Here is a 115,343-nt window from a genome sequence, read left to right on the forward strand (position 1 = left end):
TTAAATTTATCTCTAAATAACATCTTAATTGGCATGTAAAATTCCAAAGTTACAAAGGTTTCCTTTACAAATAGAACGAATTTTGTAAGTTTACCATATAAAACTGCCAAATTGTGTCTACACCTCAAAAAGCCTTATTTAACTGGAGCAGCGGAAAGGATTCTGCTCTTGCTTTATATAAAATACTTCAAAATAAAGATTTTAAAATTGAATGTTTATTGACAAGCGTTAACAAGCAATATCAGCGTATTTCGATGCACGGAATTCGTCTTGAATTATTGCAGAACCAAGCCGAAAGCATTGGAATTCCGTTAAAAATTCTTGAAGTTCCAGAAATGCCAACGATGGAAGTTTACGAACAAGTTATGACCAAAACTTTGACTGAGTTAAAACAAAACGGAATACGTTATTCTATTTTTGGAGATATTTTTTTGGAAGATTTGCGTGAGTATCGTGAAAATCAATTGGCTAAAATTGGACTTAAAGGAGTTTTTCCAATTTGGAAAATTCCAACTCAAGACTTAATTCAGGAATTTATTTCGCTAAGCTTCAAAACCATTGTGGTTTGTGTCAACGAAAAATATCTAGACAAAAGTTTTGTCGGAAGAGTTATCGATCAAGATTTTATAAATGATTTGCCTGAAAATGTAGATGTTTGCGGAGAAAACGGTGAATTTCATACCTTTACTTTCGACGGTCCTATATTTTCAAAACCAATTGATTTTGAAATTGGTGAAATTGTGTATCGAAAATATGAAAAACCAGAAAAGAAAGATTCGTCTAACAAAACCTGCGATACCAATGATGAAACCGCTTTTGATTTTGGATTTTGGTATTGTGATTTAATCAAAAAATAAATGAAGTTCTTGTATAATCTCATCTTTTTAATTCTAGTTTCTTTCTTTTTGCAAAGCTGTTTAGTTAGCAGATGCAAAAGGCCCCAAATTAGTGGCTATATTTACGATTCAGAAACTAAACAGCCTATCGAAAATTGTAAAGTTGGCGAGACTTCAAGTCAATCAAACGGTTATTTTTTATTAGCTGAAAAGCGTTATCGTCAATTTACACTTTTTGGTTTCGAAGCACCAACTTTGGCAGTGAATGAAGCGATTAAAAAAGAAGGTTACGAATCTCAAAATATTCAATTTATGCAGCCTTTTGGCGGTGGCATGAAAAAAGGAGCTTTTTATAGCGCAGACACCATTTACATCAAGAAAAACATTTTAAAAACAAACTAACATGGCTTTTAAAGAAAATGATGAAGTAAAAAAAGTAGTATTCTTTTTGAAAGAAATTGGTATTGAAATTATTGAAAAAAAGCTTGGAGAAACCTTTTTACCTGGTTTAGATTTAGGACCTAATTGTATTTATATCGATTATGAAAAATTGCTATATCCAGGAGATATTTTACATGAAGCGGGTCATCTTGCGGTAACAATTCCTACGGAAAGAAAACTGGTTGGGTCAGATCAAATCTCTAAAGACTGGCCAACTCAAGGTGACGAAATTGCAGCTATTTTATGGTCATACGCTGCATTGCATCATTTACAATTTCCTGCTGAATTTGTATTCCATCCACACGGGTATAAAGGGAGTTCTGAATGGTTTATCACAAATTTTACTTCGGGAAATTATATCGGATTGCCGCTTTTAGAATGGATGGAATTATGTCTTGGAAATGAAAAAGCTGAAAAAGAACAAAAAATGCCTTTTCCAGCTATGCAAAAATGGATTCGAGATTAACATTAAGTCGATTGGTCGACAAAAGTTTTCAGGAACCATTTATTATCTTTCAATTCAAAAACATAGTCAATATAAATTCCGCTATCTAGCCCGCGCTCTTCAAGAGTAGCTTTGCTTTTCTTTACTGATAATGTACGTTTTAAATATTTCTCATCAGCCTTATTATTGAGATGAAGAACTTTATATTTCTCTTTTGTCATTGTGTAATCTAACAATTCAAAATCTTCATTGTTTGCCTTGTATTTTAAAGGAAAAATAACTCTGCTGATTTGAAACTTTTGATCTTCATTGAATTTTTTAAAGAAGACATTAAAATCTTCTGCAACCGTTTTTGTATCCTGAGCGTAAATTGTAGAATTTAAACTCATTGCAAAAACAAACATTATAAAAAAATACTTTTTCATTATTCTTCATACATTTTAAGCAAATTTGTAACCGTATTCCAGTTTCGAATTGTTGCTGTTACATTTAATTTTTTCTCGATGTATTTTTGATCAAAACGTGTTTTTCCTGCACCAACGGCATATTTAATAAAAATCCTATTTTCATCAATACTTGCTTCGTCTGGTTTAAACTGACTGATTTTCAAATCGTTTATACTTTCCTTTTTTAATGCCATTGAGACAAAAGCAACATAAAGTTTTTTTGTATCAAGATCTTTCTCTTTTAAAAATGCATTATTAGCAAAACAAGATTGCAGATTTTCTTTAGTGATCATTACAACAGGAACTTCGTGTCCAAAAACCTTAAAGATTTCCTGTTTGATCATAAAACCAACCTTTGAAGCTTCTTCTTCGCTGTCTACAAAGACATTACCAGATTGCAGATACGTTCGAACATTTAAAAAACCAAGATTCTCCAGCATTGCTTTCAAAGCTTCCATTTTCATCATATTATGTCCAGAAACATTAATGCCTCGTAAAAGCGCTAAATGTGTTTTCATTTCTTTCTAATTTTTATTCAAAGATAAAAAACACTATTCATCTTCTTCACTGATTTCAATGCCAAACTTTACTAAAAAGTCGTTAAACTTTTGTTTATACTTTCTTTGTGCCTCTTCTACAATTTCATCTGCATCTTCGTTAGATTCTATTGCTTCTAGATTAAATTGATTTTTAACCCAATCTTTAAATTCTTCTTTGTTTTCGCTTTCTTCATAATATTCCTCATCTTGATAGAAATACGCTTTATCAAAGTCAACAGAAATTTCAGTGTCAAGAGTCAGAAGCTGAATCAATTTCTTAGTATTTTCTGCCACAATATGAACTCCGCCTTCGTCTCCAAAAACTACAATTGGACAATTATTCAAATCTTCATCAATAAGCCAATATGCATACGAACTTCCTGAACCGTTTGCGCCCGCAAATTCGATAAAACTATTATAAAATTCTTCTTCCTCAGACCAAGTTTTTATTCCTGTTTTATCATTAGTAATAGTAAGCCCAAAACATTCAGAATACGTTTCTACTCCATATTCTTGTTCAAATTCATAGAGTTTTACTAAATCTTCGGGCAATTTATAATGACCAAATTGAACTGCAAATTCTTCTAATGAAAAACTGTTGTCATAGTCTGCATATTCTCTTTCATCTTCGTCGTCATCTTCATCTTCGACTTCCGGAGTTGTTAATATTTCAAAAGTTTTCATGACAGCATTTTTTACGCAGAAAAATTCAATTCCTTGCGCATTTTCATCATTCATCCATTGGTATTTTGGATCTCCATTTTCATCAAGATATTCCAGAATAATCATAATTTCTTCATCATCATGGCACCATAAAGCACGCATTCTGATATTAAAACCATTCGAAATTTCTTCAGAAATCTGACTGTATTTTTTCCCTTCATAATCAAAAGGAACAAACAAATAAGTTGTTCCCGAAATATGTCTAACGATTTTTCCGTTTTCCTTTAATTCCTCATTATCAGATAAAACATCAATCATATTAATAAACTGATTACGAAAATCAGCATACATATATTTTTCTTTTTTATCGTAATCTAAGATTGAAAGTCCTTCTTTAAAAACATCTAAATAATTGTTTCCTAATATTTCGGTGCCATAACTTGAAAACTCAAGAAAAGCATCGTCTACAATATCTGACAGTTTATGAGTTGAAGGCAGATAATTCTCAACAGTAATAATAGATCCGTCCGTGTCTTGAACATTACTGCAAATCAAAATATCGGGCCTTCCCGCACTTATAATTGCTTGAACATCTGTAAAACGTTCAAAATGAAGTAACATATCATCAGTATAAATTAACCACGCAATAAGATCTCCTTTTACAAAAAGCTCTCCATGATTATACTCTCCAACAAGTGTATCACACTGCAAACCGCCGCCTAAATAATGAACACTGCCAAACAAATTAATATTGACTGTAGTTGTTTTTCCTAAAACAATTAAAGCAGGAGAATTGTCTGTATCATAAGAACTAATCAATTTTGAAACCATTAGATTTCCTTTAAAAATAAATCCTAAGATGAAAATATGAGAATGTTCTTCCGTGCTAAAATCCATTTCAAATAAATCCATTTCTACATCGTCTTCTGCTAATAGAAATATAGGATTTTCTTCATAATCAGGAAAACGCCAAGTGTCTTCAAAAACATTATAAATTTTCTGATTTTTGAAATCGATTAAATCTCCAATAATATTGTGCGCTTCGTGTCGGTTAATTACTTTGAATGTAATACCAGAAAACACCATAGTTTCAAAAGGAACTTTTTCTTCTTTAATCATAATTTGGGCTTATAATTTAAATGTTTGAACAAATCTAGCAATTATCTTTTTTTATTAAAATTTTACTGACGATAAAAAAATAAAAACTCCGTTAAAAACGGAGCTTTAAAATTGAATTAGTAAGCATTTAAAAATTATTTCTTATCATATACCAATAATGGTCCGTCACATATGCTCCAAGCACTATACAAACTTCCAATATCGTTAATAATATATAGATTCTCCTTTAACGCAGTACAAGAACCAATTATATCACTTTGAGCACTATAACTTAACTCAAACTTTGTTTGATCTGTCGTTTTCATTACAGAATAAGTTCCTGAAATGGTTGTAGTTTTTCCATCTCTTTTTCTTGTTTTAGAAAATGTGTTATTAGAATTAAAAATATAAGATTCCTCCCATTCTAAAATATCTATAGAATTTGCCGCAGGATTATTACTGCCCATTCTTATTAAAGTCCATTTACCAATATAACTTTCAGATGATTTGTCGTCGCTGTCAGAACAGGAAATAAGAGAAATGAGCATTACAATTAAAAGTCCAATTTTTTTCATATTTATAGTTTTTGATTGTTAACTATTAATAAGAGTTTACTTGCTTAAAATAGTTGCGTCTTTATTTTACAGCTTAACGATAACTTAATATTCAAAGACTTGAAAGCAACAATTCATTTTCAAAATTCCCAATTAAAATCTATCTTCGCTTTTCTAAATAAAAAGAGTCAAAAAGAAAGAAATATTGAATATACTTTCTCTTTTTCCTTTCTTCTTGACTCTTTTATTCTTGGCTCTATAAAATCTAAATTTTCGAATGTCTAATAATCTTCTAGAAACTCCAATAGAATACTTAAAAGGTGTTGGTCCTAGTCGTGGCCAGTTACTTCGTAAGGAATTGGGTATTCATAAATATGGAGATTTAGTCAATCTTTTTCCAAATCGATATATTGACAGAACGCGTTATTACAAGATTAACGAATTGCAAAATACAGGTTCTGAAGTTCAGATTATTGGAAAAATCATTCATATTAAAACTGTTGAATTTGCCAAAAACAAAAAACGTCTAGTAGCGACTTTCGTTGATGATACTGGGCAAATTGACTTAAACTGGTTTCAAGGCCATAAGTGGATTCGCGAAAGCTTAAAGCTAAATGAAACTTTGGTGATTTTTGGAAAATGTTCACTGTACGGAAGCCAATTTAGCATGGCGCATCCTGAAATTGAATTGTTAAGCGAACACGAAAGAAGCTTACGCTCAGCGATGCAACCCGTTTATCCTTCAACAGAAGCTTTGGCTAATAAAGGCATTTCAAATCGCACCATTAATAAAATGATGGAGCAACTTTTCTTAGAAACTCAGGCGCTTTTTACCGAAACCTTTCCTCCTTTTTTAATCGAAGAATTAAAACTGATTCCAAAACGTGCGGCATTATTTAATATTCATTTTCCGAAAAGCGCTGAAATTTTAGCGAAAGCACAGTTCAGATTGAAATTTGAAGAATTGTTTTTTATTCAGTTGCAATTAATTACTAAAAATCTTATTCGAAAACATAAAATAAAAGGACATCCATTTGACAAAGTGGGCGAACTTTTTAATGAATTTTATAAAAATCATTTGCCTTTTGATTTGACTAATGCTCAAAAAAGAGTGATTAAGGAAATCAGAACCGATATGGGAAGCAACGCTCAAATGAACCGTTTGCTTCAAGGAGATGTTGGCTCAGGAAAAACTATTGTTGCTTTTATGAGCATGCTTTTGGCAATTGACAATGGTTTTCAGGCTTGTCTAATGGCTCCTACAGAAATCTTGGCCAATCAGCATTTTCTTGGATTATCTGAATTTGCTAAAACATTAAATATCAATATCCGAATATTAACGGGTTCTACCAAAACTTCTGAAAGAAAAATTATTCATGAAGAACTGGAAAACGGAGAACTTAAAATTTTGATCGGAACTCATGCCTTATTAGAAGATAAAGTAAAATTTCAAAATTTAGGCCTTTCTGTAATTGATGAACAGCATCGTTTTGGTGTAGAGCAAAGATCTAAACTGTGGAAGAAAAATGATATTCCGCCACACGTTTTAGTCATGACTGCCACTCCTATACCGAGAACTTTGGCAATGAGCTTATATGGCGATTTGGATATTTCTGTTATTGATGAATTGCCTCCGGGAAGAAAACCAATTCAGACCGTGCATCGTTTTGACAGCAATAGATTGAAAGTCTGGAAATTTCTTCGAGATGAAATTGCAAAAGGAAGACAGATTTATATCGTTTATCCGCTAATTCAGGAATCAGAAAAAATGGATTATAAGGATTTAATGGATGGTTACGAGAGTATTTCTCGCGATTTTCCACTTCCTCAATATTCAATTTCCATTCTTCACGGAAAAATGAAACCAGCTGATAAAGATTCTGAAATGAAGCGCTTTTCAGAAGGAAAAACTAATATTATGGTAGCTACAACGGTTATCGAAGTTGGCGTAAACGTACCAAACGCTAGTGTAATGATTATTGAAAGTGCCGAAAGATTTGGGCTTTCGCAATTGCACCAGCTGCGCGGACGTGTTGGTCGTGGCGCTGAACAAAGTTATTGCATTTTGATGACGGGACATAAATTAAGCTCTGATAGCAAAACCAGAATGGAAACAATGGTTCAGACCAATGATGGTTTCGAAATAGCCGAAGTAGATTTAAAACTTCGCGGTCCAGGCGACATGATGGGAACTCAGCAAAGCGGTGTTTTAAATCTTCAAATTGCAGATATTGTAAAGGATCGAGAAATTCTTTCTTTGGCTAGAAATTATGCCATGAAAATCTTAAAAGAAGATTCTGCACTTCAGAAACCTGAAAATGCTATTCTAAGAGCAATTTTCATTGAAATGACCAAGAAGAAGAATATCTGGAATTATATTAGCTAGATACTAAGATTCTAAGTTTCTAAGATACTAAGACGCTAAGGTTCTAAAGTCCTTAAAAGAAAGGTTCAAAGGTTAATTAATTAACCTTTGAACCTTTCTACTTTTAATCTAAAAAACTTAGCATCTTAGCATCTTAGAACCTTAGCATCTTAAAAAAAAATACTTCATTGAGCCTCATATTCATGTGATTTAGTTTTGCTGGGGGAACAAATTTAAGGGTGAATATTTTTTATCAGACACAATGAAGTATATAAGCTGTTGTTACTTTTTTGCGTCATTTTTCTTCTCAAAAAGACCACTAAATAAGCCTTTGCTAACTTTATTTTTATCATCCTTGCCTGTTGCAATCAAATGATCGATGTATTCCATGTAGGTTTTCTTTCTTTCTTCTAGAAAACCTACAAGATATTCTTCAGAAGCATGCAAACCACTTGTTTCTTCAATCTGCAAAAGCTTTTTGTACAAAGGCTCAATAAATTTCACGATAATATCATTTGGAACCGATTTTCTAGTTCCAAAGAAACCTACAATTTCACCATCTGTGTCCGCAACAATTTTAAAATCAGTTACTACCCAATAATAACGTCCAGTTTTTGCCATGTTTTTTATGATAACATGAATATTTTCACTGGATTTAATACTGTCCCATAAGAATTTAAAAATCACTTTTGGCATGTCTGGATGTCGGACAATATTGTGAGGCTGACCGACAAGTTCAAATTCATCATAACCAGAAACATCTATAAAGTCTTCATTGGCATATAAAATGGTTCCTTTTTTGTCAGTTTTACTAAGCAGCACTTTATTCTTATTCCAATCAACTTCTCTATCAGAAGGTGTCGGACGGTTTAATCTGGTATCCATAAATTTTACAATTAAATTAATCTACAGTTCAATTAAGTATATAGAATGAATCCTTAAACAATTCTCAATTTAATTCTATCTCCAAAACAAGCAGAATATTTCTGATTTTACGAAAAACCGTTTCTAATTCATTTTCCAACCAATCTGGAATCTGATTGTTAACAGCGAGATTAAGATTATGAATGTCAGTCATAATCTGTATTAGTTTTTTATATTGAAAATCAAGATCGTAAACATGAGAATTACCTCTATAGTTTTTAAAAATTTCTCTTACTTCTATTTCAAATTCAGATTGAGCGCCAATTTTTTCGATTGAATTTAATGTAATGCTTTCATTCAAAAAATCATCAATAATTTTTTTTAGATTATGCAGCGTAGGAACTGCAGTTGGTAAATCATACTTAAACATATAACAGGCTTAAAAAATTAATATTACTTTGGGGGCTGGTTCCGGTTCTAATCGGAAATTAATTTTTCTAACTTCTGGTGTTTGTAGATTTTACATGAATATCATTAACTAAATCATCAATTTTCTTGGCACTTTCTCTCATCATTTCAAGATAAGTAAGCAATTTGTCATTGTCTGTATGCCCTTTTGAAACATCAATAAGTTTTAAAACTGAATTTACAGGTAGCTTTAAGTCTAAAGTTGTTCTATGTATAAAATCGTTATAATCTTTTGTAGCTGACATTGAACTGTATTTTGCTGAAGCTAACTTCATATTTTCCAGCTCATATTCATCTGAAATTTTTGAGATATGATTTTCACTGTGTTCTTTAAAATAATACGCCCAATATCCGTTCATAAAAAATACTACAGCTGCTAAAACGGTATGAATAATTAAGGTTTCGAGATCAAAATTTACCTGCGAAAAATAAACCTGAAGTCCGTTGGCATCATTATAAATATAATTTTGCAAATAAGCCAATCCCGCGTGATGCAAGACAACCAGTAAAGTAAGCGGTATTTGAAGTCTCCAATTCTGGTAAATAATCAAGATTGTACTTGCAATGAACACAGTAAAATGCATTTCGAACATTCCGTGCATTTGGTAAATGTATTGTGCCATAAAAATAGCCAGAACTACAGACAAAACATATTGATAAAATTTGGAGTTTTTCATGAAAAATTTTGCTGAGTAATACATCAAAAGATTCAGTGTTCCGACTCCAACGCCAATTTCGAAAGTATCGTATTTAAAAGACAATCCGATACCGAGAAGAAAATATACCGCAAGTACATAATTAATAATTGTATCTGATTTTTGTGTCATTGTAGACATAAAACTGTGCAGATAATCTTGTTCGTTTAAGCTAGCTTTTGTTTTCATGGGAATTTAGATTTAGGTTTTTGGAAATAGTTATTTAGTACATTTTGGTAATGAGCATCCGTAAGCTCTAAGAGCTAAAGCATTAAAAGATGGGTTGTGGTTGTCTTTTCTGCCAAGAAGAGAATCTATCGCCATTTGGGCATAATTACTTTTAGTATCTGTACAATATCTAGTTTTATTGTAATTGCCTCTGTAATATAAATTGTGCGACTGATCTAGCAAAACGGCCTGAGGTGTAGAGAAAACACCACATTTTTTAGCAATTGCTTCATCAAAGTAAACGGGAATCTTAGCATCAAACTTTTGTTGAATCTCATCAATCGTAAAATTTTTCTGTTTGTTTAAAACAACAATTTTAAAATTGATCTGATCTCCGTATTTTTTAATCAAAGCACTTACATGAGGCACGTTGAATCGCGAACATGGACATTCGGGATTGAAAAAATGTATAAAGATGGGTCTATTGTCAAATGCACAGCATGGTCCTAAATCAATTTTTGATCCCATGGCAATAGCGTGATAATTCTTTGGTATTGGAGTCGGCAAACTGTATTTAAACTCGTTCTGCCAAAACAAATAACCAATTGAAAGAAGTAAAAATGCGAACCATAAAGTTAGAAGTAATTTTTTCTTCATATAAATCATTTTTTTATTATTTAAACAACAAAGAATAAACACTTGTTAATATAACATCTAGCTATATTCTGTAAAAAACCAAAAAAAACAACTTCTACTTACATTTTTTAACAGTAATACTATATAAAACTTATAGCAATTCTGAAAAATCCGATCATTTTGTTTAACGTATCAATGTTACAAATAAAATCGATAAAGTGCAAAAAAAATCAGACAAAAAGCTTATTTTTTTTCTAAGGCAAGAAACAATGTGTTTTCCCAACAGAAACCTTGTAATTTTTTTGAAAAAAAATTTAACCTTCAATTAAACCTTTTGCCCCAACTGTAGTCTAAATGCAAACCTTTGTACATACAAATGTTAAATAAAAGCCAACAGCTTTCGATTTCGCACCAAAAAGTTAAATTTGTAAGCTTACTAAAAACACAAACCTAAAATCTATATTCACTTCAATTTTATGAAAGTAAAACACCTCATTTACACCCTTTTAATTATTACAATTGGAGGTTTTATTACCTATAGAATTATTTCTAATAAGGGTAAAAACGACGACTCCAAAAAATTCAACGACAAAAAATCTCCAACAACTGTTAATGGAATCGTAATAAAAACAACCACTTTTGACAATAATCTTGCATTATCAGGATCTATTGAAGCAAATGAGCAAATTGAAATTCATAGTGAGGTTTCAGGAATTGTGGAAGGAATATTCTTTAACGAAGGCGCCAATGTATCAAAAGGACAAGTGCTTTTAAAAGTAAACGATATCGAACTAAAAGCACAATTAAGACAGGCTATAACTAGAGAAGAATTAGCTGCCGAAAATGCAAGAAGAGCAAAATTATTGCTTCAAAAAGAAGCAATTAGTCAGGAAGAAGCAGACGTTGCCAAAGCCGATCTTGCTTCTGCTCAAGCGCAAAGCCAATTAATTAGAGCGCAAATTTCTAAAACTTCTGTAAGAGCTCCTTTTTCAGGAAAAATTGGTTTACGTAATATTTCTCCAGGAACTTACATCACTCCTACTGTTTTAGTAGCAAAATTGGTTAATACCAATAAACTAAAAATCACTTTTTCTATTCCAGAAAAATATGCTTCAGAAGTAAAATCAGGATCGGTAATCGATTTTAAAGTTTCTGGTTCAGATAAAACATACAATGCAAAAATTTATGCCATCGAACCAGAAGTTGCCGTTGCTACACGTACACTTCAAATTCGTGCTTTGGCTGATAATACCGATGGAAAACTTTTCCCTGGAACTTTTGCCGATATTAAATTGCCTTTAAACATTATTAAAGATGCTATTGTAGTTCCTTCTCAAGCGATTATTCCAATTCAAGACGGTAAAAAAGTCTTTATTGCCAATAACGGACAAGCAAAAGAAGTAATGGTTGATGCAACAACAAGAACAGATTCTTCTATTTTAATTTTATCAGGATTAAAACCGGGAGACACTTTGATTACAAGCGGTGTTATGTCTTTAAAAGACGAAGCTCCAATTAAAGTTCAAGTAAAATAGTTCTAAAGCCAAAAGTCAAAAGTCGAAAGACTTGAATATAGATTTAAAGATGGTAGTCAAGATTTAGCAATAAATCTGAAATCTAAAATCAACAATCTAAAATCTAAAATCACACATGAGTTTATCAACTACAAGTATAAAAAGACCTGTTTTAACCATAGTACTGAATTTACTAATTATTTTATTCGGTTTTATTGGTTATACTTTTTTAGGAGTTAGAGAATTTCCTTCTATTGACCCTGCACAGGTATCTATTCGTACCAATTATACAGGTGCCAATTCTGATATTATTGAATCTCAAATTACAGAACCGCTTGAGAAAGCCGTAAATGCGATTGATGGAATTCGAAATATTACTTCATCCAGTAACCAAGGAAGCAGTACCATTACAATCGAGTTTAATTTAGATAAGGATTTAGAGGAAGCGGCTAATGATGTTCGAGACAAAGTTTCGCAGGCAATTAGAAATCTTCCACAAGATATAGATGCCCCACCAGTTGTTTCTAAAGCCGATGCAGATAGCGAATCTATTATTTCGATGACGGTTCAAAGTGATAGCAGAAGCTCTTTAGAATTAAGCGATTATGCCGAAAATGTTATTTCTCAACGTTTGGAAACCATTCCAGGCGTAAGTGGCGTGCAAATTTGGGGGCAAAAACGCTATGCAATGCGTCTATGGATAGATCCTGTAAAACTAAATGCTTATAAGTGTACAGTTGCCGATGTGAGAAATGCATTAAATGCTCAGAACGTCGAACTTCCATCTGGTAAATTAACAGGGAACAATACCGAATTAACTGTAAAGACGGTTGGAAATCTTTCTAAACCAGAAGAATTCAACAATATTATCATTCGCACAGATGGCGATAAAATCGTAAGGCTTAGTGATGTAGGCGGTGCCGAATTAGGTCCGGAGAATATAGAGACTTCTTTGATGTCTTCTGGGCTTCCAATGATTGGAATGGCTATTGTTCCAATGCCAGGAGCCAATTATCTGGATATTTCAGCTGAATTCTACAAAAAATTTGAAGCCTTAAAAAAAGATTTACCTAAAGACATTAAACTTAATATTGCGCTTGATAACACGCAATTTGTAAAGAAATCTGTATTGGAGGTTGCCGAAACTTTAGGAATATCAATCGTTCTGGTAATTATTATTATCTATTTGTTTTTTAGAGACTGGGCAATTGCTTTCAGACCATTAATTGATATTCCCGTATCGTTAATTGCTACATTCTTCATTATGTGGCTTTTTGGTTTCTCAATAAATGTACTAACACTTCTTGCTATTGTGCTTGCAACAGGACTTGTTGTGGATGACGGAATTGTTGTAACTGAAAATATTTTCAAAAAGGTCGAAGAAGGAATGTCTCCAATCGAAGCAGCCATTAAAGGTTCTAATGAAATCTTTTACGCTGTTATATCCATTTCTGTCACTTTAGCAGCGGTATTTTTACCAGTAATTTTCTTAGAAGGTTTTGTTGGCCGACTCTTTAGAGAATTTGGAGTTGTTATTGGAGCCGCGGTATTAATTTCAGCCTTTGTTTCCTTGACTTTAACACCAATGTTAAATGCCTATTTAATGAAAGGCGGCGAACAAAAGAAGTCAAAATTCTATATTAAAACTGAGCCATTTTTTGAAAAAATGAACAGCAGTTATGCTGAATCACTAACAAAATTCATGGACAAAAAATGGATCAGCTTTCCTATTTTAATTGCTTGTTTTGGAATTATTTATTTATTCTTTACGATTCTTCCAAAAGAAACAGCGCCTTATGATGACAGAAGTTCTGTTACCATGCGTATGACCACGCCAGAGGGTTCTTCTTATGATTATACTTATCGTTTTATGCAAGAAATTTCAAAACTTGTTGACGATTCAATCCCTGAAAAAAAAGTTAGTTTAGTAATTACTGCTGGAGGTTCTGGAGGTTCTGCAACCAACTCAGGTTTTGTGAGACTGTCATTAAAAGAACCAGACGAAAGAACCAGATCTCAAAAAGAAATTGCAGACAAACTAAGCAAATGGACAAAAAGATATCCTGATGCTAAAATAGCGGTAATTCAGCAGCCTACAATTGCCGTTAACAGACGTGGAGGTTTACCAATACAATACATTATTCAGGCTCCAAACTTTGATAAGTTAAGAGAAAAAATTCCTGTTTTTATGAATGAAGTAGCCAAAAGCGATGTCTTTTCTACAACAGATGTAAACCTGAAATTTAACAAACCAGAAGTCAATGTTACCATTGACCGCGCTAAAGCAGAAAGTTTAGGAATTTCAATTCTTGACATAGCACAAACTTTACAGCTTTCTTTAAGCGGACAGCGTTTTGGCTATTTTATCAAAAATGGAAAACAATATCAGGTAATTGGACAGTTTGACCAAAAAGACAGATCTAAACCTTTGGATTTGACTTCTATGTTTGTAAAAAACAAAAATGGTGAATTGATTCAGATGGATAACGTAGTAAACGTTTACGAGCAAAGTAATCCACCGCAATTATATCACAACAATAGATACATGTCTGCAACTGTTTCGGCTGGTTTGGCACCTGGAAAAAGTATGGGTGACGGAATTGATGAAATGAATAGAATAAAAGCTAAAGTTTTAGACGAAAGCTTCACAACAGATTTAGCTGGAGAATCACGAGATTTCGTAGAAAGTAGTTCTAATACTTCTTTTGCTTTCGGATTGGCTTTATTATTAATCTTCTTGATTCTAGCGGCACAGTTTGAAAGTTTTATAGATCCGTTTATTATTATTTTGACAGTTCCAATGGCTGTAGCGGGAGCTTTATTCTCATTATGGCTATTCAATCAGTCGTGGAATATTTTCAGTCAGATTGGTACGGTAATGCTAATTGGTCTGGTAACCAAAAACGGTATTTTGATTGTAGAATTTGCCAATCAGTTACGAGAACAAGGAAAACCAAAATTAGAAGCTATTTTAGAAGCTTCAGAAGCGCGTTTACGTCCAATTTTAATGACAAGTTTAGCCATTGCTTTAGGAGCACTTCCAATTGCACTTTCTCTTGGAGCGGCATCGACTAGTAGAATTGGTATGGGAGTTGTAATTGTGGGAGGAACGATCTTTTCATTGGCTTTAACGCTTTTTGTAATTCCTGCAATTTATTTTATGTGGTCAAGAGCAAGAAAGCATTATCCAGAATTTGACCATATTGACGAATACGAAAGAGAAAGCATTAAATAAAAACCAGAAATATACTTTCTGGTTAAAGAAAACGAATATGAATATCAAAAAAATATATTGTACAGTACTTATCCTGCTTTTTTGTTCAATTCAGGCAAAGGCACAGGAAGTTCTTACTATTGAACAAGCTATGACCATAGCTTTGGAAAATAATTTTGAGATTAAAATTGCCAAAAACAATTCCAAAATAAACGAAACAAACGTTACTATTGGAAATGCGGGAATGTTGCCAACTGCAACGGCAAGTATTACAGACAATAACAACCTTACAAATTCGACACAAGTACGTCAGGATGGTACATCAACTACATTGAACAATGCTAAAAACAACAGTTTAAATTACGGCGTTAGTTTAGGCTGGACTGTTTTTGATGGAATGAAAATGTTTGCCAAATTGGACCAGTTAAAAGAGCTTCAAAAACTGGGCGATGCAGAACTTAAAAGAACGATTTTGCTTAAAATTGCTCAAGTAAACTCTGCTTATTACGATTTGGTTCAGCAACAGCAACAGCTTTCGGCATTAGACACCACAATTGTAATTTCGAACCAGCGTCTGACTTTGGCTAAAAACCGTTTTAGTATCGGGAAGGCTTCAAAATTAGAAGTTTTAAATGCACAAGTTGACTTAAATTCTGATCAAGTGGCTTTGCTAAGACAAAAAGAAACGTATGCCAATAGCAAAATTTTATTGAACCAATATTTAGCGCGTGACCCAAAAATTGACTTCAAGGTTACAGATGAAGTAAAAGTGGACAATAAATTGATTTTAGCAGATTTAATGGATTTGGCTCAGAAACAAAATCCAGGTTTAGAAGCGCAGGTTATCAATAAACGTATAGCCGAATTACAGCTCAAACAAGTAAAAGCAGACCGTTATCCCACTTTAAGATTAACTTCTGGATATAATTTCTCTGAAAGCCAATCCAGTTTAGGTTTTACCAGCGAAACTTCTTCAAAGGGTTTAAATTATGGTTTTAATGCTTCTATGAATATTTTTGATGGTTTTAATCAGCATAGAAATGAAAAAGTAGCCAAATTACAGATAGAGAATTCGCAAATTGCAATAAAACAGCAAAATACGATTTTAAATACGCAATTAAGCACTGCTTTTCAAACGTATTTAACCAATTTGGAATTGATTGGTTTAGAAGAAAACAATGAAGCTATTGCCAGACAGAATTTAGAAATCACATTAGACAAATTTAAAATCGGAACCATTACAACACTCGATTTTAGAACTGCTCAGTTAAATTATGTCAATGCAAAAGTGCGTTACAGCAATGCACAATACGAAGCAAAATTATCTGAAATTGCCTTAAAAGAATTAGCAGGAAATATCAACTTTTAATTTTCCTTTTAAAAATCAAATATGATCTGCCGAATCTGCTAAATCTGCGAGCTATTTTTCTCTCGCAGATTTAGCAGATTTGGCAGATTTTTTTTAATGTTAGCAAACATTTTTATAGAAAAAATACTGTTTGTATAGTCTCAAATCATCTATATTTATTCGTGCTGAATATTTTTCTATTTTACACACAGCAGAATATTTTTTTCATTTAAATTTGTTTCAAAACATACTTTAATGATTACATACAATACCAAAGACTGGTTCACCTTTATTTTCCATTTTCATAAATCGGATACCGTTCGAAAACTGTTTACGATTATGATTGCAATTGGAATATACGCCACTATTGTATGTTATCTTGAACTTCAGTATTTTAAGGTAACCAAAAACGATTATATTTATAACATTCCGATGATGCACGGAATGCTTGGATTTGTGATTTCGCTTTTGCTTGTTTTTAGAACCAATACCGCTTATGACAGATGGTGGGAAGGCCGAAAACTTTGGGGCGGACTTGTAAATAACAGCCGTAATCTAGCTATTAAACTTTCAGCAATTTTAAAAGATGAGAATGATAGAAAGTTTTTTAGAAAATTTATTCCGATGTATGCTGAAATTCTGAATATCCATTTAAAAGACGAAGAAACCAGCAAACAGCTTTTTGAAGATGTTGATTTGGAAATTGATCATCACAAACACAAACCGAACCAGTTAAAAAGAATAATGTATCATAAAATCAACGATTTGTATGATGCTGGAAAAATATCTGGCGATCAGCTTATTACCATAAATGAAGAATTAGTCGCTTTTACAGATATCTGTGGAGCTTGTGAGCGTATCAAAAACACACCTATTCCCTACTCTTACAGTGCTTTTATAAAGAAATTCATCTTCTTTTACACGATGACACTTCCATTTGGCTATTCTGTTAGTTTAGGATATTTAGTTGCGCCTGTGGTGGTTTTTATCTTTTATGTATTGGCAAGTTTAGAGTTGATTGCGGAAGAAATCGAAGATCCATTTGGAAATGACGAAAATGATCTACCAACAAGAAAAATTTCTGAAAACATCAAAAAACACGTTGAAGAACTGATTTAACAAAACGTTAAATCTGCCGTTTATATTCTTATTTTCATTAAATTTAAAGTCTTCACCAAAAAATAAATTTAATGAACAACCAACGATTTTTAGTCAATCCGCTCCAATTATCGCAAGAAAAATCATTAAAGACTCTTGTCGAAAATAGAACTATTTACAATTTGAATCATTGTGAATTAAATTTGTTTGAAACCTACGAATCGACTAAAATGGTTCCGTTAAAATTTAACGATTTAGTGGTGACCAGCATGCTTAGAGGCAAAAAAGTAATGCATCTTTTTGATGATCCTGAATTTGAATATCTGCCTGGGGAAACAGTAATTGTTCCTTCAAACGTAGAAATGAAAATTGACTTTCCGGAAGCCTCCAAAAGCAATCCGACTCAATGTCTGGCATTGGCTATTGATCAATCTAAGATTCTAGAAATCTTAAACTTCTTAAATGAACAATATCCGAAAGAAGGAAATAACATGTACTGGCAATTAAACTATCAGAATTATTTCTTTTACAATAATGTCGAAATGGCTGCGACGATTAATAAGCTCATTAAAGAATGTATGAGCACATCGATCACCAAAGATATTTTTGCCGATCTGACTTTAAAAGAATTATTGATCAGAATTATTCAAACGCAGACTGTAAAATCTCTTAATGAGGGAAAATTTCTTGAAAACAATAATCCAATTACAGAGGTTACAGAATATATCAAACAGAATTTAAAGGAGAATATAAGTTTAAAATCGTTAAGCGAAAAAGCTTGTATGAGCACCACTTCTTTCTACCGTTTCTTTAAACGCGAACTCGGAATGAGTCCAATTGAGTATATTTTGAATGAAAAAATAAAATGTGCCAAAAACTTATTGAAGAATCCAAGCTTACAAATCAACGAGGTTTGTTATTTAGCTGGTTTCGAAGATGCCAACTACTTCATCAGATTATTCAAAAAATATGAGGGAATAACACCAAAGCAGTATCAGTTATTGTATATTAATTAAAGGTGCTAAGGTTCTAAGTTACTAAGATTCTAAGTTTTTCAACTTGAAACTTCAAACCTGAAACTTCAAACCTGAAACTTCAAACCTGAAACCTGAAACCTGAAACCTCAAAACTCATTCAATTCTTGTAATCGGTTCTAAATCCTTCTCTTCTTCTGGAGTGAAAATTCTATATTCTATTTGAAAAGTCTTTTTTAATGGAGTTTCTAAAGAAAAACCTCCTACTCCAAATGCGTCAATTACAGTAAGAGTAAAGTGAGCATGTTTCCAGTATTCAAATAAATCTTTGTCTACCCAAAATTCAACATCTTCAACTTTACCAATACAAACATCTCCAGTTCTCTGATAATAAGCTCCTTTTTCAAAACACTGCGGCTGTGTGCCTTCACAACATCCTCCAGCCTGATAAAACATTAAATCACCGTGTTTTTCTTTTAGAACATTAATCAGTTCGACTGCTTTTTCTGTGGCATCAATTCGTTTAATCATCGCTATAAAAATTAAAAAAAAGCAGTAAACTCAATTAAGATTTTACTGCTTTAACATAACCAACTATTTAGGACTGTGCTATATCTAACACAATTCTTCCTTCTATTTCACCTTTTTTCATTTTATCAAAAACGGTGTTTACATCTTCTAGTTTTGAAGTTGTTACTGTTGCTTTGACTTTGCCATCAACAGCAAATTCAATTGCTTCCTTCATATCTTTTCGAGTTCCTACAATAGATCCTCTAATGGTGATTCTATTTAAAACGGTATCGAAAATAGACAAATCAAAATTGCCTGGAGGAAGTCCGTTTAATGCCATTGTACCTTTTCTTCTCAATGTTTCAAGCCCTTGTTTGAAAGCAATTGGAGAAACTGCGGTAACCAATGCCCCATGCACACCACCAACTTCTTTCTTTAAGAATTCTCCAGGATTTTGATTTTTAGCATTCACAACCAAATCGGCACCTAATTTTTTTGCCAGTTCCAATTTATCATCTCCAATATCAATTGCCGCCACATTCATTCCCATAGCTTTTGCATATTGCACAGCAACGTGCCCTAAACCTCCAATTCCAGAAATTGCTACCCACTCGCCAGGTTTCACCTCAGTTTCTTTTAATCCTTTATAAACTGTAACGCCAGCGCATAAAATTGGAGCCATTTCTATAAAATTCACATTTGAAGGTAAAATTCCAACATATCTGGCATCTGCAATTACATACTCTGCAAATCCGCCATCTACACTGTAACCGCCATTCTGCTGACTTTCGCATAAAGTTTCCCAACCTGTAATACAGTGGTCGCAGCCTCCGCAGGCACTGTAAAGCCAAGGCACGCCAACAGCGTCTCCCTCTTTTACGTTTTTTACGTCCTGTCCGACTGCAACAACGTAACCAACAGCTTCATGTCCTGGAATTAAAGGCATTTTAGGTTTAACTGGCCAATCCCCATCTACAGCATGTAAATCGGTGTGGCACACTCCACTTGCAATTACTTTTACAAGAATTTCATTTCTACCTGGGCGTTTTACTTCAACTTCTTCAATTTGTAGAAGAGAACCAAATTCTCTAACGACCGCAGCTTTCATTGTTTTTGGAAGCATAATTCTATGGTTTTAAGAGAATAGAAAACTTTTTAGCTTTCTATTCTCAAGTTTATATTCTCTTAGAAGAAACCTAATTTCTTTTTATCGTAAGAAATCAGCATGTTTTTGGTTTGGCGATACTGGCTCAACATCATTTTATGATTTTCACGGCCAATTCCAGATTGTTTATAACCTCCAAATGGAGCTCCTGCAGGATAAGAATGGTATTGATTAATCCAAACACGACCAGACTGAATCGCTCTTGGAACCTGATAAATTTCATGCGCATCACGTGTCCAAACTCCTGCGCCTAAACCATACATGGTATCATTTGCAATTTCGATCGCTTCTTCGGTAGTTTTAAAAGTCGTAACTGCCAAAACTGGCCCGAAAATTTCTTCTTGAAAAATTCTCATTTTGTTGTGACCTTTAAATAAAGTCGGTTTGATGTAATAACCACCTTCTAAATCGCCACCCAATTTATTTTCATCACCTCCAGTCAATAATTCTGCTCCTTCTTCTTTTCCTAATTTGATATAAGACATGATTTTTTCTTTCTGAACAATCGAAGTCTGAGCTCCAATCATAGTAGATTTATCTAACGGATTTCCAGCAATAATGGCTTCCGTTCTCTCAATTACTTTTTTGATAAACTTGTCGTAAATATCCTCATGAATTAATAATCTAGACGGACAAGTACAAATTTCACCTTGATTTAAAGCAAATAATACAGCACCTTCTACGGCTTTGTCGAAGAAATCATCATCGTGATCTGCTACAGAAGGAAAGAAAATATTTGGAGATTTTCCGCCCAATTCTAATGTAACCGGAATAATATTTTCTGTCGCATACTGCATTACCAAACGTCCTGTTGTTGTAGAACCCGTAAATGCAGCTTTCGATACCTTTTTATTGGTTACTAACGGACGGCCTAATTCGGCACCAAATCCGTTTACAATATTCAGAACTCCAGGAGGAAGAATATCTCCAATCAATTCCATTAAAACCATAATAGATATTGGCGTACTTTCTGCTGGTTTCAAAACAATTGTATTTCCTGCGGCAAGAGCTGGAGCAATTTTCCAGACTGCCATTAAAATTGGAAAATTCCACGGAATAATCTGCGCCACAACCCCTAAAGGTTCGCTTAACGCAATAGAAACCGTCTGCGAATCCAATTCTGCTATCGAACTTTCTTCTGCACGAATAACTCCAGCAAAATATCTAAAGTGATCAATTGCCAACGGAATATCTGCGGCAAGTGTTTCGCGAATTGGTTTTCCGTTGTCTACTGTTTCAACTGCAGCGATATATTCTAAATTGTCTTCAATTTTTTGTGCAATCTTATTTAGCAAAATACTCCTTTCGGTTACAGAAGTTTTTCCCCAAGTTTTAAATGCTTCATAAGCAGTATCTACAGCCAATTCGAGATCTTCTTTTCCAGAATGTGCTGCTTTTGTAAATACTTTTCCATCAATTGGAGAAACTACATCAAAGTATTCTCCTTTAATTGGCGCTACAAATTTTCCACCAATATAGTTATCGTATTTTGCCTTAAATTCAGGTCTTTTTACTGCGGTGCTCATAATATTCTTTTTTTGATTTACTCCAAATTTAGTTTCATAAAAAGAAACAGAATAGCATTATTCATTCATCTTGTAGCACAAAAATTACACATTCGATTTTTTTAGTCTTTTATAATAATCATTTATCAAAATTTTAATCTATAAATTGCTAAATAATTAGTAAGCAGCATTTTTACGTCATTTAAAAACAACTAGAAAAAACTACTCAATTTTTTCCTACTCCAATGCGCAATCCTTATATTTGTAACCTCATACAAAGAATTAAAGAACTACAATGAAAATATCTTACAACTGGTTAAAACAATTTATTAAAACAGATTGGACATCTGAGCAGACTTCTGAATTACTAACAGATTTAGGTTTAGAGGTTGAAGTTGTCGAAAAATACGAATCAATAAAAGGAGGTTTAGCAGGCGTTGTTGTTGGACACGTTCTAACATGCGAAAAACATCCTGATGCTGATAGATTGAAAGTTACCACCGTTAATATTGGTTTAGAAGCTCCTGTACAAATTGTTTGCGGTGCTGCAAATGTGGCTGCAGGACAAAAAGTGCCTGTTGCAACAATTGGAACTGTTCTATACGATAAAGATGGTGCAGAATTTACCATTAAAAAAGGAAAAATCCGCGGACAGGAAAGTCACGGAATGATCTGTGCTGAAGACGAATTAGGTTTAGGTACAAGCCATGACGGAATTATGGTTTTGGCTGAGGATTTAGTTCCCGGAACTCCTGCTTCTGAAGTTTTTCAAATTGCAAATGATGAAGTTTTCGAAATTGGATTGACACCTAACCGTGCCGATGCCATGAGCCATTTTGGAACTGCACGCGATTTAAGAGCGGGAATGCTGCAGCGTGGCGTAAACGTAGAATTGATTACACCTTCTGTAAGCAACTTTAGAGTTGACATGCGTACGCTAAAAATTGATGTAAATGTTGAAGATACTCATTTAGCTCCAAGATATTGTGGTGTAACTATTTCTGGAATTTCTGTACATGAATCTCCAAGCTGGTTACAAGACCGTTTAAAAGCTATCGGATTAACTCCAAAAAATAATATTGTTGACGTTACTAATTATGTATTACATGAATTAGGACAGCCTTTACATGCTTTTGACGCAGCAAAAATCAACGGAAAAGTGATTGTAAAAACAGTTGCAGAGGGAACTAAATTTGTTACTCTTGATGACGTTGAAAGAACACTTCACAAAGAAGATTTAATGATTTGCGACGAAAAAGGCCCGCTTTGTATTGCAGGTGTTTTTGGCGGTAAAAAATCTGGCGTTTCTGAAGGAACTACTTCTATTTTCTTAGAAAGTGCTTATTTTGATCCAGTAAGCATTCGTAAAACAGCAAAAAGACATCAATTAAGCACCGATGCTTCTTTTAGATTTGAAAGAGGAATTGATCCAACTATTACAGAATATGCTTTAAAACGTGCGGCACTTTTAATTCAGGAAGTTGCTGGCGGAAAAATCACTTCTGATGTTGTAGAAGTTTATCCTAAAAAAGTAGAAGATTTTTCTGTTTTATTGAATTTTAGCCATGTTTCTAAAATTATCGGACAGGAAATTCCAAAAGATACAATTAAAAAAATCTTGGTTTCTTTAGATATTAAAGTGAACAGCGTTTCTGATACTGGTTTAGGCTTAACGATTCCTGCATATCGTGTAGACGTTCAGCGTGAAATTGATGTAATCGAAGAAATCTTGAGAGTCTACGGTTACAACAACATTAATTTCTCTAAGAAATTTAATGCTACAGTAGCGAATTCACCAAGAACAGAAGATTATAAAGTACAAAACGTAATTGCTTCTCAGTTAAATTCGCAAGGTTTCCACGAAATGATGGCTAACTCATTGACAACTGCAGCTTACGCGAAATTATCTGCTTCATTAAAAGAAGAACATAATGTTTCGATGTTGAATCCGTTGAGTAGCGATTTAGCGACACTTCGCCAGTCTTTATTGTTTTCTGGATTAGAGGCTGTTTCTTATAACATTAATAGAAAAAATTCGGATTTAAAATTATTTGAATTCGGAAAAACATATCACAAATATTTAAACGGATATGAAGAGCATAAACACCTTTCTTTATTAGTTTCTGGAAACCGAAACAAAGAAAGCTGGACAAGCGCGCAGAAAACGACAGATTTCTTCTTATTGAAAGGATATGTAAAAGCGATTTTATCTCGTTTAGGAATTGAAAAAATTGGTAATGCTCCTGTTCAATCAGATGTTTATTCTGAAGGAACTGCGATTACTTACAATAACGATATTTTAGTTGAAATGGGTGTGGTTAAAAAACCTATTTTAAAGCATTTTGGTATCAAACAAGACGTCTATTATGCAGATTTCAACTGGGATTTGGTTTTAAAAATCATCACAGGAAAAATTAAGTATACTGAAATTCCTAAATATCCAGAAGTTCGTAGAGATTTGGCTTTATTAATCGATGAAAAAACAACTTATGAAAGCATTTTCAATCTAGCAAAACAGACAGAAAAAACACTTTTAAAAGACATTAATCTATTTGATGTTTATCAAGGAAATAAATTGCCAGAAGGAAAAAAATCGTATGCTTTAAGTTTTACTATTCAAGATAATACTAAAACATTAACTGATGCTCAAATCGATAAAATCATGTCTAAATTACAACAGACTTTCGAAACTGAACTAGGTGCAACCTTAAGATAATTTCTTTCTCAATTTTAAAACAATAAAACCCGACAATGATCTTGTCGGGTTTTCTTTTCGTTTCAAGTTTGAAGCCCAAAGTTTATGAAAAAAAAGCTCTAAAACCACGTTATTTAATTTCAATTTCTTATTTAATGCTTAAGGATATAATCTCTAGTCTTCTCTTCTTAAACGCAAAGTAAAAGCATGAATCGTCTATTATACCATATATTTTATCTCCATTAATAAGTTAATGCAGCAAAAACGGGATATTCTTTTATTTTTTCTCTTCCGTTAAGAAAAGTCAGCTCCATTAAGAAATTACATTGTACAATTTCGCCGCCGAGTTTTTCTACTAATTCACAAACTGCTTTTGCAGTTCCTCCAGTAGCCAACACATCATCGTGAATTAAAACGCGATCTCCTTTTTTAATAGCATCTATATGCATTTCCAAACTATCAGAACCATATTCTAACTCATAAGAAGCAGAAATCGTATCAAACGGAAGCTTTTTTGGTTTTCTTACGGGAACAAATCCGGCATTTAACTCTTGCGCCAATAACATTCCGAAGAAAAAACCACGAGATTCGGCACCAACTACCTTATCTATTTTTTCTCCATTTAGTGAGTCGAGCAAAATTCTAAGACAATTTGTTCGCGCTTCTGGATTAATTAGTAAAGGTGTGATATCTTTAAATAAAATTCCTTCTTTCGGAAAACCCTGAATATCACGTATATAATTTTCGAACTGCATTTTTTTTTATTTTTATGTTATTTTTTCCTTGTTTATCTCACATTTATGTCTATCTTTGCACCCGCAATAAGCAATCAACAAAGCTACAAAAAAATAGCTAATTGATAACAAAAAGGCCTCGTGGCGCAACTGAATAGCGCATCTGATTACGGCTCAGAAGGTTACAGGTTTGAATCCTGTCGAGGTCACTCTACGGGACAAAAGATAAAAATCATCTTTTGTCCCATTTTTTTTATCTTCCAAATCCTTATTAATCAAGTAAATAGACTCCACAATTGAGTTGACTCTGGCGGTTTGTATTTTATTTTCTTGAATTGTAAAATTTTCGGGATAAACTAAACCAATTAGGCTGCGAGCCTCTGACAAATCCATGTCTACATATGCTTGGTTCATCTTAATTAAATTGTCAATTCCTTTATTTAAAAGCTCTTCGATACTATGTTTATCTTTTGTTACTGATGATAATTCTCTCTCAAGGTTTGTAATTCGTAAACCGTAGTCCTCTTTTATAAGCTTGTAATCATCTGGGTCAATTTTTGATGTTAGCAATAAATCTCTCGCATTGCTTAATCGTAATTCATAGTCCTTAATTTGTTCTAAAAGCCTTCTTTTCTGCTCACCTGCATTATCAGCTAGTTCCCGATGGGTTTCGTACAAAATTGAACTATAAAGCTTTCTAATTTCAGGGAATGTCTGATACTTTTTAAGATTTTCAACAAACATATTATTTGCTTTTTCAGAGTTTATTCTGAATTTACAGATAGCCTCGCAATGATAATAGTGATAGTGCTTGTGTCGCCCTTTGCATTTACTTCCCTGTAGTTTTTTCTGGCACTTTGGACAGATAAAAAACCCTCTTAGAGGAAAATCTATAACGGTTTTAATTTTAGGCCTATAAATACGTGTTCTGCCATCTAAAACATCCTGAACATTATAAAATAATCCCTCAGAAATAAGCGGTTCATGAAGTCCCTTAACCAACATGCTTTCTTCGTCCTTATATTTCGGAACAAAAATTTTACCGTAGTATATTGGATTTCGTATCAAGCCCCACATATTAGCTTTAGTTCTTTTAAATCCTCTCCTCTTAGCCATATGAAATATTTGTTCAGTATTGAAGATCCCCTTAGCAATCTCCTCAAATATCCAACGCATAACAGAAGCTTCGGGTTCAACCAATGCAATATATTTTGTGCCATCTTCTTTTGACTTATTGGCATATCCAAATGGTGCAGTACCCATATATCTTCCTTCTTTCTTTGCTCTTCTCATTCCATGAAAGGTATTAAGCGCCCTTCTATCGTTTTCAACTTCAGGAACTGCAAGATAAAAAGCAAGCATCATTTTATTTTCTGGAACTGATAAGTCAAGAGGCTGTTCAATTGCCTGAGGTTCCACTCCTAACTTTCTTAAAGTGCTTATCATTTGATATGCGTCACCCGCGTTTCTGCTGAAACGATCCCATTTTGTAAACAAGATAAGATCCGTCTTATTTTTTTCCTTTTTTAATTTAATTAAAATCTTATTCCACTGTGGTCTATTAAAAGTCTTAGCAGAATGATCCTCATAAATAACATTTCGAACCTCGATATAATTTATCGAGCAATATTTACGAAGAACTTCTTCTTGATTTCTTTGGGAATAACCTTTCTCAGCCTGCTCATCTGTGCTTACGCGTATGTATAAATCTGCAATAATACTCATGATTCTAAAAATTTAGATACAACCGCATGCGCGATTTTTCGTAAAAATAACAAAATTTCAGTTGCTTCCTCAATCGTAACATTCATACCCTCAGAGTTTAACATTTGCATTGCTTTCTCTGGAGTAATTTTTCCTCTATTAATTTCATCTTCATTATCCATTTCATTTCATTTAATAAAAAAAGCCCTTACTGGGCTTTTGATTCATTTTAGTTTAATCGAAAAAGTAAATTTTACTTCTAAAAGTCTTTTTTGATGACGGCTCATATTTCAAATAACCATACTCACTCAATTCTCGAATACATTTATGATATGTATAAGCTGATAATACTTTAGCAACTGGAGTGATTTCATATCTGTATGCTTCAATTGGATTTGCAAAACCATTACTGTTTCTGAATTGTAATAAAGCCGCAAAAATTGCTATATGCGTTGGACTGACACGAAAATCATTTTCGATCGCAGTAAAGAAATTATACAATGGCTTTAAGCTTTCCATAACTCTTATATTGAATGAGATTTACTTTTTTTACTGTTCTTTTTATTATCAGATTCCGACGAGTCTGAATCAGTATCAAGATTTTTTTTTTGTTCTTTTGAAACAGATTGATTTTCAAGTATTGATTTCTTCTCTTCTTTACTTTCACGGTGATTAATTCTCTGCATGTTTTCATCAAAAACTTTTACAGTCTTAAATTGTGGATTTGCTTCGATATACATCTTGCTTTCAGCGCCACCGACTACAAAAGTCACTGATTGAAGATTTCCTTTCTTAAGAGAATTCAGCAAATCCTCTTTATACTTGGGGGTTTCCAATTCCTTGATTGAGTGCTTAGCAACACTAGCTTCTAAGTCGTAGCCGTAATTTTGATGATAGTGATTAAATTTGAAGTTGCCGCCGTCATCACTATTTTTAAAGTCTATTTGAATCCAACAATTATAAAGTTCTCCGTCCTTATTTTTTAGATCTTTATTTACAGAACGGCCTTCCATTAAGTTGTAAGCCTCTTTGAGCGTAATATTACCACCGCTACCGTTAATATAAAAGGTTTGTTCTAAAGATTCTTTTGAATTTTCTTTTTGAAGATTTACATGATACGAATTAAAAAAATACATATCACTCTGATCTGACTTTTTAAAATTCAGGACCGTATTCATAGAATCTGAACCGTATACTCCTTCTCTCATAATCTTAAATTCCTTCTCACCCTGCATAATCTTTTCTTTCAGGACCTGATCGAACGTCTCTCCAAATCCAGTATATTTCAACTGGTCTTTCAGGTATTCTAAATTTTTCTGATTCATAATATTTATATTTAAGTTATTTTCTAACAATTCTTTTCTTTCCCTTTCCCGATTGGCAAATTCGGTAAGATCAAATGCCTCATTCTGCGAAATATCGATTCCGCTCTGCAGAACAACCCTTAAATCATTTATAAGTGACTCTGTAGTTACACTCTTAAAATAGTCTGCATCATTAGTCATAATAAAACAGTATTCTTGCGCGTCCCAAGTGTTTCTAAAAAACTCGATATTTTCAGCATCACAAATTCGATCCATTTCAAAGGCACTATAGACATAGCCCGCTTCTGCAAATTCCTCAGCCAAACTCAGCAGAATTTCAACATCATTTATATTTATTGTCATGATAGAATTATGGAATTTAAAGGCACTATTTCCTAATGCCTATAGTCGAATTATTTTATAAATCATGTTATTCCTAATATTAACTTCGAGCTGCCTGCCGCCGTTCTTTTCTATCAGCTGGATAGTAAGGTATTTTTTCTCCGGAATTGTAAACTTTGATAAAGCATAAACAGCGGTCATTTCTGATTTATCAGCAATAGCACTTGCATTATTTGTAGAATAAAGAGGAATTATTTCAATTTCCTGTGATGCTGTGCGTTTTGATTTTTTCTGATCACGAATAAAAAAGCGAAGCTGGTCAATCTCATAACCAATTTTTGAAGTATTTTCTAGTATGAGCCTGAAGTACATTATATCGTCATGAATAAAAATAGCATTGACAGTCATCTTCATCTCAAATTTTGATCGCTGAATTCCACTTATCTTTTTCTTCTTAGACAATGCTAGCCCAGCAAACTGTTCAATTTTCCTTTGGTTCTCGTTTTCCATTGAAAAGAGTATATCATCATTAACTACCGCCAGATTATCAGCACTTATATTTAAATCAGGACACTCTTCATCAAAGTTTAGTACAAATACATAAAGTCTGTTATCAGCTGTAACTACAGTAAGATTAGTCTGTGCGAAATTCTGTTTTCCTGCCTTAAGTAATAGAATATTTTCAACACCTTTAGCTTTCTGCATTAGAACATCTGCACTTCCTTTGTCCATGCTCTTAATAGGATAGGGAAAAACGATGCTAGTCGTTTTTGAATAAGCAATTTGAAGATTCTTAAGATTATCCGCATTATAGTTCGTTTTTCTACCAACTGACTGTGCAAATCCCGATACCGCCGTAATCAAAAAACACAGCAAGTAAATCCAATTTCTATTTTTCATTTTATATTTTTTAGTTATTTCAAATTCTTTTGTTTCTCATCATAAAGCAGTACCTGATAACCAGCTTTAACCACAACTTTTATCAGCTTAACCTTTTTACTCATAAGGCTTTTTGCCGCTTCAATGCCCATGCCTGCAGCCTGAGCGCCCCAGGAATCCGTAACTCCTGTCAATCCCAATGTTTGGATGGAACGATCTGCAGAAGCTTTCGCAACATCTCTGTTTATCGCGCCCGGAATATAAATTCCATCGATGCCGTCAATATCATACGCCGATAGTTCAACCGGAAAAATGGAGTTTCTATATTGGATATTATTGATTTTCACCTCAAGCCTTTCGCCTTTCAAAGATGCGGTCCCATACAGAAATGTATTTTTAGGAATTAATGTACCCTGCAGCATAACATCAACACGGAGCCGCAACTTTACAATAGATCCATTTACAATGGTCTGAGTTTCATGAATTACCGCCTCAATTGAATTGGGCTGGCTTTCAGATTCTAACGTTTCATCTACTCCATAGAATGAATTCCCTTTTAAATTGGTTGCAGTACCTATCTTCTGCTCTAGGGACGTTGTAATATTGATTTCTTTTTTTCTGTTAACACTATAAATTTTCCCTTTTCTATTGTCAGAAGACTGTTTTAATCTTTCCTCTACGCGGCTTGGATGTTGGATATCCAATATATTCTCAAGCATACCTCCAAGTTGTTGAAGTTCTGGGTCAGGCTCCTGAGCAGTTGCCATTGAAGACATCATCTGCTCTAAGGTTTTTATTTGTTTTGAAGTTTCATTTGATGCACCATAATTTTCAAATTCGCTCATGTCCTGACCATACCTATCATTGGTATTGGGTTTATTTATTATCTCTTGCAGCGCTTTTATTTTTTCATAGACCTTCTTTTCATTTCCCTGCTGAAGTGGGTCTGAATTTAACGCCGACCTTCCGTTTGGAAAAATCTTTCTTTCAAAATCTTCCTCATTAAATACCTGGTCAAACTCCGCAGTCTTATCACCATTTATGTAATTGGGATCTTTTTTTATCTGTTCCAGCAGTTTTAATGAGTCCGATGCAGCCTGATCATAATAGCTCATTTTATTAAGAGTGGAATCTTCCTTAAATTTTGGTATTGGAAGATTAAAATTGAAACCTTTTTTTTGATTATTTTCAGCAGTTTCCGCTTCTATACTGCCTCCACCCAAAATATAAAATAGAATAGTGATAAAAGGAAGTGTTATTAAAGGCAGAACAAGAAGCATTTTTCGCTTTTTTGATTCTTTAACTGATATTGTTTTTGTTTCCATAGTTCAATTATTTGTTTCATTAATTGGTTTTACCTTAGAAATTACAGATGTATTTTTAATTGAGGAAGTATCCCCTGAAACTACTGTACAGATATTATAAGTCAGATAACTAACTGCCAGAAACACAAACAGAATAAGAAAAATGATCAGTTTTGTCTTTGACAGACCAGCCGTAAGATTGGTCATTTGTTCAACCCACCATTTCTGAAGTTGCATATAATATTCTGGGTAGATGTAAGGCTCATCTCGTTTTTTAAAGATCGCTTTCATCGTTTATCGTTTTCTGTTTTCAACACCGATGTCTCTGTTTTCAATGGTTTCCCACCGTTCGATTAAAAAGCCGTGTGGATTATTATCACTTCTCGATACATTACGCAGACTTCCTTGGGTGATAAGGTTTCTTTTCAAAATACTGGTGGTTCTGATAATATTTTGCTTTGCATAACATTTAAAACGGTAAGGATATTCCTTGACTTCTATTGTAATACTGTCAATTCGGATGGTCTGGCTGATATTCCCCGAAATAATTCCGGAATAGAAACCATTTTCTTTCAAATCGTCATAAATCCTTTTTGCACTGTCATCAGCCAGGTAAAGCGCTTTTGTAATGTTTGTTTTAATTACTTTATCATCAGGATCAAGCGTGAAGAAAAACATATGAAATGTTTTGACATGATCCCTCGCTTCCACTGGCACATTATCTTTTCGATCCGAAGAATACGCTTCAAGGGCTTTTCCGTTGGCCAGAATATATACTTTGTCCTGCATCATTGCAACAGATTCAAAGCTCTTATACAGTGTGTAACAGCAAACAATGATGCACACCACAATTACCAGCATTGTAAATCCTCTAACATATCGAAATGCTGTATCTATATTTTTCATTTTAGTAAACATGAGCGGTTCTTTTAAGTTTATTATGAATTTCCTTTAAGCTTGTCGCTCATATAATTTCCTTTCTCCACAAAATAAGGACTGCTTCCAGCCGAAGATGACATACTTCTGGTCATTCTGGTATCAGCATCACCCATTGCATCGAGAACCATTCCAGCTCCCTGCGTTGTTCTGGTTACCATCGTGCTTGATGAACTTCCGAATAAACTTGTAACTTTTTGCCCTAAAGCGCCACCTCCTGCCGCATGTACAATATAATTAGCTACTGAGGGAACCGTAAAGTATCCTATAATGCCGATGATCATAAATATGAGGTAAGCCATATCGGTCCTGCTGAAAAAAGTATCTCCTGTGGACTGTACTTGAGAGAGATCAAGCTTTAGCATTAGCTCCTGAATCTTTCCAATGATACTGCCGAAAATATTGGCGACAGGAAGCCAGAGATAAATATTAATATATCGCGCCAGCCATACTGTAAGGGTATGCTGAAAGCCGTCAAAAACTGCAATTCCAAATACAAGTGGTCCAAGGATCGACAATACAACCAATTGAAATGTTCTGAGCGTATCGATGCAGAGTGCTGCCGCTTCAAAAAGTACCCTAAGTACCTCGCTCATCCATTCCTTAATAGAATTTCTAAAGTTGTAAGATGCTTTTTCCATCGCAAATTTTACATCGTTGCCAATTCCGGCCAGCATGCTCTCATCAGATGGATCTTCATCGTGTGTATATTTGTACCACTTGTCCCTGTCGCCGGTACCTGTAGCACCAACATACATTTTCCACGGATCGGTTTCCTTAATTGCTTTTTCCTTTTCTTTTAAAAGGACTGCAACAGCATTATTCGAACCCGAGACCATTGCAGCGGTAGCAGTTACAGTAGGTTTCATTACACCATTAATAAGGGAGAGGACTGACGGGAAAATCATAATGCAGAATCCGATTACAAAAGGCCTGAAAAGAGGATAAAAATCTATTGGATCCGCATTTGCAATATGGCGCCACACACGCGATGCTATATACCAGATAGCACCAAATCCTGCAATCCCCTGCCCTACAGCAATTAAATTACTGCATAAGGGCATCATCTCATCATAAAGCTGGTCTAATACCGAGTGCAGGCTCTGCATATCATCTCCCAGTCCCTGCGCCTTAACAGCGCATGGTATACACCATATAACAATTATAAAAAACAGATTTTTACAGGTTCTTAAAACATTCATTATTTTAGTTTTTTAATTCATGAAGTTCTTTAGTAGCATAAACATCCTTTGATTCTCTGATTCGTTGCAGCAGCAGTAAATTTGATGAGGCATTAAAATTTCTAAGGAAGGATAACTTATCCTGCATTTCCAGATAAACATTATCCACCGCAGTAAGTCTTTCGTCATCTGACATCCTAAGCTTGTCCGCTGTTATAACTATGGTCAGTTCATCCAGATTTCTCAGGCTCTGGTTTAGCAGATTTCCATACACTTTTTCAAAATAACCGAGTTCTTTCTGGCTGAAACTGCCGCTTTTTATAAACCGCTCCAATCCTTTTTTACTTTCCTTCACTAAAAGAACTTGCAGATTTACGATATCCCCTACCCTTTTATAATTCTTGACTGCAGGGCTGACCTGCATCAGGGCATCTAAAAAAGTTTTATGAAGGTTGAAATTTCCCTCTGACATATCTTTTACTGTCTTGTATCCTCTGGACAGCAGCTCATATCCTTTTTTCATATCACTTAAAATCTTTTTGAACTGGGAAAGTTTTTCGATATTCAAGATCAGCTGCTGGATTTCTGCTGATTGCGCTCCTGCCTTGTACGGCAGAAACAATGTCACTGCGATAACTACTGAAATGAATATTTTTTTCATGATTCTATATTTTATAGGTCATACATTTTACGCACTGTGGCTGCATCTTTTTTGATTTTTGCTTTTGATAAAGATAAAATCTCAGCCTCTTTACTGAATGAAACACAGAAATTATAATCATCCAGCATCGTCTTATGAAGTTCATCTATACGCTCTATGCGCTGGTCATCGGTGAGTTCAAGTTTTGAATCAGTTGTAAGGACTATAAGCTGGTCCAAAGTGTCGCCGCAGTTTTCAAGAAGCCGTTTAAAGGATCTCTCTATATAATCGAGTTCATTCCCATGCAATAGTTCAGCGGCCTTAAAACTGCTGGTGGTTTTTCTGCAGATTTTCATAATCTTAAACTGGATTGAAATAATTTCTGCAGTTTTATAATAGTTCTTCACTTTGGGATTAACTTTCAGAAGTGAGGCAAAATAATCTGCGTGAAGATTTACTTCTCCTTTCTTTACATCACCAATAAAATTCAGACCTTTCGAAACGGCAGAGTATCCCTTTTTTGCATAATCTATATAGACTTGAAGTGCTGCTATCTGGAGCAGTAGCTCCTTTCTTTGTTTTGCCTGAGCCTTCATTCCATTAGGAAAAATTAGCACAGCTGCTAATAATAAAATGATTTTTTTCATAATTATTTTGCTTAATTATGGAATTCCGTAAAATTGTTTTACCTGATTTACATCAGCCTCTGTTTTAGCTCTCTGAAGACTGAGCATTATATTCTGCTGGTTAAAAAGGATAAGGTCATCATAATTGGAGTCAATTTCATCGGCCGCTTTATTAATGATTTCAAGTCTTTTTAGATCACTCATTTGCGTAGTAAAAGAGTCTAAAATCAAAAATATCTGGTCAATATTTTTTATAGTTTCTTCCAAAATACCATCGTAAACACTTTTCATGTAGTGTATTTCGCTTTCTTTAAAATGAGAATCCTGCTGAAAAAGATTCCACGCCCTTTCATATTCCTGAACCAGTCTGGTCTGTTTCTTCGTGATCTCCTTTATTCTCTGGTAGTACGTAATTATTGTTTTTACCTTAGTAAGCTCATCATAATAACCTTTGTAGAGTTCTTTCTGTTTCTTTGTCCAGTCGGATATTTCATCGAGTTTTAATTTGGATAATACATTTTCAACTTTTTTCTGTGCATTCTGAAGCCAGATGGTTTTGTTCTGCAGTTTCTGAATCCTAAGGTCAATTGCTTTGATTACTTTCTTAGTTACTGCTTTTACAATTTCAAGTATCGGCAGTACAGCTGCTTTCTCTGCGGGTCTTGCCGGTGTACTTATTAGCAGAAGACAGATTATGCAGGTAATGATTTTTGTTTTCATTTCTCTAAAGTTTAATTGCCGTTTCTAATCTCATTTGCCAGTGCTGAAATTCCTTTTCTGATGTCGCCTCCGAACTTTGCAGCATACTGGTTTACTTTTACCTTCTCACTTTCTTCAGTTGTATAAGCCAGATACTCTTCAAGTGAAACTTCTGTGCGAAATACTTTTGAAGACATTCCTCCCAGAGAAATAAACACCTCTTTGTATTTCTTTGAGGGATCATTGGCTTTGTTTACCGATAATACCAGTGCTTTCTCCTTTTCCGTAAGCCCAAGAAGCTCTTGGATCTGGTCAAATTTGTTCTGGTATTTGCTTTGATCCAAAAGAATTTTGCAGTCACTATTATTGATAATCGCCTGCTTTACAACAGGCGATGAAATAATATCTTCCACTTCCTGAGTTACTACAATAGCCTCTCCAAAGAACTTTCTCACGGTCTTAAATAAATACTTAATATATTCTGCCATGCCTTCTTTTGCAATGGCTTTCCACGCCTCCTCAATTAAAATCATTTTGCGAATACCTTTCAGCTTTCTCATTTTGCTGATAAATACCTCCATAATTATGATTGTGACCACTGGAAAAAGTATCGGGTGATCTTTGATATTGTCCAGTTCAAATACAATAAAACGTTCTTTTAAAAGCTCCAGATTCTCTGTCGCATTGAGCAGATAATCAAACTCACCTCCTTTGTAGTAAGGTCTTAATACATAAAGAAAATTGGTAATGTCAAAATCTTTTTCCTTTACCTTATCACCCTCCAGAATCCTGACAAACTCATCTTTTAGGAAATCGTAGAAGCTGTCAAAACAGGGAAAGATTTCACTTTCTCTATCCAGTTTATCGTAGTATAACTGCAATGAATTGGAAAGCGCCACATACTCACTTCTATTAAATGTTTCATCATCTTTTTTCCACAGTGCTAAGAGAAGGGTTTTGATACTTTCTTTTTTCTCGGTGTCAAGACTATCCCCTTCTGAAATATAAAATGGATTAAAACGGATAGGGTTCTTCTCATCATAAGTGAAATAATATCCCTTCACCATATCGCATAATCCTTTATAGCTGTGGCCTACATCCACCAAAACTACATGTGTCCCTTGTTCATAATAACTTCTGACCATGTGGTTAGTGAAAAAGGATTTGCCGCTTCCAGAGGGTCCCAGAATAAATTTGTTCCGGTTGGTGCAGATTCCCATTTTGACCGGTTCATCACTGATATCCACATGAACGGGTTTTCCTGTCAATCGGTCTCCTAACCTGATTCCCATAGGGCTCAAAGAGGATCGATATCCCGTTTCCATATTTAAAAAACAGACTGCTTGTTCCGTGAAAGTGTCAAACGTATCATTCATTGGAAAATCAGCCGCATTACCAGGCATTCCCGCCCAGTATATCTGAGGTGCTCCCACTGTTTCCTGTTTGGCTGCCGCATCCATCTGGGCCAGGGCTGAGGAAACTTTGTTTTTTACTTCTTTCAGACTCTCCTCATTATGTGTCCATGCCAATACATTAAAATGCGCTTTTACAGGAAGTCTCTGCTGAGCAATGGCTTCATTCAAAAAATCATTTGTTGCATCACGGGCAATCATATTTTCCCTGCTGTAAGCCGATAGGGACTGCAGCCTGAGTCTTTTACTTTCCAGCTTCTGGATTGTCTTCTGAGAATCCTCGATAAAAATATACTGATTGTAAATGTGGTTACAAGATAAAAGCTGTCCGAGTGTTGAAGCAAAACCGATACTAAACTTTGTCTTATCGGTTGAATAACGGTCAAAATCAATTCTTGATCCGCAGAGTCCCGGTAGATCAGCCGCATCACCAATGGTAAAAAGCTGGCAGTGCTTGTCCCCTATTCTCAGTCCGTCTTTAAAAGAAACATCATTAAATATAAATTCATTTTTCTTCTCCGACAAAAAACAGTACTGCTCTATAAGCCCCTTTTTCCTACTCTGGCTTTTAAGCTCTTCTTTTTTCAACTGAGTCAGCTTTACAAATCCGCTATCCTCCAAAATTCTTTTGAACTGTCCTGCCGAATCCAGAAAATCCTGAAGTAACTGCGGTTTTAAAGTTTCCTCAGGCACTAGAGAATTTCTAATTAGCGTCGAAAACAAGGAACTGGAATTCTTTCTCCCTGCCGGCTTTTTAGTCAGCATAATATAACAGGTGTGATCTAAAAATGATCGTTCATTAAAGAATCTTTCACTGCTCCTGCTTAAAAAACTGGTGTCATCGTTTGTAAAATCAGCCTTGTAACCATTTTCCAAAAACCAATCCTGCTTATGAAAGACACAGAATTTCGGCAGAATCTTTACCGCTTTAATCCATGAATGATGAAAAGCCTCATACTCCTGATCAGACATTGTAAAAATCTCAGGAAGTTCCGCTTTAAATACTATTGTAACATCTCCTTGTTTTGATAAAATACAGTTGTGCTCAACATCCAGTATCGGTAAAATTTCCTCTATCATCTTATCCATTACACATTATTTTATATTTTAACGCTCTATAACTATCACATTATAAAAACACGCCTGCTGTTTACTTTGATATTCTTTGGGAGCTGTTTCTTTGCCAATGCTTTCATCATACCATGTTCACCGTAAGTATTGCTCATCTTATAGATCTTAACAACTAATATGGTTCCTGAAATTCCAACAAATCCAATACAGATTATGGATGGAATACCAATAATGTAGAGCACGGCGAAAACAATCATAAGGAATACAACCCCTCCGCCCAAATACCAGATGTACTGTGCTTTGAGCCCTTTAAATTCAATACTCTGATTGATTCCTTTGTTGATTTGGTAGACACTTACCGACATTATACCCCAAAAAAAGATTTGATAACAGTCGCCACCACTACTAAAAACACACAGCTGCCAAACCATGCAGCGGCTACTTTACCGGTATCAGGATCTCCGGCGTTCCACTTCTGATAAACTTTTACAGCTCCTATTAACCCGAGAATCGCGCCAACTGCATACATCAATTCTGTACCCGCATCAAAATAACTTCTAACCTTTTGATTAGCCTCATTTATTCCGGCTACTCCGTCTTGGGCAAATCCGTTTCCATTTATCAGCAATCCCATAAGAAAAGAAGCAGCTAGTACTTTTTTCTTCTCTAAAAAACTCTTTAATTTCCATCTCCACTTTTTCATCATCCATCATTTAAAGGTTATATTTTATAATATAACAGAGGAATACCGCCGTCACATCAGCTCTTCTCATTGTCACATTTTACCATACCGCACAAGCGCGGACGGGGAATATTCCTCTGTAAATTTTTATTAAATGGCCTCATCCCACAACCCATCCATTTCCGGGTAAGTAATAATCAGCTGTGGGTGCTTTTCGCATTCTGAGACCATAAGAGAATTGATTTTTTCTCGAAGAGAAGATTTCTTAACATATGGATATCCTTCAAGTATAAATCTTATATAGTTTTTGAATTCAGTTAACGAAAGATTGTTTTGACTCGACTCTGCAACTGCTTTTTCCAGTTTAGCAAAAAGCTCCCTGGCATCTTCCAGAGTATCGAACGGTTCTTTAAATTCTGAAAACATATCGTTACTCAGATTGTTCTCCATTTTGGAATAATTTTTAAACAGCTTAATTTTTTGCTTACCATTTAGCAATTCTTTGAGCGGACCAGAATAAAATTTAAGTATTATAAAAATGTACCAAAAAACTAATACTACGATAACTATAAGCGCATAGTTACTCCATGAAATATTTGAAAGCATAATCATTTTCATTTATCGTTATACATCAACTCTTGTAATAAATCTGCATAAGAGATTTTCCGATTTATTTACAGGTCAAAGGAACGATTACAAAGAAGCTTGTACAAGTACAACTTTTGTTGTACCTTTTTGTACCCCCAGTAAATACAGGGGTTATTGCTGAAAAAATACCCTGTAGAAATAATAAAATTTATTATTTCTACAGGGTATTCTATAACTGAAAAAGTTTTGTGCTACTTTCTCATAGCTTTAATTAATTTATTATTGCGTCTTTCCGCTCTCGAATTTTGCAGTGAAACAACCGCCCAAATCGCTGCAGGTATCCAGCCGATTAAAGTAATCTGCAAAATAAGGCACAACAGTGCAGTCAGAATCTTTCCTCTGAGAACAAAGGAAATACACGGAAAAAATATGGCTATTAAGGTCATGCTACTAAGGTTTTATAATGTGTCGTAAATAATAAAATTTGTTACTCAATTTATTGTTTTCTCAATTGAGAATTATTTCTTTTTAAAATCATTCACTAATATGAATTTATTTTTTTAATAAGCCTTTCCAGCGTTTGTACAGCTATATCCTTGTCACGTTCCTCTGCATTATATGATTTGCTTCTAACAGATTGATAAGAAAGCTCTCTCTTAAAAGGAGTTGATAAATAAGGAACGATCATCTTAAAAAAATGATTCATAGAACGTGCTTTAACTATTCTTGACTCATCAGCAGCTCTAAGTATCAAGGCAATCTGATCTGCAGATAAATCACATTCTAGTTTATTGTCTGTTGAGTCACCCGAAAACTTAATACTAGCAACGTCTTCCTGTTCAACTTTAAGTTCAATATCTAACTTTTTGTTCAAATAATTAATTTCTTGCACAAACCAGTTTTCTACTACATTTTTTATGTTACTCCTGTTGGGGTCAAATGACACTTTTTCGTTGGAATAAATTCTGTCAAATTCTTTTTGAAAGAAAAGCAATTTCGTAATGCGATGTGCTAAAGGTTCAGTTTCTAATTCACTATTTATTTGTTCAATAATATAGTCAACATACTCTGCGCTGTTAAAATTCTTCTCAATTAAGACTTTATCAATTTCTGAAAATATAATTTCGTCATTAATACATCCAATATTTTTAATCCCCTTCAGTAGCTCCTTTTGGTACAAAAGCTGACGATAAGTTATCTTTTTTCCTGAAAATGACTTCAAAAACTGGGATAAGTTTCTAATAATAATTTTCAAAATGATGCTGCTTTCCGAAGCTTTTGTTGAAAGTTTCCTTAATTTCATTTCAAGTTCATTTCTTGATAGCATCAAATAAGTAATCGGCACTCTTTCATCAAGGCTTAAATAACTAAGGAATCTATTTTCGACCAGTGACAGAATTTCTTCCAATTTAGACCGGAGTAGATTAAAGACAATCGACAATTCAGAAGTGTCCTGAAAAATTGTTTTCTGGTTTTCAATAACTGTATCGAGTAGATATACAATTGTCGAGTGATATTTTCGCACCTGCAGACGAACCTCTCTTTTTTTGCGCAGGAGAAAAATTTCCTTTTTCAACGCGTTTTGTATATTCTTTGATTCTTTTTCTATATGTTCTGAAATAATTATAAAGTCCTGCTTAGAAAATTTTTTAAGTAACGGATTATTTATATTTAATGTTTGTGTTATCAATGAGTCAAACCATTCTAGAGGATATATTTTGTTCATCATAGTATTGTTTAATTTAAAAAATTAATACAACGAAAACTAACGATGCTTGAATCTCTCGATAGAATTCGAACGATACTCAGTTGGGGTTAAAGATGTGTGATTTTTGAAAAAAAAGCTGAAGCTTGAAATACTGTGAAATTCTAATTCCTCAGAAATTTTACTTACACTTAGATGTGAGTCCTCTAGTAGGTTTTTGGCCTCGATAATAATTGTCTCTGCAATAAGTTCTTTTGCAGTTTTACCTGTTAGTTGTTTAACTATTTTATTTAAGTGTCCTGGGGTAACAAACATTATTCCAGCATAATAATTGACATAATGTTGTTTTTTTGAGTGAATTGATAATAAGGCTAGAAATTGAATCATCAAACTTTCTTTTCTTGAAAAGTTTAATGCTGAATCTGATGTATATTTTGAAAAAATTAGCTTCAATTCATATAGAAATAAATTAAAACTGATTCTTTGCAGTTCGTAATCAAAACCATTATTTTTTTTATCCTTGTTAACAAAATAAATGAGTCTGTATATCAGAGATAAAACCAAAAACTCTTTCTCTTCAAGAGGAAATCTTATCGAAGTATTTCTAATAAAGAAATAGAACGACTCAACAAGCTCTTTTTTCAGGCAGTTTTTGATTGCAAATTCGGATGAAAAAGAAATTAGATAAAATTGAAGCTTTTTTTGTATTTCAATCAGAGTGAAATTAGAGTTTTTAGGAATCACTAAGAGATCCCATGGACATAAATCTTGAATCCCCTCCATTAACTGAATTTTAAAGTTGCCTGATTTTATTAAAAGAATTGATAAATTTTTAGTGGTGAATGTTTCTTCACTAGCTGTTCTTACTATATATTTTTTTATAACATGAATATCCAATCCATCATGTGGCACTTCATTTAAATCAATATTAATTAAATCTTTAAGCATAAGCAGTTCGAGTTCGGAATTCAATAGATTAATACGTTGTATATTTACCGCTCATTTTTAAATGAGTTTTCCATCAGAATTATTGAAAGAAAGTACAAGTTCAAAAGACAGGTCAGAAATAATAAATAGGCTAATTTTCTAGGGTCTATAACTTTTCTGCCACCTTTAATTATGTAGCCAACTATTTCATCATAACCAAAAAGCGTTATGATGAAATAAAGGCTCACAAGATTAAATATGATCAACAGTGTATACAAAATAATTCTTGGTTTCATAAAATTGTTATAAATGTTAATCAAGAGGAAAGCTAAATTAAGTTCTGCAATAGCGCGATTATGGAAATAATCGATGCATCATTTGTCGAAAAGAATTTTCTTGCAGGTTTATTTCCTGCGGATAGATCCCAGTCTTTATCTTTCCGTTCAGCCTCAGAATATAAAGAATATCTGGAAATTGAAGTTATTGTCAGTATAGTTTCCGATTCATCCTCGTCAAAAGAGCTGCTGTCAATAATAGTTTCTTCGTATCCAACAATATAATTGTAGGATGTCGTAAAATCTAATTGTCTATGATTGATTAAACCTTGAAGGAAATTAATGAGAGTACCTTTTGCAGTACTTGTTAGCTGGCTATTCTGTACAATATTGATCATACAGTTATCGGGATCAGCCATTATTGATTCTACAATTGAGTCGTTAAATATAATTTTGCTTTTTTGAGTATTTTTCTTCTCAATATGCGATTTAAGATAGCGTATTTGCAAAGACATTTGATCTATTGAATTTGGAAATTGATTATTACTTTGATAATCTACCAGAACATCATAATATGCTTTTCCTTTGAAGTCAAAATAATTTCTTTGATTTTCTGGATTCATTTTGAGATTTGGTACTGTCTCATCAGAGTTTTCGATTAAAAGTGGATCGAAATCAGAATCATTAGAACACGATGCTAAAAGGCATAAAATTGCAGTAAGAAATAAAAAATTTTTCATGATAGGATTTGTTTGAAGGTTGAATGAGAATTTCTTCTCAGTCCATTTCATCCGGATAAGCAGAACTTTTTTCAGCACGATACTGAACATTTTGCTTTTGAATTCATGGCAAATCTATTCTGTTGAAAAATTTCCCGCAACTTGTTATGTATGGATTTTCCGAAAAGTATGTATGGATTTTCCGAAAATCCATACATACTTTTACGAATTTTAACACATTAAACTTCAATACTTTATATTATATTTGAGTTAAGATATTGTAAGATAATATCGCTATAGTAATTATTCTCCTACGGTAGTTGTTAATTAATTATTCTCCAAAACTCCTTATGTATGAAGTGCTATCAATTACTTTTATTTTTATTATTCTTTTCTCAATGTTTACAAGCCCAAAAAAAAGGTTTTCAAATTCCCGATTCTTTAAAAAATAAGAATTACAAGTATCTTGATGAAAAAATTGATGAGTTTGCGAAAGACAGCTCAAAAGCCTTTATTTATTTACATACTTATTTGAGAAAAGCCAAAAGCGAAAAAAACTGTGAAGAAGAAGTAACAGGTTATCAAAACTTACTGCATGCGTCGTCCGAAAAATTACGAACTGTTTATGCCGACAGCATGATATACGCAGCTAAAAAATCTGGAAGTGACATTCTAATTGGTTCTTCTTTTTTAACTAAAGGTATCGTGTACTATAGTTTGAAGAGACATAATTCAGCTTTAGACAATTATATAATTGCAAATAGCTTTATTTCAAAAACAAGTAACGATTACTTAAAGTATAAATTAAAGTATCATATTGCTTTGACAAAACTCTATTTAGGATATTATGACGAAGCTATCTCTTTATTGAAAGAATGTATATTTTACTTTAAAAAAGACAAACCAAGACCCTATTTAAATTCACTCCATTCATTAGGTCTATGTTATAATAGAAAAGGTAACTACGGATTATGTTCTGAAACTAATGCCTTGGGATTAGAAGAATCAAAAGATTTGGGGATTAAAGAAGTAGAAATTTATTTTATACATTCAGAAGGGATTAATGAATACTTCGAGAAAAACTATACATCCTCTATAAAAAACATCCAATCTACTATAAAAGAACTGAAAGAAAAAAAAGACTTTGGCAATGAGTCAGCAGGGTACTTTTATATTGGAAAAAGTTACTGGGAACTAAGAAAATTTGACTTGGCTATACCCTATTTTAAAAAAGTGGATTATCTATTTAATACTAAAGGTTACATTCGTCCTGACATCAGAGAAATGTATGAGCTTCTTATCAATTACTACAAATCAAGTGAAAACCCAAAACTGCAGCTCTATTACATTGACCAGCTATTGAAAGCTGACCGCATCTTAAATGATACCTTTAAATATTTAGTTGGAAAAATAAACAAAGAATACCAAACGCAGGAACTACTCTTTGAAAAAGAAAACATACAGGCCCAGCTTACAAAGAAAGATCAAAATTACTCAGTTCTTGTAGTGTTCACTTTAATATTGTTTCTTGGTATTCTTTTTCTTTCTTATCGGTCTATTAGAAATAGAAAGTTATACAAAAAAAAGTTTGATGAACTGATGCTGAAAAATAGTAAAACTGACTTTCTAAACAAAGCAAGACCCCGTAATGAAAAACCTGCTATTTTGGATATTAGTCCTGAAACAGAATCAACAATTTTAAAACAACTTGAAAAATTTGAAAAAGAAAAAAGATATATAGAAAAGGATTGGAATCTTACAAAACTATCAGCAGCCTTTAATTCAAATCCAAGGTATTTATCGAATATTATACGACACTACCGTGATAAAGCTTTTACAGAGTACATTAATGATCTTAGAATCGATTTTATTATTGATCTTCTCCAAACCGACAAACAAGCACGTCTATTTACAAATAAAGCATTAGCTGATGAAGCTGGTTTCAGCAGTACCCAGCTTTTTGTAAATGTTTTTAAAGCTAAGACTGGAATGCCAACAGCTTTTTTTATAGAGCAGCTCAGAAAGGAGATTATATAGTTCGTTATTAAAAAATAATTCTTTAATCGATACGAATGTTGATATATATTTTATGACAAAAGTACCTTCACTATTTTCAATTCAAAATTTGTAATATTAGTAATCTATTATAGTTTTGATAAAACAGTCAATAAACTTTGACGTAAATAATTTGAAAACTTTTCTGAAAGAACACTTTTTTCAGAAATTCCTTGCGCTCTATTAAAAGTATCAATCTCAAAATCCTTTAATTTAAAATAATTGTAGGTATAGGCACCTTTATCTTGCGTTTTAATGACATATTTATTTAAATATTTGTTTCCAACTCTATTGGTAACAATCACTAAATGGTCAGTATAAATATCTAAATTAGGATGAATAAATTTATAATGTTCAGATCGATAATAATCAGTACCCATAGCAACTAAATCGACAACGAAATCAGTTTTTTGACCTTTTGAAGTTAAATTACATTTTTTGCATGCAACATTAACATTTAATTCATCAAAAGTAATACTACGAAATCTACCCTTAGGCAATATATGCTCAACGTCTATACTAATTCTATGTACTCCATTGAAAATTGATGCACAATAACAGCATTGATAAAAATCTCCAACTAGATAATAATTCTTTATTTTAGTTCTTATTCCTACAACTAGATCATCATCCCAACCTTTTCCACCTGGTAAAAGCGCTTGATTAATCGCAACTAGTTCGTCATCTGTATAATCTAAAGGCATTTTATGATATTTCTTTTAATATTTGATCACTCATCTCTAAGACTTGGCGTAAGGCTTTCTTTTGTTCGTTATCATATGAACTTTCAATAAGCTCTAAAACTTCCTTCCTAAATTGTCCGATTCCAATTTTTTTTAAAGCTAACAAATTTAGTTTTTCAACGAGATACTCAGATAAATATCGATTTTGTGGAGCTGTTATATCAAAATATTCTTGATATATTTCCTCTACATTGACTTTCTCATCCTTATTTAAAATAAATTCTCCATTAATACCTTTAAAGATGTTAATATCTTTTGCATGTAATTCCGCACCATTAATAATTAATGGTGAATGAGTTGCAACAACTATTTTAGGTTCAAAAAAATAAAACAATTCATCTAGCCTCCTTATATATTCAATTTGCCATTTAGGATGTAGGCTGTTTTCTGGTTCGTCAATTAATATCACAGTGGTATCATCTATTGTAGCAGTAATAAACAGAAGTGTAGTAATCAAAGATAATTCACCTGAACTAGCACCTGCCAGTGGAATCAAGGTTCCCTTCTTAGAAAGATATACATCTATTCCTTTTATAAGTTTTAAAGACTTGAGTTCTTTTTCGAATGAAAATATCTGAATTAAAAAAGAATTAGTTAAATCATCAAAATTATTTACATAGAAATTTACAGGAACAATTTTACTATTATGAAAATTTTCATCAATAAATCTATTTAAGAAAAATAAAAAAATCTCCTTTAAATCTGGTGCGAGATTTGAAGCAATAATCTTCTCTCGGAATTCCAAGTCTAGTCCTTTTATTCCAAAACCTACAATTGGATCATAACCAATATAGTCCAATGTTATTCCTATGTTTCTTAATCGCTTTGAATCGTCTTGGTTTAACTCTTTCAATGTATTTATCAGTGTCTTTTGAGCTAAATTCTTTCCTGATGATGCGCGCAAAGCTTTTTGCTTTTTATTTCTTGAAGAAAATTTGTCATAAATACTATTCGCGATTGCAATCACTTGCATATTTTGCGACAAATAAAAATACGAGATATCATTTAATAACGAACTTTTACCACTTCCATTTTCTCCAATTAATATGCTAATATCTTGGTTTTTATATTTTGGAAGCAGTAACTTAGGAGGTATTTTACTATAGTGTATCATATTTTAAACCGATTGCAATTATATACTTTTATGTCTTATAGATTAATAATTTAGGCTATTTTAAAAGTTTTAAACTTTCAGAAAACCGTCAGCTCCGATTCTCATTTCACTTTTACTCAAAATTATTCTAGCAAATGGATTCCATCCGTCTTTATGTATTATTTCATTGCTATCTTCTACAGTTTGCCTATTTTTCATTTGTTCTACTGTTATAAAGCCGGTTAATCCACCTGGGTTAAACAAACTCTCAAAATGATTATCCATATCGATTTCATCTAAATTATATAATTTGCTACCATTGACATACTGATAATTACAACATGACAGAAAACGCCATGGTCTTCCGAACGGCTTAGGATTATTGGCTGTACCTAAAGTTCCAGTTTTATAACTTTCACAATGATTTTTAATATCTTGTATAGACATAATTGCACAACCAAATTGTTTTTCATCATATTGGCCGGCACAATCATAATCTATTTTTTTATAGGTGGGACAGCCATTATACATCAAATAATAAGCATCACATTTAACTGTTCTAGAAAATTCATCTAAAGTATCATATTGTTTTCTACCTGTATTGCCAGAATCTCTATTAAGATGCATAAATCGACAATCTCTTTCCATCATTTTTGCTTGCAATAAGACCCTGAAGAACTGTGATTGACCATTGTCTATATATAGCTCTAAATCACTACCCGTATTAACTTCATCTAGCGATTTCTGGGCAAATACCGTAAATGTCATATTATTTTCAATGTAGTTTTGAATTTCATCCAAAACTATAATTCTTGAGATACCTTCCTCATTCAACCTGTTGTCTCTCAAATGATTTCTACAAATTTTATCCCAAATTATTTCAGAAATGTTTTTAAAAAGGTCACATTTGCTCATAAATTAATTTTGTTACAAACATAGATAATCATTCTTGTTTTAAATTACGCTTTTACGTAAAAACAGAATATTATTATTCATTGAACTAAGTACATTATGCGATTAAAAAAAAAAGATGCTAAAGCATCTCCTCTGATTATTTTTCTATTAATTTAAAGAATTCCGAAATTTTAATATTTTTCGCTTCACAAATTTTACTTAAAGTATTTACGGGAATATTATAATTGAATTGATTATTGTTTAGAGCGGTATTTTTTATTTTTCTTACGATGCTCTCTTCTATTCCATGATCTAATCCGAAGGCACGCTGAGACTTATAAGTTTCAATCCAGTTCTTATAAATATACTTACATATTATTTTACTTGTGTCGCCCATAGTAACAAAGAAAAGCTAATAGAAAAAAAATAATGCGTACGAAAATGCGCATTTTAAAATATTTTGTTATATTTGTAATGAAATACATATTTTTGCGATACTTCATAAAAAAATATTTGAAGCATTCGCTTTGAATCTTGCTTAGAAAAACTGGACACTTTTTTAGCGCGCAAGATGATAAGTGCAAATGCCTACGCTTAAAAGTGCGTGGGCTCACTTATTTGTGCGCAGGTAGTCCAGTAAATCCTTCTAAACAATAAGTCGAGTTCCACGTCACTTTATTAAGCGACGATTCTTCTTAAAATTCATAGCACCTCTTCTTTGTTTAATTTGACATTCGCTTTTAAGTCAAACATTTTAATTAACATAGCCACTGAATTAAACAATACTTTAATACTGATGTACTAAGCAATTTTGCTTCATACAAAAATAGCTCTCTATCTCGTCGCCAAACTAACATAGAGAGCTTTTAGCTAGTCAAATCCATATTTAACTAACCAATCCCAATATTATGAATTATTTTTCATTTTACAAGGATGGGAAAGCACTTTATTGCCTTATTTTAATAGGTCTCTCATTGTGTTTCTCATCAGTTTATGCCGGAAATCCAGTCCGGTCAAATACCAATAAATTGCAGCAGAATCAAATTAAAGGAACTGTGACCGATGGTTCTGGCCCTCTGCCCGGGGTAACTATTGTCGTCAAAAATAGAAGCGGAACCGGAGCAGTTACAGATTACAGCGGACAATACGAGATCTCTGCATCGCCAACTGATACTCTTGTTGTGTCTTTTATCGGTTTCAAAAAAACTTTAATTCCAGTAAATGGACGATCTAAAATTGATGTCGTCCTAAAATATGATACTACAACACTACAGGAAGTAAGGGTTAATGCAGGTTACTATTCTGTAAAGGAAAGTGAGCGCACTGGAAGCATAGCCAGAATAACATCTAAAGATATTGAATCCCAGCCTGTCACCAATGTTCTCGCAACCATGCAGGGACGGATGGCTGGAGTAAGTGTTGTTCAGTCAACAGGAGTTCCGGGTGGCGGTTTTGACATTAAAATTAGGGGACAAAACAGTCTTCGCAGTGATGCTAATACGCCGTTGTATATAATTGACGGGGTTCCGTTTTCATCAGAAGCAGTGGGATCTTATATAACAAATACCGCTTTTCCTTCGCCTGTAAGTCCCCTTAACAGCATTAATCCAGATACTATCGAAAGTATTGAAGTACTTAAAGATGCTGATGCGACAGCCATTTATGGTTCTCGCGGAGCAAATGGTGTTGTGCTTATAACCACCAAAAAAGGTCGGACGGGAAAAACCGAATTCAATATAACCGCTAGTACCGGATTTGGAAAGGTAACAAGGTTTCTTAAACTCATGAATACCCAACAATATATATCTATGCGCAAGCAGGCTTTTGTTAACGATGGTATTACTGAATATAATTCATGGGACTATGATGTTAATGGAACTTGGGACCAGAATCGATATACAGACTGGCAGAGAGAACTCCTCGGAGGAACAGCTATGATAAATAATGTTAATGGGACTGTATCTGGAGGCTCAGAAAACACTCAATTCCTTGCGGGGGGTAACTATTATTCTGAATCAACTGTTTTTCCCGGTACCTTTCTGTATAAAAAAGGAGGAGCACAAATCAGTATGAATCACAAATCCGCCGACCAGAAATTTCGCTTTAATTTTTCTGCTGTTTATAATTCACAAAATAACAATCAGCCATCTTATGATTTTACTTATGATGCACGTTCGCTTCCTCCTAATGCTCCTGCTCTCTATGATACCGCAGGTAATCTAAACTGGGAAGACAACACCTTTGACAATCCGCTTCGAAATCTTAATACTAAATTAGAGTCAGTAACTAATGATCTTACCGCTAGCGCTCTGCTCTCTTACGAAGTATTAAAAAATCTTACTTTAAAAAGCAGTTTTGGATTTACAGACTTAGGCAGTAAGGAAACACGCGTTGTGCCATCTACTACATTAAACCCTGCTTTTAATCCAACTAGTGCCAATTCATCAATATTTGTAAATAATACCGATCGCAGTTCATGGATTATTGAACCACAGATAAGCTGGGGTGATAACACCTCTATAGGGAAAATGGAAATCCTGCTAGGCTCGACATTTCAAAGTCAGACAACCAATAGACTACAGCAGTCGGCAACTGGATTTAGCTCAAATAGTCTTATTTATAATCTGGCTGCCGCCAAAACGGTTCGCATGCTCTTAAATGACGAAACGCTCTATAAATATCAGGCAGTTTTTGCCCGTTTTAATTACAACTGGGAGCAAAAATATATTATCAATTTAACTGCACGAAGGGATGGTTCAAGCCGTTTTGGTCCGGGTCGCCAATTTGCAAATTTTGGTGCTGTAGGCGCTGCATGGCTTTTTTCCAAAGAAAATTTTTTAAAAGATGCTTCATGGCTGAGCTTTGGAAAACTGCGTGCCAGTTACGGAACAACGGGTAACGACCAGATTGGAGATTATCAGTTCTTAGATACCTACACTACCTCCGGTGTTTTATACAATGGTGTTATTGGTCTAAAGCCTTCACGTCTTTTTAATGAAGATTTTGGCTGGGAAACCAATAAAAAACTTGAAGCCGCTCTTGAACTTGGGTTTATTCAGGATCGAATTTTTGTTACCTCTGCATGGTATCGAAACCGCTCTTCAAATCAGCTTGTTGGTATACCAATTTCGGGTGTAACCGGATTTACTGTACTGCAGGCGAATTTAGATGCAACAGTTGAAAATTCTGGATTTGAATTTACTTTGCGGACAGACAATATAAAATCAAAAAATTTTAGCTGGACTACGAATTTAAATTTTACCGCTTCCAAAAATAGATTAATCAGTTTTCCCAGACTTGAGAGTTCTTCCTACAGTCAAATATACAGAATAGGAAAACCGCTTAACATTGCAATGCTTTACCAGCTAAATGGAGTTAATCCTCAAACTGGCGTCTACAACTTTCAAGATCTTAATAACGACGGAATTATATCATATCCGGAAGACCGTCAAAACACAGCAGATCTTAACCCGAAGTATTATGGCGGTTTGCAAAATCAATTGGTTTATAAACGCCTAACCCTTGACTTTTTATTTCAGTTTGTGAAACAGAAAAACAGAACCTATCCAATGGGACCTGCAGGTATGATGAGCAATCAGCAGCAGCGAATAAGTAATGCATGGATGAATCCGGGTGATTCTGTTCCATACCAAATTTACACAACAGGTTATAATAATGATGCTTTAACAGCCGATTATCTGTACACAGACAGTAATGGATCCATTACTGACGCTTCTTTTATACGTCTTAAAAATGTTTCGCTCATGTATGATCTTCCGGTAAATTTAAAAGAGAGCCGAATAAGATTACTGCTGCAGGGACAGAACCTGCTGACTTTTACTAAATATCCAGATGGTGACCCCGAATTTACCTCATACGGTTTTCTTCCTCCCTTGAGAGTTATTTCTGCTGGAGTACAACTAACTTTTTAAAAAACAGATTATGAAGACATTATTTAATACATATAAATCCCTGCTGTTGTTCTTTGCAAGCTGTCTTGCATTTTCCTGTGATTCTTTTGTTGAGGTAGAACAGCCTCAATCACAATTACCAAGTAGTGCTGTATTTGAAGATTACAGTACGGCAACCGCCGCACTTACAGATATCTATTCTAACATTAGGGACAAGGGTATTCTGACAGGTTCTGCTTTCGGAATTTCAAATACTGCAGGCTGTTATGCCGACGAGATTACCAGTACCCAAAACCCCAGCAACAGCAGTCTGCCTTTTTATAACAACAGTCTTCTGCCTTCTAATACAACAATTGCTTCGCAATGGAACGGTACATACAACCAGATATATTCTGCAAATGCTGTCCTAGAAGGTTGTGAGAAAAGCAAAGTTCTAACAGATATTCAGAAAAAACAGCTCAAAGGAGAATCATATTTCGTTCGTGCTCTGCTTCATTTTTATCTGGTCAATCTATTCGGAGATATCCCCTACATCATTACTACAGATTACAAAACAAACAGTACGATGTCTAGAACGCCTGTAGAGCATGTATATCAAAAAATTACCTCCGATCTGGAAAATGCGGTAAGTCTTCTGCCTGTAAATCAGATCGTCCCACAGAAGGTCCGTCCTAATAAAACTGCTGCAGAAGCACTTCTTGCACGAATTTATCTTTTCCGAAACATGTATCCCGAAGCTTCTAATATGGCTTCAGCAGTTTTAAACCAGTCAGGAACATACAATCTTGAAAGTATAGAAAATGTATTTTTAATATCCTCAAAGGAAACTATCTGGCAGCTGCAATCAGGGGCAGCTGGACTAAATACACTGCAGGCTTCTTTTTTTACTTTTTCTAGTGCTCCGCCTCCGCTTGTTTCTTTGAATAATGACCTAGTGAATAAATTTCCAACTGGAGATCTTAGAAAAACAAAATGGGTTAAAGCTGTCTCAAGTTCTGCTGGTACATGGTATCATGCATATAAATACAAAGAAAACAATGCCACTTCCACTTCAAAAGAATATGCTGTTCTACTGCGCCTGGCTGAACAATATCTCATCCGATCTGAGGCAAGAGCTTTTCAAGGAGATTTAATAGGTGCGAAAGAGGACTTAAATCTGATCCGCAGACGCGCCGGCCTATCTGATACTCCCGCTCTATCTAAAGACGAAATTATAAATGCAGTACTTGAAGAAAGACGCTGGGAGCTATTTACGGAATACGGACATCGTTTTATGGATTTAAAACGCCTCGGAAAACTTGATAGTACCTTAAATAGCTTAAAACAAGGCTGGAATACTGATGACAGATTATTTCCAATACCACAGACAGAATTTAGCACGAATCCTAATTTGGGAAATCAAAATCCGGGATACTAATAATAAATCGATCAAACTAAATAAAATAAAATAAAATGCCAATTTCCAACCATTTTATATCCCGAGGCAGATTTTTGCTTTCATTTTTTATTTTGCCATTAGTAGGCTGTCCCCTATGGGGACAGCAATGGCAGAAAAAACAATTAAAATCCGAAGATTATCATCTGTGGAGCACAATGGATTTGCAAAAATCCTCCGAGGACGGTAATTGGATTAGTTATTCATTAAATTATGAACAGGATATAGACACATTATTCATACGCAGTGTTTTGAATAGCAAAACATACAGTTTTACTAAAGGATATAAAACCACCTTTTTGAACAACAAATATTTTGTCTGTGCGAGTGAAGGAAGTCTTAAACTGCTTAATCTTCGAAATGGAAATATCAACATTACAAAGGATGCAGTTGAGTATGTAGTCAGCCGTACCTGCAATAGATTAATAATTCTGCAGAAATCTGCTGAAGGAAAAAATATATTATTAATCAAATCTTTTTCAGGGCAAGTAATTAGTCAAATTGAAAACATAACCCAATTTGCACTAAGTCCAAAAGGACAGTATCTTCTTTATTGTGTTTCGTTTCAAAAACACAGTTATCTGAAGCTTTTAAATTTAAAGAAGCTTACTCTGGATCATGTAATTTTAGAAATAGATCAAAGCATTTCTTTTCAATCATCATGGCAGAAAGACGATAATGCATTTACTTTTATAACTGTACCTGACGATAGATCACCTCATGTACTTTATTATTATAATCTGCACAACCGCGCTCTTAAAAAATTTAATCCTTCAGCTTTTTCATCGTTTCCTGAACACACTAGCCTAACAGCAGATAATTTCCGAAAAATTCTAATTTCAAGGGACTCAAAGAGAATATTCTTTGCAATAAAAAAGGATAAAGTAGTAATCGAAAATCATAAGAAAAAAAATGTTGAAATTTGGAATGCAAACGATAAATGGATTAATCCGCAGCAGAATAAAGAAGGCAGTTTTGCGTACATGACACAGCTTGCTGTCTGGCTGCCTCTGGAGAATCGTTTTAGCCAGCTCACGTCCAAGGAACTGCCCCAAATAATGATTAGCGGAAAACAGGATTATGCATTGCTCTCAAATCCAGAACAATATGAACCACAGTTTGACTACAATGGTCCCAGAGATTATTTTATTATGGATCTGAATAACTTTGAAAAGAAACTTTTTCTTAAAAAACAGGAGGGTGAAAATGCAGTTGTAATTCCTTCACCAGCTGGAAAATACATCAGTTACTTCAAGAATGACAACTGGTGGATATATGACATATCAAAACAGACTCACCTTAATTTAACTCAAAAAACTGGTGTCAAATTTAAAGCAAAAGAGATTATTCTTGCGCCCGAATCTCCATGTGGAATTGCCGGATGGACAGCCGACGATAAAGAAATAATTATTTACGACCAATATGATTTATGGTTCTTTGATTCCTCTGGAAAAAACTATAAGAGACTAACACATGGCAGGGAGTCAAGTACGGTTTTCCGTGTCGCATCTTCATCTTCGAAGTATTTAATAAACAACCTTTATGACGGGTTAAATTCATCAGTTATATCAATTTCAAAAGATATTTATCTTACTGCGGCAGGTCAGGATGGTAAAACAGGATTTTACAGTTGGACTACTCAAAAAAGTGAAGAGAAATTATTCTATAATGATAGTTATACAGATCAGTTTAGGACAAATGATGATGGAAAAATTTTCTTTTTCAGTGAAGAGAAATTTAATCTTCCTCCCCGTGTGATAACTTTCCGAAATAAAAAAGCACAGATTGTTTTTCAAAGCAATCCGCATTTTGAAAAATATCATTGGGGCAGGTCTGAACTTATAGAGTTTTATAATTCTAAAAAAGAGCGTCTTCAAAGTGTGTTATTATTTCCGGCGAATTATGATGCCACCCGAAAATACCCCATGATTGTTTACATTTATGAAAAGCAGTCGCATCTTGTGCACAGGTATAAAAATCCTTCCGAATTTAATTTAAATGGTTTTAATCCTTCTGTTTTGACATCAAAGGGCTATTTTGTACTTCTGCCTGATATTAAACTCGAAAAAATGCGGCCTGGAATTTGGGCACTAGACTGTGTTACTGCGGCTGTTAAAAAAGTAGAATCAATGAATATTGTTAAACAGGACAAAATTGGACTTGCAGGCCATTCTTTCGGGGGCTATGAAGCTTCCTTCATAGTCACCCAGACACCAATGTTTGCAGCTGTTGTAGCAAGCGGAGCCATAACTGATTTAAACAGTTTTTATTATACTGTGGGACAACAATCAGGAAAACCAAATATGTGGCGGTTCAAAACCTACCAGTGGAATATGGATAAAGCACCTTACGAAATTCCTACACAATATGATCAAAATTCACCCATCAGATTTGCCGACAAAGTGCAGACACCTGTACTTTTATGGACTGGGAAAGATGACCAGATAGTAGATCCAAAACAAAGCATTGAATTTTATCTGGCCCTGAGAAGGGCATCAAAAAAAAGTATTATGCTTTTGTATCCGAAAGAAAACCATCTGCTGTCCATTCCTGAAAACCAGAAAGATATTACCCTTAAAATGATGCAGTGGTTTGACTACTTTTTAAAAGATGATATTTCAACGAACTGGATTAAAGAAGGCATATAAAAAAAGCAGTGCAGTATCTGTACTGCACTGCTCTTTCTCCTAATTTGAGAGCCCTTATTTAAGGACGATACAGCGGTTGAATACAATTATTATCGCTGTCTTTGTCGTAGGCAATAGCTCCACTTGTACCGTTTACACGGCAAAGAAAAGCGCTCAAATTGTCACTACATTGAACTTGAACATCTGTACACTCGTTATTGTTATCAGCTGGATAACCAATTTTAGGTGCTGCAGAAGATACTTCCTGCATAGATGTTGTGAAGAATGCACCTGCTACTGCTAAAACAACTGCCCCGGCGCGGGCAGTTTTGTTTAAAAATACTGCTTTCATAATGTAATAATTAATTTGTTTGTATGATCTACTCTTTTCTACAGGTTTTCGATCTCACTCCTGTTACCTGCGCTGGTATATTTTTAATATATTCTTTCAACTTAAAGTTCCTTTATAAGGATTGGCTGCAATTCGTAAACCACCAGATCTGTTCCTATTATTGCATATAAATAGTTAGCCGATACATGAAGATAAATCAACTTATCAGACTTTGTTTTATAAACGGGAAAACTCATCAGATAGGTTTTCTTTTCTAAATCGTAAACATCTATTATAAATGATTTCTTCCAGAGTTCATCATTCTCATATTTTCCTTTAACCTGCGAGTTTACAAAAAGAAGATTTCCATTTATAGCTGCATGGGCATTCACAGCCTGTGCAGGTGATGAAATTTCCCTTACAGAACCATTCTTGGTGTAGGCCACTTTTAAATTTACTTTCGAAATTGTATCTATTGTATGATTTCTTGATTCGAGATTTCCATCTGGGTTAATAATAAAAAATTCATTTCTGTAATAATAAAGATATATTCCCTTGTTCATTTTTCTGCTGTAAAGCAACACACCGTCAGTATCAAAAATCCCATCAATCTGTTTCTGCAATAATTCTCTGTAATATTTTATCTTACTATCAGATTGTGTGTAGATTCCCAGAATATTATCTAATGTTTTAGGATCATTTGACCGTAAAAATATTCCGCCTGAATTCATTGGTGCGTACGTAGTGAAATATGACATTTTTTTATATTCCTTAGTAATTTCCCAGTCAATAGTTTTTCCTTTATAAAGCTTTGCAATTGACCCGTCTGACAGATAAAATAAAGAATCACACACTAAAATTTTTACGGTATTAAAAAGCACATTTTTTTTAGGATTGAAAACTATTTTTATTTTCTTCGAAGATTTCAGTTCTGCATCAAATTCACTTAGATATAGCGGAGTGCTGTAATTTCCCAAATACAATTTATTACCAGAATTGCCCGCAAAATAATAGGAATTGTATTTTAGGTCATACGAATTTTTAAATACCGCCGGGTGGTTAGGAAACCTTCTTGTAAATGGATTCTCGTAATGCATTATTCTCTCAGACTGAAGATATAAAATCACCACAATAGCAGTACTGGAAAGTACAGGAATAATAATTTTGAGGACATTCTTTTTATATGTATTTTGATCTAAAACAAGTATTGCAATTAAGGCAAGCAGGATAAAAATTATATTAAAAACCAAATGAGTATTCCAGCTCATTTTTTCTAATACACCTCCGCATGAACAGGGAATGAACGAACTATAATGTAGAATAATAAAAATGTAGACGCTGAACATAACCATAAGGTTCAATGCCATATATAATCCTGTTTTTTTTAAACGTGGCAGCAGCAGCAAAGCTGCAATTAAAAGTTCTGTTGCAGGAACAAATCTGGCTATCCAAAATGCAAATGCGCTGAGCAATGGCGATTTGCCTAGCTGCACTTCAAAGCTTTCCAATTCAATAATTTTACTGACTGCTGCATAAACGAAAAGTATGACATGTGCGATACAGACAAATTCAATAAAAAAATTTTTAATACTACATTCCGATTTCATGCTACTTTATTTTATATAGTTCAAAAAAATCAAACTCTTACGATTAACATACAGCAAATTTAGGACGCGATTTTTAAACAGCAGTTATTAGAATCAAGCCAAAGTTTTATAAAATCAGGCAATTTTTCATACAAAAAAGCAGCTTAACAGATATATCGGATATTTGTTAAGCTGCTCTCTTTCTAACACATTGTTTCTTATTGCTTAGAGGTATCTCCTAGAAGGTTAAGCTTTTCATTCAGCTCCACCAGACCTGCTTTTTGCAGACATTCCTCTGAGAGGTTTTCAAGCTCTGAAAGGCTCTCTTTAGAAGTGCCTGACAAAAGACTTATGCCGTCCTTTTCTGCAGCAATTCCTTCTTTAATAACATGGGAAAGCAATAGAACATTCTTTCGCGAAATCTTTAAATCTATCTTTACCGTTTCTCCCATTCCCGGACTACTCAATACCGTATCGAATATCCTTACTACATCATTTTTTGTAAACATAATTTCAGCGTTTTTGATTAATACTAACACTTTGTAAAAATAAAAAGTCCCTTTGAAATTATTCGCTTCAAAATCTGGTGATGATTGTCTGCTGGCTCTACCTTTATTAACTTCGTCTAAGCAATTGAAAAAAAAATTGTCTCTATCTGTTTTAAAGGTTAGTTAAATAAAACTGTTTACATAATTATTTTAAGTATCATAAAGACTGCCGTTTTTGTGCAGTCGGCCAGATGTCCGGTTGTATCACAACCGATATCTGGCTGCCTATTCGCTCGGAACTCGCTGGCAGAGACTTTTTAAGGATGAAAACTGTGTTAGAAATGAAAAGGATAAAAAATGAAAGAGAAAAACACCAACCGGACCAAATGGATTCATCTGCGTCTGACACCTGACGAAATGAAACTTTTAAAAGACAGATTTAATAAATCACTCTGTCCAAAACTTAGTGATTATGCCCGTAAAAATCTGCTTGGAAAACCTGTTATTTTAAAGTACCGCAATCAGTCCGTAGATGATTTGGCATTGGAAATCTCAAAGCTTAGAACAGAAATTAATGCTGTTGGAAACAATTATAATCAGGCAGTAAAAAAACTGCATTCGCTTCAGCAGATTTCTGAATTTCAAAACTGGATTTTGTCATCGCAGGAAGATAAAAACAAGTTGTTTGAATCAATCGAGACAATAAAAATATCCATGCACAAATTCATTGAAAAATGGTTGCCGTAATTAAAACAGGACAGTCAGTTCGTCGTGTTTTTCATTACAATGAGAACAAAGTTTCCGAGGGCACAGCAAGATGTATTGGTGCTGAAAATTACCCGGCGGACCATGATAAGATGACCTCGTCATTTAAAGTAAATTATTTGGTTCGTACACTTGAATTAAACGAAAATGTGAAGCGGGGAAGTGTGCATATTTCGCTCAATTTTCATCCATCGGAAAAAGATCTGAACGCTGAAAAATTAATGGATATTGCCCAGAACTATATGTCTGAAATCGGCTTCGAAGAGCAGCCTTATTTAGTCTATCAGCATTTCGATGCTGCGCACCCGCACATTCATATAGTTTCTGTAAAAGTAAAATCAGACGGCAAAAGAATTGATATGCAGAATATCGGAAGAAACCAGTCAGAAACTGCACGTATTAAAATCGAAAAAGACTTTAATCTCATAAAAGCACAGGGCAGGGAAAAAGAAATATATAATGAGCTCAAGCCTATTGATACAGTGGGTGTACAATATGGTAAAATACAATCAAAAAAAGCTGTTTCAAGAGTACTTGATTTTGTTCTGGACAATTATCAGTTTAAAAGTCTTGCCCAGCTAAACGCAGTGCTTAATCTTTATAATGTTTCTGCTAGTCGAGGCTCTGAAAAATCAAGGACATTTAAGGCCGGCGGTCTTATTTACAGGATAATCGACAGCAATGGAAAATATAGCGGGGTACCGATAAAAGCAAGTGATTTTAACAATAAGCCGACACTTAAATTTCTGGAGAAAAAGTTTGAAGAAAATAAACTAAAAAATAACAGACCTGGTATTCGTATTAAAAATGTCATCAGGAATATTTTCCAAGATGATAGGCCTACTCTATCCCAGCTTGAATCTGAATTGGATAAGATAGGCATCAGTATGGTAAAACGCCTTTCAGCCGAAGGATCCTTATACGGACTTACCTATGTTGACCATATTACAAAACATGTTTGTAACGGAAGTGAGCTTGGAAAAGAATTCTCTGCCGCAGCAATCTCTAAGAACTGCAGTACATCAGAAAATGAAATTAAAAACAGACCACATTCACCCGAAGTAAAAACACTTTTGGAAATACAGGAAATACTTCACTTGAAGAAAATTTCTGTAAATGGTCTGCAGGACCTCATACAAGTACTTACTGAAAAAGAATTTTACTCTGGACATATACCGAAAGAATTCAAAAGAAAAAAGAAAAACAGAAAAAGAAAAGGTCTTTCCAATAATTAATCATTTAAAATTTACAGTTATGAACACAGGGGAAAATGAACAGGCACTGAGAAAAATTTTAGATATGTCACGCCTTATCAGCATCATACTTTTAGGAATTCATTTTTATTATTACGGCTATCAAGTCTGTAAGCAGATTGGTCTTGTTTCACAATTCAGCGACAAAATTCTTGAAAATATTTATAAAGCGGGATTATTCAGTTTTTTTCACAAATCAAAACTGCTCGCGCTCCTATTTATTTTTATATCTCTTTTGGGGGCAAAAGGGAGAAAAGACGAAAAACTGAAACTTAAAACAGCTCTGCTTTTTCTCATTGCAGGAATACTTTTCTATTTTGCGAGCTGGTTTATTTTGCAGGTCCAGTACAATATAAAAATTGTTTTTCTGCTTTACGTGATAACAACATCTTTGGGCTTGCTTTTTATCATTACTGCAGGCACCTTACTTACAAGGATTATAAGGCGAAGTTTAAACTCACGTGATATTTTCAACAAGGAAAATGAGACCTTTCCACAGGAGGAAAGACTTCTTGAGAATGAGTATTCCGTTAATCTTCCAGCCCAGTATTATCTTCGTGATAAAATCCGAAAAAGCTGGATCAATATCATAAATCCTTTCAGGGGAGTTCTGGTCTGCGGATCACCAGGATCCGGAAAATCTTATTTTGTTATACGTCATATAATCACCCAGCATATCGGAAAAGGGTTTAGTATGTTTGTCTATGATTTTAAGTTTGATGACCTGACCAAAATCGTTTACAATGCCTATTTAAAAAATAGACATTTATACAAAGTGATGCCTGAATTTTATGTAATTAATTTTGATGATCTCACCCGCACACACAGGTGCAATCCCCTCGACCCTGCATCCATGACAGACATTACCGACGCGGCAGAATCTGCTCGTACAATTCTCCTAGGGCTTAACCGCGAATGGATTAAAAAACAGGGTGATTTTTTTGTTGAATCGCCAATTAATTTCCTTACCGCAGTAATCTGGTATCTCAGAAAATTCAACGATGGCGAATTCTGCACCCTGCCCCATGTGATTGAACTTATGCAGCTGGATTATAAAATCCTCTTCACCCTTCTGCGTTCTGAAAAAGAAATTGAGGTGCTTATCAATCCATTTGTCAGTGCATTTTTGAACGATGCCTCTGAGCAGCTTGAGGGACAAATTGCGTCAGCTAAAATTTCAATGGCAAGGCTTTCTTCTCCCCAGCTTTACTATGTGCTTTCCGGAAATGATTTTACACTTGACATTAATAATCCCGACGCTCCAAAAATTGTCTGCATGGGAAATAATCCACAGAAAATCCAGACCTATGGCGCTGTACTTTCGCTCTATACCAGCCGGCTGATAAAGCTTGCAAACCGTAAAGACAAATTAAAAAGTAGCCTGATTTTTGATGAGTTTCCAACCGTATACCTCAACAATATTGACAGTCTAATTGCTACTGCACGAAGCAACAAAGTAAGTACAACTTTGGGCATACAGGACTTCAGCCAGCTGAAAAAAGATTACGGCCGTGAGCAGGCAGATGTGATTATGAACATCACTGGAAATATTATTTCTGGACAGGTTACCGGAGATACCGCCAAACAGCTTTCTGAACGTTTTGGGAAAATAATGCAGGATCGCGAAAGCCTTTCTATTAATAGTTCTGATACTTCTATCAGCCGTTCCAGACAGCTCGAATCCGCTGTGCCGGCATCTAAAATAGCATCACTTAGCTCAGGCGAATTTGTAGGTATGTGTGCTGATAATCCTGATTGCAAGATTGAACTAAAAACATTCCACTGTAAAATTTTAAATGATCATAATGCGCTGCAAAAAGAGACAGACAGTTACAAAGAAATTGAGCCAATACGAATTCTTGACGGTGTACTCATCAATCGAAATTATACACAGATCAGAGAAGACATTACTGAACTGTCTGAATCTGAAATGGACCGCATTTCAGAAAGCATTCACCTAAGACACCTCATCATCAAGAAAAAGAAATCTTAAGTCACCTAAAAACCAACAGCTTATTAATTTCTGGATTTACTTTACGGAAAACCACATTGTTTTCTAAGTATAAGTTTACAAATACGTTAATAACTTTCTCACTTTAAACCTATTTCCAGTGCATAAAAATTACAATATTGGCTTAAATTAGCAGGCAAACAAAACACGTAAAAGAATGGGAGAATGGTCAAAAACAGTTGGCGAAAAAGGTGAAAAGGTAGTGGACTTTTTCTTCAAAGATATACTTGGGTATAACTCGGTAAGTTCCAATGAGACAATCGGCTGCATAAAAGGAACAAAACATAAATCCAAAACAGCAAAAGGAGATAAAACTACTCATGGCATTGATGCCCTAATAAGCGTAAAAAGTCCGCTTGAAGACAAATTATTAGATATTGTGGCTATCTCTTCGAAATATACTGCGGATGAATATCCCAAAAACCCGAAAGCTAAATTTAAAGAACATTTCGAGGACTTAGCCTTTACATTGGAATGCTTCAAAAATTCCAAATTATATGCAGAAACAAACTATAAATTTGGAGGAGTGACCAGAACCGAAATCACTGGCGTTCTAGTGTGGCTTTCAGACAAGAGTCCCAAAGACTATGAACTTATTCCTAAAATTTCAAATGTACAGATTGATACAGATCTAATCTTTGACAAAATTATAGTCATAGATAATGACAGGATTAATTTTCTATACCAGACAATATATAGGGCAAAAGAAGTTTTTGGTGTAGAAAATGTAAAATTTGTATATCACAATAGCAGTTTAAATGTCATTGGGCTAAATTCAATGAGCTACGGAGATTTCATGCCGATACAATATGTATTCTCCGATATTATCCCCTTAAGAATTGAAAAAGGATCTGATGTGGAATTCATTATCTTCTGTAAAGACGGTTTTTCCAGTGATAATCTTTCCAAACTGCTTTCTTTTGCAAACAGTTTTGATCACTTGGCCTCGGCGAAGAGGACTATCTTATCATTCCCTGATTACAATGAACTGCATCATAAAAGCATAATTGAAAGCGAGCTATTCAAATTCCCAAAATACAACTTTAATCAAAATCTGCTGGTTAATTTATATCCATCTGATTTCAGAAATAAATAAAAATGGAAAAAGATTTTTTACCGCAAGGAGACCACGTAAGACAATTGCTTGTCAACGCTACCATAACGACATCAAACATTAATAGTTTACTAAGAGATAAAGGTGTTTTTCTGGGACACATCGAGAAAAATAATTCTATTCCTCTATTAATGAAAACCCTCATAAGCCCATCAGACTTTCGAGATTTACATGAGGCCCAGAAGAAAAAAGAAGATACGATTAAATTCAGAACTGCTACAATTAAGTGTACAAGCGAAGTTGATCTTTCAAAGGTATTTTCTAATTCTGTAGACTTAGGAAGCAAAATAAAAGAGGCGCATAAATATGAACCCAATTTTAAGCTGTTAGGAACACCAACTTTTTATTTAGAAGATGATACTGCTGTTTTTGACTACAAGATTGAACGAGATAACTATCTGGAAAATTGGACCAGCAACAAAACAGAACATGCGGGAAAAGTATTCGTTAAAAAATCGAAAGGGGGAACACTTGAATTATCAGTTGAGCAAAACTCAACATCTAAGGAAACCATTCTTATAAATGAGCTAATAGTTGGGGAGGTAAAAAAACTTCTGAAAAATGAAAGTTTTATTAAACCGGATGAGGATTTTATCCGAATCAAATTTAAAGACTTTACCAATGCGCAAAGAATTCAGTTCTTTTATTCCTTTACTAAAGATTTCTGCATCTATCTAAAGTTTCTATCCATAACTGATATTGACCTTTATCTGGACGAAGACCAAGAGTCCCACAAAGACATCAAAGCATTGGTTGATGAAATTGATTCATTGAAGATTAATGGTCGAGGGCTTCAAAACAATCCTCTCCTGAAAAACAATCTTTACCATGACAAACTAATTGTTGCATCAATCTCGCTAAAATTTAGTTTTGATATCAGGGGCGTCAAAGGTAATGCCAGTTTAATAATAGCATTTCCAGATTACATCTCGAAAAAATCGGCAGATGCAGAACTTCAGATTTCTTTAAATTTTACGATTGAAAAGGAACATAAGCGCAGTACGACAGAAACGCAGTTAAGAAAAGAAATTTATGCTTTCGTCGAAAAACATAAAATAGCAAACTATACCTTATTCAAATCATCTTAAGCCATTTAATTGAACCCATTAAAAAAAAGGTAAAATGATAAATATTAACCAGCTGTTAGAATTCAAAGATGTATTTCCTGAGGAAAAGCCTCAGCAAGTTGTCAATTATTTAAAAAAAATTTCGAAAGAGACATTGCTTAAATCTATCGGTTTCTTTAATACAAAGCCTCTTCCAAATTATGATAATTTTTTCAGCAATCCTGGCATTCATAAGGAAATATCCATCAAAGTCAACAGTTATATATTTATAAACCGAATCAATAAAAAACCTCATGTCCTTAATAAAATAAGTGCCTTAAAATTTGCAGAAATTGTCTTATCCAATTCTCAAATGCTACTTGAAGACAATACCAATGATTCCCCTGATGACGACGAAGTAAATTTATTCAAAGCATTTCTCTGCATCAATACAGAAGTTATAAAAAAACAGGTGTTGGATAATGTAAATGATGAAAACTTTGAAAAAATAGTGGATTTCAGCATAATCTTTACCTTTCCCTCTGCTGATTTGGCCATTACTGAAAATGACGATTTGGAATTTTTACATTTGCTTTATGCCACTTTTTATAAGGTTGAGAGTCTTTTCGCCTTTCTTAATTCCAAACCCGAATATGCAAACATAAAAGAAGGGTTTATTAAATCTTTTAATGTTTCAACTGAAGCGGAATTTATTGATCAGATGACATTTCTCTTCGGGCAATTGATGCGTTTGAAAGGAACCAACAGCTATTTGTGGAATGTCGAAGATAAGGATGCGCAAGCATTTCTAGACTCAATGGTATCAGACGATATCGCTCCGGATGAAGATTTCACGCACATAAAAAATAGTCCGATCTATAAGGCCGGTGATAATCTTTACTCAATTGTCCATTACTTTTTCGTAGTGGATAAATTTTACAAAAGCGCAAAATTCAAACTTAAAGAATTGTATGAAAAGGATCTACCTTTAAAAGCTTCGCATGGCAACTTCTTCAGCTTTTTTAACAGTGAATTTTCTGAAAGCTTTCTAATGAAAAACATCTTGGATGAAATATTTTCACAAGAACATTTCATAAAAAAACCGCAGAGAGAAAAAGAACTTCCTGGAGAACCTGATTATTATGTTCGCCAAGACAATGAAGTTTTTATTTTCGAGAATAAGGACGTGTTAATTGCGAAAGGCATAAAAGCATCGGCCAATATAGAACAGATAAATGCTGTCCTAAAGACAAAATTTTTAGCTGACGGCACAAAGAAAGTAGGTATCGGCCAGCTCGTCACAACAATTGCTGAGATTGGCAGCGAAAAATTTAGGTTCGATGATTTTGTAAATTCAGCAAAAGCACTTACCATATACCCTATTTTACTGGTCCACGATAGAATTTTCCAAACTTTAGGAATTAACTACAGACTTAATCAATGGTTTAAGGAACAGTGCGCAAGCAGACTCGGCGGTCTGAATGAAACTTTCAATATTAAAAGTCTTACTGTTTTAGATATAGACACTTTAATTCTCTGGCTTCCCTATTTTCAGATAAAGGATGAAAATTTCAAGAAAATGCTGGACTTGCATTTAGACAAAATGAATTACACAAAGGAGGTGCGTAATGCTAAAAGCCAAGCTGAATTGCTGCATCGAGCGAATGAAAATATCACGGAACAGCTATCCCCAATTTCTAGAAGAATAATTTCCTATAAAATGGATAAAGAAAAGTTTATTGACAGATTCAGAAATGTATTTAAAAATGAATAACCCAAAGCGCATTTTAAGGATTTTTTTCGAAGGATTCTCTACAGTGGCCAAATCATACAGTAAATGCATCCTTTTGATGCGCGAATGCGATTTTTCAAAATCATACCTTTATGAAACCATTTCCAGCAGAAACTTCGTTGTGTGCTCTGAAATAATAATTGATCTTCTTATTGAATCCCGATGCGAAGAAAATGGCGGAGATTTATGGAAGGCATACCTAATTGCCAATAATGAGGGATATTCTTTTCAAAGTTTTGAAGAACCCAGATTTTCAAAACTGTATTTCTATGATATTCCCCGATTTTCTGAGTCCGATTTTGAAAACATTATTGAGCACTTTGGCGGAAGCAAAATTGCAGAAACTACATCTATGACTCCTGATTTTATACTTGGAAATATTGCAATTGAACTAAAGGACCTGCAAAAGGAAAGCCTGTTTAATGATGACAGGAGGACAAGCATTGCGAAAATCTTCAAAACTGACAGCAGATTTTCTATAAACATTAATTTTTCAAACCTTGACCCTGAATGCCAAAAAATATATAAGCGCACAATTGCAAATTCAATAAAAAATGTAATAAGCAAAGCCTCGAAACAAATAAAAGAATTTCAAAAAATTAAATCGATAGACTCTTCTGGCGTATTTATACTTAATACCGGCTATTTTAGCCTCGATCATAGCCTGCTCAAAGAAATTGTTCAAGAAACAATTTCAAAAGACACAAAAACTATTAAATTTGCCTATATTTTCACGCAAAGCGTTTATCATAATGCCGTAGGAGATTTGCAGACAGATTATAAACAGGATTTAATCGGCATAATGCCAGATAAGCTTGACGGTATATACGAGGCATGTCTTAAGATTATTAATCAAAAAATGTCAAGCATATTTCAGGCAGCTAAAAACAGCAGCCCTACGGCAAGTCCGCAATATCCAATATCTTTCTTTGCCGACAATAAAATCTTTTATTGGACACCTCCCCGCATTGAACCATCCATAAAAATATGAAAAAGAATTACTCATTGGAAAGAAATTCCCCCCTCTCGTTAAAAAGAAAACTATAATGCCCCATCTTTATCTCTTGCAGAACTTTTAGATTATGGTCGTTAAGCTCTACTTTAATTGAAATATAGTGATGGAGTAAAAATGATCGATCCTCAATAACAGTCTGCTCCTCTTTAAGTTCCCATAAAGGCGGAAGCTGCGCAAAAATTGTATATTTTCCTTCACCATTATCTCTAATTAGAGATTTAAAAGCAGGTCTGTTTTTTAAATTAATATTTATAGCATTTAAATGTGCGATAATTTCACGAATCTGGTAACTATTAAGGGAGCCTTTTAATTTCCTGAGATCGTTCCACACATTCAAAGAACCGCGACAGTCGTCTATTACTATAATCATACAGAAACTGCCTATACGTATCATCGCAACCTTACCGTAAGGTGTATCAATATAGTCAAATAAATTATCATGCTCAAAATCTGCGATAGGAAAAATAAGCATTGTACCGTAGACTTCAGGTGAAATTTCAGCTCCCGTATAAAAGCTTCTAATTAGACAATGGATATGGTGCATATCCTCCCAGTAGTGATGGTCCCCAATTTTACCATCGTTAAATCTTTTATCGCGATTCATTTCCAACGTTCTATCCTTCAAATGCGTTTTAAAAAAAATCAAAGCAAGCCAATTGAATAAAAGGGCGGCCTTTTCCCGATCATCAGATAGCTCTTTTCGTATATCTACAAAATCTTTTTTAAGTAGTTCACTTATTGGAACTTCAAATGTCTCCCCTAACTTGGAATTGCAATCTTTACAACAGGGTATTTTATACTGCCCGTAATTGAATTTAGTGCCGTTTGGAAGGGTAATTCTTTTTTTGTGCAGTCCAAATCTATGCAATACCCAGTTGGGAATGATATGTTCATCATTAAACTCTTTTGAAGACGCTTCTGCTCCACAAATGAAACAGCAATTTCCTTCTACTATTTTTGCCTTAAAATCCTCGAAGGAAAAAAAGATAGTTTTCTCTTCAGTGTTTATTACTGTTTTCATTAAATTAATTAATTATGCTGATTTCTTTTTAGAAATAAATATTGGCAATTGTACAAAATTTAACTCATTTTTCTCACAGTCAAGGAATACTTTATTTATATGTTTTTCTATTCCAACCTGAAAGCTCCAAAGTTTGCCTAGTGTCCGGCTTTTGTCTAATTTTGGTCCCTATGAATCATGAAGAAATTAAACGTTATTTTGAGGCCAGTCCTCCGCCGAAAGAAGTCCAATTGACACCGTGGGCCAACATTACCGATACCCAGGTTTTTCTAAAGAGCTGCTACAGCACTATCAGAAACTTTAACGGACCGGTGGACCGATGTCCGGCATGGTGGCACCTTAGGGATTTTTATATTCTCATGAAAAAATCCGCCCAGAAGGCTACTGTGGAAAAAATAGAGGAAACCCCATTTGAAGAAATCTCAGGTGAAGAATCTTCAGAAACTGAAACCGCTGTTTAAAATTATTTATTAAGAGACTACCGAATAAAAGACAGCCCCGCATTATTGCTGCGGGGCTGTCTTTTATTTATCTGATTTATAACTCCAAAACAGCAGCATTTAAATTCTATTTAAGGATTGTATTAAAAAATAACTTCATAAAAAATGACGATGCGTAAATTCTGAATAAACGATTTCCGGCTTAAAAAAGCACTCTTTTCAAATCCCTGAAAAATAAGGATTTTAGAATTTTGTTATTATTTATAACATTAAAATAAAAAAATTTGATACAATCTGTTACTAATTTTGATTTGTATAAAAATGAACAGATGATGAGCAGAGCAATTGTACATATCGACATGAACACGTTTTTCGTATCCTGCGAAAGACTCACCAATTCCGAACTTAACGGGATACCGCTGATCATCGGCGGTGGGGAAAGAGGCGTAGTGGCTTCGTGTTCGTACGAGGCCAGAAAATTCGGTGTTCGGTCCGCCATGCCCATCCACATGGCAATGAAACTTTGCCCGCAGGCCAAAATAATGAAAGGGGACATGGAACTGTATTCCCGCCTGTCCCATGACATTACCGAAATTATTCAGGAAAAAGCGCCGGTGGTGGAAAAAGCCAGCATCGATGAATTTTATCTCGACATTACCGGTATGGACAAGTTCTACGGCAGCTACAAATGGACTGATGAACTTGCCAAGCGGATTACCACACAAACAGGTCTGCCCCTCACCTTTGCACTTTCTGTCAATAAGACCGTATCGAAAATCGGAACGGGCGAAGGCAAACAGAAACAGAACCTGGAGATTCCCGAGCATCTGGTACAGCAGTTTTTAAACCCGCTTTCCATCCGCAAAATTCCGATGGTTGGGGAACAAACCTTTCAGACGCTCTCGCGGATCGGAATCCGAACCATCCGCACGCTTTCAGAAATGCCTTCTGATGTGCTTCAGCAGATGATCGGCAAAAATGGCATAGAACTCTGGAAAAAAGCCAATGGCATCGACAACAATCCAGTGGAACCTTATACAGAAAGAAAGTCCATTTCAACCGAGCATACCTTTACGCAGGACACAATTGACATTCCTAAACTCAACAGGATACTTTTGGGAATGGTGGAAAAATTGGCTTTTCAGCTTCGCTCCGAAGAATGGCTTACCTCAACGGTAACGGTTAAAATCAGATATGCCAATTTTGATACTGAAACAAAGCAGTGCCGGGTGCAATATACCTCAGCCGATCATATCCTTACCAAGACCGTTCAGGAACTTTTCGATAAGCTCTACCAGCGTCGTATGCGTCTTCGCCTTATAGGAGTGCGTTTCAGCGGACTTGTAAGGGGTACTTATCAGATCGATCTCTTTCACGATACTGAAGAAATGCTGGCCTTATATCAGGCTATGGACCGAATGAAAAGCCGTTATGGTTTTGATGCCGTAATGCGGTGCGCTGGTGCTTCTTTCAAACCCAATACTAAAAATGAAATTTTAAAACGTAAACCATAAGTCATGTACCTTAACTGTCATTCCTTCCACTCCTTGCGTTACGGCACGATTCCTTTGGAAGAATTGGTCGAGCAGGCAGTTTCCTTCGGTGTTAAAGCTATGGCTCTTACTGATGTAAATACTGTTACAGGAATTTATGATTTTATTAAATCCTGCCAGCAGGCAGGAATCAAACCTTTGATAGGAATGGAATTCCGTTGGGGATTTTCGTTGTGCTATGTTGGACTTGCTAAAAATGCAGCAGGTCTGGCGGAAATGAACCGTTTTCTGACCCGCCATAATTTTGACAATACACCCCTTCCTTTTCCAGCACCTGAATTTAAGGATGTATTTATAATTTATACTACTGAAAATCTGCCAGACGTTTTAAAAGAAAATGAATATATTGGCATTCGTCCTGAAGAATTGCAGAAACTGATTTTGACTGACCTCAAAAACAGGATTGGTAAAATGGTGGTGCTCCAGCCGGTCACATTCCGTACCAGGACAGAATATAATCTGCACAGAATTCTTTGCGCAGTTGACCGCAATATAATTCTTTCAAGACTCTCACCTGATGACCACTGCCGGGAATCTGAGGTAATGATTGCCTCTGATACTTTAGCTTCTTATTATGAAAATTACCCGCAGATCATCTCAAATACAGAGAAAATTATAGAACAGTGCAATTTTGAGTTTGATTTTAAAACACCCAAAAATAAAAAGTATTACACCAGCAGTAAAAAGGATGATATGAAGCTGCTTAACACTCTCGCTGAGCAGGGCCTTGTATGGCGCTACGGCAGAAATAACATTAAAGCAGAAGCAAGAATGAAAAAAGAATTGACTGTAATTGACCAGCTTAAATTCAGTGGTTATTTTTTAATTACTTGGGATATTATCCGCTACAGCAATTCTCAGGGATTTATGCATATCGGAAGAGGAAGCGGTGCAAACAGCATTATTGCTTACTGCCTTGGGATTACTGACATCTGCCCTCTGGAACTGGATCTTTATTTTGAGCGTTTCCTGAACCTTAACCGCAAAAGCCCTCCTGATTTTGACATTGACTGGTCATGGAAAGAACGTGATACCATACTGGAATATATTTTCTCACGTTATGGCTCTGATCACGTCGCCTTTTGTGGTACAAACGTGGAATTCAAATACCGGTCAATCTTTAGAGAGGTCGGCAAAGTTTTCGGTCTTCCGAAGGAAGAGCTGGATGCACTCGCTAAAAACCCTATGGATCTGCACCCTACAAATAAAGTAGTCCGACAAGTGCAGCAGTATGGTATGCTGTTGGAAAAATACCCCAACCAGAGAAGCATGCACTCCTGCGGGATATTGATATCTGAAGAACCTATTACCAATTATACGCCTCTTGAAATGCCTCCCAAAGGTTTTCCTATTGTGCTTTTTGATATGCATACCGCTGAGGACATTGGACTTGAGAAATTTGATATTCTATCCCAGCGTGGTATTGGGCATATTGACGATACGGTAAAACTTATAGAGAAAAACAAAGGTATCCGTCTGAATATCCGTGATACATCCATTTCGAAAAACGAAAAGAGCTGCAATGATTTTTTAGGTATCGGAAGAACTATAGGATGTTTTTACATCGAAAGTCCTGCAATGAGAGGGCTGCTTAGAAGACTTAAATGTGACAATTACAAAACCCTTGTAGCTGCATCGTCAATCATACGTCCTGGTGTTGCCCAGTCCGGTATGATGAAAGAATATATTTTCCGTCATAATAATCCGTCGCGTTTCGAATATTTCCATTCTGTTTTTGAAGAGCAATTGGGAGAAACCTATGGCATTATGGTCTATCAGGAGGATGTTATCAAAATTGCACTTCATTACGGAGGTCTTCCCGCGGCTGACGGCGATATACTGCGCCGTGCTATGTCTGGAAAAGGACGCTCCAAAGCTGCGCTTCAGAAAGTCAAAGATAATTTCTTTGAATGCTGCCAGCGTCAAGGACATCCTTTGAAACTCAGCGAGGAAATATACCGCCAGATTGAGTCTTTTGCCGGATACTCATTCTGCAAGGCACACTCTGCATCTTACGCTGTAGAAAGCTATCAGAGCCTTTACCTCAAAGTGCATTATCCCGTAGAATTTATGACTGCAGTAATAAATAATCAGGGTGGTTTTTACCGTACCGAGGTTTATGTCCATGAAGCAAAGATGTCTGGAGCAATAATTCATAATCCTTGCGTAAATAAGAGTGAGTATGAAACCACACTTTACGGCAGTCATATCTATCTGGGTTTTATGCATCTTCAGGGGCTTGAAGCCAAAATTGCCGTTTTCATTCAGCAGGAAAGAGAAAAAAATGGGGATTACCTTTCATTAGAAGATTTTATAAACCGTGTTCCTGTCGGTATTGAAGGACTCCAGATTTTAATTTTTATTGGTGCACTGCGCTTTACAGGAAAAACAAAAAACCAGTTGTTGATAACAGCAAGGCTGATAATGGTCAATTTTAAACCCGAAAACAGAAATTTAATGCTGCTTCAGGAGCCTATAAAGAAATTTGAGCTTCCGGTTCTGGAGCGCTCCCCTTTTGAAGATGCCTTCGATGAAATAGAGCTCTTAAGTTTTCCTGTATCCTGCTCCCCTTTTGATTTATTGCAGACAAAATTCAGAGGTGATGTAATGGCAAAGGATTTATTGATGTATCATAAGAAAACTGTCCGTATGCTCGCCTATCTCATCTCACGCAAGCACGTCCCTACAAAGATGGGGGCTATGTATTTCGGAACTTGGATTGATGCCGATGGAGAATTTTTCGATACTGTACATTTTACAGACAGTCTTGCGAAATATCCATTTCAGGGAGGAGGCTGTTATTTATTATTAGGGAATGTTGAGATAGATTATCACTTCCCTACTATTACTGTAACCAAAATGGCAAAAATGCCCTTTATTGCTGACCCCAGATATTCAAATACCAATGACAGACAATATAAAGTGCATGAGCAGATTCGTGAAGATGTAAGTATGACGCATCGTAAACCTTATCCACAGGAACATGAGATTAATCTGCCGAGAAATAAAATGAAAAATTAACGTTATTAAGCATTTATCAGGTTCAAAGTTTTTGCATGCGCTTCGACCCTTAAATCATCTTCTATTTTTAAAATGAGCAAAACCATTAATTTAAGCAGTATGCGATAGTCATTTTTTTGCTCCTCCTCATCATGGCTGTTTGTCGCATGTACATACTTATTTCGAAGCCAAAGACCATTAGAGAACCGGTTATTTAAATAGTAATTGAAAAAATCACGCTCAGCTTTAGTGAATAATGCTCCAGAAAAAGCAACAATTTTTAGCTTTTCCATTCTATCTATTTCTTTTCTGATATAATCAGGAAAGTGATAATAGTTTATAACATCGTTATTGTCCAGAATTCCTAGAACAATAAAAAAAGTGTAATTTTTAGGTTTTACCACACCATTTAAATCAGCTATCAGATAGTCATCAGCAATGAATTTATCTATAACTTCTTTTTCATAACTGTCAAAATTTTTTATCATCATATTTTCTGAAATAATCAATTCATAGAAACAGCTGTATTTTTTACCATATTTTTGATAATCAAAAAGAATACTGCTTGTATTAAAAAAATAATTTCTAAGTTTTGAATATTCATTTCCTTCAGGGTATACATATTTTTTCTTTACCCGCGAAGGTATCTTTTCAAAACCAGAAGTTTTGGTAGTAACCTGTAAAAGCTCATAGTCAATACTACCTTCAAGAACAAACAACCGGTATTGCTCAATTAAAGACTCAAACTCAGGCACTATCAACCTGATCTTTTCCAGTGGAGTGCTTATTGAATTGGGAAGGTATAATCTAAAAGTATCCACTTCAAACTTTGAATTAAGATAATCATTTACAAAGTATTGAAGAACATCTTCTATACGTATATCAATGGATTCCAAGAAATATCTATAAAGCTCAAATTTCAATTCTCCTGTTAATGTTCTGTCACGAAAATCAAAACTTATTAGAAATTCATTTTTAGATTTCATAAAAATCCTATCGAATGTATCAATTCTTGACGATTTAATTACCATATCAATACACCCCTGAAAATCAATAAAACCAAATATGTTTCTGTAATTCTTGAAAAGATCCTCCTTACCTGTTTTTTCCCTTAATTTCTTAACACTGTAAGAGTAAATCTGTCTTTCTCCTTCCATGATTATCTTTTCTATTTCAAGCTGATCTTCGCTAAGACATGCTCCTTTTGCAACTGTCGTAACATGAGCCTTTTTAAAGTGTTCAGCATTAAGTTTTTTTGAGAGCCTTTTTGCTTTAAGCCTTAATTTGTCACTTATTTTAAGAAATTCAGAATCTTTACTGCTTTCAACCAGACGGACATAATTTAGATTTACATCTTCTATATCCAGATACTTGTCTATTAAAAGCTCCCGATCGTGAAGACTGAAGGATTTGGGAAAATATTTTTCCTTCTGCTCACGGTCATGCTCCTGTTCGTAATAACTTAAAAGATTTTCAGCATTTTTTTCATCAGCTAGCAGATAAGCTTTTATTTCTGGCTCAAAAAATGCTACGATTCTGCTACAGTAAAGAATATCATTGATATCAAATCTTCTTTTCTTAAACAAGGTTAGAAGATCAGCTGTCGTAATTTTTTCATAAATCTTAAACTTGTTAACAAGCATCCAGAATGATTCATGATAATCATATTTAATATCATCATAAAATGAAACAATCAATTCTGATGTAAGGCCTGTAAAATAAAGATTGATTTGCTTTTTAAATTCCTTAATCAGTTTTTTGTACATTTCTGTCTTCTTATCATCCCAATCTTTATGAAAAAATCCATTATCAATATATTCACAGATATGCTGAAGTTCAAGTACATCATTTATAGTATAAAGTGATTTAATATGTCTTCCATTTTCAAGAAATTCATTTATTTTGCCCATCATGGGATAAGATGCAAGGTCTTCTCTTGAAAAAAATATTATTCGTTCCATAAAATTGAATCTTATTATTATATTAATGGTATTGCTGGACAACATTTTCGTATTCAGTTTAGTAAAGTACGAAGATTTTATATTTTTTTTCAGAAAAAACAAATTAAAAGAGCTTTCAAAATCATAAGTTTAATTAAAAAAACATTAAAAAGGCAGGTCAATTTCATCAATTACTGCATCAGTAGAAAGACTGCTAAATATTTTAGGGTTTAATGATCCTATTTTATTTATATTAACTGAATTATACGCAGTGAAATTTATTAACCCGTTTTCAAAGAGATCAAAAAACAAATTAACACCGTATCTTTTTTCAAGGCTATGTTTTATTTTATCTGTATGAATATTTCCTTTTCCTGAAATCATTAAAGAAGGCGACAAATGCTTAGGGGCTTCAATATGCCATCCCTTTGATAGTGAATGGGATTTTAGTTCGTTGAATAGTCCTATAAAATTAAAAAGCAGTTCTGGAAAAGGAGTAAAGTTCTTAACTTCACAGAAAGTCTGGAGATCTTTATTCGCTACGTAACAAAACTTCTTTGTAGAATTTTTTACCAGATAATGGTCATTCTCTGAAATTATTGAATCTTTATTTATTACCGAAATATCAGGAGTAAGATATATGTCATCCTGAAAGCCAGACTGAACGGTTAAATTATGGTGAATTTCAAAACAAATCTTCATCTGAAAATTTTCATTATCTACAGGACAAGATATTTCAAAAAATGAAAAATTTTCGGGATAACCGTTGGGCGAAAGTTTATACTTAAACTTTCTTGCGATAAGATTTTTTACTTTAAGTTCAAAACCATGATTCTGGTAGTACCTTACAATATAATTGTAACAGCTCATTTCAAAATAGTCACTTATCCTGCTACCCTGATTAGAAATGAAAGTTTTATTTCTTCTTAAAAAATCATTTATTTCATTCTCAAAATCTTCTACTTTTTTAAATGGATTTGGCATTATTCTATTTTGTTGTTATCATCTTCAGCATTATTGTGAGTATTGTTCGCTTCATTGTTGTCAAGGTGCCATTTTAAATTCTTTATTTTTCTCAATAAGTCTTTCGTTTCTACAGTAGTTAAAATATCATGTGTGAGGGAATATTTTTCCAGCAATACATTAAAATTTATCACTATTGCAGCGATACGATTCTTCTCTGCTTCTGTTAATTTATAAGTCCCTATTTTTATTGCGTCCGCTTCACTGTTCCTGAAAACAGTCCCTGCAAATTTGACAGCGCCGTCCATATTTGAAATTACCCTTTTATAAAATATTGCCAATGCAACTACTAATTCGATGGTTTTTGAGAAAGAAATAAGATTTTTATACGCATCTCTGTTCTGGAGTATAAAGTTAATCTCCCGCATTCTATTATAGTATTCATTATACATCGGATTGGATATTTCTCTTGGCAATCTGCTGCAAAATTTTTCAATCATATTCTATCTATATCAATTAAATCATCGATTATAACCCAACCAGCTTCTTTAATTTTATCAATATCATTTTTTATATTTTCCTTTAAAACTGCAAAGCATAATAAATGAGTTGGCCTTGAAAAACCAACATACATCATTTTTAATGCCTGTTTAGCTCTGCTATCTTTACCAACCCGATAAGAATGAAACTCATTAAATAATGGATTTGGCAATAATTCTTCTTTTTTAGCTTTTGTAGCCAATTTTGAAGCAACCTTTAACCTTTGTGTCTCATATTCATGATATGATGATTCAATGTACATTGTTGCACAATGAGTCTGTCCTTTTACTGCGTGGATTGAAGACAAATTAAATTCATTAATTGAATTTTTATTAGATTTTACTAAATAATCACCCTGCCCAATTACATGCTTTGTTTCAATAAACTCTTTTGACTTAAGAATCGATCTTGACTTACTAGTATCGAAGTTATCCCAATTTAATTTTATAAATTCAGATTCTATAAACTTTTTAATTTCTTGATACACTAAATCAATGTCATTATTCGAAACAATTTTAAAGCACCATAAATATAAATTTGATTTAAACCTATTATAATATTCATCGCCCTGACTTTTCATAAAGTCTATAATATTAGACTTTCTAAAATATCTTTTCTTCTCAAAGTCAATATAAATTCCTTCTAACCTTAATATTCTTGAAAATGCATTCAAAATGGATTTTCTTATAGCCTCCATGGTTAACTTTTCTCTGTCAAAGAGCGTCAAGTGCTTATACAAAGAATCAAAATCTTCTTTCTTTTGCTTTGTTTCTTTTGAATAATTTGGAAAAATATCTTTAAGTCTAATTTTCTCATTTCCGATATTTTGTTCATCATTATTCCATTCTGTACTCCAACTAATTATATGGTAACCATTCTTTGATGCACTTGAAGTTTCATTAAGTTTAAAATCTTTAATTAGCTGTGCAAATCTATCTTCAAGTTTATCTTTTGATTCGTTATTAAAAATTATCAAGTGCGGTTTGATTGGAGTATTTAATTTAGCCAATCCGTTAACAACAAATTTTTTAGTTCCATCTTTATCTGTATGTGGATCTAATGTATAATAATTAACAATATTGGCTATCTCTTCCGTTAAACGATTAGATCCAGTTAAATAAATCGGATTCCTGGGAATCCAATCACAATTATCTTTTATTATCTTACCTGAGCTATATATGGATTGATTAATATCCCCAATTCTTTGGATTACAGTATTTGAGCTCTCAGAAAAAAATATGCTGTCTATTAAATCAATTTGGTATCTTTCTAGATCCTGCATTTCGTCTATAAAAACATACTTAAAACGCAATTGAAGTATTTCTTTTATCTGAGGGTTCTTATGAATATACCATTCTGCAAAAGAAAATGAATCTTTATATCTCAAAGAACCTTCTCTATAAAGTATTTCAAATAATTCAAGTAAAATTTTACCTGAATCTGTATTAAATCCTAAAGAAGTATTTTCGTAAATAAACTTTTCTTCAAGAAAATTTAATCTATAAATTAATCCTCTTGAATGTTTTTCTAAATTAACTGAGTCTAATGCTTTCTTATTTACACTAACGATTATACTTTTTAGTGCCTCAGAGATTTGATCGTTATGCGCAATATCCTTGCATTTTTTATAAATCAGAACATTTTTATTAGTTAAAATATTAATAGATTTAAGATTTTTTATTATCTCAAGAGCCTCTTTCTTTTCAATATGAAGTTCGTTTATTAATAAATTTGTGCTTATTAATGCTTCTCTAGAATATATTTGATTAAAGAAATTACCATATAAAGTATTTTTAAAAGGCAATTTTTTTGATAAACTAATTAGTTTATCTGAAGGAATATCATCTTCATTTTTCCTTATGTATGAACCATACTTCTCAAAACAAGCTTGATTTGCTAAAAATCGGTTCGTAAAACTTTGCACAGTACCTATAAAATTGGGATATTCGAAGAGTTGATGACAGTCTTTTTTAAGTTTTTTTTCAATCTCATATACGGCTTGATTGGTATGTGCTAGAACTAGAATCCCTGAACCGTCTACAAAAGGCATATTTTGAGCTATACAATACAGTTTTGCCATTAAAGCTGTAGTTTTGCCACTGCCGGGAACTGCTAGTAAATCACATGTAGTAAAATTTTTTATAAATGGAATTCTCTCTTCATCATCAAAATCATTACCATCAATAAAAATATCTTGCGCTAATTTAATATGCTCATCTTTAACTTTTACCATAACTGCATGCATGTTTAATAGCGTCAATTAAGTATTTCAAATATTCGTCAGTTTCATTAATGGCTAAATGTTTTTGTTTAATTATTCCATTAGCTAATTCAGATGCAATTTTCACCTTTTCAATTCCACTTGTACTATCTTCTTTTTTTAATTTTGAAATTAATTTATCTTGAAATTCAGACTTAAATATTCCATTTTTATCTTTTCTAAATTCTTCAGTTCCCGAATGAACAAGACTGACAGCCTCCTTGAAAAGTTCTGATAAAGTAGATGATTTAAACAAACACCATTCTAAGGTCCATTCTTTTGCCAACTCCAAAGTTATGTTGGTCTTCTCTAATTCACTTTTCAATAAAACTAAATTTTGATTTTTTGTTTGCACTCTTTTATTTTCTTCATTGATAGGCTTGAAAACTCCTTTTCCATCCGGTCTATTATCTAAATCTGTTACAATAGCAACTGGCACTTTCATTTCTTTATCATCCTTTCTTAAAAATATTTTCGCAAAATGTAAATAAGCAGTTGAAGCTACGTTAACAAACGAAACTTCTCTTGCTGTCAAGTCATATCCCATTTTCTGTGCAAGCGCCGGTATCAAAATTTCTTCCGACCAGCCTTCCACTAAGATGACTCCTTTTGCAAAAAACAGATTTGATTTAGTAGTATCTAAAAACCTTTCTAAATACTTATAATTATCTTTTCCTAGCTTAGTGTAATTATCTGCCAGAGGAAAAACAGTATTATCTTTACATATTATTAATGACTTTAAATGAAGCTTTGACGCTATATTTGGACTGTGAGTAGTCAAGATAAATTGAATTCCATTATCAGCTTCTTCACTTAAAGCCTCAATAATTTTCATTTGTGCCTGTGGATGAAGATGAGCTTCAAGTTCTTCAATCAAACATAATTTCAAACCCTCCCATTCACGTTTCAAATGTAATAACTCTGCCGCCATAAAAAGTCTATTCATACTCCCTAAGCCAAGATTATTTCTATCTACAATACCTAGATTAAGTTTCTCTAATATATTCTTAATCTCAGGCTTCCCTAATGAAAACAAAGAAATAGTTTTATCATCAATAAATTTTTCTAAAAAATTATCAATTGTTGCCTTTATCTGTAAGTTATACTTTTTATCACTATCTGTTCCCTTGAAACGATTTTCAATCTTCTTATTAATTTCTTTGAAATCAGTTTCAAACTCATGGTCAATTCCTTTTTCTTTATAAAACAGTTTATGCTTTTGCAATATTTCAGAAAGTCTTGAATTCTTTTTGGCGGTCAATTCACTATCTGCATCTCGTAAAGCTTTTAAATATGTACATTTTAAGTATTCTCTGGCTTCGGCATTTAGCAAATTACCTATACCATCCATTCCCGCTTTCACATCTGATGGAATTACTCTATTATCTCTAACTTCCGCTTGATAATTTAGAATAAGTTTTGGTCTTATCTGCTTAACCATTTTACCGTTAATATCTACTTCTTCTTCTCCCCAGCCAGACCATTCTATAAAATGTTTTCCTTCCTTATCAGAAATACCGGAAAAATGGATTTCAATTTTTAATTTATCAGTCCCTTGATAAAAATCGCTATCCTCAACCTTTATCCATTCATATGCATGAGTTTTTAAAACCAGTTTAATTGCATCTAAAATGGTAGATTTACCAGAATCATTCTCTCCGATTAAAACATTTAAACCTTTATTTAATGAAACCACTAAGTCTGCTTCTCTATTTAAATCAGAAGATTTTGTTCCGTACTTTCTAAAATTCCATAATTTTATTTCACTTATAAACATTTATATTTCTAGATTAGATTATAAATTACCTGTTTCCACTACAATTCTGAGCAAAACAGAACGTCTACACAAATATGAATTATTATTTTAATTCCTCTTTACGGAAAACCGTATTATAGAACAAAATTCAGCATATCCAAAAGTAAAAAATTAGTAAAAACTTGCTTGCACGTACATATACCTAATTTATCAAATTGGCTTTTAAAAATTTTAAAAAAAATGACAATTACTCATTAAAAGTGTTATCAGAAAATAGCACCATTAAAACAAGTTGATTAAATGTTTAAATCATTATCTAATGCATCATTTTACTCAAACAAATAATTTTGAATAAATCAATAGAGTCGCCTTTGAAGAAAATAATTCTGTCAAATATTGCCGTAAGGCCTATGTAATGCATCAAACTTTAAAAACTGCCCATCTTCCTGATGTTTTCACTTCCCTTTCCTCCTTGCTGTATTTTACAACATTCTGCATCCTCTAGATATGCCCTTTATTCCAGCTTTCTTTTTTCGTTTATTTCATAACAAACTTATTCCCTATAGATTTCAAGTGATTGGAAAACCGGAAAATTTTTCAATCCGCTTTCAGCATGAAGGTCACGCATATTATTTATATTCCCTAAACTGAAATTGCGTTCTCCCCAGATTCCCCACACCAAAGTGCAATTCTTAGAATTCAGAAAATTATCTAACAAATCCTTTCGGATATAAACCAAATTGTATTTGTTATTATAGTCTTTATTATAATTGATTTCCTGTGATGCTAAACGATTATTAGAGTCTTTTAGGTTAAATGTATCCGGTTCATTAACTAGCTCAAGCTTTTTAAACAGCTCTTTTGAAATAACTGTTCTATGTCCTGAGCTATTTGCGCTGCTATCACTTGAAAATGCATATTCCATAACCGGCAGAAGAATTTCAAACTTCTTTTTTATCTGCTTGGTAACTTCAATTTCTTCAGGATATTCCATCTCGAATGTATCAAAATTAAATTGCGGATTATAATCTGGATGATCTTTTTTTACCGTGTACGTTTTGGTATCTTCAATAAAAGATAAATCAACATAATTGTCATATACTGCGCCATCGAAAAGATACATTTCACCAGCAAAACAATCGTGGTTTTCCCTTTTCTCCGGAAGCCATCTTCCTCTGAAATTCTGCTTATCCAGCCTTAACAAAGCGTCATCCAAATCTTTGTTTTTTATTATAAGTGCCCTGATGAATATAAAGCGCTCCCTTTGGATTTCTTTATCTTCCTGGGATATGAATCCATCCATACAGATCCATTCGCCTGGTTCTCCATTTAGGCCCTTAACTTCAAGATATTTTGTGACATCTGCACCTCCTCCACTTCTATACCACTCCATCAGACTACGATTCCTATCACCGAGATAATCCGTATCAACAAATTTTGATTCATCATCTTTCAAGTCTTCAGGAAAACTCAAATCAATATCAGGATTGATTATCCTGAAATCTCCATATTCGTTTTTAAGCAGCCCCTCATCATCCCTTAAGCCGGCAAGCTCATAAAAAGCAATCCATGAATACTTTTTTCCGTACCGTTCTATTTTAGCTCTTGTTCCCCTGCTTGTATGTTCCATTCTTTGTATCCTGCTGTCCATTTCTTTGAATATCAGCCCATCCCATCCAAGCTGGAAAATACGCCAGTAGATCTGTCGGCGTACCTTCTTCTTACTGTCTGGATCATCATAATTCCTTCCGTCATCTACGATCTGCCCGATAGTATAGTTGCTGAAATCCATATAAATAGGATCATTGAAATTGCCTTTTTGCTTTTCATAATCAAATTCACCCCAATCTCTTATGCCTCCTGTCTTATAAGGTGCTCTCATGTTATTCTGTTCTGACTCATTAAGCAGATCAGGAAAATATTTCAATGCAGTTTCAATGCTCATAGCCGCATAGCTTCGGGCAAGATAATGGGTAGTCCCATGTGGTGCATCTTCTGAAAAAATTAGACTGTACAGCATTTGGCCTACAGGTTTTAAGTGCTGTTCTTTAAATTTACGATCCATGTTGTTATGCTCTGCAAGTATCACTCCATACATTGCTCCAAGAGTTCTTTCCCATACATAAGGGTCGTTTACAGCCAAAGAATAGGAAACAAGTTCGGTAAACTCCATTGGAAATCGTCTGCCGTAATAATAAAGTGCCCTTGTAGCATGATCACGCATATCTCTGTTTGTAACTGTCAGCATCCACATCAGCTTTCGAGCAGCAATATGAACACGATCCGATATAACCTCTTTTTCTCTTATTGATTTTTCTATATGATTAATATAACTGTAGTAGTTCCCTTCTTCCTCAGGATAATAACTGCCTCTGCACTTCTCGGTCCAGTAAATATCTCTAAAGGCTACATTCATAGAGCGAAGAAGATCGGATAGAAACAGGAAATTTAGCGGATGCTCGATAACTAGTTCAGTAGTGTCAAAAAGGTCGATTAAAGACCATGTTCTCGAAGTATCTTGAAAAGCTGTGGCAACCATTTTTTTTGCCAAGGTCTCATATGGCAGAATAATATCAGCATTCAAATCAAATAAGGCTTCCACTGTATATTTTGAGAGCGAATAAGATTCACTGATCAGCGATTCTAGTCCAAAACGCTTGATTGCCAGTATGCAGAAGGAACGCAGAATATCATCATATAGGGCATGTTTACGATTTTCTCCAAGAAGTGAAATTGCAAATTTTTCACTTTTTATAAGAGCCTTAACTTCAATGCCGTCCTTGACAGTTTCTAAAATGCTTTTGGCAATAAGATAACCGTTAAGCAGATCATAGGTAAATGCCACAACTTCCTTTCCATCCCAATCCCTGAAGATCAGTAGATCTTCACCTTCAAAAGCATGTAGGGTCTCAGTATCAAGAACAGCAGGTACAACATCTTGAAGCGGTACATCCCTTTTATCACTATTCCAAAGTACGTCAGAAATTTTATTAAGTATATCTTTTGTAAAAGATTTACTGTAGCGGAGCTCACGGCCAAGCCTCCCAACAATATTTTCATTGCATTTTTGGAGATATTCCTCAAAAATATCAAACATATCTTCATTTTGAAATGACACAGTTTCTCCCTTTTTGGCTTCACAAAAAATTGTGAGATATAAAGGTTCTGTGAAATGGGATATCCTATCTGAATTGTTCTGCAGCGTAATACCGTAATGATCAAAATATCTTTCCGTAGCTTCGTTGACATTGTAATTTGTAAAGCCATCCACCTCCACCTTCAAACTCCACTTTCCGTCGGGATAGGACAGATAGCCTTTAGGAAAGAGCACTTCTTCATAAGAGCTGCGATAGGTGGCTATCAAAAGAATATTAGAAAAATTCAGCCTGATTTCGTTAGCCAGCTCTTCTATGCCTGATACCCAAATATCTTTCCAATAAGCCGATTCATTAAGACCGTCAATGGCAAGTACAAGTTTAGTCTTATGCACACGTGCACATATTTCAAGTGCTCCAAAAAAATCCTTTACATTCCAGTCACTTGGAATATCCAGCAGCTGTTTCATCTGTTCCTTCACAGGAAGATTAGACCTGAACTGGCTGCCAAAAAGAAAAAGTGCAGGCTTTCCGCCATCTATCTGCTTGCGCACCGTATCAACTGCTAGATGGGTTTTTCCTTTTGAGGCATTTCCCGAAATATAGGTTTCAGTTTCATTCACTGATTGAAGCATCGCAAAGATATTTATGTAAGCATCAAAATTTCTAATTGTAAAATACGGCCCCAGCAGACAGTTTCGACAGTCGCGTATTTTTTGTTTAATTGAGTGATCCGATTCTTTACGCTCAGCATCCCAGCTTATATCCGCAACAGCTTCATCTCTGCTAAGGATAGAATATTCATTATAATAAACTTGAAATTCCTGTACAAAATTGTCTATCTCTTTAAGCAATGAATTAAGTTCGTAACGTTCCTTCTCCTGTAAAATTATAACAGCAGCTCTAAGCAGTACATTTCCTCTTTCTATTAACGTTACGTGGCTGTCAACAAGTACAAATTTGCTTATCTTTTTTACTGTCTTCTCAAAACCAGTAGAAACATCGTACCCCCTGATCTTCTTAATATCGTCTTCATAATCAATTTTAAATCTATCGATATCCAGATGAGCAGCCCTATCCAGTATGAGTTCAGCTAAAGAATTTCCTCCTATAAACTTTGAAATTTCTTCGTCAGCTGAACCGTTAATGTGAAGTTTCTCTAAATATTTTGATTTAATAACCCTTGATTCTCTAACGATATCAAACTTTTCTTTGAACCAATCGTAATCAAGAATTTTATCGGCAAAAAAATATCTTTGAACATTAGGATATTTTCTTAAGTAATTCAGTATTTCACTGTCTCCCCAATGGATCAATTCTGGATTGCATAAAGATGATAAAACTGGTTTTCCTTTGTATTTCAGTTCCCCGCAACTATCAAACCATAATTTCTCCGAAGGTGTCATGGAAAGCTTACTGCATAAAAACCATTTTTTTAATCTGGAGCCATGTACATCAGCAGCTTTCTGCAGTGATTTTTTAATCTGTTCCTGTCTTCCGCTTTCACTAAAACGTCCGAAAAATTTACACTGCCATCCCCAGATATCACCGTTTGCAAACTCCAGATAGAATTCAACTCCATCTCCGCCGCCGCTGTCATCAATTGAATTTAGTCTTGCTTTAGAGGAATACAATTCAAAGACAATTTGATAACATAATTCTTCAAAACTTTTCTTTTTATCGTCCTCGTAAGGTTTAAGGTGTTCCCAGTTAATCAGGTTGCTCATTGACTGACTATAATTTAATGGTTAAATAAAATGGAGTGCTTAGCTACTCAAATATAATTATTGGCTCCTTACAAAACTACAAAATTGGATTACAAAAAAAATTAATCAGTGAAAAAGAACGATAATTTATTACAGGCCTTATTATGATATGTAAACATTGTATACATATTATGATTTTCAATTCAAAACGGGTTAAAAGGGCAGCCAAGATAGTGCCCGCCGTATGCTGCATGCGCATAATGGCGCCGCTTTCGCTTGCCACCCTTCGGGACTTATAGCACTCCGCATCCTCATAACCGGTCACTTGATTCTTGCTTTCTTTTTTCCCGTTTTTTCTTTTGAAAACAATTTTTAGGAATGCAGGGAGAAAGAAATTTTAAACAACAGTAACGCTAAAATTTAAAATCATGGAAATCACAGGACGTATTACAAAAGATGCTCTAGCCCGCAAAGTGGGAAATGAAAAACAGGTCGTTAACTTCTCCATTGCCATCAATGACAGCTACAAACCCAAAGGAAGCACCGAGTACAAACACATTACAACCTTTATTGACTGCTCCTATTGGCTCAATGCAAAGCTTGCCCAGTGGCTTAAAAAAGGGGCGCTTGTTCAGCTGTTCGGGCGTGTGGGGATTAGCACCTATATCGGTCACGACGGCTCGGCTATGGGGTCTTTGACCTTTCACATCAACAGTCTTAAGATTTTGGCTTTTGCCAAAAAAGAGGATGGGTCTGCGGGCGCAGTTATCACGCCGAAAAAACAAAATTCCTCAGAAGAGCCTGATGACCTGCCTTTCTAAGGCAGGGTTCTAATTGTATTTATAAACGCCAAAAAAATCACATTATGAAAGCCTTAGATAAAAACGAGTATTCTCATTACGATGTAAGCCAAGTATTCAACGAAATCATATTAAGCCATTTGGAAGGCTATAACGGAAAGAAAAAACAGCAGTTGAAGTCTTTCCTCGAAGACTTACAGAAAGGAGGCTGTATCAGCGGTATGATAGGAGAATTTATCTACCACAACGACTGCAAAGCTTTTTACATCAAACACCTTGAAGATTTGGAAGGAATTAGGAATGATTTGGAAGAAGTATTTGGAGAGCCTGTTGCCAACCGCTATAAACTGCCCCATTACACTTTTTTATGCTGGCTCTGCTTTGAGGAGTACTGCTACGGCATTTACAGAGACGTCTTTGAACAATAGCTATTAATCAAACTTTTTCCATCATGAAACCATCAGACGACTTTAAAACCGCTATAGAGAATTATCTCAATACAACTGCGCAGGGCGATTCATCCTTTGCCCGAAGCCTTGCCAAAGAAAATAAAAACATCGAGAGCTGTTGCAGTTACATTTTCGGTGAGGTCAAAAAAACAGGATTGTGCGCCTTTGATAATCAGGAAATCTTTGACATGGCGGTCAAATATTACAGCGATGACAGTATTGGTGCGCCTGCACCTATCAACTGTAAAGTGGTCGTAAATCAGCCCGTAAAGGCTGATTTATTCAACTCTGCTCCTGCAATGAATCCACAGGTCTCAAGACCCGAAACTGTACCTGTACAAACAACAGTAAAACCTGCACAGAAAACCTTAACGCTTTTTGACTTATGAAACCACGTACAGCCATAGAAAAACAGATAGTCGCACTAAGCGAATCCCTTGCACCCATCGCCCCAGAAATGTACTCTTGGGCTGAGCAGTCCATTTTTCTGAAATGGGGCGTTTTATCACGTGGAAAGTTCCACTGTCTGGACTGCGGTCATGCTTGGAAACCCGAATACGAGAAGCAGTCTGCGAAATTCACAAAGTGTACAGCCTGTAAAGGAAGACTAAAGATGCACGGATGCAATCAGGTGCACTTCAAGGAAATAGAATACAACACAGTTGTGACTTGTCTTTCGGATTTTCAAATAGTACGTATTATATGTTCGACCAAACAGATGAAGAAAAGATGTCTGCCTAGCTATTCCCATACCGAAGTAATGCAGCATTGGATAAACCCGAAAGGAGAAGTACGCACAATGTCACGCAGTACCAATGTCTTTTCGCAGGCTTACGATGCATGGCAGTATTATTCGCCCCTTGAAATCCGCCCTAAGGATTTTCAGAACTCTCCCAAGTACCGAATCAATCCCTATAAGGTTTATTCACGCTTGAAAGTACTTCCCGTATTGAAACGAAATGGCTTTAAGACAGCTTTTTATGACATAGCACCTCAAATACTGCTTTCATCACTTTTAACAGACCCCTGCGCTGAAACCCTGCTGAAAACTAGGCAGATTTCATGGCTTCGCTATTACCTTGAATCTCCCTATCAGCACGTCCTGCGCAACTGGCAGGCGGTAAAAATCTGCATCAAAAACAATTACACGGTTTCCGATTTTGGAATTTGGGAGGATTATATGGAACTGCTTCGCTGGTTTAAAAAAGACATCACCTCTGCCCTGCTCGTCTGTCCTGTTGATCTGCATTTGGAGCACGACAAATTGGTGGAGAAAAAACAGCAATTGCTGAGAAAAAAATATCTTGTGAAAATGCGTGCTGAGATTCAGCAGGCGCAAGGTCTGTATGCTGAGCAGAAAAAGCAGTTTTTCGGGCTTTGCTTCTCAGGGGCGGGAATCACTATTTCCGTCTTGGAGAATGTTTCTGAATTTATGGCCGAAGGAGACTCCTTGAAACACTGCGTTTTTACCAATGAATATTTCAAAAAGAAAGATTCTCTGCTCTTCTCTGCACGCATTGACAACAAACCAATTGAAACAATCGAGGTTTCCCTTTCCAAAATGGAAATAAACCAGTGTCGTGGAATGAAAAATAACAAATCAAAGCATCACAAAATCATTATGGAACTTATGCAGAAAAACCTATATCAAATTCGTTCCCGAATGAAAAAGCAAAAAGTAGAAAAATGCTAAAAGCGGAAAAACCGAAGTAACTTCGGTTTTTCCGCTTGCCATCCCTTTTGCAATGTAAAGCCTATAAGCTGTATTAATTATTTACAGAAAATAATTTAAAAAGCAAATCTCTTAATAAAGAAAGCATTCTTATTAAAATCTGTCAATTTAACTTCAAGCGACTCTGGTTTGTAAGCAGCAAGAACTTTTAATAAGTCCCTCCTTAAATCTTTTAAATCTTTTAAATCAAATGTATCATCAGAATCAATTTCAGGGCTAAGAAATTCACCAAGTTTTCCTGTCTGATTTGGAATTTGGGAATACTTCAGTATTGATGTCATTACCGGTCTGTATCTGCTTAACGATAACGCTAGAGTCAATAAAACCAACTCAATCTCTTCTTTTCCGATTTCAGGACTTCTCATGTACTCATGGGATTTTATAATCCTGTAGATATTAATAAACCTCTTGATTAGTCTTGGATTACTGCCTAAAATAATTGACATTTCTTCAATAAAACTGCGTTCTTCCTCAGTGAAGCTTAAAGCTTTTACGATTGTTTCTTTGCGAATCTGCTGCTTTTGAATTATTGGGTAATCAATCTGTTCTAACGGATCTGCATTTTCCAAGGTTTCCTGTGCATCTTCATTTTGATCAGGCTTCAGTGTCTGATCTGATTTTTTTACTTTTGGCAGTTCCTGTACCTCGGACAACCCTCTAAGCATTTCTTTAATATCGTTGTCATCTGCAGTTTTCAGATGGAAAGCAATTTGAAATATCTTCTCCAAATAATCAGAAGGATCTATTCCTTTATAACCATTCTTTCCCTCTTCATGCTTTTGCAGGTATTTGACCGTAAGGGCATTTCTTACCCATACAGGATCCACACCTACCACCACTACAAAAAGCGGGAATGCCATTAGAAGGTTTACTGCCTCCAATACCTCTACAACCCTTTCTTCGGGACATCTGTCTAAATCATCAATATAAAGTATTATTCGCTCCAAGGGCTTATTAAACAAAGCTCGAAACTCTGCACTTTCACCTGATTTCAGCAGCTCTTCGCTGTGGCCTGTAAAGAGTTCACTTAGGATTTGAAAATCTTTCCTAATAATAGAAACAAGACCAAGGTGCTTCTTATAGTCATCGCTGTTACACCTTTTTTCAATAAAGTCATAGAGCGTACTAGTAGTAAGCGCATTGGTTATTTTATATTCAATTGTGGATTTAACTACAGTTACACTGGTAATCTGCGTATTTATGGAATCCAATTCTTTTGTCTTGTACTCGATTTCCTGCAGCAGTGCCTTTTCCTGCTGATTGAATTCGTCAATTGCGGTTACACGTTGTTTAAGATAATCTTCTTTTATGGTCCACATTTTTCTTAAAAAGGGCTGAAATTTCCTGTACGTTTTCACAGCCCGAACATATAAAGCCCCACCCGCAGTTATCAGGATCCAAAGCGACGGGGTTACCGAAACAACATTTAATTTAAAAAACTTGACAAATATCCCCAGCAGCAATGGTATCAAAAAAATAATAGCAAGAGTACCAAATACCCAAAGCCAGTTATATCTAGCAGCTTTATCAGTAGTAAAGAGTTTAAAATAAGTTGGTAAGCTTTTTGCCTTTTCATAAAGTTCATCGGGTTTCACCCAATACTCCTCAGGGACAATTTTTTTAAAGTGGGCAATATCCATTTCAATACCAGGATTCTCAGTGAGTGCTTTGGTAATTTCGGTTTCTACTTTGAATTGAGTATCAACTTCGTTTAAAACAGACTGTAAAGATTTATTACGTAACAACTTTATTTTGGTATCCAGATCCTCTTTAGTATCCTTCTTTTTCTCATCAAGCTTTTTAAGCTGGCTGTCTATTTCATTCTTTTGGTTTTCAAGCAAGGCTACTTCTTCTTTGGCAGCGGAAAGATCCTTTACCAGTTTCTCTTCGATTATCCTTGTATTGTTTTTTGCCAGACTGTCATTCTTTATATAGTAATTCAACTCGTCAAAGATATTCGTTGTTATACTGGCCCACAGGTTGGTATCCATGTACGACCAAGCATTGAAATGAACATGAACAATACCTTCACAGAAATACCCTGTACGGCTTGCTGACAAATCTTCTATTTCCTTTCTGAGTTTATTCATAAAAAAACTTTTTCCCGACCCCCACTTGCCCAAAAGAGCTACTGCGAGCGGCGGACGAAAAGTTTTCGCGGCAAGAACAAGAGAAAAAGCATTGACATCAGGTCCTATGTTAAGGTAATCAATCCCCGTATCACCATCGCAGACCAGACCAGCGATATGATGAGAATCTTCTTCAGGAGGATCTAGAATTGCACCAATCAAACCATCTAGTAATACTTGCGGTAAAGCATCAAATATCTTTTGCATATCATCAAAAGAAAGCTGGGTAATTGTGTTGCGGTAAAATCCTAAATCTTTGATATCAATTTTATGGTCTTTCTCCATCCATTTCACGGCAACTGTTGTTCCGTCTTCCAGATTTCGGCTTACCCTGCCCCAGCCCTTAAATCTTAGGAACGAATCCCCGTCCCTGTTGGGATAGGTAGACTTGTGAATTAAAAAATCTCCTTCATTTATAGAATTTATAACCTCGGCATACTTTTCATCATAACCGGTTTCCCAGATTCCCTGTTCATAAAAACGTGAAGCCTGGTCGACACCATCCCAGTTGGATCCAACAAGAAAAAAACGGTAATTGGAATTTTGAAGAGCCATTATTATATCAGATCCATCAATATTATTTTCCAAAATAAGCTTATTATAAAGCTCTTTACCCATTTGATCCTCTGGTATAGCAATAATAAATTCAGCTGACACAGATACTAAAATCTCATGATTCTCCTCAAGGACAGATGATATGATTTCATAACTTTCTTCATACGACAATCCTGCATTACCAGTACCTAGAAGGGGCAGGAATATTTTCTTATCTGAAAGTTCCAGAGCATACATATTTAAGGACTTAGAAAGATTTTCTCTAATTAGTTCAGCTGTTGGCCTCTGTCCATCTATGGTTACAACAAACATGACTTCAGATTCATTAACTGTAAGCAAATCACAACCCCTTTCGAGGTTAAGTCCGTTCAAAGCAGTTTGGTTATAGCCAAATGCAAGTAATATTTTGGAATTAAGGTTTCCAATTGCACCCTCTTTATTTATTGGTGCAAAGGCAAAGTTAAAATCGGCGGGCGAAGGATTTAGTGCGATTTGGTAAAGGTCAATCATTTCTAATTTTATATTGCGAACTAAAGTAAAAAAATAAAATAGATTATTAAGATTTTTCTTTATGATATAGAAAGAGTATTTTACTTAATCAAATTTAAAAGAAATTACTCAACACAAAACTTCAATCTATCCACAAATTGAAGTAATTAAAGCATCTGAAATTAACAACGTTTGGGATAAAGTAGTAAATTAAGGAAGCAAGATATCGTTATGTAATTGATATAGCAACGCTTTAGAAAAGAAATAGCTTTTAAAATGCAGATTATTAAACCTCCAAAATTAAATTTTTGGAGGTTTTATCTTTTTATTGACTGACCGATAATTATGTATAATAACTTTAAAGGTAAGCTTTTATCATCTAGAAGCTCGCTCCAGTGCGGATTAAACAAAGCGATAATGGCATAATGCCTTTTTTCAAAAATTACTACCTTTGACTATCTTTTATCATATCATATGAATACTGAAATTCTTTTTACAAAATAAAAAAATATTTTGAAATATGATTCTTAAATAGCTAACCTTAAAAACCAATTAAGTTCAATATGTTAAAAATTTTCATCATAAATGGATAAAGCTAAATCACTTATACTAGAAAAAGAATTAATCAATAAAACTTTAAATGGCTATCAAGTTGTAAAATTACTTAATAACGGAAAATCAGCCGCCGTATTTAAAGCACGAAAAAATAATAAGGACTATGCGCTAAAAATTTTTGATAACGATTTAGTTGAAAGATTTGGGTACGAAATTCAAATAAAAAGAATTGAGCAAGAAATAAAACTAAAAAATCATACAATTGAAAATCTAGTTAAAATATACGAAGGAGGAAAGACAACCGTAGAAGATAAAGAACATTTTTTTATTGTTATGGAGTTTATCTCTGGAACCAACCTAAAGGAATATATTAATCATAATGATTATGATCAAGATTTTGTCCTTAAAGTTTTAACTACTTTACATAACATTACCACAAAATTACTAAAAGAAAAAAATATTGTTCATCGGGACATTAAACCCGAAAATATAATGATCTCAGACCAAGGAGACGTTATATTAATGGATCTTGGAGTACTTAAACTTATAGGTGCAAAATCATTTAGCGATGAAGAAGAAAAGTCATTTGTAGGAACGTTAAGATATGCCGCACCAGAATTTCTATTAAGAACTGAAGAAGACACCGTTGAAGGATGGGCTTCATTAAATATTTATCAAGTTGGAGCGACTTTGCATGACTTGATAATGAAAAAGGAATTATTTATGGAAAAAGTTCCATATGCTAATTTAGTCATCGCAATAAAAGAAGACAATCCCGTTTTATCTAACCCAAAATACTCCTATAATCTGCAACAGCTTGTGCGAGATATGCTAATTAAAAACTGGAAAAAAAGAATTGAACTAGTTAACGATGAAAGAATAGCTAAGATAGTGCATGAAAAGAATATTCTAGAAAACTCCTACGAGGATGGCATTGAGAAAATACTAAAAAAACGCATCAAATTTCAAGCGAGTTTTGATGAAATTGAAAAACTGAAGAGAACGAATCAGGAGCAAAAAAAAACCGCAATAACAGTCGGTAAAGAGTTGGAAGATATAATAAAAGGTATACTTAAAAAAATTGAAAAAGATAAAATATCCAGTCATATTAGCGATTATGATTCTTTCCTTTTTTCAAATGATTATTGTAATACAAACGAAGTAATTCAAAATTTTTCATTTGGATTAAGTGGTGATTTAAAAATGGGATATCCCAGACAAATTAATCTTTTTATTAGAATCTTTAATAACTCCGAAAAATATGTTGAAATTAATTGCATGAGTTTTATCCTTCCCGATAATTTCACAGGAAAGTTCTTTCCTTCAATTCACTTGTATTCTAAATTTGACAAAGAATCCCGTCTTCTAAACAAAACTATAAATAGAATTGGGCCAGCTGAAATTAACTATGCATTTGACACCGTTAGCATTTTTAAAGGGAATGCTGAGTTTGATGAATCATTTGTTAATGAAATTAGCTGCAGTATTATTGCAATAATAGCCAGAACACTTGAAAAAGTAGAAGAAGTTGTGGAAAGCAGAATTAACGAAGAAAAAACTACAACTATAAGTGGGCTTTATCTTCAAGATGCTTCAAAAATTAAGGAGATGATTTTTATAAATTCCTAAGAATGTAAAAAGAATCTAATTTTTTGTATTTAAAATTTATAATTTAGAAAGCAATATAGAAAAATTATATTGCGGCAAATGACCTCTTATAAAATGGTTTCTGAAGTTTTTACTTTACAATGGCCTAATTTCAGTACTGCAGCAATTAGAAGACACATCCATTGGGTTATTTACTCCATTGTAAAAACATTGTGCTATATTGAGAAATAAAACAATTTTTAACTTCAGTGGTGCAAATATAATCACCGTATTTTGACTTGAATAATCTCAAATCTTTTCTTTAATATTGCTAAAACTGATTTAAATTCTTCATTAAAATACCAAGTTATATATTCTCAATTAAATTATAGTAATTAATAATAAATTGAAATCATATTCTTAAACATTTTTCAACATTAAACCCTTACGATACATACAAACCGCTCTGTGATCAAGAAATAAAACAATTATCCTACAAATTTACTTGAAAGTAAGTCAATTTCTTTAAATCGTTCATAAAATGATTTGTAAATTGTGAACTAAACTCACTTAAGGAGACAACTAGCAAATAGTTGTCTCTTTTTTTATGCCCAAACATATTGATTTTACAGGCCTTCACAGCCTAATATTTGTGGTTCGATTTTTTCACAGGAAATTCTTAGTCTGTTTGAAATAAACAGTCTTAAAGTGGCGCTATCAGAGATTTAATCGAAGCTTAACGATGGTTCGAAATCCCGTTAAGGATATAGGATTTTTTTCTCTTTTGGTTTATCGTAATTTTTTGATACTAAATACAGTAATTCCAAAATAATTTTAGCTTCCTTCTCATCTACCTGAATGCCGTTTTTGGAAAGAATAATAACGGCTTTCTCTACTGAAACATTCTTTTCAATGAAATTCATTTTTCTTTTTATATCGTTTTTTTTATATTGAAATAAGAATAAGAATAATTTTTCGAAAAATTTTTACGCATATTCTAGCGATCTGGTAAAATCTTTAACTATTTCAATAAATCTTTTAATACATATCTCGAACCCAAGTCAAATTAACTTTAAATTGCATTGCTTGTAAAGTTCTAATTTTGTCTTCTAGAACCATTTTTGAAAAAAAAGTTAATCTATCTTGTGACTTATCATTTAGTATAAGATGATGTACCGTTGCGTTATCAGGTTGATTAGAAATATGTTTTGTTGCGTCAGGTATATGAGCATTTACTGCATCAGCATATTTATCTTTAAACTCTGCATATGATTTAGCTGATACATAGCCAATTTCTTATGTGTCGAATTTTTTAACATTAAGGAAGAAAATATAGATTAAAACTAATTAATAGTTTATTCATCCTGTAAAATTTCAACATTTTTCATCGTTTCCAGCTTGTAGTAAGCTCTCTTAGTGTTCTTCCTTACTTCTTCATCATTGCATACAATCCTAATTACAGTTGCCTGATTTACATAGTTTTCCACAACAACATCTTCTGCGTCGTCTGCAACCTCTTCATTCCAGTATTGCATTGCAATAGCATTTTTAATTTCACCATCCATTTCGAGTGCTAAACTTTCAACCAATGGATAATTCCCCCGATGCAGTATATCATCTTCCGCGATTTCAACCTCGTAAAATTTTGAATCAGTATCTAGAATCCAATATTTTTTTGCAGCTGAAAACGAATCAAATAATTTAACTATCTCATTCCTGTTTGGTTTTGCTGCTGGACGGTTCATTTCCAATAAATCTTCTATTTCAGTACGCGCAGCATTAATATTATTGATGAATGCAGCATTTGCACGGATTATATCTCCAATCGCGAAATCTCGTCGGTCTATTCTATAATAACTCATATTTTTTTCTTTCTAAATTAGCTTGAGGTAACCTGCCTTTGCAGATGAGATTCTATTTTTACAAATGCTTTGGTCATCTGGCTAAGAACAATTGCTTCCTCACTCGAAATTGAAGGTGCCTCCAAACTTCCATGTCCGGAAAGCGGCTCAGAATTTCTTTTTCTGTAGATTTCTAAAATATAATCCAAAATAGAACCAGGCAGTAAAGATTCATTTCTATACCTATCAAAGAAACCTCCTAAAGTCTGATTCTGGATGCCATCAGTACCTATTACTTCTTTGGCCATAGTTTCAAAAATGCTTGCGCTGGAATGTAAAACATTTGAATAATCTTCCCTCTGCAAAGAATTTTCCATTCGTTCAACCAATAGACGAATATTTGGATGTTCTTCGTTAAAGCTTTCTTTTTCTATATCCCCAATTGGAAATACTTCTATTCCGTAGGTCCTGTCTGCATAGACAAATTTAAAGGAGGCATTTTCTTCCTTTAGTGCATCATTTATAAAGCTCAAATCCAAAATTCCCTTCACAAGTAATTCTCCTGCCAATTCAATAAATTGCACCGTATTTAATCTGCGGACAGATAAAAGAAAATTACTGTCATGCCATGCGTATTCAGCATCTTGATAATATCCGCTATCATCTGATTCTAAAACGTAGATACTTTTTGATAATATCGTGTTTGATAAGTTTATAATCGTGTTTTTTCTTGAAATTATTGATTCAGTATACTCAGGCTCTTCTGTCCATTGCATTAAATGTCTTGTGACAAAACCATAAAATTCCTGAGAAAGGACTTCATATTCTAAATCCTTCTTTTGCTCTTTAGTAGAGTAAATTGTAAATTTCATTTCTTTTTATATATTAAAATTTTAGAAAGTCTGTATTAATTAAGTCAATCCCATTATCTAAAGCGACGTATGTATGACGACCTGTGTAATGTCAATTGTGTAATATGCAAGAATGCCAAATTTGTCCAACTTAATATGGATTCTGTTACCAGTTATTGCTGTAACTTCCCAAAACATATCATGATTGCTTTGAGCCTCTGTAGAATTAAAAATTACTTCATCTCCGACTTTTATGTCACTTATATTATAGATCATTTCAATTGTTTTAAATTATTTTTCTTAATACTTCATTAACCGATTTAATAGCTCAGATTTCAACAATTTGCAATATTAAAATTTCGTACTTTATATACAACACTTATAAGAAATAGATCTTGTAAAATATCATTCTTATATTATTGACTATCAGAAAATTTCCGAAACATCTTTTCTGCATTCTCTCTGAAAATATTGATAATTTACTTCCTTTATTTCTACGACCTCCGCTTCTTCAAATGTATAATGTAACAGCTCAGGTTCGAAAACAACCAAATTATCACCTGTACCGACAGAACTTGTAAACAGGATGCCGTCAAAATCCAGTTTTCTAATACAATCTGCGATCAATTGTGTTATGCTATATACATGCCTTTCCGCAGGTGGAATGACCTGCTGCATCAATTCACTAAATGTATTCAGCTTTCCGAACTCTCGCAGCCTCTTATCACTTTGATAAAAATTCAAAAATTGACTGTCAGTAAGATCGAAAATTCTCAAATCCCTATTTGTAATAAATTTGCCTATGGAAACCACATCGCCCGGATGAGGACGTATTTCTGATATCGCGGTGTATTTGTCAGTAGCACAATAAAGATAAGTGACCCCTGCTCTATTTAATCTCCCAATACCCGCAATTCCAGGTGGAGGAGCACCAATCTTTGTGCCAGAAAATGGAACAAATATGTCTTGTCCTTCAAATCCCCCAGTTATCACGCTCCTTTTTTTATCTTCAACTCCTGTTCTAGCCCTATAAAAACCGGTTTCTTTCTTTATAAGCATTTCTGCGCAGTCTGCATACTTCGACAGCATTTTGGTTATTTGATCTTCAAATTTGAAGTAATTCTCAGTTTTTAGTTTTTCTGCAATCTCGGTTATGGAATAATCTAAATTTGTCTTAATAGACTGAAGAAGAGGATTTTGTTGACCATCGTAATGACCAGCAAATATTGAAACGCCCTTGTCAGAATCTTCATATGCTTCAAACGAATCTATAATATCCATCAATTCATCGCAAATATCTTGATTCTTAAAATTTTCCTTATTTATAAAATTTTCTTCAATTAGCGGAATATATCCATCTCCTCCCCAATGCTCGTTGTAGTCCCACTCGGAAAAATGATAACGGATCAAGGCCTTAATCATCTGAATAAATTCGTTGCTCTCAGCATCTATGATAAATTCATTATTTTCACAGCAGGTGCACAACCCTTTTATTCCGATGTTACTAATCAGTTTTTTTAGTCGAATATCCTTTGCGCATTCGATACAGAGTTGTATCTGATCATTATCTTTTATTTCATTCATGTCTTGTTGTTTATACTTCTAAAATCTTAAACCATTTATAATATTTCATATTACATTAAAATCAAGTCCATAATCATCTTAACAATTGGGAATAGGGAACCTTTTGCAGCTATAGAAAGTCAAAATAATTTATGAACATTTAATATTTTAAGCCTTTTGTTATCGTTACTTAACACTGATTACCTTTTGGTAAACATACACCCAGTTTCCGCTTTTTGGATAGAAAAATCTGTTGACCTGAGAATATCCTTTCCTTGAAAAAAGACGGATACTGCTATCATTGCTGGTTCTGATGGTGCATTGCAGAACTTTTGCACCGCCATCTTGCGCTTTGGCTTCTGCCAGTGCAAGGATTTCATTGCCGTAACCTTTCCCCTCGTATTCTTCTGCAACTACGACATGTGAAATTTCCCATTGATACCATTGAACCTTCTTGCTTTCAGCTAAGGCAATAATTTTTCCGCTATCCACCAGATAAACATAATTAGCTCTCGATTTTAAAATGCATTCACCTGTATAAGTGTTGACTAATTGGTTTCTTGCATTCAGCAGATCGGCAATTTGCTCGGCAATTTGTTTCGTCATAACAATTTTATCTTTATCGTTTTGTCATCGCTTTTACCCAGCTCTCTATTTCCTTATTCTCAGCAAACTGCAGGGGATATTTTCTAATGGCAACCACCTTTTTGCCTCCAGGAGCAACCCTGGAGGTCGTGGCTATAAGCCCTTTTACTGCACCTTCAAACTGGACATCCGAGTAGAATGATTTAACCGTTTCAATTTTGACATCATTCGTTTCTTTATGCCTCTTACACTGGATTATTATATAAGGCTTTATGCTATCATTTTTATCGAAAACCCTTATGTCAATACCGCCATCATTTGAACCAGGTCCAAGTTCTACTGAATAATCCTGTCTGTTAAAAAACTCAGCCGTTAGTCTTTCAAAATTTCGCCAGTGCATATATTCCAATTTCTCTGGATTGACAGCCAGATAATTAATAAATTTTTGATCAATAAATTGGGAAGCGACAAGAGGTATGTGTTCATCTTGAAACAATTTGTTTAATTCAATTCCACCGTCCCATAAAATTTCTTCAACAGGTTTTATATTGTTCGACATTTTCTGATTATGCATGATATTTTCTAACGCATTTATAACAACTTCAGCAGGAGCAATTTTTTCCTCTAAAATTTTATCAACTATGGGATTAGGATCTATTAACGTTGGATTTTCGGGATCATATGCTTCGGCCATTAATTCCATGAACCTTTCATGAACCCCCACAATATTATATCCCTTGCTATCCCATACCAAATATTTTTCAAAATCATTTAACAATAATGGCGAATCACTCTCGTCAAGTTCTCCCAGTCTCTTCCGCACCAACCAGCAATATTCATCAAAATTCTCGGATCGCATTCTTATGGTCATTCCTTTTTTAGAATTATAATCTTTAAACATTTCCTCATCAGGATACCCCTGTACAAGTATTCCAATAAGAAAATCTTCTGAAATCACTAATCCAGACTTGACCACGACAATATCTAACAAAGTATTTATTAAGGTCTCCAACCTCCAATTTATAGCTCCCATATTTGTAAAAAATTAAATTAAAACATCCTTAATATTTAAAGACCTTATTTGTCAGCAAGGCGTTTACTTGAAAAGTAGAATAATGAAGTATCAATACCCAGACCAAATCCAAACCAATATTTATTGCTATAAATCCATTTCTTAGAAGTGTCAGAAAATCCTATATCTGCACCGATGGGAAGAAATGCTAAATTAATTTTATCGTACACGGTTAGCATAACTCCGCTACTGAGGCTTAAATAGACCTGACTTGTGGGAGCGCTATCCAAAATCTGTCCGTTTGTGTTTCCAGCCTTTAAGGTTTCAACTGATGGCCCTGCCAGTCCAACTACTCCCCATCTGAAACGGGTTTTCTTTCCTGTGTAATAATATTTGTCGCGAGTCCTGAAATATCCAAAAGTTAAAGAAACATTTTTTATGCTGGCACTTGATTCCGAAGGTATGTCACCAATTCTTCCACGCACTTTAAACGGAACGGACATAAGACCTATGCCTAATTCTTGTTCCTTTATAATCTCCGGACTATTAGGATAAGCCAATTCCGCAAAAACCATAATTCTGCCTGCACCTTCTTTTATTATTCTGGATGTTTGTACTGTTCCGTTTCTTATAATCTCTGAGTTGACAATTGTACTATTATCTTTCAGTCCTCCGCCTGGCACATCTCCTTTAAAATTGAAGTAATAGACCCCATTTTTAACCTCGACCGAATGAATGTATCTGTTGGTAATTTTGTAATAGACATCTAAATCGACAATAGTGTCAAGCCGCATCATAACAGCCGTAGCTTTGGCTTTTTTTGCAGCTTCTGCCTTTGATTCCGTTTGGCGATTTGATTCTTCCTGCAATGCCTTTTTTACCGCTGAGGTTATGATAGCCTTGTCAGAATCCTTAAGAATCTGAGAATAAGATTTCAATCCAAATAATAATAAAAAGAGTAAAGCTTTTTTCATGGTTACATTTTTAAAATTAGATATTCTGTTTTTTTATCTCCCAAATCAAGACCGGGTTCATTCGAGCGTATGGTATTTACTCATAAATTTTTTCTACTTCATCGACTTTGAAAAAATTGGTCTTGTAGTCTTTATTTTCAAAATAACCGCAAACAATATCACCGTCCTTATAACCTTGCATATGGCATACCTTATTAAAATTTATTGGGCTATTGCCTAATTGATCCTGTCCTACGATCCAGTTGATTGTCATCTCATCATCTGTCAAACGATGCTTCACGACATTTCCTACTTTTAGTTCACTATTTATAGCAGGTATTCTATCTGCCAGATTAGCTATCAAGCTGTTTCCTGGAATTGTGGCTTTTTTATTCTTGCCGTACTTGACTGCTATATCTCCCGTTTGATAATCGGGCCTCATCATTAAACCTCTATTTACATCGATTGGCAATCCGGCACTTTCTGTAACTCCTACTACCCATGTAATCATTAATTTTTCAGTACTTGCCTTCAAGTATACTATGTCATTTAATTTCATATTATTTTTTTAAGTTTTGTGTTATAACTGGATATTACATTTTAAATTCATGAATTTTCCAATCTCCTCTAATTCTCTAAGTTTTAATCTAAACCATTCGCCTCGAACTCTGCTTTTACTGTATTTTTTATGAAGCTCTCTTTCTAAGGCTTTGTCGCAGCACCATACTGCAATTATGAAGATTTTTGGCTCCTGCGAATGAAGCGTCTTTTCACGATAATGTGGTTTTATGCTTGTACCTATTTTAATTAATGATGTTTCTTCATTTACCATCAAATAAACATATTCTCTATCTTCTTCGGATTTCAGTTTGTAATTATTGTCAAATAATTCTCGAAGGAATTCAACTTTGTCAATTAGTCTAATCACTTTGATAGGTCTTGAAGAAGCTCCAACCGCGTTTTTACCCTCGAACATTTTCAGCTCAATTGTTGTTGTGGTAAAAAATCCCATTTTTTCTAGAAAAAATCTCAAGCGCGTTTGGAAAATATTAAATGCATTGATAGCATCAATTTCTTCGTAATCATCGGCAATCATTAGGCAGAATCGTAAAAGAAGAGTAAAATATTCAGGGTCATCAATTTCTAGGCAGATGATATCCCCTTTTAATTGATTCAGATTGTTTATAAAAAACATATGAACTAGAAGTGATGCTTGATCATCAAATAATTTAACCCCAAAGCAATTGCTATTAATTCCAGATATAACATTGTGTATTGCGCCATTGTCTTCCTTATCTAATTCCAGAATATCTTCTCTGGATAAAGTAAAACAAACATCGGCAAATCTATCTATTGAGTTTTGCATAGTCTATACAATTCTTCTAGTGGTTCCGCTTAAAATTAATTTTTCGGAATTAATTGTTCCACTGAAAAATAATAAAATTCATCATTGATTGGATTTCTTGTTTGCTTATCCACTACTCTTACCGGAATATTATATTTGGTTCCAATATTAGCAGTAGAATCATCACCTTCAAAAAATTTGCTGACTAAATTATCCCACAAAGATTGTTCCTGATTTGGATTTTCAAGATGGAACTGCTCTACCTGAATATGCGCAGTAGCCCTACTCAAGTAGAAGTTGTGATATTCATACATTCGTTCCTTAAGATCAGGATTGTTATCCAATCGATTATAGGATCTAGAAAATATAACAACCTTTCTCCTTTCAAACGCAGCTAAAAGTTCTGCAACAAAATGCTTCGCCTCGACCTCGTTTTTCACAATAAATGTTGTTGCGAAATGAATTATGGCATTGCAATTTAAATCTTCAAATCTAATTTCTAAAAAAAATTCCATTTCTTTTATTCTTTTGATTAATGTTAATATTTCAAACCTTTTTAAATTAATTTTCCATTAATAGACAGTTAAATTATTTCATCTGACATTTTTAAACTATATAGCTGTTATTTTGAAATTTAAATATAAGAAACAATTAAATAATTAATGTACTCTTACAATCCTAGATTCAGGAAAATCGACATCAATGTATTTTTTTATAAGCCCGGTAATAAGATCAATGCGGGTTCCTATAATTATGTATCTGTTTTTTACAGGCCAATCGGTCATTATTGCAGTTAGTTTAGGTTTTATGACTCCTGAAACTAAATGTGAAGGATCTGTATACCATAGACCGCACCCGCTGATACCGTGGAGATCAGGGCCAGTTCCAAAAGTATTATTTTTGCCGTTATAGGCAAGTTTTTTATTATAGAATGCCGCAACATTGACTGCCGGATTACGATTTAATTTTGAATATTCCTCATTTTTTGCCGGCGAAGTAAAATAAAAAAAAGTAGTAGCATCGAAAATATCGGTTTTGTACAAAACTTTTGATTTTGATGTGGGATAACCCAGAAATGTGTAGCATTCCCCATCTCTGAATGTATGATTGATAGCCAAATCCTCGGCCTGCAGAAAAGTATATCTCCTTAAAATATGCGAAACACAATTGTCATCCAATTTCAAAACAGCAACATCAATTCCATCTTTATCCCTATTTGCTGGATTATTATAAAAGACAGTGCCGCCAGGCTTAATTATTTCATAGTCTTCTGATAAAAAAATAAATAAATCCCTGTACCTGTCGAAAACATGAGCTGCGGAAACAAGAAAATAGTGTTCTTGAATCTGAATAAAAACACCTGTCCCGTGAACTTTATAATTCGAGGTGTCAGTTAGCAGCATGCATGTGCAGCTCCTCATTGATTCCAGGCTCATTAATTGGAGCTCTCTATACATTTCTTCTGGTGTTTCCATATGTCAAAAGATTAACATTCCTAATTCAATTTTTTAAAGACTTAAATTTAAGCTGCGCCGTAACTTCTGAATTTGATGAATCCGCCAAAAACATCACTAAAACAATCATTTCCTTTGTACTATCTGTACAATTCCTGATTTCTGTAATTCATCAAAAATAACTTTGATCTTATTAATAGACTGCTTCTGCTCTCCAAATCTGCCGGTTCTTTTCTTGCTTAAGGTGAACATTACTTTTTCTTTTGCTCTTGACAGGGCGACAAAAAAAGCGCATTTATCTTCGTCAGGCTGTCGGTCGAATGACCAGAATGCGCCGTCTTCCAGACCTATAAATACAACCGTATGATATTCCAGTCCTTTGCTTTTGTGGATTGTCATAACAGGTATCGTATCTTTTCCCATCACCATATCTAATGCTTCACACATATCATTTACTGAAAGGTAATCTTTAATCAGTTCTGCTTTCAATAAGCCCAGAATCCGGTTAAATTCCACGATATTTTTATAATGTGGATAATTAGCCCTTATCCTGTCAATTCCCGCAAATTCGATTATTTCATCAATTAGGCTTTTGACCTGGTCTTCCGAAAGGCCATTTTTATTCCATTTCTCCCTCAGTCCCTTAATAAATCCTGAAAGAGCTATTTCGAGCTTTAGCAGCTGTTCATCTTCAAGTTCAGTATGCAGGTTTCTCAAAAAGTTAAAGGCATTTTCTTTGGCATTCCCTGATTTGTTCTTGAATATGACATAAAGGGTATCAATGACATAATTGCATAATTCCTGAGTTAGTACATCCTGCAGAACGTTTTCGTCTCGGGCTTTAATTCCGTTCTGATTAAAGAAATCAATAAGTTCCCCTGCATAGACGTCAAGCTGCTGCTTTACCAGTATGCATATACATCTTGGATCAATTCCATCCTCATTAATCCACTTTTGAATATCCTTAAACAGTATTTCCATTTCTGATTCAGGATTCTCGAATATCCAAACCTGACATTCTCCCTGATCTTCACGCCATTTAGGGGAAGGCAGTGCTAAATCATCTTTTCCCAGCAGATGTTTGGTAAGATGGTTCAGCAGGGTAACGAGTCTGGGGGCGCACCTGAAATTCATATTCAGAGGTATCCTTTCCGCTCCCATTTCATTTATAAAATCTTCAAATACAGTTTTCCGGGCTCCTGCCCATATCATAATTCGCTGTTTGTCGTCTCCAACTGCTGTAAAGAAACTGCTACTTCCCAAAAAACAGCTTTTAAAAAAATCATACTGGATTTCAGTAGTATCCTGAAATTCATCCAGGAAAACGAATTGATAAGTCTGCTGCAGGTATGACCTGATTTTGGGATTGCTCACCATAATGTATTCTGCTAAGCGCATCACCATAATAAATGAAAGTTTTGACTCCCGCATCATTCTGCTCCATACTTTACCCTTCAAAACTTCTTCTGAACTGTCTTTAGAAAATGGCAGCTGCACGTTGTGCAGCTTTATGATTTTATCTTTATTGGTAGAACCGTAAAAATCAATATCTTCAGCCCTGTAGTATTCTAAAACAGACTTTTCATTTAATAGGATATCGTATTCCGGAACTAATCTGAATGTATCTGGAAGCGCTGAAAGAAAACGATCCAGAATTTGCTTGGCAAATGAATCAAATGTCAAAGAATCAAATCGTTTTGACAATTCATCACCGCATCGAAGCCTCACACGCTCCTTTAGATTACTGGCCGCATCCCTTTTAAAGCTTATTGCGAGGATTTTATGAGGATAGCGGCAGGTGTTGGTCTGCAGTAAGAAGCAGGCCTTCTGTGCTAAAAGTTCTGTTTTGCCAGCTCCGGGACCAGCCACCACTAGACTATTTTTAACTTCGGTTGCGACATTGTGCGCATTCTTTTCGAGCTCAAGTCCGTCTGCAGGAATCCACTCGTCAGTTTTAATGGGCTTCATCTGCTTATTCTGTATCTAAAATTTCTTTTATGCGCATAAAAAATTCATTAAAAACAGGCGGCAGATTTTCTCTAATCTGTTTGGGCCTCATTGAAGACAATACCTGAATATGAGTTGCCGGTTTTCCTCTTCCTAAAAAGTGGTAATTGTACCAGATCATCAACTTCTTTTCTTCGTAAGAATATGTATCCCCACTGGCTTTTTCAGACTTTAATACAGCATGCACAGCCGAAATTACCTTTTTGCCAAATCTCTCTGCTTCCGTTTCCTCATCCGGAATCTGCGGTCCGCCATTTTCTGGCACTGCATTTTTATAAAACTCAGGATAGTGCGTAAGCATTAAAAAATCAATATCTAAAGGAGCAGAATAAAAAACGTTGTACCATTTTAGTTTTCGCACCCATGAATTTAGACTTTTTAAATCCTTATCTGTTTTTAATGGTCTTTTATGCATTAACTCCAAAGAAGCATTAGATAACACTCCACCTCCTTTTAATTTCAATAGCTCACCTCTATCTGCACCTACTTCAATTAATTGTTTTAAGGCATATTTCACTCTGCCCCAGCCTCCTCCTTCTCTTTCAATATCCAGATCTAGGAGTGTTACATTTGGGATATGAAGTGCCTGCAGCAATTTCCAAATATGGTTAACAAAACGGTGGCCAAGCGGTGCAAATGTGATTATATTGTCATCGAAATCGACATTCATGACATCCATTAGACGGCTAAATATTAGCTCCTCACTATCGCCCTCTCCAATAACTACAAGCTTTGCAAAATAAATTTCGGGATAGTTGTGTACAGCTTCTTTTATATACTTGTACGCTGAATCTTTTTTGTCAGGAAGCAAAATCCTATTGACTTCTGTTTCATAATTTTGATTGATTCTGAAATGCAGTATGCATTCAGGACTTAATCTTTTCACAATCGCCGGTGTATGTGAGGAAAGCAGTACCTGTGAACTTTCATTGCGGCTGATTTTCTTTAGAATTTTTATAACCCTGCCCAGCAGCTGTGGCGCAATATGGTTTTCTGGTTCTTCTACTGCAAGGATTGTAAGCAAAGGACGATTTATCCCGATATTCTCCTGATCTTCCTGTTCTGAAAGTTTTTCTTCTATATCCAGCAATGCGCACACCAGAGTAAGATAAAACAGTGAACGATAACCCTCTCCAAGTTCATCAATCTTATAGGATTTATAAGTCCCCGTAGGGCTGAAAGAAATCTCTATCTTTTTTAATATAGAATCTAGATCACTGCCTCCAAAACCAAGCGCAGTATCCTTATAACGTTCATCTTTATGGAACTGCTGCCATAATTCTGTTATGGATTCCTGAACTGTGCCGAACTCATTCAGCGAATTGAAAAGACCGTTTAATTCAGTCACTTTCTTATCAAATTCTCTTTTAAAAGCGTCACTCCATTTAATCTTTTTTAAGACACGAAATAAAATCGTACCCGAAGAATATCGTAATTGTTCAGCAGGTCTTCTGATAGCAGGAACATACAGCAATTGAATCAAACTTCGGAAATGACTTGGAAAAAGCCTTTTGCTGTCTTCAGTTTCCTGAACTCCTTCAGCAGTTTTTATAAAATACATTTTAGAATCGATTTCCCCGTCAGGAATTAAATTCGATTTTTTCCAATAAGCTTCTAATCGTATTCGCAGATAAGGATCCCCGTCTTCTTCGTCTACAACCATTTCAGAAAAAAAATGCGGGATCGCCTCTTTTTCTTCCTCTGAAAAATCAATTACCGCTTCAATGGAAATTTTCTTCTCCTCAGCAAAATCAGGATCTTCATCCTTGCCAACATGAAAATCCTGACGAAAAAGCTCCCGATCGGCAGATGTCTGCCCAAACAATTTCTTTAACGCTTCAAGACAAGTGGTTTTGCCCGCACTGTTTAGCCCTATCAACCCCACCAGATCATCTTCAATTGGAATCAAAACTTCATTAGGTCCAAACGATCTGAAACCTTTAATTTTTATTGTGCTTATCTTCATATTTCATTTTTTGGTAATTCAAATATCATTTGTTTCAGCTGATTTTTTTTACGGAAAACCATATTCATATCAAATATAAGAATGAGTAAAAAATGAACACTAAGTATTTACACGTGTTTTGGTTATCTTTTGACACTTAACATATCTAAACAATCTAAATTCAATAAATTATAATGGAAATATTCTATATTTGGTAATAAATATTGTGTGATAGGTATCACAAATATCTATCTAACTCTAGGTGGCTTTGTGTGATTTTGTCGCACATCTAAATAAGTTATGTGATATCTTAAAACTACATGGACAAAATTAATTTTAACGAAGCTGAAATATTAGGAGCCCTTGGAAGGTCAGGCTATCTCTTTGAATCAGAAATTTCAAAAATGTTAAGTGAAAAAGGTTTTTTTGTTGAAACAAATACTGTTATCAAAGATCCAATTACAGGAAAGAGTAGAGAAATTGATTTGATTGCTGAATTATATGAAGCAAATGTTGATTATAAGAAAAATAAATGCTTTACTAATGTTAAATATGTTTTTGAAATAAAAAACAATTCTGCTCCTCTAGTTTTACTTACTGAATTTGAAAATAATCCAAACATTCAAGATTGGGAGGCATTTAAACAACGAATAACTATTCCTCCAGAAATGGAAGATTATTTTTCAAGTCCTTATTGGGATAAAATAGTGATGGAAAACAAATTCTCAATATTTACCCAATATTGCTCCTTCCAACATAAAAAAAACAACGCAAAAGACGAATTAATGGCTCTTCATCCTGATAATATTTATGAAGGATTGTCGAAAATTTCTCAATATTGTGAGCAAAAAATTAAACCTGAAGACAATAGTGAAGCTGACCAATATTTCCGTCTTTTTTTATATCTTCCAATTCTTTTAATTGCCGATGATTTATATGAATTAAAATATGATGAGATAAAAAATCCCAAATTAACGAAAACGGAATGTTCTTTATTGCTTTATAATTATCATTATGAAAATAATCCAACAATGGCTTACATATTTGTTGTAACTAAAGACGGGTTGCCTAAACTACTTAACTTTATGATGGAAACTGAAAAAGAAATCTTTGAAGATTTAGTAGAACGTAGAAAAAAAGGCATGAAATAACAACTACTATAATTGATTTAGGCAATTTTCTTAATAGAATTTGAATGATTTGGCAAATCCGAAAGCAAGGACTTAATTTACTCCAAAACAACTATCTATGCACAAAAAAATCAATGCATTTTACTGATATAGAAAAGGAATTTCACCTAAAAATGAAAACAAAATAAATCATTCTTCGTTTTATTTGAAAGTGCACTGTTATTAATTATAAACAAGTTAAGATTGTTTCTTTCTAAATAATCATTGATAAATTTTGATGTGAATATTTTAAGAATTATAATTTAAATTTACTTGGAAACAAATGACAAACTATTTATCAAAGATTCATCCTTACGATCAACATTTTATTGAAATCATATCTTAGTTGAATTAACATTTTTTAACATTTAACCCTTACGATACATACAAACCGCTAATACATAAAAATTCAAAATAATTATCCTATAAATTCACTTGAAAGTAAGCTAATTTCTTTAAATCATTCATAAAATGGTTTGTAAATTGTATCGTAGAGGTCACAAAATTAAAATCCCATTTCCAAACGAAATGGGATTTTTTTTATTTTAAAACACAGGTTTTAATTCAAAAAATGGCTTTATCTTTAAGCCTTTAGAAAATTGATATTTGTTATGGAACAGAAAATACATCAAGGAAGAAACGTAAAACGTTTTAGAGAAATGCTAAGTATAAAGCAGGAATCATTAGCTTATGATCTGGGAGAAGACTGGAACCAAAAGAGAATTTCTATGCTAGAGCAGAAAGATGTAATTGAAGAAAGTCTGCTAAAACAAATTTCAGCTGTATTAAAAATTCCTGTTGAAGCTTTTCAGAATTTTGATGAAGAACAGGCTGTAAATTTAATTTCATGCAATTTCTCGGATAACGCAATGTTCAATAACAGAATTGAAATTTTTAACAACAATCCTATTGAGGAAATCAAAAAACTTCATGAAGAAAAAATTGCTTTATTTGAGCGTATGCTGAAAGAGAAAGATGAAATGATGTCTAAGCTTGAGAAATTGATTGGTAAATAATTATTAATAAAGATATTAATTAAAAAAGAGACTTTCAAAGTCTCTTTTTTGGTTTTAGAATATTATTTCTTGGTAAGAAGTTAGAAGACATTCATAAGGCTTTTATAAAAACTCTTTGGAATATTCACGGAACTATCCATACAAATTTTTTATCTCCGACATAACAAAGGTACTTTGGGTACTCCCTATGCTTTCAACAGATCCCAATTTATTAAACACAAAATCCTGATAATGCTTCATGTCTTTCGCAGAAACTTTCATTAAAAAATCGTAATCACCAGAGATATTGTAGCATTCTACAACTTCTTCTATTTTCATAATATCACTAACAAACTGATTCCCGATATTACGATCGTGTTGTTTAAGTTTGATATTACAAAAAACAATGAAACCTCTATTTAATTTTTCTGCATCAAGCAGGGCAATGTATTTTTTAATATAGCCGCTGTTTTCTAATCTTTTAATCCGCTCAAAAACTGGCGATGCAGAAAGATTTACCATTTTAGCAAGCTCTTTTACAGTGTATTTAGAATTATCGTGTAGTATATTTAATAACTGAAGATCAATATCGTCTATTTGTTCCATAGAATATTTTGGTTTAATTTATTGCGAATACAGAATAAAATTCTTCAAATATAACCAAAAACCATACAAAAATCTTGTTTTACATAAATTAAAAACATAACATACTGCAGCATTCATCTTCACAGTATAAAAATCTACAAGGCAATGTTTTATACTTCTTTTCGTCGAGCCATACCCTGAGCAATGATACTGGCAGCAATTAATTGCAAGGCATGGTAAAGCATGAGTGGCAATAATACGATGCCAGTGATGGTACTGTGTTGAAAAAGTACTTTTGACATAACGGTGCCGTGTACCAATGACTTTTTAGAACCGCAGAATAAGACAGTAATACGGTCTTCATCTGAAAAACCAAGCAATCGACTGAGTAGTCCGACACAAAAGAATACGGCAAAAAACAACGCCATCATACCTGCAGCGAGTCCTGCAAGTTCAAGGGCGGTGAAACCGTCAAAAAGATGTTCGGAAAATGACTTGCAAAACGACGTGTAAATAATCGTTAGAATAACTGTCTGATCGAAATATTTGAGCTGTTTCTTGTATTTTTCGGCAATCGCGCCAAAACGGGAATTAAGGCTTATACCAATGATAACAGGCATTAAGACTTGCAGAATCAACTTTACGACGATTTGAGTAACATCAAAATCGCCTGTCGCAGAAGCTATAAACAGCCCAACCCAGAGAGGCGTAACCACTACTCCTATCAAACTGGAAATACTCGCATTGAAAATGGCCGCAGGAATGTTTCCCTTGGCAATCGAAACCATGACCACGGAAGAAGAAACTGTGGACGGTAAAGCTGCTAGAAAAAATACACCGAGCCAAAGCAATTCGAAGCCGTTATTGACAAACAACGGGCGAAATGCCAAAACAAGGAGCGGAAAAAACAAAAAAGTTGTCAACTGGACGACAATGTGCATTTTCCAGTTGGAAAGTCCAGCTTTTAGTTTCTCAACGCTCAGTCGCATACCATAAAATAAGAAAATCAAGGAAACGCCTGCATTGGCAATCTCCTCCAGCGAAATAGGTTCTTTGACCATGCCTGGCTTTGGCAAAAAATAAGCCATCAGAATCATGGTGGCTATCATTAACAGGAAACCATCGAAACCTGCTTTTTTTAATACTTCTAATAATTTATTCAATGTGTTTTAAATATTATTTCTCCGTGCATGTACGGACTCCATTATTAATACATTGAGACTAAATCCCAAGTTCTTTGCGTATAATTTCTGCTCCTGCGCTTAAAGCACTTAACTTGCCTCTAGCCACGTTTCGAGATAGCGGAGCCATACCGCAGTTTGTAGAAGGAAAAAGATTTTCGGCATCTACAAACTCAAGCGCTTTACGCAGGGTATCAGCTACTTCTTCTGGCGTTTCGATAGTGTTAGTTGCCACATCAATGGCACCGACCATTACTTTTTTACCGCGAACAAGTTCCATTAAATTTAAAGGCACATTGGAGTTGTGACATTCTAAAGACACCACATCAATTTTAGATTTCTGAATTTTTGGAAAAATTTCTTCGTATTGTCGCCACTCTGAACCTAATGTCTTTTTCCAATCGTTATTTGCCTGTATTCCATAACCATAGCAAATATGAACCGCAGTTTGGCAGTGTAAACCTTCAATGGCTCTTTCTAATGCTGCCATTCCCCAATCGTTTACTTCATCAAAGAACACATTAAACGCAGGTTCATCAAACTGGATAATATCTACCCCTGCGTCTTGAAGTTCTCTAGCTTCTTCGTTGAGTGCTTTCGCAAATTCCCACGCCAATTTTTCTCGGCTTTTATAATGGTCGTCATATAAAGTATCTACCATTGTCAGTGGGCCTGGCAATGCCCATTTTATCGGCTTATTAGTCTGTTTACGTAAAAATTTAGCATCTTCAACAAAAACTGCTTTTTGACGTGCAACCTCACCCACCACCACTGGAACACTCGCATCATAACGGTTACGGATTTTTACTGTTTTACGATTTTCAAAATCTACACCGCTTAAATGCTCGATAAAAGTCGTTACAAAATGCTGGCGTGTCTGCTCGCCGTCACAAATGATATCCAGATCTGCCAATTGTTGTTCCTGCAGCGAAATGCGTAAAGCATCTTGTTTTCCTTCAAGCAACTGATCGCCTTCTAATTTCCATGGTGACCAAAGTTTTTCGGGTGGTGCAAGCCAAGCAGGTTTGGGTAAACTTCCAACAATAGAGGTGGGTAATAATAGTTTCTTCATAATAGTATAATTTTAATGCGTTGTAATCAGTTAAAGGGTAAAATTAGCAGACCATTGTTCCAGGAGATTTTTGTAAGGCTTAATGAAATGCTCTTCTGCATATTTACCCTGTTCAACAGCCAGTCGGCTGCGTTCTTCGCGGTCATAATCCACGCGAGTTAGTGAATAATCTTCGTGTTTAAGACTAGGTTGATAGATTTTCCCAGCCACTGAATTTGCATTGTAAATTTCAGGGCGATAAATCTTCTGAAAAGTCTCCATCGTACTGATTGAGCTAATTAATCCAAGATCAGTATAATCGGCAAGTAGATCTCCGGAATGATAAAAAGCCATCGGTGCCACACTATTCGAAGGCATGAAAAAACGAACTTTTAAGCCCATTTGAGAGAAATATTCATCAGTGATAGAATACTGATCTTGCAGATACTCAAAACCCAGAACTGGATGCTGATACTCTGTGCGGCTATAAGTTTTGTTACTCGATACACTTAGACAAATGATCGGTGATATCTTAAAGTGCTCTTTATAAGTGGCTGAATTCACAAAGCACTTATAAAGTTTTCCGTGCAAATCACCAAAATTTTCAGGAATAGAAAAAGTAGATTTATTTTTATTATGGTCAATCAATAAAATACTGAAATCATAATCCCGAACATAAGAGGAATAATTATTTCCGGCAACTCCTTCGATTTGCTGGCCGGTCTTACGGTCAATAATATTTGTTTTTAAAACTTCAATCATCGGTAGATCATTACTACCGTTCTTATCATCAATAATCATTGTTACTGTGAGAATTTCAAGTTCTACATGGTAACGATCTCCTTTTGGATTATCCAAATGAGCCAATGCATTGAATCGATTGTTAATCATATTTAAGGCATTGCGTAAGTTTTGCTGGCGATTAGCTCCTCTGGCCAAGTTGGCAAAATTGGTTGTCAAACGCGTTTTACTTGAGGGGTGATAATTTTCATCTAAACAAGTGCTTTTTAGCGTGAACACAAAATCATTTTGGATTGTATTCTGGGTATTTTCAATATCCTGCTTTTCGCTTATTCTTAAATCTTCTTGTATTTTCGCTTTCATTTGATGACAAGGTTTAGTTTTTTTACCTTGCAAATTTTAAAACAAAAGATTTAATATCCTATTAAATCAAAAAATACAGTTAAATATTCTTTTTTAATATATTTTTAAAGATTATTAATCTCTTCACAAATAAAATATTGAAAGAAAACAGATAATTATTCTTTGGAGAGCTAGGACATGACCCATTTGAAATTTCCCATAACAATTCAAACCTCGAAAAAGAAAACAATATAATTTATATTTGCCAAAATTTAAGATAGATATAGTAATGAATTTAATAGAAAATTTAAAATGGCGCTACGCCGCCAAAGCTTATTCCAACGTTAAACTAGCAGAAGAAAAAGTTGATCAAATCTTAGAGGCTATAAATCTCTCAGCATCTTCTTGTGGTCTGCAATCTTACCGTGTTTTTGTTGTAAGCAACCCAGAAATCCAAAAAAAATTAGGTGCTGATTCGTATAATAGACAAATTGAATCTTGTTCTCATTTGTTGGTTTTTGCTGCACTCAATAACATGTCTTCGAGTTACATTGACAATTACATGGCAATGACAGAAAAACAAAGAGGTCTTGATGCTGGCGCTTTATCAGGATTTAGAAATGGATTGCATGCTTATTTTAACGCTATTAACTCAGAACAAAAAGCACTTTGGGCAGCAAAACAGGCTTATATTGCACTGGGAACAGCACTTATTGCTGCAGCAGAATTGAAAGTGGATGCCACTCCTATCGAAGGATTTAATGCTTCTATTATCGACGAGGTTTTAGGTTTGAAAGAGAAAGGGCTGCATTCTACAGTTATTCTTGCTTTAGGATACCGTGATTTGGAAAAGGACTACATGGCAACTATGAAAAAAGTTCGTTTGCCTATAGATGAAATGGTAACGAAAGTTTATTAATACTATTAAATATGTTAAATTATTATGGGAAAAGTATACTTTCAAACCTTATGGAATTGATAACTTCTCTGCCATAAAGAACTAAAGCAAATTATACAGTATTGTCTTGCATAAGTTTCATGGCAGAATCATGGTGCATTGCATGCTATTTATTTTTTGAACATTGACTCTGTTGCTGAACTAGGAATCTAAAACTAACTGGCATGAAGCTTAAATAAAAAACAGCCCGAAGGCTGTTTTAATTTTTATGCTATATTAATTACTATAAAACTCTAATTTTCCGAAAATGTTAGATGCAATAATTAACCGTCGATAAATCTGACAAATTACCTTATTTTTTCAAAATAAATTTCTGAGCTTTAAATGAACCGTTATCTATTTTTTTAATTAAATAAATACCATCTTCAAGATTTTCTAAGTGAATTGTATTTAGAATATCTGTTTTTAGATTTACTGATTTTATAATTTTTCCAGAGGTATCTATTATAATATAATTTCCATCATATTTGGTAACAACATTTAAAATTCCTTTACTTGGAACAGGGTACATTTTAAAGTCGGATACTTTGAAATCGTCTAGTCCCAAAGTACTTACATTAATACAATCAGAAACAATTGTACATCCTGCAACAGTAATTTCAACTTTATAATCTCCAGCGACTGTTGCTTTAAATGATTGGTTAGTTTCATTTGTTAGCAGTGTGTTTGGACACTTATACCATTGATAAGCTGCTCCAGAATAATCAGATGTTAATATTCCAGAATTTAAGGTTACTGTTCTCAGAATTGCGGAAGAATTGCTAATGGTTAATGCTAAAGTCTTGGTGTCACATCCAGAAGAATAGGTGTAATTTCCAGAAGAGGTATAAGTAGTACCATTTACTGGCCACGTATAGCTATCGCAAGCGCTTTCAGTTTGTGTAGAACTTGTAGAACTAGTGATTGTTAATGCTAAAGTCTTGGTGTCGCATCCTATTTTATGAGTATAAGTTCCAGATGTTGTATAATTAGTGCCATTTACCGGCCAAGTGTAAGAATCACATCTAGAAATAGTTTCGGTTGGAGATGAAGTTGAGGGGGTGATTGTTAAGTCTAGAGTTTTAGTATCACATCCGACAACTGTAGTATACGTTCCAGTAGCGGTATAAGTTGTTCCATTTGCACTCCATGTGTAAGAATCACATGCAGTTATCGTTTCAGGTGTAGAAGTTGTAGATGGAGTAATAGTCAAATTAAGAGTTTTAGTATCACATCCACTCACAATTGTGTATGTTCCAGAAGCAGTATAAGTTGTTCCATTTGCACTCCATGTATAAGAATCACATGCATTTACCGTTTCAGGTGTAGAAGTTGTAGATGGAGTTCCTGTTACAGTTTTTACCAGAACTCTATCGCTTGCACAATAAGCTGTTTCGCAAGCAACACAATAAGTAGTATTATTTTCTGTAGGTGTTGCAGAAACTGAATTTCCTGTTGCAAAACTTGTTCCGCCAGTCATTGCGTTATACCAGGTAGCAGTTGTACCAAGTGGACAAGAAGCGTTTAAAGTAACAGCAGTACTTCCTAAACAAGGAATATTTTGTGTGTCTTCAGTAACTGTTGCACTTTCTGGTTTAATTGATGTCGTTGTAATATTAGAATTTACAGTTGCAAAATTAGAACCACTAACGGTTGCCTGATTTGTAACAGAACAGGTATTTTGCGGTAATGTGCCCGCAGCGTTAATTGTCGCACTAAAAGTAATTACAGTGCTTTTTCCTGCAGATAAAGCAAATGGTCCGCCAGTAAGCGTTTGATTAACCACTTTTATTGTGGCAGTTTTAGCTGATACTGAATTATTAGTTGTATTACTATTCACGGATTCTGTTGTAGGAGCAGCTGTTTCTTCTTGTGCTGCTTCTTTCTGCGTAGCCATTCTTGAAGCACTTCCATTGTCAGGAATAGTGACAGTTCCTGAAGTTATAACTCCAGTACCTCCTTCATCCACCCCTACTCCTGTTGGAGTGCTAGTATTATTGCTATTCCAGAAAGTTGTCAATGCGGCGCTTCTGTCTCCGCTTCCTGAAACATAGGGTGGACTGCCCTGCAAAATTACCGAACAATTTG

97 protein-coding genes and 1 tRNA gene (1 of these 98 cut by a window edge) are annotated in these 115,343 nt (G+C 34.3%); 33 read left to right on the forward strand and 65 right to left on the reverse strand.

Annotated elements, in window-relative coordinates; genetic code table 11:
* Positions 1-113 precede the first annotated feature (113 nt).
* From JC605_RS08185 to JC605_RS08195, 3 genes are read left to right on the forward strand one after another with little or no spacing between them, the layout of a single operon-like run.
* Entirely contained in the window at positions 114-857 is a 744-nt protein-coding gene (locus tag JC605_RS08185; protein WP_198855735.1) for a diphthine--ammonia ligase, read from the forward strand.
* Positions 858-1,238, forward strand: coding sequence for a hypothetical protein (locus JC605_RS08190; RefSeq protein ID WP_198855736.1), 381 nt, complete (start codon positions 858-860; stop codon positions 1,236-1,238).
* Position 1,239: 1 nt separating this feature from the next.
* The gene (locus JC605_RS08195) at positions 1,240-1,743 is read left to right on the forward strand and encodes a hypothetical protein (RefSeq protein ID WP_198855737.1); all 504 of its coding nucleotides are present in this window, start codon (positions 1,240-1,242) and stop codon (positions 1,741-1,743) included.
* A gap of 2 nt (positions 1,744-1,745) precedes the next feature.
* On the opposite strand, the gene JC605_RS08200 is transcribed toward JC605_RS08195, so the two are convergent.
* From JC605_RS08200 to JC605_RS08215, 4 genes are all read right to left on the reverse strand, one after another.
* Complete coding sequence (locus JC605_RS08200; protein WP_198855738.1) at positions 1,746-2,147, reverse strand: DUF4348 domain-containing protein; 402 nt, start codon at positions 2,145-2,147, stop codon at positions 1,746-1,748.
* Positions 2,147-2,686, reverse strand: coding sequence for a DUF1697 domain-containing protein (locus JC605_RS08205; protein ID WP_198855739.1), 540 nt, complete (start codon positions 2,684-2,686; stop codon positions 2,147-2,149). The genes JC605_RS08200 and JC605_RS08205 overlap by 1 nt, the downstream gene beginning before the upstream one ends.
* Positions 2,687-2,719: 33 nt before the next feature.
* Positions 2,720-4,489 carry a hypothetical protein gene (locus JC605_RS08210; RefSeq protein WP_233074058.1) on the reverse strand — a complete coding sequence of 590 codons (1,770 nt, stop codon included), beginning with the start codon at positions 4,487-4,489 and terminating at the stop codon, positions 2,720-2,722.
* A 134-nt stretch (positions 4,490-4,623) separates the two neighbouring features.
* Complete coding sequence (locus JC605_RS08215) at positions 4,624-5,043, reverse strand: hypothetical protein (protein WP_198855740.1); 420 nt, start codon at positions 5,041-5,043, stop codon at positions 4,624-4,626.
* Positions 5,044-5,299: 256 nt separating this feature from the next.
* Here JC605_RS08215 and recG point away from each other — a divergent pair, with 256 nt between their 5' ends.
* Positions 5,300-7,408: an ATP-dependent DNA helicase RecG gene (gene recG, locus JC605_RS08220; protein WP_198855741.1), complete on the forward strand. Its 2,109-nt coding sequence runs from the start codon at positions 5,300-5,302 to the stop codon at positions 7,406-7,408.
* A 261-nt stretch (positions 7,409-7,669) separates the two neighbouring features.
* On the opposite strand, the gene JC605_RS08225 is transcribed toward recG, so the two are convergent.
* The 4 genes from JC605_RS08225 to JC605_RS08240 form a co-directional block, all read right to left on the reverse strand.
* The gene (locus JC605_RS08225) at positions 7,670-8,272 is read right to left on the reverse strand and encodes a PAS domain-containing protein (RefSeq protein ID WP_198855742.1); all 603 of its coding nucleotides are present in this window, start codon (positions 8,270-8,272) and stop codon (positions 7,670-7,672) included.
* 64 nt (positions 8,273-8,336) lie between these two features.
* Positions 8,337-8,681: a hypothetical protein gene (locus tag JC605_RS08230; protein WP_198855743.1), complete on the reverse strand. Its 345-nt coding sequence runs from the start codon at positions 8,679-8,681 to the stop codon at positions 8,337-8,339.
* 67 nt (positions 8,682-8,748) lie between these two features.
* The gene (locus tag JC605_RS08235; protein WP_198855744.1) at positions 8,749-9,603 is read right to left on the reverse strand and encodes a hypothetical protein; all 855 of its coding nucleotides are present in this window, start codon (positions 9,601-9,603) and stop codon (positions 8,749-8,751) included.
* Positions 9,604-9,633: 30 nt separating this feature from the next.
* Positions 9,634-10,239: a thioredoxin fold domain-containing protein gene (locus JC605_RS08240; RefSeq protein WP_198855745.1), complete on the reverse strand. Its 606-nt coding sequence runs from the start codon at positions 10,237-10,239 to the stop codon at positions 9,634-9,636.
* Positions 10,240-10,694: 455 nt separating this feature from the next.
* Between JC605_RS08240 and JC605_RS08245 the strand changes: the two genes are divergently transcribed.
* From JC605_RS08245 to JC605_RS08265, 5 genes are all read left to right on the forward strand, one after another.
* The gene (locus tag JC605_RS08245) at positions 10,695-11,753 is read left to right on the forward strand and encodes an efflux RND transporter periplasmic adaptor subunit (RefSeq protein ID WP_198855746.1); all 1,059 of its coding nucleotides are present in this window, start codon (positions 10,695-10,697) and stop codon (positions 11,751-11,753) included.
* Between the two features lie 115 nt (positions 11,754-11,868).
* Positions 11,869-14,967: an efflux RND transporter permease subunit gene (locus JC605_RS08250; RefSeq protein WP_198855747.1), complete on the forward strand. Its 3,099-nt coding sequence runs from the start codon at positions 11,869-11,871 to the stop codon at positions 14,965-14,967.
* A gap of 37 nt (positions 14,968-15,004) precedes the next feature.
* Positions 15,005-16,315: a TolC family protein gene (locus JC605_RS08255; RefSeq protein WP_198855748.1), complete on the forward strand. Its 1,311-nt coding sequence runs from the start codon at positions 15,005-15,007 to the stop codon at positions 16,313-16,315.
* A 234-nt stretch (positions 16,316-16,549) separates the two neighbouring features.
* A complete protein-coding gene (locus JC605_RS08260) occupies positions 16,550-17,413 on the forward strand; it encodes a bestrophin family protein (RefSeq protein ID WP_198855749.1) in 864 nt (287 codons plus the stop codon).
* 71 nt (positions 17,414-17,484) lie between these two features.
* On the forward strand, positions 17,485-18,408 hold the full coding sequence (locus JC605_RS08265) for an AraC family transcriptional regulator (RefSeq protein ID WP_198855750.1): 924 nt from the start codon (positions 17,485-17,487) through the stop codon (positions 18,406-18,408).
* A 114-nt stretch (positions 18,409-18,522) separates the two neighbouring features.
* Here JC605_RS08265 and JC605_RS08270 read toward each other — a convergent pair whose 3' ends face one another.
* From JC605_RS08270 to JC605_RS08280, 3 genes are all read right to left on the reverse strand, one after another.
* Positions 18,523-18,897, reverse strand: a complete 375-nt coding sequence (locus JC605_RS08270) for a DUF779 domain-containing protein (protein ID WP_198855751.1) — start codon at positions 18,895-18,897, stop codon at positions 18,523-18,525.
* Positions 18,898-18,964: 67 nt separating this feature from the next.
* Positions 18,965-19,999 (reverse strand): alcohol dehydrogenase AdhP, encoded by a 1,035-nt coding sequence (gene adhP, locus JC605_RS08275; RefSeq protein ID WP_198855752.1) that lies wholly within the window; start codon positions 19,997-19,999, stop codon positions 18,965-18,967.
* 62 nt (positions 20,000-20,061) lie between these two features.
* Positions 20,062-21,567: an aldehyde dehydrogenase family protein gene (locus tag JC605_RS08280; RefSeq protein ID WP_198855753.1), complete on the reverse strand. Its 1,506-nt coding sequence runs from the start codon at positions 21,565-21,567 to the stop codon at positions 20,062-20,064.
* A 274-nt stretch (positions 21,568-21,841) separates the two neighbouring features.
* On the opposite strand from JC605_RS08280, the gene pheT reads away from it, so the two are divergent.
* Positions 21,842-24,262 (forward strand): phenylalanine--tRNA ligase subunit beta, encoded by a 2,421-nt coding sequence (gene pheT / locus JC605_RS08285; protein ID WP_198855754.1) that lies wholly within the window; start codon positions 21,842-21,844, stop codon positions 24,260-24,262.
* Positions 24,263-24,483: 221 nt separating this feature from the next.
* Here pheT and JC605_RS08290 read toward each other — a convergent pair whose 3' ends face one another.
* Positions 24,484-24,996 (reverse strand): adenine phosphoribosyltransferase, encoded by a 513-nt coding sequence (locus JC605_RS08290; protein ID WP_198855755.1) that lies wholly within the window; start codon positions 24,994-24,996, stop codon positions 24,484-24,486.
* 114 nt (positions 24,997-25,110) lie between these two features.
* Between JC605_RS08290 and JC605_RS08295 the strand changes: the two genes are divergently transcribed.
* A tRNA-Arg gene (locus JC605_RS08295) sits at positions 25,111-25,184 on the forward strand.
* Here JC605_RS08295 and JC605_RS08300 read toward each other — a convergent pair.
* The 20 genes from JC605_RS08300 to JC605_RS08395 all read right to left on the reverse strand — a co-directional run bounded on the left by JC605_RS08300 (position 25,150) and on the right by JC605_RS08395 (position 41,990).
* Complete coding sequence (locus tag JC605_RS08300; RefSeq protein WP_198855756.1) at positions 25,150-26,700, reverse strand: recombinase family protein; 1,551 nt, start codon at positions 26,698-26,700, stop codon at positions 25,150-25,152. The two genes, JC605_RS08295 and JC605_RS08300, sit on opposite strands and share 35 nt — an antisense overlap.
* On the reverse strand, positions 26,697-26,861 hold the full coding sequence (locus JC605_RS08305; protein WP_198855757.1) for a hypothetical protein: 165 nt from the start codon (positions 26,859-26,861) through the stop codon (positions 26,697-26,699). The genes JC605_RS08300 and JC605_RS08305 overlap by 4 nt, the downstream gene beginning before the upstream one ends.
* Positions 26,862-26,913: 52 nt before the next feature.
* A complete protein-coding gene (locus JC605_RS08310) occupies positions 26,914-27,198 on the reverse strand; it encodes a hypothetical protein (RefSeq protein ID WP_072953409.1) in 285 nt (94 codons plus the stop codon).
* Between the two features lie 5 nt (positions 27,199-27,203).
* Positions 27,204-28,346 (reverse strand): hypothetical protein, encoded by a 1,143-nt coding sequence (locus JC605_RS08315; protein ID WP_084074392.1) that lies wholly within the window; start codon positions 28,344-28,346, stop codon positions 27,204-27,206.
* 39 nt (positions 28,347-28,385) lie between these two features.
* Complete coding sequence (gene traN / locus JC605_RS08320; RefSeq protein ID WP_072953411.1) at positions 28,386-29,225, reverse strand: conjugative transposon protein TraN; 840 nt, start codon at positions 29,223-29,225, stop codon at positions 28,386-28,388.
* Between the two features lie 14 nt (positions 29,226-29,239).
* Complete coding sequence (gene traM, locus JC605_RS08325; RefSeq protein WP_072953413.1) at positions 29,240-30,529, reverse strand: conjugative transposon protein TraM; 1,290 nt, start codon at positions 30,527-30,529, stop codon at positions 29,240-29,242.
* Between the two features lie 3 nt (positions 30,530-30,532).
* On the reverse strand, positions 30,533-30,799 hold the full coding sequence (locus tag JC605_RS08330) for a hypothetical protein (protein WP_072953414.1): 267 nt from the start codon (positions 30,797-30,799) through the stop codon (positions 30,533-30,535).
* A gap of 3 nt (positions 30,800-30,802) precedes the next feature.
* Positions 30,803-31,414, reverse strand: coding sequence for a conjugative transposon protein TraK (gene traK, locus JC605_RS08335; RefSeq protein ID WP_233074059.1), 612 nt, complete (start codon positions 31,412-31,414; stop codon positions 30,803-30,805).
* Positions 31,415-31,446: 32 nt separating this feature from the next.
* Positions 31,447-32,646 (reverse strand): conjugative transposon protein TraJ, encoded by a 1,200-nt coding sequence (traJ, locus tag JC605_RS08340; protein ID WP_072953419.1) that lies wholly within the window; start codon positions 32,644-32,646, stop codon positions 31,447-31,449.
* A gap of 4 nt (positions 32,647-32,650) precedes the next feature.
* Positions 32,651-33,286: a hypothetical protein gene (locus tag JC605_RS08345; protein WP_072953421.1), complete on the reverse strand. Its 636-nt coding sequence runs from the start codon at positions 33,284-33,286 to the stop codon at positions 32,651-32,653.
* Between the two features lie 11 nt (positions 33,287-33,297).
* Positions 33,298-33,912, reverse strand: a complete 615-nt coding sequence (locus JC605_RS08350; RefSeq protein WP_072953423.1) for a hypothetical protein — start codon at positions 33,910-33,912, stop codon at positions 33,298-33,300.
* Positions 33,913-33,927: 15 nt separating this feature from the next.
* Entirely contained in the window at positions 33,928-34,611 is a 684-nt protein-coding gene (locus JC605_RS08355; protein WP_198855758.1) for a conjugal transfer protein TraI, read from the reverse strand.
* Between the two features lie 11 nt (positions 34,612-34,622).
* Complete coding sequence (locus tag JC605_RS08360) at positions 34,623-37,091, reverse strand: TraG family conjugative transposon ATPase (protein ID WP_198855759.1); 2,469 nt, start codon at positions 37,089-37,091, stop codon at positions 34,623-34,625.
* A gap of 35 nt (positions 37,092-37,126) precedes the next feature.
* Complete coding sequence (locus JC605_RS08365) at positions 37,127-37,438, reverse strand: DUF4133 domain-containing protein (RefSeq protein ID WP_072953429.1); 312 nt, start codon at positions 37,436-37,438, stop codon at positions 37,127-37,129.
* Complete coding sequence (locus JC605_RS08370) at positions 37,438-37,776, reverse strand: DUF4134 domain-containing protein (protein WP_072953432.1); 339 nt, start codon at positions 37,774-37,776, stop codon at positions 37,438-37,440. The genes JC605_RS08365 and JC605_RS08370 overlap by 1 nt, the downstream gene beginning before the upstream one ends.
* A gap of 129 nt (positions 37,777-37,905) precedes the next feature.
* Positions 37,906-38,361, reverse strand: a complete 456-nt coding sequence (locus JC605_RS08375) for a hypothetical protein (protein WP_123887301.1) — start codon at positions 38,359-38,361, stop codon at positions 37,906-37,908.
* 233 nt (positions 38,362-38,594) lie between these two features.
* Positions 38,595-38,789: a YqaE/Pmp3 family membrane protein gene (locus JC605_RS23895; protein WP_072953436.1), complete on the reverse strand. Its 195-nt coding sequence runs from the start codon at positions 38,787-38,789 to the stop codon at positions 38,595-38,597.
* Positions 38,790-38,884: 95 nt separating this feature from the next.
* Complete coding sequence (locus JC605_RS08385; RefSeq protein WP_072953438.1) at positions 38,885-40,072, reverse strand: hypothetical protein; 1,188 nt, start codon at positions 40,070-40,072, stop codon at positions 38,885-38,887.
* A gap of 36 nt (positions 40,073-40,108) precedes the next feature.
* The gene (locus JC605_RS08390; RefSeq protein ID WP_072953439.1) at positions 40,109-40,996 is read right to left on the reverse strand and encodes an AraC family transcriptional regulator; all 888 of its coding nucleotides are present in this window, start codon (positions 40,994-40,996) and stop codon (positions 40,109-40,111) included.
* A gap of 307 nt (positions 40,997-41,303) precedes the next feature.
* Positions 41,304-41,990 carry a hypothetical protein gene (locus JC605_RS08395; protein WP_123887303.1) on the reverse strand — a complete coding sequence of 229 codons (687 nt, stop codon included), beginning with the start codon at positions 41,988-41,990 and terminating at the stop codon, positions 41,304-41,306.
* 333 nt (positions 41,991-42,323) lie between these two features.
* Between JC605_RS08395 and JC605_RS08400 the strand changes: the two genes are divergently transcribed.
* The gene (locus JC605_RS08400) at positions 42,324-44,006 is read left to right on the forward strand and encodes an AraC family transcriptional regulator (protein WP_072953444.1); all 1,683 of its coding nucleotides are present in this window, start codon (positions 42,324-42,326) and stop codon (positions 44,004-44,006) included.
* A gap of 107 nt (positions 44,007-44,113) precedes the next feature.
* Here JC605_RS08400 and JC605_RS08405 read toward each other — a convergent pair whose 3' ends face one another.
* The 3 genes from JC605_RS08405 to JC605_RS08415 all read right to left on the reverse strand — a co-directional run bounded on the left by JC605_RS08405 (position 44,114) and on the right by JC605_RS08415 (position 46,775).
* A complete protein-coding gene (locus JC605_RS08405; RefSeq protein ID WP_072953446.1) occupies positions 44,114-44,728 on the reverse strand; it encodes an HNH endonuclease in 615 nt (204 codons plus the stop codon).
* Position 44,729: 1 nt separating this feature from the next.
* Positions 44,730-45,881, reverse strand: coding sequence for an AAA family ATPase (locus JC605_RS08410; RefSeq protein ID WP_198855760.1), 1,152 nt, complete (start codon positions 45,879-45,881; stop codon positions 44,730-44,732).
* Between the two features lie 69 nt (positions 45,882-45,950).
* On the reverse strand, positions 45,951-46,775 hold the full coding sequence (locus tag JC605_RS08415; protein ID WP_198855761.1) for a DUF6615 family protein: 825 nt from the start codon (positions 46,773-46,775) through the stop codon (positions 45,951-45,953).
* Between the two features lie 887 nt (positions 46,776-47,662).
* On the opposite strand from JC605_RS08415, the gene JC605_RS08420 reads away from it, so the two are divergent.
* The 3 genes from JC605_RS08420 to JC605_RS08430 are packed head-to-tail and all read left to right on the forward strand — an operon-like array spanning position 47,663 to position 54,748.
* Positions 47,663-50,686 carry a SusC/RagA family TonB-linked outer membrane protein gene (locus JC605_RS08420; RefSeq protein ID WP_072953455.1) on the forward strand — a complete coding sequence of 1,008 codons (3,024 nt, stop codon included), beginning with the start codon at positions 47,663-47,665 and terminating at the stop codon, positions 50,684-50,686.
* Between the two features lie 10 nt (positions 50,687-50,696).
* Complete coding sequence (locus JC605_RS08425; protein ID WP_072953457.1) at positions 50,697-52,082, forward strand: RagB/SusD family nutrient uptake outer membrane protein; 1,386 nt, start codon at positions 50,697-50,699, stop codon at positions 52,080-52,082.
* Between the two features lie 35 nt (positions 52,083-52,117).
* Entirely contained in the window at positions 52,118-54,748 is a 2,631-nt protein-coding gene (locus JC605_RS08430) for a S9 family peptidase (protein ID WP_198855762.1), read from the forward strand.
* A gap of 58 nt (positions 54,749-54,806) precedes the next feature.
* Here JC605_RS08430 and JC605_RS08435 read toward each other — a convergent pair whose 3' ends face one another.
* The 3 genes from JC605_RS08435 to JC605_RS08445 form a co-directional block, all read right to left on the reverse strand.
* Positions 54,807-55,079: a hypothetical protein gene (locus JC605_RS08435; protein ID WP_072953461.1), complete on the reverse strand. Its 273-nt coding sequence runs from the start codon at positions 55,077-55,079 to the stop codon at positions 54,807-54,809.
* A 101-nt stretch (positions 55,080-55,180) separates the two neighbouring features.
* Complete coding sequence (locus JC605_RS08440; RefSeq protein ID WP_198855763.1) at positions 55,181-56,665, reverse strand: MauE/DoxX family redox-associated membrane protein; 1,485 nt, start codon at positions 56,663-56,665, stop codon at positions 55,181-55,183.
* A 197-nt stretch (positions 56,666-56,862) separates the two neighbouring features.
* Positions 56,863-57,153: a hypothetical protein gene (locus JC605_RS08445; RefSeq protein ID WP_072953465.1), complete on the reverse strand. Its 291-nt coding sequence runs from the start codon at positions 57,151-57,153 to the stop codon at positions 56,863-56,865.
* 336 nt (positions 57,154-57,489) lie between these two features.
* On the opposite strand from JC605_RS08445, the gene JC605_RS08450 reads away from it, so the two are divergent.
* The 7 genes from JC605_RS08450 (at position 57,490) to JC605_RS08480 (ending at position 66,104) form a co-directional block, all read left to right on the forward strand.
* A complete protein-coding gene (locus JC605_RS08450) occupies positions 57,490-57,879 on the forward strand; it encodes a mobilization protein (RefSeq protein WP_072953467.1) in 390 nt (129 codons plus the stop codon).
* The gene (locus JC605_RS08455; RefSeq protein ID WP_072953469.1) at positions 57,867-59,132 is read left to right on the forward strand and encodes a relaxase/mobilization nuclease domain-containing protein; all 1,266 of its coding nucleotides are present in this window, start codon (positions 57,867-57,869) and stop codon (positions 59,130-59,132) included. Before JC605_RS08450 ends, JC605_RS08455 begins: the two co-directional genes overlap by 13 nt.
* Positions 59,133-59,151: 19 nt before the next feature.
* Positions 59,152-61,143, forward strand: coding sequence for a conjugal transfer protein MobC (mobC, locus tag JC605_RS08460; RefSeq protein ID WP_198855764.1), 1,992 nt, complete (start codon positions 59,152-59,154; stop codon positions 61,141-61,143).
* Positions 61,144-61,318: 175 nt separating this feature from the next.
* Positions 61,319-62,257 carry a hypothetical protein gene (locus JC605_RS08465; protein WP_072953473.1) on the forward strand — a complete coding sequence of 313 codons (939 nt, stop codon included), beginning with the start codon at positions 61,319-61,321 and terminating at the stop codon, positions 62,255-62,257.
* A gap of 2 nt (positions 62,258-62,259) precedes the next feature.
* Positions 62,260-63,363, forward strand: coding sequence for a hypothetical protein (locus tag JC605_RS08470; RefSeq protein WP_072953475.1), 1,104 nt, complete (start codon positions 62,260-62,262; stop codon positions 63,361-63,363).
* Positions 63,364-63,397: 34 nt separating this feature from the next.
* Positions 63,398-65,095, forward strand: a complete 1,698-nt coding sequence (locus tag JC605_RS08475) for a hypothetical protein (RefSeq protein WP_198855765.1) — start codon at positions 63,398-63,400, stop codon at positions 65,093-65,095.
* The gene (locus JC605_RS08480) at positions 65,076-66,104 is read left to right on the forward strand and encodes a hypothetical protein (RefSeq protein ID WP_072953478.1); all 1,029 of its coding nucleotides are present in this window, start codon (positions 65,076-65,078) and stop codon (positions 66,102-66,104) included. The genes JC605_RS08475 and JC605_RS08480 overlap by 20 nt, the downstream gene beginning before the upstream one ends.
* A gap of 7 nt (positions 66,105-66,111) precedes the next feature.
* On the opposite strand, the gene JC605_RS08485 is transcribed toward JC605_RS08480, so the two are convergent.
* Positions 66,112-67,149, reverse strand: a complete 1,038-nt coding sequence (locus JC605_RS08485) for a hypothetical protein (protein ID WP_072953480.1) — start codon at positions 67,147-67,149, stop codon at positions 66,112-66,114.
* A 170-nt stretch (positions 67,150-67,319) separates the two neighbouring features.
* Here JC605_RS08485 and JC605_RS08490 point away from each other — a divergent pair, with 170 nt between their 5' ends.
* The 3 genes from JC605_RS08490 (at position 67,320) to JC605_RS08500 (ending at position 72,163) form a co-directional block, all read left to right on the forward strand.
* A complete protein-coding gene (locus tag JC605_RS08490) occupies positions 67,320-67,610 on the forward strand; it encodes a hypothetical protein (RefSeq protein WP_072953482.1) in 291 nt (96 codons plus the stop codon).
* A gap of 311 nt (positions 67,611-67,921) precedes the next feature.
* Positions 67,922-69,103: a DNA polymerase IV gene (gene dinB / locus JC605_RS08495; RefSeq protein ID WP_072953484.1), complete on the forward strand. Its 1,182-nt coding sequence runs from the start codon at positions 67,922-67,924 to the stop codon at positions 69,101-69,103.
* A gap of 3 nt (positions 69,104-69,106) precedes the next feature.
* Positions 69,107-72,163 (forward strand): DNA polymerase III subunit alpha, encoded by a 3,057-nt coding sequence (locus JC605_RS08500; RefSeq protein ID WP_198855766.1) that lies wholly within the window; start codon positions 69,107-69,109, stop codon positions 72,161-72,163.
* Between the two features lie 5 nt (positions 72,164-72,168).
* On the opposite strand, the gene JC605_RS08505 is transcribed toward JC605_RS08500, so the two are convergent.
* The 6 genes from JC605_RS08505 to JC605_RS08530 form a co-directional block, all read right to left on the reverse strand.
* Complete coding sequence (locus JC605_RS08505; RefSeq protein ID WP_123887307.1) at positions 72,169-74,103, reverse strand: hypothetical protein; 1,935 nt, start codon at positions 74,101-74,103, stop codon at positions 72,169-72,171.
* Between the two features lie 144 nt (positions 74,104-74,247).
* Positions 74,248-75,066: a hypothetical protein gene (locus JC605_RS08510; RefSeq protein WP_072953490.1), complete on the reverse strand. Its 819-nt coding sequence runs from the start codon at positions 75,064-75,066 to the stop codon at positions 74,248-74,250.
* Complete coding sequence (locus tag JC605_RS08515; RefSeq protein ID WP_072953492.1) at positions 75,066-75,545, reverse strand: hypothetical protein; 480 nt, start codon at positions 75,543-75,545, stop codon at positions 75,066-75,068. Before JC605_RS08515 ends, JC605_RS08510 begins: the two co-directional genes overlap by 1 nt.
* Positions 75,542-77,818 carry a UvrD-helicase domain-containing protein gene (locus JC605_RS08520; RefSeq protein WP_198855767.1) on the reverse strand — a complete coding sequence of 759 codons (2,277 nt, stop codon included), beginning with the start codon at positions 77,816-77,818 and terminating at the stop codon, positions 75,542-75,544. The genes JC605_RS08515 and JC605_RS08520 overlap by 4 nt, the downstream gene beginning before the upstream one ends.
* Positions 77,805-79,622 carry an ATP-dependent endonuclease gene (locus JC605_RS08525; RefSeq protein ID WP_198855768.1) on the reverse strand — a complete coding sequence of 606 codons (1,818 nt, stop codon included), beginning with the start codon at positions 79,620-79,622 and terminating at the stop codon, positions 77,805-77,807. Before JC605_RS08525 ends, JC605_RS08520 begins: the two co-directional genes overlap by 14 nt.
* 532 nt (positions 79,623-80,154) lie before the next feature.
* Entirely contained in the window at positions 80,155-84,423 is a 4,269-nt protein-coding gene (locus tag JC605_RS08530; protein ID WP_198855769.1) for a hypothetical protein, read from the reverse strand.
* Positions 84,424-84,830: 407 nt separating this feature from the next.
* Between JC605_RS08530 and JC605_RS08535 the strand changes: the two genes are divergently transcribed.
* Genes JC605_RS08535 through JC605_RS08550 form a run of 4 tightly spaced genes read left to right on the forward strand, consistent with a single transcriptional unit; the run spans position 84,831 to position 87,344 of the window.
* On the forward strand, positions 84,831-85,223 hold the full coding sequence (locus JC605_RS08535) for a single-stranded DNA-binding protein (RefSeq protein ID WP_072953501.1): 393 nt from the start codon (positions 84,831-84,833) through the stop codon (positions 85,221-85,223).
* Between the two features lie 44 nt (positions 85,224-85,267).
* A complete protein-coding gene (locus tag JC605_RS08540; protein ID WP_198855770.1) occupies positions 85,268-85,630 on the forward strand; it encodes a hypothetical protein in 363 nt (120 codons plus the stop codon).
* A gap of 23 nt (positions 85,631-85,653) precedes the next feature.
* Complete coding sequence (locus JC605_RS08545; RefSeq protein ID WP_198855771.1) at positions 85,654-86,040, forward strand: Cas9 inhibitor AcrIIA9 family protein; 387 nt, start codon at positions 85,654-85,656, stop codon at positions 86,038-86,040.
* Positions 86,037-87,344 carry a PcfJ domain-containing protein gene (locus JC605_RS08550; RefSeq protein ID WP_198855772.1) on the forward strand — a complete coding sequence of 436 codons (1,308 nt, stop codon included), beginning with the start codon at positions 86,037-86,039 and terminating at the stop codon, positions 87,342-87,344. Before JC605_RS08545 ends, JC605_RS08550 begins: the two co-directional genes overlap by 4 nt.
* A gap of 95 nt (positions 87,345-87,439) precedes the next feature.
* Here the strand turns inward: JC605_RS08550 and JC605_RS08555 are convergent, their stop codons facing one another.
* Positions 87,440-90,577, reverse strand: coding sequence for a P-loop NTPase fold protein (locus JC605_RS08555; RefSeq protein ID WP_198855773.1), 3,138 nt, complete (start codon positions 90,575-90,577; stop codon positions 87,440-87,442).
* 564 nt (positions 90,578-91,141) lie between these two features.
* Here JC605_RS08555 and JC605_RS08560 point away from each other — a divergent pair.
* A complete protein-coding gene (locus tag JC605_RS08560) occupies positions 91,142-92,740 on the forward strand; it encodes a serine/threonine-protein kinase (RefSeq protein WP_198855774.1) in 1,599 nt (532 codons plus the stop codon).
* A 716-nt stretch (positions 92,741-93,456) separates the two neighbouring features.
* On the opposite strand, the gene JC605_RS08565 is transcribed toward JC605_RS08560, so the two are convergent.
* The 14 genes from JC605_RS08565 to JC605_RS08625 form a co-directional block, all read right to left on the reverse strand.
* Positions 93,457-93,621 (reverse strand): hypothetical protein, encoded by a 165-nt coding sequence (locus JC605_RS08565; protein ID WP_025572058.1) that lies wholly within the window; start codon positions 93,619-93,621, stop codon positions 93,457-93,459.
* Positions 93,622-93,736: 115 nt separating this feature from the next.
* Positions 93,737-93,991, reverse strand: coding sequence for a DUF6119 family protein (locus JC605_RS23900; protein WP_370569053.1), 255 nt, complete (start codon positions 93,989-93,991; stop codon positions 93,737-93,739).
* 62 nt (positions 93,992-94,053) lie between these two features.
* A complete protein-coding gene (locus JC605_RS08570) occupies positions 94,054-94,560 on the reverse strand; it encodes a hypothetical protein (RefSeq protein ID WP_198855775.1) in 507 nt (168 codons plus the stop codon).
* A 17-nt stretch (positions 94,561-94,577) separates the two neighbouring features.
* Complete coding sequence (locus tag JC605_RS08575; RefSeq protein ID WP_198855776.1) at positions 94,578-95,411, reverse strand: hypothetical protein; 834 nt, start codon at positions 95,409-95,411, stop codon at positions 94,578-94,580.
* 405 nt (positions 95,412-95,816) lie between these two features.
* Positions 95,817-96,974 carry an RES family NAD+ phosphorylase gene (locus JC605_RS08580; RefSeq protein ID WP_198855777.1) on the reverse strand — a complete coding sequence of 386 codons (1,158 nt, stop codon included), beginning with the start codon at positions 96,972-96,974 and terminating at the stop codon, positions 95,817-95,819.
* 165 nt (positions 96,975-97,139) lie between these two features.
* Positions 97,140-97,559, reverse strand: a complete 420-nt coding sequence (locus JC605_RS08585; RefSeq protein WP_198855778.1) for a GNAT family N-acetyltransferase — start codon at positions 97,557-97,559, stop codon at positions 97,140-97,142.
* 13 nt (positions 97,560-97,572) lie between these two features.
* Positions 97,573-98,571 carry a restriction endonuclease gene (locus JC605_RS08590; RefSeq protein WP_198855779.1) on the reverse strand — a complete coding sequence of 333 codons (999 nt, stop codon included), beginning with the start codon at positions 98,569-98,571 and terminating at the stop codon, positions 97,573-97,575.
* 44 nt (positions 98,572-98,615) lie between these two features.
* Complete coding sequence (locus tag JC605_RS08595) at positions 98,616-99,524, reverse strand: hypothetical protein (RefSeq protein WP_198855780.1); 909 nt, start codon at positions 99,522-99,524, stop codon at positions 98,616-98,618.
* A gap of 76 nt (positions 99,525-99,600) precedes the next feature.
* The gene (locus JC605_RS08600; protein WP_198855781.1) at positions 99,601-100,014 is read right to left on the reverse strand and encodes a hypothetical protein; all 414 of its coding nucleotides are present in this window, start codon (positions 100,012-100,014) and stop codon (positions 99,601-99,603) included.
* A gap of 69 nt (positions 100,015-100,083) precedes the next feature.
* The gene (locus JC605_RS08605) at positions 100,084-100,869 is read right to left on the reverse strand and encodes a GIY-YIG nuclease family protein (protein ID WP_198855782.1); all 786 of its coding nucleotides are present in this window, start codon (positions 100,867-100,869) and stop codon (positions 100,084-100,086) included.
* A gap of 35 nt (positions 100,870-100,904) precedes the next feature.
* Complete coding sequence (locus JC605_RS08610) at positions 100,905-101,363, reverse strand: hypothetical protein (RefSeq protein WP_198855783.1); 459 nt, start codon at positions 101,361-101,363, stop codon at positions 100,905-100,907.
* Between the two features lie 144 nt (positions 101,364-101,507).
* Positions 101,508-102,323, reverse strand: a complete 816-nt coding sequence (locus tag JC605_RS08615; protein ID WP_198855784.1) for a hypothetical protein — start codon at positions 102,321-102,323, stop codon at positions 101,508-101,510.
* Between the two features lie 105 nt (positions 102,324-102,428).
* Positions 102,429-104,270, reverse strand: a complete 1,842-nt coding sequence (locus tag JC605_RS08620; protein ID WP_198855785.1) for a UvrD-helicase domain-containing protein — start codon at positions 104,268-104,270, stop codon at positions 102,429-102,431.
* A 4-nt stretch (positions 104,271-104,274) separates the two neighbouring features.
* Entirely contained in the window at positions 104,275-106,275 is a 2,001-nt protein-coding gene (locus JC605_RS08625) for an ATP-dependent endonuclease (RefSeq protein ID WP_198855786.1), read from the reverse strand.
* 299 nt (positions 106,276-106,574) lie between these two features.
* Here JC605_RS08625 and JC605_RS08630 point away from each other — a divergent pair, with 299 nt between their 5' ends.
* A complete protein-coding gene (locus JC605_RS08630) occupies positions 106,575-107,405 on the forward strand; it encodes a hypothetical protein (protein ID WP_198855787.1) in 831 nt (276 codons plus the stop codon).
* Positions 107,406-108,034: 629 nt separating this feature from the next.
* A complete protein-coding gene (locus tag JC605_RS08635; protein WP_198855788.1) occupies positions 108,035-108,439 on the forward strand; it encodes a helix-turn-helix domain-containing protein in 405 nt (134 codons plus the stop codon).
* Between the two features lie 132 nt (positions 108,440-108,571).
* Here JC605_RS08635 and JC605_RS08640 read toward each other — a convergent pair whose 3' ends face one another.
* The 4 genes from JC605_RS08640 to JC605_RS08655 all read right to left on the reverse strand — a co-directional run bounded on the left by JC605_RS08640 (position 108,572) and on the right by JC605_RS08655 (position 112,339).
* A complete protein-coding gene (locus JC605_RS08640; RefSeq protein WP_095929232.1) occupies positions 108,572-109,024 on the reverse strand; it encodes an Lrp/AsnC family transcriptional regulator in 453 nt (150 codons plus the stop codon).
* Between the two features lie 149 nt (positions 109,025-109,173).
* A complete protein-coding gene (locus tag JC605_RS08645) occupies positions 109,174-110,166 on the reverse strand; it encodes a bile acid:sodium symporter family protein (RefSeq protein ID WP_233074060.1) in 993 nt (330 codons plus the stop codon).
* Between the two features lie 58 nt (positions 110,167-110,224).
* Entirely contained in the window at positions 110,225-111,256 is a 1,032-nt protein-coding gene (locus JC605_RS08650) for a methionine synthase (RefSeq protein WP_198855789.1), read from the reverse strand.
* Between the two features lie 30 nt (positions 111,257-111,286).
* Positions 111,287-112,339 (reverse strand): DUF1852 domain-containing protein, encoded by a 1,053-nt coding sequence (locus JC605_RS08655; protein ID WP_198855790.1) that lies wholly within the window; start codon positions 112,337-112,339, stop codon positions 111,287-111,289.
* 268 nt (positions 112,340-112,607) lie between these two features.
* Here JC605_RS08655 and JC605_RS08660 point away from each other — a divergent pair, with 268 nt between their 5' ends.
* Complete coding sequence (locus JC605_RS08660; protein WP_198855791.1) at positions 112,608-113,237, forward strand: nitroreductase family protein; 630 nt, start codon at positions 112,608-112,610, stop codon at positions 113,235-113,237.
* A gap of 331 nt (positions 113,238-113,568) precedes the next feature.
* On the opposite strand, the gene JC605_RS08665 is transcribed toward JC605_RS08660, so the two are convergent.
* A protein-coding gene (locus JC605_RS08665; RefSeq protein WP_198855792.1) for an Ig-like domain-containing protein crosses the window boundary here: on the reverse strand, positions 113,569-115,343 show its 3' portion. Its footprint extends 2,374 nt past the window's final position; only the last 1,775 of its 4,149 coding nucleotides appear in the window; its start codon lies beyond the right edge, outside the window — the gene reads right to left on this strand; its stop codon occupies positions 113,569-113,571.

The sequence above is a fragment of the Flavobacterium sp. IB48 genome, assembly GCF_016405855.1.
In the GTDB taxonomy this organism is placed as follows: Bacteria; Bacteroidota; Bacteroidia; order Flavobacteriales; family Flavobacteriaceae; genus Flavobacterium; species Flavobacterium ginsengisoli.

Bases quoted from the DNA above. Each gene is read 5' to 3' on its own strand.
- JC605_RS08190 (WP_198855736.1), top strand. From the start codon at position 858: ATGAAGTTCTTGTATAATCTCATCTTTTTAATTCTAGTTTCTTTCTTT.
- JC605_RS08195 (WP_198855737.1), top strand. From the start codon at position 1,240: ATGGCTTTTAAAGAAAATGATGAAGTAAAAAAAGTAGTATTCTTTTTG.
- JC605_RS08200 (WP_198855738.1), bottom strand. From the start codon at position 2,147: ATGAAAAAGTATTTTTTTATAATGTTTGTTTTTGCAATGAGTTTAAAT.
- JC605_RS08205 (WP_198855739.1), bottom strand. From the start codon at position 2,686: ATGAAAACACATTTAGCGCTTTTACGAGGCATTAATGTTTCTGGACAT.
- JC605_RS08210 (WP_233074058.1), bottom strand. From the start codon at position 4,489: ATGATTAAAGAAGAAAAAGTTCCTTTTGAAACTATGGTGTTTTCTGGT.
- JC605_RS08215 (WP_198855740.1), bottom strand. From the start codon at position 5,043: ATGAAAAAAATTGGACTTTTAATTGTAATGCTCATTTCTCTTATTTCC.
- recG (WP_198855741.1), top strand. From the start codon at position 5,300: ATGTCTAATAATCTTCTAGAAACTCCAATAGAATACTTAAAAGGTGTT.
- JC605_RS08225 (WP_198855742.1), bottom strand. From the start codon at position 8,272: ATGGATACCAGATTAAACCGTCCGACACCTTCTGATAGAGAAGTTGAT.
- JC605_RS08230 (WP_198855743.1), bottom strand. From the start codon at position 8,681: ATGTTTAAGTATGATTTACCAACTGCAGTTCCTACGCTGCATAATCTA.
- JC605_RS08235 (WP_198855744.1), bottom strand. From the start codon at position 9,603: ATGAAAACAAAAGCTAGCTTAAACGAACAAGATTATCTGCACAGTTTT.
- JC605_RS08240 (WP_198855745.1), bottom strand. From the start codon at position 10,239: ATGAAGAAAAAATTACTTCTAACTTTATGGTTCGCATTTTTACTTCTT.
- JC605_RS08245 (WP_198855746.1), top strand. From the start codon at position 10,695: ATGAAAGTAAAACACCTCATTTACACCCTTTTAATTATTACAATTGGA.
- JC605_RS08250 (WP_198855747.1), top strand. From the start codon at position 11,869: ATGAGTTTATCAACTACAAGTATAAAAAGACCTGTTTTAACCATAGTA.
- JC605_RS08255 (WP_198855748.1), top strand. From the start codon at position 15,005: ATGAATATCAAAAAAATATATTGTACAGTACTTATCCTGCTTTTTTGT.
- JC605_RS08260 (WP_198855749.1), top strand. From the start codon at position 16,550: ATGATTACATACAATACCAAAGACTGGTTCACCTTTATTTTCCATTTT.
- JC605_RS08265 (WP_198855750.1), top strand. From the start codon at position 17,485: ATGAACAACCAACGATTTTTAGTCAATCCGCTCCAATTATCGCAAGAA.
- JC605_RS08270 (WP_198855751.1), bottom strand. From the start codon at position 18,897: ATGATTAAACGAATTGATGCCACAGAAAAAGCAGTCGAACTGATTAAT.
- adhP (WP_198855752.1), bottom strand. From the start codon at position 19,999: ATGCTTCCAAAAACAATGAAAGCTGCGGTCGTTAGAGAATTTGGTTCT.
- JC605_RS08280 (WP_198855753.1), bottom strand. From the start codon at position 21,567: ATGAGCACCGCAGTAAAAAGACCTGAATTTAAGGCAAAATACGATAAC.
- pheT (WP_198855754.1), top strand. From the start codon at position 21,842: ATGAAAATATCTTACAACTGGTTAAAACAATTTATTAAAACAGATTGG.
- JC605_RS08290 (WP_198855755.1), bottom strand. From the start codon at position 24,996: ATGCAGTTCGAAAATTATATACGTGATATTCAGGGTTTTCCGAAAGAA.
- JC605_RS08300 (WP_198855756.1), bottom strand. From the start codon at position 26,700: ATGAGTATTATTGCAGATTTATACATACGCGTAAGCACAGATGAGCAG.
- JC605_RS08305 (WP_198855757.1), bottom strand. From the start codon at position 26,861: ATGGATAATGAAGATGAAATTAATAGAGGAAAAATTACTCCAGAGAAA.
- JC605_RS08310 (WP_072953409.1), bottom strand. From the start codon at position 27,198: ATGGAAAGCTTAAAGCCATTGTATAATTTCTTTACTGCGATCGAAAAT.
- JC605_RS08315 (WP_084074392.1), bottom strand. From the start codon at position 28,346: ATGACAATAAATATAAATGATGTTGAAATTCTGCTGAGTTTGGCTGAG.
- traN (WP_072953411.1), bottom strand. From the start codon at position 29,225: ATGAAAAATAGAAATTGGATTTACTTGCTGTGTTTTTTGATTACGGCG.
- traM (WP_072953413.1), bottom strand. From the start codon at position 30,529: ATGGAAACAAAAACAATATCAGTTAAAGAATCAAAAAAGCGAAAAATG.
- JC605_RS08330 (WP_072953414.1), bottom strand. From the start codon at position 30,799: ATGAAAGCGATCTTTAAAAAACGAGATGAGCCTTACATCTACCCAGAA.
- traK (WP_233074059.1), bottom strand. From the start codon at position 31,414: ATGAAAAATATAGATACAGCATTTCGATATGTTAGAGGATTTACAATG.
- traJ (WP_072953419.1), bottom strand. From the start codon at position 32,646: ATGAATGTTTTAAGAACCTGTAAAAATCTGTTTTTTATAATTGTTATA.
- JC605_RS08345 (WP_072953421.1), bottom strand. From the start codon at position 33,286: ATGAAAAAAATATTCATTTCAGTAGTTATCGCAGTGACATTGTTTCTG.
- JC605_RS08350 (WP_072953423.1), bottom strand. From the start codon at position 33,912: ATGAAAAAAATCATTTTATTATTAGCAGCTGTGCTAATTTTTCCTAAT.
- JC605_RS08355 (WP_198855758.1), bottom strand. From the start codon at position 34,611: ATGAAAACAAAAATCATTACCTGCATAATCTGTCTTCTGCTAATAAGT.
- JC605_RS08360 (WP_198855759.1), bottom strand. From the start codon at position 37,091: ATGGATAAGATGATAGAGGAAATTTTACCGATACTGGATGTTGAGCAC.
- JC605_RS08365 (WP_072953429.1), bottom strand. From the start codon at position 37,438: ATGTCGGTAAGTGTCTACCAAATCAACAAAGGAATCAATCAGAGTATT.
- JC605_RS08370 (WP_072953432.1), bottom strand. From the start codon at position 37,776: ATGAAAAAGTGGAGATGGAAATTAAAGAGTTTTTTAGAGAAGAAAAAA.
- JC605_RS08375 (WP_123887301.1), bottom strand. From the start codon at position 38,361: ATGCTTTCAAATATTTCATGGAGTAACTATGCGCTTATAGTTATCGTA.
- JC605_RS23895 (WP_072953436.1), bottom strand. From the start codon at position 38,789: ATGACCTTAATAGCCATATTTTTTCCGTGTATTTCCTTTGTTCTCAGA.
- JC605_RS08385 (WP_072953438.1), bottom strand. From the start codon at position 40,072: ATGATGAACAAAATATATCCTCTAGAATGGTTTGACTCATTGATAACA.
- JC605_RS08390 (WP_072953439.1), bottom strand. From the start codon at position 40,996: ATGCTTAAAGATTTAATTAATATTGATTTAAATGAAGTGCCACATGAT.
- JC605_RS08395 (WP_123887303.1), bottom strand. From the start codon at position 41,990: ATGAAAAATTTTTTATTTCTTACTGCAATTTTATGCCTTTTAGCATCG.
- JC605_RS08400 (WP_072953444.1), top strand. From the start codon at position 42,324: ATGAAGTGCTATCAATTACTTTTATTTTTATTATTCTTTTCTCAATGT.
- JC605_RS08405 (WP_072953446.1), bottom strand. From the start codon at position 44,728: ATGCCTTTAGATTATACAGATGACGAACTAGTTGCGATTAATCAAGCG.
- JC605_RS08410 (WP_198855760.1), bottom strand. From the start codon at position 45,881: ATGATACACTATAGTAAAATACCTCCTAAGTTACTGCTTCCAAAATAT.
- JC605_RS08415 (WP_198855761.1), bottom strand. From the start codon at position 46,775: ATGAGCAAATGTGACCTTTTTAAAAACATTTCTGAAATAATTTGGGAT.
- JC605_RS08420 (WP_072953455.1), top strand. From the start codon at position 47,663: ATGAATTATTTTTCATTTTACAAGGATGGGAAAGCACTTTATTGCCTT.
- JC605_RS08425 (WP_072953457.1), top strand. From the start codon at position 50,697: ATGAAGACATTATTTAATACATATAAATCCCTGCTGTTGTTCTTTGCA.
- JC605_RS08430 (WP_198855762.1), top strand. From the start codon at position 52,118: ATGCCAATTTCCAACCATTTTATATCCCGAGGCAGATTTTTGCTTTCA.
- JC605_RS08435 (WP_072953461.1), bottom strand. From the start codon at position 55,079: ATGAAAGCAGTATTTTTAAACAAAACTGCCCGCGCCGGGGCAGTTGTT.
- JC605_RS08440 (WP_198855763.1), bottom strand. From the start codon at position 56,665: ATGAAATCGGAATGTAGTATTAAAAATTTTTTTATTGAATTTGTCTGT.
- JC605_RS08445 (WP_072953465.1), bottom strand. From the start codon at position 57,153: ATGTTTACAAAAAATGATGTAGTAAGGATATTCGATACGGTATTGAGT.
- JC605_RS08450 (WP_072953467.1), top strand. From the start codon at position 57,490: ATGAAAGAGAAAAACACCAACCGGACCAAATGGATTCATCTGCGTCTG.
- JC605_RS08455 (WP_072953469.1), top strand. From the start codon at position 57,867: ATGGTTGCCGTAATTAAAACAGGACAGTCAGTTCGTCGTGTTTTTCAT.
- mobC (WP_198855764.1), top strand. From the start codon at position 59,152: ATGAACACAGGGGAAAATGAACAGGCACTGAGAAAAATTTTAGATATG.
- JC605_RS08465 (WP_072953473.1), top strand. From the start codon at position 61,319: ATGGGAGAATGGTCAAAAACAGTTGGCGAAAAAGGTGAAAAGGTAGTG.
- JC605_RS08470 (WP_072953475.1), top strand. From the start codon at position 62,260: ATGGAAAAAGATTTTTTACCGCAAGGAGACCACGTAAGACAATTGCTT.
- JC605_RS08475 (WP_198855765.1), top strand. From the start codon at position 63,398: ATGATAAATATTAACCAGCTGTTAGAATTCAAAGATGTATTTCCTGAG.
- JC605_RS08480 (WP_072953478.1), top strand. From the start codon at position 65,076: ATGTATTTAAAAATGAATAACCCAAAGCGCATTTTAAGGATTTTTTTC.
- JC605_RS08485 (WP_072953480.1), bottom strand. From the start codon at position 67,149: ATGAAAACAGTAATAAACACTGAAGAGAAAACTATCTTTTTTTCCTTC.
- JC605_RS08490 (WP_072953482.1), top strand. From the start codon at position 67,320: ATGAATCATGAAGAAATTAAACGTTATTTTGAGGCCAGTCCTCCGCCG.
- dinB (WP_072953484.1), top strand. From the start codon at position 67,922: ATGAGCAGAGCAATTGTACATATCGACATGAACACGTTTTTCGTATCC.
- JC605_RS08500 (WP_198855766.1), top strand. From the start codon at position 69,107: ATGTACCTTAACTGTCATTCCTTCCACTCCTTGCGTTACGGCACGATT.
- JC605_RS08505 (WP_123887307.1), bottom strand. From the start codon at position 74,103: ATGGAACGAATAATATTTTTTTCAAGAGAAGACCTTGCATCTTATCCC.
- JC605_RS08510 (WP_072953490.1), bottom strand. From the start codon at position 75,066: ATGCCAAATCCATTTAAAAAAGTAGAAGATTTTGAGAATGAAATAAAT.
- JC605_RS08515 (WP_072953492.1), bottom strand. From the start codon at position 75,545: ATGATTGAAAAATTTTGCAGCAGATTGCCAAGAGAAATATCCAATCCG.
- JC605_RS08520 (WP_198855767.1), bottom strand. From the start codon at position 77,818: ATGGTAAAAGTTAAAGATGAGCATATTAAATTAGCGCAAGATATTTTT.
- JC605_RS08525 (WP_198855768.1), bottom strand. From the start codon at position 79,622: ATGTTTATAAGTGAAATAAAATTATGGAATTTTAGAAAGTACGGAACA.
- JC605_RS08530 (WP_198855769.1), bottom strand. From the start codon at position 84,423: ATGAGCAACCTGATTAACTGGGAACACCTTAAACCTTACGAGGACGAT.
- JC605_RS08535 (WP_072953501.1), top strand. From the start codon at position 84,831: ATGGAAATCACAGGACGTATTACAAAAGATGCTCTAGCCCGCAAAGTG.
- JC605_RS08540 (WP_198855770.1), top strand. From the start codon at position 85,268: ATGAAAGCCTTAGATAAAAACGAGTATTCTCATTACGATGTAAGCCAA.
- JC605_RS08545 (WP_198855771.1), top strand. From the start codon at position 85,654: ATGAAACCATCAGACGACTTTAAAACCGCTATAGAGAATTATCTCAAT.
- JC605_RS08550 (WP_198855772.1), top strand. From the start codon at position 86,037: ATGAAACCACGTACAGCCATAGAAAAACAGATAGTCGCACTAAGCGAA.
- JC605_RS08555 (WP_198855773.1), bottom strand. From the start codon at position 90,577: ATGATTGACCTTTACCAAATCGCACTAAATCCTTCGCCCGCCGATTTT.
- JC605_RS08560 (WP_198855774.1), top strand. From the start codon at position 91,142: ATGGATAAAGCTAAATCACTTATACTAGAAAAAGAATTAATCAATAAA.
- JC605_RS08565 (WP_025572058.1), bottom strand. From the start codon at position 93,621: ATGAATTTCATTGAAAAGAATGTTTCAGTAGAGAAAGCCGTTATTATT.
- JC605_RS08570 (WP_198855775.1), bottom strand. From the start codon at position 94,560: ATGAGTTATTATAGAATAGACCGACGAGATTTCGCGATTGGAGATATA.
- JC605_RS08575 (WP_198855776.1), bottom strand. From the start codon at position 95,411: ATGAAATTTACAATTTACTCTACTAAAGAGCAAAAGAAGGATTTAGAA.
- JC605_RS08580 (WP_198855777.1), bottom strand. From the start codon at position 96,974: ATGAATGAAATAAAAGATAATGATCAGATACAACTCTGTATCGAATGC.
- JC605_RS08585 (WP_198855778.1), bottom strand. From the start codon at position 97,559: ATGACGAAACAAATTGCCGAGCAAATTGCCGATCTGCTGAATGCAAGA.
- JC605_RS08590 (WP_198855779.1), bottom strand. From the start codon at position 98,571: ATGGGAGCTATAAATTGGAGGTTGGAGACCTTAATAAATACTTTGTTA.
- JC605_RS08595 (WP_198855780.1), bottom strand. From the start codon at position 99,524: ATGAAAAAAGCTTTACTCTTTTTATTATTATTTGGATTGAAATCTTAT.
- JC605_RS08600 (WP_198855781.1), bottom strand. From the start codon at position 100,014: ATGATTACATGGGTAGTAGGAGTTACAGAAAGTGCCGGATTGCCAATC.
- JC605_RS08605 (WP_198855782.1), bottom strand. From the start codon at position 100,869: ATGCAAAACTCAATAGATAGATTTGCCGATGTTTGTTTTACTTTATCC.
- JC605_RS08610 (WP_198855783.1), bottom strand. From the start codon at position 101,363: ATGGAATTTTTTTTAGAAATTAGATTTGAAGATTTAAATTGCAATGCC.
- JC605_RS08615 (WP_198855784.1), bottom strand. From the start codon at position 102,323: ATGGAAACACCAGAAGAAATGTATAGAGAGCTCCAATTAATGAGCCTG.
- JC605_RS08620 (WP_198855785.1), bottom strand. From the start codon at position 104,270: ATGAAGCCCATTAAAACTGACGAGTGGATTCCTGCAGACGGACTTGAG.
- JC605_RS08625 (WP_198855786.1), bottom strand. From the start codon at position 106,275: ATGAAGATAAGCACAATAAAAATTAAAGGTTTCAGATCGTTTGGACCT.
- JC605_RS08630 (WP_198855787.1), top strand. From the start codon at position 106,575: ATGGACAAAATTAATTTTAACGAAGCTGAAATATTAGGAGCCCTTGGA.
- JC605_RS08635 (WP_198855788.1), top strand. From the start codon at position 108,035: ATGGAACAGAAAATACATCAAGGAAGAAACGTAAAACGTTTTAGAGAA.
- JC605_RS08640 (WP_095929232.1), bottom strand. From the start codon at position 109,024: ATGGAACAAATAGACGATATTGATCTTCAGTTATTAAATATACTACAC.
- JC605_RS08650 (WP_198855789.1), bottom strand. From the start codon at position 111,256: ATGAAGAAACTATTATTACCCACCTCTATTGTTGGAAGTTTACCCAAA.
- JC605_RS08655 (WP_198855790.1), bottom strand. From the start codon at position 112,339: ATGAAAGCGAAAATACAAGAAGATTTAAGAATAAGCGAAAAGCAGGAT.
- JC605_RS08660 (WP_198855791.1), top strand. From the start codon at position 112,608: ATGAATTTAATAGAAAATTTAAAATGGCGCTACGCCGCCAAAGCTTAT.